The following is a 114263-nucleotide window of genomic DNA, read 5'->3' as shown; positions in this document are numbered from 1 at the left end:
GGTCCTGCCCGGCACGCACGTCGCGGACGTGAGCATCGGGAACCTCACGGAGACCGAGGCGATCGACCGCGTCCACCAGCGGTTCGACGGTAACGACCAGGAGGCCGTCGGCCTGGTGCTGGACGGCAGGCGGGTGGGGGTGCTCGACCCGCGAGACGCGGGGCTGACGATCGACGTGCAGGCCACGGTCGCCGACGCGAAGACCGGGTTCCCCAGCCCTTTGGCCGTCTGGCGGTCGCTCACGGGAGATCGCGATCTGCCGCTCCGGATCTCGCTGAACTCCACCAAGCTCTACCAGCGCGTACGCAAGATCGCCAAGGACGTCGACCGGCCCGCCCGCGAGGGCGCGATCGTCTACAAGGGCACCACCCCGCAGGTCGTCCCGCCCAGGCAGGGCGTCGTCCTCGACCAGCGGGCCACGGGCGAGGCGATCAAGCGGGCCTTCGTGAACGCCCCCGCGTCGGTGTCGCTTCCGGTGATCCCCGTGCGGACCAGGGCGGACAAGGCCGCGTTCGACAACAGCCTCGAGGTGGCGCGCCGGGCGGTGTCGGCGCCGATCATCCTGGAGAACGGCGGCAGGCGGGTGCGCCTCTCCGGGCCGGACATCGCCGCCCACCTGAGCTTCGCGGCCGACCAGCGCGGGGTGGTGCGGCCCCGCTTCGACGCCTGGAAGGCCGTGGCGGGCCTGGAGACCAAGCTCGTCGGCGTCGCGGAGACCGCGCGCGAGGCGGGCTTCGTCATCGAGAACGGCGCGCCGAAGCTCGTGCACGCCCGCACGGGCAAGGGCGTCGACGCCGCCAAGCTCGCCGCCACGGTGGCCAACGTGGTCACGGGGGGCGGAAGCCGTACGATCCCGGTGTCCCTCGCCATCACCCAGCCTCTCCTCACGGACGAGGCCGCCATGAAGCTCGGCGTGAAGGAGCCGGTCGGCTCCTTCACCACGTACTTCCCGTGCTGCGCCGCCAGGGTCACCAACATCCACAGGGCGGCCGACCTCGTGGACGGCCGGCTGGTGAAGCCGGGGGAGACGTTCTCGCTGAACGAGGCGGTCGGGAAGCCGGAGGCCGCCCGCGGGTTCGTCCCGGCGCAGTCGATCGACGACGACCGCCTGGTCATCGCCCCGGGCGGCGGGATCTCCCAGCTCGCGACCACCATGTACAACGCGACGTTCACCGCCGGTCTGGAGGAAGTCGAGCACACCGCGCACGCCTTCTACGTCTCGCGCTATCCCCCCGGGCGCGACGCGGCGGTGTCCTATCCCGACACCGACCTGCGATGGAGGAACGACACGGAGTACGGCGTGCTGGTCAAGACGTCGTACAGCAGCACCTCCGTGACCGTGACCCTGTGGAGCACGAAGAAGTACGACCGGATCGACGCCGACACCTCTGACCGGACCGACCCGACCCAGCCGGAGAGCCGGTCAGAGAGCAACCCCGGATGCCTGCCGATGGAGGGCGGGCCGGGTTTCACTGTCACGGTCACCCGGGTCTTCTACAAGGACGGCGAGGTCTTCAAGCGCGACCGGCCCGAGACCACGGTGTACGAGCCGCAGGCGAAGGTGACCTGCGTGCAGGCGCGGCCGGCCCCGCCGAGCGGTGCGCCGGGGCGCGGGCGTTCGACCGGGGCCACCATCGTGGAGCCGCTGCCCGGGTGACCCGCGGGTCAGCTCATGGGGATGACAAGGATGCGGTCGTCGCCCTTCTTGGGGGAGCCACGGCCGTCCTTGTTGCTGGTGGACACGTACAGGTTGCCGTCCGGCGCCGCCGCGACCGCCCGCAGCCGGCCGTACTCGCCCTCGTACCGGGGGACGGGCTTGCCCACCTGGCCGGAGGCGGACAGCGGGATCTGCCACAGCCGCATCCCGCGCAGCGCCGCCACCCACAGCGACCCGCCCGCGTAGGCCATGCCGGACGGGGACGACTCGTCGGTGGACCAGGTCAGCAGGGGGTCGACGTACTGCTTCTGGCCGCCGAAGCCCTCCACCGCGGGCCAGCCGTAGTTCTTGCCCTTCTTGATCAGGTTGACCTCGTCGTAGGTGTTCTGGCCGAACTCCGAGGCGTACATGCGGCCGGAGGGGTCCCAGGCCATGCCCTGGACGTTGCGGTGGCCGTAGCTCCAGATCACGTTCTGGAACGGGTTGCCGGGGGCGGCCTTCCCGTCGGCGGTCATGCGCAGGATCTTGCCGCCCAGCGAGCCGAGGGCCTGGGCGAGGGGACGGTCACCGGTCTCGCCCGTCGAGGCGTACAGGTAGCCGTCGGGGCCGAACGCGAGCCGCCCGCCGTTGTGGATGCCCCCCTTGGGGATGCCGCTGAGGATCGTCTCAGGGTCCTTCAGGCCGCCGTCGTAGCGGTAGCGCACGATGCGGTTCTCGCTCGCCGCCGTGAAGTACACGAAGACGCGGTGATCCTGGGTGAACCTGGGGGAGACCGCGATGCCGAGCAGGCCGCCCTCCCCGCTCGGGGACACGCCCTCGACGACCCCCACCAGGCTGGTCTTCCCTGCCGGGGTCACCCGCAGCAGGCGCGCGGAGTCGCGCTCGGTCACCAGCGCGTCGCCACCGGGCAGGAACGCGATCGCCCACGGCACGGTCAGCCCCTCCACGAGCGTGCGGGGCGCCGCAGGCTCCTTCTGGGGAAGGGAACTGGCCGGCGGGGACGGTGTGCCACTCTCCTCCCCTCCTCCGCGCGCCGCCGTTCCGGGGGTGCACCCGGCCACCAGCGCCGCCGCCGTGATCGCGGCGAACGCCCGCCCGGCGACCGTTGGGGGACAAAAGGTTCGGTTCGACATATTGGACCTCCTCCGTGTCTCCATACTGGTCCCAGCGTCGCCAGGTTCCCGGCCCAGTAGGGGATCGTTAGGCTTAACGGTCATGAAGATTTGGGCTCCCTCGCAGGCCGTCGTCGAAGTTCTGACCGACCTGCCCGACGTCGACTGCGTCCTCTACGACGGTGGTCCCCGGCCGCCCGAGGGGGCCGAGGAGGTCGAGGTCTGGGTCCCCCCGCTGGTGCCGCCGCGCCGGACCCCGGAGCTTCTGGGCCGCATGGCGAAGCTCCGCCTCCTGCAGACCGTGACGGCGGGCGTGGAGGCCTACCGCCCGCACCTGCCCGACGGGGTCGTCCTGTGCAACGCCAGGGGCGTCCACGAGGCCGGGACCGCCGAGTGGGCCGTCGGCGCGATGATCGCGGTGCTGCGCGACTTCCCCGCCTTCGCCGACGCTCAGCGGCGCGGCGAGTGGACGTACCGCTACACGGGAGTGCTCGCCGACGCCACCGTGCTGATCATCGGGTACGGCTCCATCGGCCAGGCCCTTGAGCGCCGCCTCGACGGGTTCGAGGTCGACGTCGTCCGGGTGGCGACGAGCGCCCGCGAGGGCGTCCACGGGCAGGACGAGCTTCCCGCCCTGCTGCCCGAGGCCGATGTGGTGGTGCTGCTGGTGCCCTCGACCCCGGGCACCGCGGGCCTGGTGGACGCCGGGTTCCTCGCGAGGATGAAGGACGGCGCGGTGCTGGTCAACGCGGCCAGGGGCCCGGTGGTCGACACCGGCGCGCTCGTCGCCGAGCTCCAGAGCGGCCGGCTCCGGGCCGCCCTCGACGTGACCGACCCCGAGCCCCTTCCCGAGGGCCATCCCCTGTGGACGGCTCCGGGGGTCTTCATCACGCCGCACGTGGCAGGCAGCACGCCCGCCTCGATCAGGCGCGCGCGCAAGCTCGTACGGTCTCAAATGTTGAGATATCTGTCCGGGGAACCGCTGAACAACGTGATCACCGGGTCCTACTGACGTGCTTGACACATCTTTCTGACTCGGACCGATAGGAAAGCAAACCCAGACCGTGGCTGCCTCGTGACCTCAGCTGCGTACCGTGAATCTCACCGCGCAAACCGTTCGCGGGCACCACGGCGGTTATCAGATCGGTGACGACTGGGCGGTTGTCGCCCCTTCCGCCGCCGGGCGGGCGCGACACTGGCGACGTGACAGGGATGAGCCGTATGGGCGACGACGTTGAACGGCCTTCGTGACCCAAGGGTCCCGTTGACCGCCGCCGCCGGGCTCGGCGCGGTGGGCCTCGCGGCTGCCCTTCTCGTCGGCGGATCGTCCTCCGTCGTCACCGCCGTCGCGGGAGTGGTGGCGGGGCTCCTCGCCGTCGTCTCGCTGTTCGTGGCGGCGGTACGCACCAGCCCGCCGCCTCCGTCCTCGTCCTGGCGCTGGCTCGCCGGGGGGGCGATCACGTGGCTGGCGGGCGTCGGCCTGCGGCCGATCGCGGAGGGCACGCCCTTCGTGCTGACCTTCGCCGACGTCCTGCTGCTCGTGGGCACCCTGCTGCTCGCCATCGGGTGCGGCGTCAGCGTGGAGCGGCCCGCGTACGGCAGGTCGCTGCTCCACTACGTCTCCAGCGCCTACATAAGCGCCGCGTCGCTCTTCGCGATCTGCTGGGTCGTGCTGCTCGCGCCCGCCTACGCCAAGGCCGAGGAGCCGAGCACGCTGGCCCTGCCCGTGGTGTGCCTGCTCACGACCTGCGCCGTGGTCCCCGCCGTGCTGGCCGCCCGCTCCCGCGGCCGGCGGGCGGGCATGGCCGGGCTCACCGTGCTCGTGGCGATCACCGTCGGCGAGCTGGCCACGGCGGTCGGGCGGCTCACCGTGGGGGGCACCCCGCCGCTCATCGCGGGCATGCTGGCCCCCGTCGCCTTCCTGCTGCTCGCCGCCACGCCCTGGGCCAGCCGTGACTGCGCCAAGCCGGTGCGGTCCACGCCCTCCGCGGTGGTCGACGGCGCGCCGCTCGCCCTGGCGGGCATCGCCGCGGTCGTCCTGGTCGTACGCGTGCTGGCGGGCCGGCCCGACGATCCGGTGGCGGTGCTGCCGATCGTCGCGGGCTCGGTCGTGGTCGTGCTGCTCGCCCGGGTGTTCGTGCTGGCCCTGGAGACCGCGAGCATGCGCGGCACCGTGGAGTCGGGCGAGCGCCGGCTCATCCACTTCGCCGAGAGCGCGGGAGACGTCGTCCTCGTCTGCGACCTCGACGGGGTCATCCGCGAGATGGGGTCCGGGGTCGAGGCGCTGTACGGCTACCCCCCGCAGGAGCTGGTCGGCGACTCGATCCTCGACTACGTGCACTCCGAGGACGCGCCCGCCGTACAGGCGGCGCTGCGGGCGATGACGGCCGAGGAGGAGTCCTCCGGCGACCGCCAGGGCGCCTGCGTGGTCTCCTGCCGGGTACGCGCGGCCGACGGCACCTGGCGGCCCGCGGAGTCCGTCGCCACCCGGCACCCGCACGAGGGTGAGGATCTCGTCCTCATCTCCACGCGCGACGTCAGCGACCAGGTCGCGCTGCGCAACCAGGTCGCCCACCTGACCTTCCACGACGGCGTGACCGGCCTGCCCAACCGCGCCTACTTCGAGGAGCGCACCCGCGAGGTGCTCGCCCGCAGGGGCGCCGGGCGCACGGCCGTGGTCTTCGTCGACCTTGACGGTTTCACCGGCGTCAACGACTCCGTGGGCCACGCCAGCGGCGACTACCTGCTCAGCCAGGCCGCCCGGCGGCTGCGCGCGGCCGTACGCGCGGACGACACCCTGGCCCGCTGGGGCGGCGACGAGTTCGCGGTGCTCCTGGAGTCGGGCAGCTCGGGTGGGTCCGGCGCGTCGGCGAGCTCGGGCACGGCCGACGCGCAGACCGCCATCGACCTCGCCGAGCGGCTCGTGCGCGCGGTGTCCTCCGAGCCCTTCCGGGTGGCCGACCGCGACATCGCGCTGACCGCCAGCGTCGGGGTGGCGTTCGCCGAGGACGGCGTCCCCGCGGGCGACCTCATCCGCAACGCCGACGTGGCGATGGCGAGGGCCAAGGAGCTCGGCGGGCGCCGGGTCGAGGTGTTCGCCGCCCACATGCACGCCGACGTCGTACGGCGGCTGGAGCTGGCCGCCGACCTGCAGCGCGCGCTCCTCGCCAACCAGTTCGCCGTGGAGTACCAGCCGGTGGTCGACCTCGCGACGTCGCGGGTCACGGCGGTGGAGGCGCTGGTGCGCTGGTGCCGGGGGAGCATGTTCGTCCCTCCCCAGCAGTTCCTCGGCGCAGCCGAGGACACCGGGCTGATCGTCCCCCTGAGCGAGTGGATCCTGCGGGAGGCCTGCCGCGAGGTCGCCAACTGGCGGGCGTCCTCGTGGGACATCGGGCTCTCGCTCAACCTTTCCAGCCGCCAGATCACCGCGCCCCGGTTCGTGGAGACCGTCGAGGCGGCCCTGGCCGAGAGCGGCCTGCCCGCGAGCGCCCTGACCCTGGAGGTCATCGAGGAGATGCTCGTCGAGGACGCCGAGGAGATCATCAACCGCCTGTCGGAGCTGCGCGCCCTCGGCGTGCGGCTCGCGATCGACGATTTCGGCACCGGGTACGCGTCCCTCGCCCTGCTCCGCCGGCTTCCCGTCGACATGATCAAGATCGATCCGTCGTTCGTCTCGGGTCTGGGCCGTGACGAGACGCTCACGCTGCTGACCCGCACGATCGTGCGGCTCGGCCACGACCTCGGCCTGATCGTCGTCGCCGAGGGCATCGAACGCCCCGAGCAGCTGGAGCTCCTGCGCGAGATGGGCTGCACCCGAGGTCAGGGCTATCTGGTGGCCAGGCCCATGGCCGCGAAGGGGGTCGACTCGCTGATGCGCACGAGCCTGTCGCCACTTCAGAACACCGCTTAGCTTAAACGCCCGACATCCCATATGGTGAGACATGTGTCCGGGGATTTGACACGTCGGATGTGTCAGGGGCTATCGTTGCGGCATGCGTATCACTGGGGACCTCATCGCCGGGCTCTCGCGAGCCTGGCTTGACGGTGTAGTACTTCGCCGGCGCGCGGGTCGCTGACGAAGAGTCCCCAGCCTGCGCGCCAGCCCCAGCACCGCCTCTCCCGGCGGGCGGGGCATTTTTTATGGCCACACCCAGCTCAGCCACGCAAGGAAACGAGCCGATGACCGAAGAGATGACAGGTGCGCAGGCCCTCGTCAGGGCACTGGAACAGGTCGGGGTCGACACGGTGTTCGGGATCCCCGGCGGTGCGATCCTGCCCGCCTACGACCCGCTCTACGACTCCACCAAGGTCAGGCACGTGCTCGTACGCCACGAGCAGGGTGCCGGCCACGCGGCCGAGGGGTACGCCCAGGCGACCGGCCGCGTCGGGGTCTGCATGGCCACGAGCGGTCCCGGCGCCACTAACCTCGTGACCGCGATCTCCGACGCCTACATGGACTCGGTGCCGATCGTCGCGATCACCGGCCAGGTCGTCGCGCCGCTGATCGGCACGGACGCCTTCCAGGAAGCCGACATCTCCGGCATCACCATGCCGATCACCAAGCACAACTTCCTGGTGACCAATGCCGACGAGATCCCCCGGATCATCGCCGAGGCCTTCCACATCGCCTCCACCGGCCGTCCGGGCCCCGTGGTGGTCGACATCTCCAAGGACGCGCTCCAGGCGACCACCGCCTTCGCGTGGCCGCCCACCATGCGCCTGCCCGGCTACCGCCCGGTCACCCGGCCGCACTCCAAGCAGATCAGGGAGGCCGCGCGCCTCCTGGTCGAGGCCAAGCGGCCGGTGCTCTACGTCGGCGGCGGCGTGCACAAAGCGCGGGCGTCCGCCGAGCTGGCCGAGCTGGCCGAGCTGACCGGCATCCCCGTGGTCACCACGCTGACGGCCAGGGGCACCTTCCCCGACAGCCACCACCTGCACCTCGGCATGCCCGGCATGCACGGCACGGTCGCGGCCGTCGGCGGCCTCCAGCGCAGCGATCTGATCATCGCTCTCGGCACGCGCTTCGACGACCGCGTGACCGGCAGGCTCGACAGCTTCGCCCCGCACGCCAAGGTGATCCACGCCGACATCGACCCGGCCGAGATCTCCAAGAACCGCCACGCGGACGTCCCGATCGTGGGCGACTGCCGCGAGGTCCTCACCGACCTGGTCGCGGCGGTCAAGCACGAGCACGACGAGGGCCGCGCCGGCGACTACACCGCCTGGTGGACCACGCTCCAGGGCTACAAGGACACCTACCCCCTCGGGTACGACAAGGCGGAGGACGGCGCGCTGGCCCCCCAGTACGTCATCGAGCGGCTGAGCGAGATCGTCGGGCCGGACGCCTACTACCTGGCGGGGGTCGGCCAGCACCAGATGTGGGCCGCGCAGTTCGTCAAGTACGAGAACCCCGGCACGTTCATCAACTCCGGCGGCGCGGGCACCATGGGCTTCGCGGTCCCGGCCGCGATGGGCGCCAAGATGGGCCGGCCAGAGGCCACGGTGTGGGCCATCGACGGCGACGGTTGCTTCCAGATGACCAACCAGGAGCTCGCCACCTGCGCGATCGAAGGTGTGCCGATCAAGGTGGCCGTCATCAACAACGGCAACCTCGGCATGATCAGGCAGTGGCAGACGCTGTTCTACAACCAGCGCTACTCGAACTCCGACCTGAAGACGGTCCGTCGCATCCCCGACTTCGTCAAGCTGGCGGAGGCGTACGGTTGCGTCGGCCTGCGGTGCGAGCGGCCCGAGGACGTCGACGCGACGATCCGCAAGGCCATGGAGATCAATGACGTCCCCGTGGTCATCGACTTCGTCGTCCACAAGGACGCGATGGTCTGGCCCATGGTCGCGGCCGGCACCGGCAACGACGAGATCAAGATCGCTCGGGACATGGCTCCCGTGTGGGACAACGAGGAGCTGCTGTGAGCCGCTTCGCACGCCTGACGGGTTTCTCGGGAGGGAACGCATGAGCCGCCACACGCTGTCGGTTCTCGTCGAGAACAAGCCGGGCGTCCTCGCCCGGGTCGCCTCGCTGTTCAGCAGGCGGGGCTTCAACATCGACTCACTGGCCGTCGGGCCGACGGAGCACGCCGACGTCTCGCGGATGACCATCGTCGTCAGCGTCGCCGAGCTACCGCTCGAGCAGGTCACGAAGCAGCTCAACAAGCTGGTCAACGTGATCAAGATCGTCGAGCTCGACCCCTCCCAGTCCGTGCAGCGCGAGCTGACACTGATCAAGGTCAGGGCCGACGCCGAGACGCGCAGCCACGTGCTGGAGCTCGTGCAGCTCTTCCGCGCCCGCTGCGTGGACGTCGCCACGGACGCGGTGACCATCGAGGTCACCGGCACGCCGGACAAGCTCGACGCCTTCATCAGGGTGCTTGAGCCGTTCGGCATCAAAGAGCTCGTCCAGTCGGGCATGGTGGCCATCGGCCGCGGCGCCCGTTCCATCACCGACCGCTCGCTCCGGGCCCTGGACCGCAGCGCTTGAGCGCGCGGGCGCGAGCCGTACGAAATCACGAAAGGCAACCTAGTGACTGAGATCTTCTACGACGACGACGCCGACCTGTCGATCATCCAAGGTCGGCACGTGGCCGTGCTCGGGTACGGCAGCCAGGGCCACGCCCACGCGCTGTCGCTCCGTGACTCCGGCGTGGACGTCCGGGTCGGTCTGCCCGAGGGCTCCAAGAGCCGCGAGAAGGCCGAGAACGACGGCCTGCGCGTCGTCAGCCCGGGGGAGGCGGCCGAGGAGGCCGACCTCATCATGATCCTCGCGCCCGACCACATCCAGCGTCACCTGTACGCCGAGCACGTCGCGCCGAACCTCGTCGAGGGCGACGCGCTGTTCTTCGGGCACGGCCTCAACATCCGCTACGGCCTGATCGACGCTCCCGAGGGCGTGGACGTCGCCATGGTGGCGCCCAAGGGCCCGGGTCACCTGGTCCGCCGGCAGTTCACCGCCGGCCGCGGCGTCCCCGTCCTCGTCGCCGTCGAGCGCGACGCGACCGGCGACGCCTGGCCGCTGGTGCTCTCGTACGCCAAGGCCATCGGTGGCACCCGCGCCGGCGCGCTGAAGACGACCTTCACCGAGGAGACCGAGACCGACCTGTTCGGCGAGCAGGCCGTGCTGTGCGGCGGCGTGTCCGAGCTGATCAAGACCGGATTCGAGACGCTGATCGAGGCCGGCTACCAGCCCGAGGTCGCCTACTTCGAGTGCCTCCACGAGATGAAGCTCATCGTCGACCTCATGTACGAGGGCGGCATCTCCAAGATGTACTGGTCCGTCTCCGACACCGCCGAGTACGGCGGCTACTCGCGCGGGCCGCGCATCGTGAACTCCGAGACCAAGAAGGAGATGGAGCGCATCCTCGGCGAGATCAAGTCGGGCGAGTTCGCCCGCGAGCTCGTCGACGAGTTCGACAGCGGCCAGAGCAACTTCCGCAAGTACCGCGAGGAGCTGGCCGAGCACTCCATCGAGAAGACCGGCGCCAAGCTCCGCCCGATGATGAGCTGGCTCAAGGAGAAGTAACCCTCCTCGGCCATTCCGCGTGACAGTGATCGCCCGAGCCCAGCTCGGGCGATCACTGTTTCCGGCTCGACCTTCAGCTTGTCTTCGGTGATAGATCCGGCGGGCCAGGGTCTACGGACGGAGCAGACCCGCCCGGAGCGCACCGGCGAACGACGCCCACTCGTCCGCCGCGAGGATCAACGCTGGGCCAACAGGATTCTTCGAGTCGCGTACGGCCACATCACCGTTGGCCAGGGCGGCGACTTCGACGCAGTTGCTGTTGTCACCGCTGTGGCTGCTCTTACGCCATCTGACCTGAAACTCAGTGGCAGAAGGTCCGGTCAGCTGTTCCACACGCACTTCCTACAGTTCGCCGGCTACCGCGGAGATCAGCTTCATCGACTCTTCTGTCGGTAGTGCAGACGCCCGCAGATGGTCAAATGCCAGCGTATATCTACCGACCTCTTCTTCGGTTTCGAGATACAGCCCGCCTGTGAGGTTCTCCAGGAAGACGACCTTGCCCAGCCCGGGCTGAGGGAACTCAAGAACGACGTACGGGCCGTACATGCCGGTCGACGCGCCGGCGGAGAAGGGCAGGACCTGGATGGTGATGTTGGGTCGTGCCGCCATCTCACGGAGATGCCGGAGTTGACCGCGCATCACCTCAGATCCACCGACCCGCTGACGAAGTACGGCCTCTCCCAGGATCGCCCACAGATTGATCGGCTCTGATCGAGTCAGCACTGCCTGACGAGCCGTCCTGATGTCCACGAACGTCGCGACGTCTTCAGGCCGCTCCCAGACCCGGCTGGCACCCACCATGGCAAGCGCGTACTCGGGCGTCTGCAGCAACCCAGGCATGATCTGAGTTTCATAGGTACTGATCGCGCACGACGTGGCCTCCAGGCCAAGGAGATCGGCGAAGGGGTGGTTGAGCGTCGCGCCGTAAGCGTGCCACCATCCTTGCTCCCGGGCACTCCTGGCGAGCCCCAGGAGGGCTTCGCGCTGGGCTCCGTCAGTGAGCTGGTACAGATCGAGAAGATCGGCGACGTCACCCCAGTGGACGCGCACCACTCCATTCTCAATACGGCTGATCTTTGCCGGGGGCCACTTGGTACGCGCGGACACGTCGTCGATCGTCAGCCCCGCGGCCTTGCGGATCTTCAAGAGAGCGCTGCCGAGCCACTTGCTACGGATCGTGGCGCTACGCATAACCATGTAGTTCCTCTCGTATTTGCCCGCTTACCGACCGCTATCGTCACGCGAAATCTTGCGATCATGAAAGGTTTCGTTCCCAAAAGGTTGCGGCCTTGGAACTCATCGGTCATCGTACAAGAGCAGTCACGGAATGTGAGAGCGTGCCTGCTAAACGTGACTAAATAGATGACGGCATGGGCTCAGATCGGCCAGGTCAAATGAAGCGCATACGCGACCTGTCCATCTCCGCGCACCCGCCCATTCGTCCGCCACCGACGCAGCGAAGGGTCAAACGCGATGACTGATGCCCAATCCCAGTACGCCGTCCGAGCAGGTCAGGCCCCGTACGAGGTACCTGGGGTGCGCCTGAGTGGGGCGTACGCAGGGACCGCCCCGGCCGTACTGGCACGGCTTCTCACCAACCAGTTCCCTGACTGGCTGATATGGCACGGCAAAGCCACCAGATCTTGGTGGGCGATGCAACCGAGGTGTGCCTCGACGGTGACCGGGCTCATCGAAGCTGCTGACCCCGATCAACTGGCAGCGCTCCTGCGACAGGTCCAGGACTGTGAGGCGCAACTCCAGGCTGCCGGCGAGAACGCATCTCTCGGTCCTCACCCGGGTGCACGCACGGTCAACACTGGTCCTCTGCGGCCGTGGCGTGCACCGGTGGCGAGGCGAGTCGCATGAGAACGCCACCTTTGCGACTATCACACCTGGCCAGAACGGTGTCGGCCTACATCCGCTCTCGATCCGCCGCTCCCGCCGCAAGCCTGAGGCTAGGCGGCTCAGCAGGCGCCCCGCCGTCGGACATGGTGATCTCACGGCGCTTCCCTTGCTCGACTGACCAAGTGGCGAAAGCCCGCCGCTTCGTAGGGGAACTGCTTGGCGAACACCATCCCGCACAAGAGATCGCGATTCTCCTCACCAGCGAACTCGCCACGAACGCCATCCAACACGGATCCTGTGGCGGTGAGGGTGGTGCACCGTCTTTCCTGGTCCTGGTCCTGGTCTCGCGCGACAACGCCCGAGCCCTTGTCGCCGTCCTCGACCGCGGCTCGAACAAAGTCCCGTACCTTCGCAACGGGGGGCCGGATTCCACGGGAGGCCGGGGGATCTCGCTCGTTGACCAACTGTCCGCCCGGTGGGGATTCACTCGGGACATTTCCAAGGGAAGCACCGGTGTCTGGTTCGAAGTCGGTCCACGCGAATATGTCCAGGAGAGCCCGCGTTGCATCTGCCAGCTTCTGATCCAAATCAGGCCTTGACCTGCATGACAGTTGCGCGCACTGGGGGGAGGGCTGCGCGCCCTGCCCCATGGGCGCGCCCGAAGCTTTCTGAGGTACTCCTCCCGCTCAAGCTTCTTCAGGTCATACGCGCTGGTAGTAGTTCTCCGCTGCGGGGGATGTTCTTCTCGCGGGACGATTCTTTCGGTACGAACTCGACCAGTAGTCGTAACCTGGTGGCAGGGACCGGAAACACGTCGTCGGAGGATCGCGCTGGAGTGGGCGCAGCCTGGACGTCGTGCTGTCAGGTTTGGAGCCGCGCCCGGGTGGGGGCGTTCAGGCTGCGCGCCGCCGCGGTCTCGCTCGTCTCCACCGCTGTGAGGAGATCAGCCAGCAGTTGGGGCGGCATCGCACCACGTCCAAGCCCGGAGGACTGGACGGCTGAGGCGAGTGCCCGCTCCTGGGCACTGGTGATCATCGGCCGGCACGCGTCGTGCGCGAGCACGTCCCTTGCTGCGTAGCCATCCCCGGCCGCCACTGCCTCGCCCACAAGACGAGCGACGGCTCGGGCCGCGCCGGGCCGCTCGGCGCCACCGGCCAGGTCGACCACGGTCATGCCCAGGCGTGTACGGAATATCAGGAGTCCTGGCGAGAGCGCGAGCTCAAGGTAGTGCTTCTCCATGGCGGAGGTAGCGAGCTCGGCCGGTCGGTCGTCGGCCCTGAGGCAGAGCACGGTGAGACACGCCGCGACCGGATGCTCCCACGTTTCAGACATTGCACTTTCTTCGACAAGTGCCAGGGCTGAGGCAGGGTCACCTGCGATGCAGCGAGCCAGGACCGCCACCTGCCGTCCGTCCAGCAACCGCCGGCCGACGCCGCTGTGCTGCTCGGCGTGCGCCAGTGCCTGGTCCCATCTGCCCGCGCCGGCCAGCGCTCGGGTGCCGTCGGCCAGCAGAACCGTCCACAGCCACTGGCAGAGCGTGCGGTGATCCTCATCCGAGGCGGTGAGGTTGAGGAAGGAGACCGGCATGCCGTCGATCACGGCATCTGTGCGGTACCGGACCGCTTGGTACAGCATGTCGAGCAGTCCGTAGGCGCCCTGGCCGTCGCCACCGCGGATCAGCAGTCGGGCGAGGTTGACGACCGGTTCCAGGGCGTGCCGTGCCGCCTGCGCACCCAACGGCTGGGCGCGCAGGTAGACGTGAAACTGCTGCCAGCACAGAGCCCGGGCGAGGTCGACGAGGCCGCAGTCGCTGGCGATCAATGCCGCCTTGTTGTGCGCCGTAGCGGCCAAGGCCAGGCAGTCGGTGCCGGTCTGGCTGGCGGCGGTCCGCGCGAGATCGCATACCTCCGCGACCCGCATATCGAGTGGCTGACAGGCTGGTCTTGCGCGGGCGACCAGCGGGAAGCGCTGTGCTATCCGGGTTAGGGTGTCCATCTCACTGCCAGGTGATGAGGAGCCGGTTGCGCGGGGTGTGGAAGGCGAATTGGCTGGGAATCCGCTCGATCGGCTCACCGGCGTCGGCCGGCTGGATTTCAAATTGGACGGTCCGTGACCGGTGGTCCCGGTCCCAGGTACGGATCTCACTCACAACCCGGCCGGCCAGTTCCTCGCTGCCGGGGCCATGGCCGATGACCCCGACTTCGTACAACGGTCCGGTGCCACCGGCGCGCTCGGCGGGGCGCATGGTGAGGTAGGCGAGGTCGGCTTTGTCGGTGACCGCCATGGCGCCCCAGCCGAACTGGGGTTTGACCAGACCGTTGTCGATGGCCGAGCGTTGCACGGGCATCCGGCTCAGGGCGTTATCCATCGTGCAGGTCAGCCACAGGTCCAGCCACTCGAACGACTCCGCCGCACCGAACAGCACTCCCGTCCACGCCTCGCTGCGGGAGTGGCCGAGTACGCCCGCGAGGGCTGCGGCGTCCACCGCCTGCTCTTGGTGGACTTGGAGGATGACGGTCCCGTCTCGGGTCAGCGGGACGGTCCGCCGGGCGTCGTCGGCGATCCCGCGCAGCGGCATGAACGTGCACATCTGGCTTGAGCGGCTACTCCAGTGCCCCGTTTCGCTCTCGAACACGATCGAGCGCGAAACGCTACCGCGCAACCGCAGCGGCACGACCAGCCGCCCGTCCGGCGCGAGCTGCTCCAGCCATGCCGGGGGCAGATCCCACGCGCCGACGGTGGCGATCACCCGGTCATAGGGTGCGCCGTCCGCGTAGCCAAGTGCGCCGTCACCGAGAATGACGCGCACGTTCTTGCAGTCGGCAGCCGCAAGGCCCGATCGGGCACCGTCCACGATGTCGTCGTCCACGTCGATTGTGGTGACCTGGCCGTCTTTGCCGACCATGTGTGCGAGCAACCCCGCGTTGTAACCCGTACCAGCGCCGATCTCCAGGACCCGCTGACCTGGTTCGGCCTGGAGCTGTTCGAGCATCATCGCCACGATCGTTGGCTGCGAGGCGGCGCTGATCGACACGCCGGCACCGTCCGCCTTCGTGTAGACCGGGTCGTCGGCGTACGCCTCCTCCAGCGGCACCGCGGGCACGAACAGGTGGCGGGGTACGGCGCGCAGCGCCGCCTCGACCCGCTCGGTGCGCACCGTCCCCTGATCGCACAGTCGGTCAGCCAGCGCGTGGCGCAGGCGCTCGGCGGTGGTGTTGCTGATGGTCTCTTCGGTCATCCCGGTGTTTGCCTCACGGCCCGTAGTGCGGCCTGTGCTGGTATCTGGTGTGGATCCGGTGCCGTCCTGCTCTGCCATGACTACCTCTTTCGCCAGTGTGGCCAGGGTGCTTTGCTCCGCGTAGGACAGTCCCAGGCGGTTCCAATGGAAGATCATGTGGTGGGTGAGGACGGCTCGCAGTCCCCGTTCCAGCGTCCCGCGCCGTGCCAGGGCGGCGAGTTGCTGTCCTGCTCGCTCGAACGACGAGGACCAGTCGGCTAAAGCGGCCAGCGGCCCGCCGCCGAGTAGAGCGCTCGTCGGGCTCGCGTCGACGGTCATGAGCCGGTACACGGCGGCTCTCAGGCTACTTAGACGTCCGGCCAGGGGCGCGGGACGCGCGACCGGTCTGTGCTGGGCGACTCTCGCCCACACGTCGCCCTGCTCGTACCAGTCCTGTCCCGCACCGCGCATCAGCACGCTGCCCAGCAGGATGGCCAGTTCACGCCGCCCGAGGCCCGGCATGCCTGGTGCGCCGGTGTCTGACCGTGCCAGGTAGTCGAGGATGTTGCGGCTGTCGTGGTGGAACAGCTCATGAGCGACCTCTATGGCTGCGGAACCGCCGAACGCGTGCACCTCCGGCTCGTAGAGCATGCACCACGCGCGCACGCTCTCCGACGCTGATCGTGCATGGATGCGCGACCACCTGAAGCACTTGATGGAGCGATACGCAGGCCTGCCGCCCGCTCGTCCTGCGTGTGTGATCCACGGCGACGCCTGGGTGGGCAACGTGGTCTCGACCGCCGACGACCACATTGTGCTGCTGGACCTGGAGCGTTGCTCGATCGGGCCCCCCGAATGGGATCTGGTGTCCACGGCGGTGAAGGCGTTCACGCTGGGGGGCATCTCGGTCGAGGAGTACACCGACTTCGTTCGCGCCTACGGATACGACGTCACCACCTGGGACGGGTTCGAGACGCTCCGGGACATCCGAGAGTTCCGTATGACGTGCATGGCCGCCCAGGTGGCTGCGGAGAACCCAGCTCGACATGACGAGGTGGTTCTGCGCCTGGCATCGATCAGGGGTTCGCGGGGGCCCCGACCATGGACGGACTGGCGTCCCGTGCCATAGCCGGACCAGTATCCACCGGCGGGCTACCGTATCCGGCCCAGGCGAGTTCACCGGTCGGGTACCCGTCGGCCCCAACCGGCGGCTGCACGCCGGTCAGGGCCACGCGTTCGTAGTGGCCGAGTCCTCGGGCCCTGCCGCCTACGGGGGCCGGGCCCGAGATCAGGCGAGGGTCAGCACTGGACGGGCTTGAGCCAGGAGCATTCGAGGTCGCTCTCCGGGCCCGCGGGGGTCGCGTTCTTGAGCTGGGCGGTGGCGTCCACGGGGGTGTCCCGCTTGAACTGGGCGAGCCGGACCGCGATGGCGTCCTCCACGGTCGTCTTCGGGTTGCCGGTCAGGTAGTTGTTGGTCAGGATCGAGAACACCAGCGGCTCGCCGTCGGCGCTGGTCACGTAGCCCGACAGCCCGGTGACGCTGGTCAGCGAGCCGGTCTTGGCGTGCACGTTGTTCGCCGCCGGGGTGCCCGCCATGCGGCTGCGCAGCGTTCCGCCGGTGAAGCGGTCGGAGTTGCCCGCGATCGGCAGGGCGTCGTACCAGGTCTTGAACCACGGCTTGGAGCGCAGGGCGATGAGGTAGGCCGTGAGCTCGCCCGGGGTCACGCCGTCGAGCCGTGAAAGGCCGGAGCCGTCGCGCAGCCGTACGTTCTTGATGCCGTTCTTGGTGGCGAACCCGACCGTCACGGCCAGGCCGGCGCTCCAGGTGCCCTGGCCGGACACCTTGCGGCCCATCGCCTTGGTGAGGATCTCGGCGTGCATGTTGTTGCTGAGCTTCAGGAAGGGCACCAGCAGCTCGCTGAGCGGCATGGAGTCGCGCTGTGCCACGTTCTTGGCCGCCGCAGGCGTCGCGCCCCGGCCGGTCGTGCCGAGCACCCGTACCCCGTGCTTGGCGAGCGCCTTCCTGAACAGGGACGCTGCGTACCCCGTCGGGTCGTCGACCGTGACCCACTCGTCGTACTGGTCCGCCACCGTGCCGGTGATCACGACCTTGTTGGTGCCGTGCACGCGGTTGACGGCGACGTCGGTCTCGGCGCCTGTGGTGGCGTGGTTCTCGATCGTGATGTAGTCGGTCGGCGGCGTGGTGGTCACCTTGGCGGCGGCGCCCGCCGACGCGCCCGGAGCGACCGAGACGATCACCGAGCCGGCGTCGTAGTCGGTGTCGGGGGAGGCGGTCAGCGCGGAGATCTGGCCCGCGTAGTAGTACGGCTCGTCGTCCCACGCCCAGTCGGTGCCGAGCCGGACGTCGTCGAACCAGGTGTCGTCGGCGACCAGCTTGCCCGTGACCAGCTTGACGCCGGAGTCGGCGACCTTGGCCGCGAGCGCGTCGTAGTCGGCGGCGAGCATGGTCGGGTCGCCGGTGCCCTTGAGGTAGAGGTCCCCGGCCAGGGTCGAGCCCAGGCGGCGTCCCGAGTTCAGCACGCTCGTGGTGAAGCGGTAGTCGAGGCCCAGGGTGTCCACGGCGGCGGCGGAGGTGAGCAACTTGGTGTTGGAGGCCGGGAGGAAGACCTTCCCGGCGTCCTGCGCGTAGAGCTGCTCGCCCGTGGCGGCGCTCTTGACGACCACACCAGAGCGGGCCACGGCGAGGTTCGAGGCATTGAGGATCTGGTCGAGATCCTTGGTGAGATCGGCGACGCCGGGCGCGGGGTCGGCGGCGTTCGCGGGAACGCTCGCCCCCGACGCCCACGTCACGGTGAGGGTGAGGAGTACTGCCGTCAGCAGTCCGGCCGGTCGTCGGGGCATCCGCACGGGTTCCTCCAGAGGTAGATGGCCCGGATCATGCCGCGATCATCGAGAACCTCTGACCAGACGGCAATACGGAAATGTTCGTATCTTGTCCGGCCGGAACCGTCTACTGCGGGAGGGACACCAGGAACGCGCACTCGCCGAAGGAGATCTCGTCGCCCGCGCGGACGTGGGCCGGGCCGACCAGACGCCAGCCGTTCAGCCGCGTGCCGTTGAGCGAGCCGAGGTCCACCAGGAGCCAGGCCTCGCTGTCGCGCCGCAGCTCGGCGTGCACGCGTGACACCGTGAGGTCGGTGAGGATCAGGTCGCAGTCGGAGCCCCGGCCCACCACGTAGCGCGTACGGCTGTCGCCGGGCAGGGCGAGCCTGGGGAGGCGCGGGCGGCGCCACGCGCTCTCGATGCGGGTGGTGAGGTCGGAGACCGAGGCCACCGCGTCGGTCAGCCTCCGCCGCCATCTGCCGCTCGGCGGGAGATCGGAGACGAGGTCGGTCAGCTCGACGCGGCTGCGGGCACGCAGCGCTCGATCGACCCGTCCGAGAAAGGTGTCATGCGAGATCTGTCCTTCGAGCGCATGATCGCGGAGCTCACTGATCGCGCGATCACGGTCCCCGTCGGAGGCGCGCACAGGCGGGTGCGTCGAGCTCATCTCCCGAGTATCAGGCTGGCAACGGCAAGGTGTCCAGAATATGCGGGATCTGTTGTCACGAGCATACTGAGTATGCATACTGAGTATTCATGTCGATCCGCCACGGACTGCTCGCCCTGCTGACACAGGGACCTCGCTACGGCTACCAGCTCCGTGTGGAGTTCGAGGCGTCCACGGGGGCGACCTGGCCGCTGAACATCGGCCAGGTCTACACGACGCTTGCCCGCATGGAGCGCGACGGCCTCGTGGCCCCGGGGGAGCAGGACGAGCAGGGCCGGGTGGTGTACGCCATCACCGACAAGGGCCGGTCGGAGCTGTCGCGATGGTTCGGCACCCCCATCGCCCAGGCCGACCGGCCCCGCGACGAACTGGTGATCAAGCTCGCCATGGCGGTCACCGCGCCGGGCGTCGAGGTCCGCGAGGTCGTCCAGGCCCAGCGCACCGCCACCATGCGCACCCTGCAGAGCCTGACCCGCGCCAAACGCGCCGAGGCGGGCACCGCGCAGCGCCTGGTGCTCGACTCCATGATCTTCCAAGCCGAGGCCGAACAACGCTGGCTCGACCACTGCGAGTCCGTACTTGCCGCGACCTCCCCCGGCCCGCTGTCTCCACCGGCGCATCCCTCCCGCACAGCGCCTTCGTCCCAGGAGTAGGAATGACTGATATTTCCGTGGAAACGGCGGACGCTCCCGTGATCAGCCTTGTGGAGGTGTCGCGCGTACACGGTTCCGGTGCGGCGGCCGTCGAGGCACTGAAGAGGGTGAGCCTGCAGGTCGCGGCCGGAGAGCTCGTGGCCGTCATGGGCCCCTCGGGCTCCGGCAAGTCCACGCTGCTCAACCTCGCGGGCGGCCTCGACCGGCCCACCTCCGGACGGGTCGTCGTGGAGGGCACCGACGTCGGGGCACTTCCGCCCAGCCGGCTGGCCGAGCTGCGGCGCCGTCACGTCGGGTACGTCTTCCAGGACCTCAACCTGATCCCCTCGCTGACGGCCGTGGAGAACGTCATGCTCCCGCGTGAGCTCGACGGGGTCCGCGCGGGCAAGGCCCGGGGCGAGGCGTCACACGCGCTCGCCGAGATGGGCGTCGCCGAGGTCGCCGGCCGCTTCCCCGACGAGATCTCCGGCGGTCAGCGCCAGCGCGTCGCGATCGCGCGCGCCATGGTCGGCGTGCGCCGCGTGCTCCTGGCCGACGAGCCCACCGGCGCCCTGGACACGCCCACCGGGGACGACGTCATCCAGGCCCTGCGCGCCCGCGCCGACTCCGGAGCCGCCGTCCTCCTGGTCACCCACGAGCCCCGCTACGCCGCCTGGGCCGACCGCGTCATCTTCCTCCGCGACGGCCAGATCGCCGACTCCGCCGAAGCCCAGGTGACCACCCGATGAGCACCACCGGAGCCGCGTTACGCCTCTCCCGGAGGACCATCGCCAGGTCCCCGGGACGCGCCGCCCTGATCCTGGCGATGATCGGCCTCCCCGTACTCGTCGTCACGGCCCTGGCGACGCTTCTCAGCACCCTCGACGACAGCGCGTCCGGTCCATCCCGCCCTCTCGGCAGCGCGGACGCGCTGGTGTGGGGCGACCATGCCTGGAGCGGGGTCACGCAGGAGCCGACCGGCGACGGCTACGGGTGGTCGCCCGGCGAGCATCCACGGCCCTTCACGGCGGTCGAGATCGGCGCCCTGTTCGGGCGGGGGAGCAGGGTCATTCCTCTCAGGGAGGAGAGGACCGCCTACGAGACTCCGGAGACGCGGGACGTGGGGACGTTGCGCGAGCTGGACCTGAGAGATCCGCTGGCCCGAGACGCCTATCGCCTCCTGGACGGGCGGCTTCCGCAGGCGGCCGGTGAGATCGTCGTCACGCGGAAGATCCTCGACGCGGGCGGCCGGATGGGCGGAACCCTGCTGGTCACCCGACGGCGGCGGCCGATGCGGATCGTCGGCGTCGTGCTCGTGCCGTCCGACTCGTCGGGCACGCGGATGGTGGCGCTGCCCGGCAGCGTGATCCCTCCACGTGCGGCGAACACGGCGGCGACCGATAAGCGAGCCTGGCTGGTCGACGCCCCCCGGCCGGTGACGTGGAAGGACGTGCGGCGGCTGAACGGGTCCGGGCTGATCGTGGTCTCGCGGGCCGTTCTCGCCGACCCGCCACCCGGCAAGTCGCCCGCCATGGGCGCGGAGAGCACGAGCTCCGGCGGTGCCCTTCCGGTCATAGTGCCGCTCATGATCCTGATGTTCGTACTGGAGGTCGTGCTCCTCGCCGGCCCGGCCTTCGCCGTGGGGCTGCGCCGCAGGCGCGCGGAGCTGGCCCTGATCGCTGCCCAGGGCGGCACGCCAGGTCAGCTGCGAGCCGTCGTGCTCGCCGACGGCCTGGTGCTCGGGATGGGCGCCGCGACCGCCGGCGCGGTGGCGGGCATCGGTGTCGCCGTGGCGGTCATGCCCTGGGCCGAGAGGGTCTTCGAAAGCGTGATGACCTCGTTGAGCGTGCCGTGGGCGGCCGTGGCGGTGATCGTCGTCCTGGGTACGGCCAGTGGTCTGGCCGCCGCTCTCGCTCCGGCCGCGCAGGCGAGCCGTACCGACATAGTGGCGGTGCTGGCGGGGCGGAGCGAGCGCAGGCGTGATCGGGTCGGATGGCCGCTGCTCGGCCTGGTCCTCCTGGCGGGCGGCGTCGCCGCCGCGCTGATGACACCCCGGCACGGCGTGACATGGGTGTTCGTCGCCGCCGTGCTCACCCAGTTCGGCATGGTCGCCGTGATCCCGTGGCTGGTCGGCGGGGCCGGCCGCCTCGCGGGGCGGCTCCCGCTCCCGCTGAGGTTCGCCGCACGGGACGCGGCCCGTCACCGCGGGCGCACGGCTCCGGCCGTCGCCGCCGTCATGACGGCGACCGCGCTGGTCACGGCTCTGACCGTCGCCGGGACGAGCCTTTACGGCAGGGCGTCCCTCGACTACCGGCCCGCCGCTCCACCTGGCGCCACGATCATCAGCCGCGACCAGGTTCCCGAGGAAACTTGGCACCGGGTACGCGACGCCGCTCGCCGTACGCTGCCCGCCGGCGTCCCGCTGATCGAGGTCGCCCTGCCGACCAGCCGGAACGGCGCCCTGATGCTGACGTCCATCTCCTCTCCCGGTGCGGAGAACGAGGACGAGGCGTCCATCATCTCCCCGGACCTGAGCGGCATGGGCGGCGTGCTGATCGGCGACCGCGCGCTGCTCCGCTTCGCTCTGGGAAGGGACGATCCCTCCGCGATCGCGGCTCTTGAGGCAGGTCGCGCGGTGGTGCTGAACCCGGCCTACGTACGCAAAGGCAAGATCCAGCTTTCCCTGACGCCGCAGTATTCCGGCGGGCGAACCGAGGACCTCACGCTGCCGGCCGTCGGCATCCGCGCTACGGGTGAGGGCTGGGCGCGCGTCGTCATGTCCCCGAAAGCACTTGAGGGCCACGACCTCAGCGTGGAGTCCCGTCTCCTGCTCGTCGATCCGGCGCGATACCGGCCGTCCCGGGCCGTCCAGGACCGGCTCGCGGGCGGGATCGGGGCGATCACCACGCATGTGGGCGTCCGGGTGGAGCGCGGCTTCGAGCAGGACTACACCGGGATGATGCTGCTTCTCGCCGCGGCGGCGGTCGTCATGGTGCTCGGCGCGACGTTCGTGGCCACCCGTCTCGCCGCCACCGACGCCCGGCCGGAGCTGACCACCCTGGCGGAGGTCGGCGCGAGCCCGGGATCACGCCGCGCGGTCGTCGCAGGCCAGGCGTTCGTCATAGCCGCCCTCGGCGTCGCCAGTGGACTGCTCGCGGGCCTTGTGCCGGGGATCGCGGCGACCTGGCCGGCGTCCGCGCGAGAAGCGGTCTCGACGGCGTACGGCGCGGACGGCGTCCCGGTGACCCTTCCCCAGCACGAGGGACCGGTGGTCGGCCTCCCCTGGCTCTTCCTCGCGACCCTCCTCATCACCCTCCCCCTCCTGGCCGCCCTCACCACCGCCCTACTCGGCGCAACCCGCCCGAGCGCACGCCGCCGCCCCAGCTGAAAGACCTCACGAGGCCGTTGTCATCACTTCCCGGGAGACCACTCATGTCATCGCCGACAGTGCCGTGGCGGTGACCGCGTGAGCGGTATCCGTGCTGCCCTACGCATCTCCCGGCGGAACGCCTGGCATCGTGCGGACCAGGATCACGCTGACGCGTCGGATGACGTGACCTGATTGGGGGCGGCCTCGTCGAGGTGGGCGGCGGTGAGGTGGTATTTGAAGGTCATCAGGATGCCCGTGAGGATGATGACGGCGGGGATGACGGCCTGGGTGAGGACGATGGCGGTCAGGGCGCTGCCGGGCTGGGTGACGGGGTGCTCGGGATCGGAGGAGATGAAGCCTCCGGCCCCCAGCACCGCGCCGACCACCAGGGCTCCGAGGGCGGTCACCGCACTCTCCACGGCCGTCCACAGGCCGGTGAAGACGCCACCCCTGCGCTTGCCGCTCCTCGTGGAGTCGTGGGCGATCACATCGGCCAGCATGGAGAACTGAAGAAGCTGGAGACCGGCGTACCCCACGCCGATGATCAACGTCACCAGGTGGGCGTAGAGCCAGCCGAAGACCGGGGTGAGCGCCGCGAGCAGCGCCCCGATCATGAAGAGCGCCCCCGCGAGGATCATCGCGCCCCGCTTGTCCATCTTGCGGGCGAGCCAGACCCACAGGGGCATCGTGATCAGCATGGGGCCGACCAGCGCCGCGAAGAGGGTGCTGGTGGCCGAGGGGTCGTCCAGGGTGTACGAGGCGAAGTACGGGGCGCTCGCGAGCATCACGCCCGTGGCCAGCGTCTGCGCGCTCGACAGGCCGAGCAGCCAGAGGAACGGCCGACTGGCCCTGGCCGCCGCGAGCTGAGCCCTGAGGTTCGCCTCCGGCTCGGAACTGCCCGTCAGCGGCGCGCGGGCCGTACCGAAGAAGGACGCGAGCATGGATACGAGCAGCACGGCCGCGAAGATGATCCCCATCATGCGGTAACCGTCGAGGGAGTGCGACGCGATGGCCGGGGCGATGATGCCGCTCAGCGCCACCGCGAGCGCGACGAAGATCATGCGCCATTGCAGGAGCGAGGTGCGCTCGTGGTAGTCGTGCGTCATCTCGGCGGGCATCGCCTTGAACGGCACCTCGTACAGCGCGTACCCGGTGGCGGCGATGAGGAAGAAGCCGCCGACGAACAGGGCGGCCGGCGTGCCGGTCAGGGGAGGTCCCGCGAACGTGAGCGCGAAGGCGATCGGGAGGATGATCGCCCCGGCGAGCAGCCAGGGGCGGCGGGGGCCCCAGCGCGAGACCGTGCGGTCGGACCACTGGCCCACGAGCGGATTGATCACCAGATCCCACGCCTTGGGGGCGAAGACCACCACGCCGGCCAGCCACGCGGGCACCGCGAGGATGTTGGTGAGGTAGAACAACAGCAGCAGGCCCGGGATGGCGCTGAACGTCGCGGTGCAGAACGAGCCCACACCGTAACCGAGCCGCACGCCTCGCGAGACGGCCGGGGGCCGGGGCGCCGCCGTCGAAGGGATCATTGCGTAATTACAGCCCACACGGCCTTGGGCCGCCAGCCCCAATCACCGGTGTTTGGGGGACGGTCCGCCGGACACGGCTGGGCGCCGGGTCCGGCGGTCGGTCAGGAGTCGGAGACGTCGGCGCAGACGACGTGGGCGCCCAGCTCGATCATGCGGCGCTCGGTGTTGGCGTCGGCGACGCGGGCCATGAGCACGGGCGCCTCGCTGGCCGCCAGCTGCGGCAGCCGGGCGCGGACCATGCGGTGCAGGTCCCTGACGATGTCCTCGGCGGCCCGCGTGTGCACCTTGACATGGAGCATGATCCCCGAGGATCCGGAGACGGTTCGGGCCTCGGAGATCCACACGTGGTGCACCAGGGGGAAGTCGCGGAGCAGCTCGGAGATCGCCACGCGCAGCGCGGGCAGGATCGGGTGGCCGCACCGCTTGTACCCCGGGTCCACCTGTTGCATCGGGCCCGACAGGTGGGGTCTCGGCGCGGGGATCCACGGCCGCGCGGGCGCGTCCGGCGGGCTCTGCGGCACCGGCGAGCTCAGCGTGTCGCTCCGCTCAAGGACGGGCGAGCTGGGCACCGTGGTGTGGCGCGAGACCGTCGCCATGGCGCCCGTCGCGTACGCCGTCGGCGACGCGCTGGACAGGGCCGGCGTGTGCTGCCCGCTGCGCGTGGAGGCGAGGTAGCGCTGGAGGTCCTCGATGGGGATCGCCGCCGCCGCGGGTCCCGCGGCGTCGATGACGATCTCACGCACGCCGGTGACGCGCTGGATGTCGAGGATGGTGTCGGCGTCGCACGCCGTCAGCGAGTGGTTGCCGCGGTGCCGCGCGTAGGTGTTCGGGCCGGTGTACCCGAGGAGCACGCGTTCGCCGGCCTGCGTCGTGCCGAGCACGACTGAGCGGTCCGGCCGCACGGCTACCAGGATGCCCCACTCGGCAAGGGCCGCCAGTAGCCGATGGGGGCTGCCGTGCTGCGCGAGCACTTCTCCGAGAGCGGGGTTCCCGATGCTCATACGACAAACGATAGGTAGTGGGACACAGCTTATCAGCCTAATCGTCAAGAAATGTTGTGATCAATACCAAGATGGCGGCTTGCGCGTGGAATCCAGTTTAGATGGGTACGCGCCGGTGTCTCGGATGCCGGGACGTTCGTGAGTGCTTTCACAAGCGCGGATAGACTCGAACCTTGTCCGTGCATCCGCACTTCCCAAAGGACCCACCAGTGAACAAGCCCGTCGTCCTGGTCGCAGAGGAGCTCTCCGAAGCAGGTCTCGCCGTGCTCGGGGCCGACTTCGAGGTCCGTCACACCGACGGCGCCGACCGATCGCAGCTCCTGCCCGCCCTCGCCGAGGTGGACGCGCTCATCGTGCGCAGCGCCACCCAGGTGGACGCGGAGGCGCTGTCCCACGCGCCTCGCCTGCGCGTCGTCGCCCGAGCCGGGGTCGGCCTGGACAACGTCGACGTCGAGGCCGCCACCAAGGCCGGTGTCATGGTCGTCAACGCGCCGACCTCCAACATCACCAGCGCCGCGGAGCACACCGTCGCCCTGATCCTCGCGAGCGCCCGCAACGTCGCGCAGGGCCACAGCGCGCTCAAGGCCGGCGAGTGGAAGCGCTCGAAGTACACCGGTGTCGAGCTCGACGAGAAGGTCATCGGCATCCTCGGCCTCGGCCGCATCGGCCAGCTCGTCGCGCAGCGGCTCGCGCCCTTCGGCGTCGAGCTGATCGCGTACGACCCCTACCTCCAGCCGGCCAGGGCGGCCCAGATGGGCGTGCGCCTGGTGTCGCTGGAGGAGCTGCTCATGCAGGCCGACTTCATCACCGTGCACCTGCCGAAGTCCAAGGAGACCGTCGGGCTGATCGGCGAGCGCGAGCTGCACACCGTCAAGCCGTCGGTCCGCATCATCAACGTCGCCCGTGGCGGCATCGTCGACGAGAACGCCCTCTACTCCGCCCTCAAGGAGGGCAGGGTCGCCGGCGCCGGCATCGACGTGTTCTCCAAGGAGCCCTGCACCGACAGCCCGCTGTTCGAGCTCGACAGCGTCGTGGTGACCCCGCACCTGGGCGCCTCCACCCACGAGGCCCAGGAGAAGGCCGGCACACAGGTGGCGCGCAGCGTCAAGCTCGCGCTCGCCGGCGAGTTCGTGCCGGACGCCGTGAACGTCCAGGGCGGCGCCGTCGCCGAGGACGTCAAGCCCGGCCTCCCGCTGGCCGAGAAGCTCGGCCGCGTCTTCACCGCCCTCGCGGGGGAGGTGGCCACCCGGCTCGACGTCGAGATCCGCGGCGAGATCGCGGCCCACGACGTGCGCGTGCTGGAGCTCGCCGCCCTCAAGGGCGTCTTCACCGACGTCGTCGAGGACGCCGTGACCTACGTCAACGCCCCGCTGCTCGCCAAGGACCGCGGCGTCACGGTGGAGCTGGTCACCAGCGACGAGAGCCCCGACTGGCGCAACGTCGTCACCGTCAGGGGCGTGCTCGCGGACGGCCGCACGGTCTCGGTGTCGGGCACGCTGTCCGGCCCGCGCCAGATCACCAAGATCGTCGAGGTCAACGGTTTCCAGATGGAGATCGAGCCCACCGACCACCTGGCGTTCTTCACCTACGCCGACCGGCCGGGCATCGTGGGCATCGTCGGCAAGATCCTGGGCGAGCGTCAGGTCAACATCGCCTCGATGCAGGTGGCCAGGGACGCCAAGGGCGGCAAGGCGCTCATCGCGCTGACCGTCGACTCGGCCATCCCCGCCGACGTGACCGACCAGATCGTGCAGGAGATCGGCGCCGAGGGCGGGCGCACCGTCGACCTCACCGACTAGTACTACATCACTAACCGGATGAGCACGCGAAGGCCCATCACCCCACGGGTGGTGGGCCTTCGTCGTCTCACAGAGCGAGATACTAGGTCGTCCTACAAGACACCTCGCCTACTGGCAGGTAACGTGGAGGGCGATGACGCGCCAGGTATCCGTACTCGTTACCTGCCGCGGCGGGGCCTGATCAGGGCAGGCCGGCGACCCGCCGCGGTGTGCGGCGTTCGTCGGCTGTGAGACCAGTCCCGATCCGCGATCCGGATCAGGGACAGGAGCCCGGTCCGCATCCGTGACCGGTCCGCCTTCCCGTCCCCATCGCGTGCGCCGAGCGCACGCTCTCTAGCGAGCGAGACTTGCCATGTACGACATGTATCCCTGGAACCGTCCCGAAGAGCACCGTCCCGAGGACGAGGCGCCCGACCCCGTGCAGACCGCGCTGGACCGGCGCGACAACGGCGGCGTGCCGGTCTCCTAGCGGACGGTTCTCCCCGAACCCCCTCTCCGGCCGGTCCTTGCGACCCGATCGGCCGGCCATCCCCCTCCCCGGACGCTGTCAGCCCCTCGCCGTAAGAGCGAGCGCCAGCGCCCCGTACAGAGGGGCGTCGTCGATGAACCTGGCCGCCGTGATCTCGGGCGGGAACGGCACCGCACGCCGGATCTCGGCCGTGAGCAGGGGGATGATCTGGCTCGACGCGCCCATCAGCCCTCCACCGATGACCACGCGTTCCGGGTCGAGCACCACGCAGACGTTGGCGACCGCCATGGCGAGCGCCTCCACCGCGCCGTCCAGCAGAGCCCGTACGGCCGGGTCGCCGTCGACCTCGAAGAGCGAGGCGGCGCTCACCGTCCGGCCCAGTAGAGCCGATCCCCGCTGCGCGAGCGCGTGCCCGGAGACGACCTCCTCCAGGGGCGCGTGTCCCTCGGCGAAGGCGGGATCCCCGGGCCGGCTGAGCAGGTACCCGATCTCGCCCGCCGCGCCGTGCGCCCCGGGCACCACCGTCCCGTGGACCACGAGCGCCGCCGCCAGGCCCGTACCGAGGTTCAGATAGAGCCCCGTTCGGACGCCCCGGAGCGCGCCCCAGCGCAGCTCGGCGGCGGCGGCCGCGTTCACGTCGTTGTCGATCGCGACCGGCGTGTCGCCGAACTCCTCGCGGAGCAGCCGGGGGAGCTCAAGGCCCTCCCAGCCGGGCACCGTCGGCGCCAGCTGTACCGTCTCCCCCCTGACCACGCCGAACGTGGACACCCCGACGGCCTGGAGCGTTCCTGACCAGTCCGCCAGCTCGCGTGCCGCGTCGAGCGAGCGTCGCAGCACCTGCTGGGCGCCCTCGCTGCCCAGGGTCGGCAGCCGCATCTTGCGCAGCGGCCGGTCGACGCTGTCCGCCGAGGCGGTGGCGAGGGCGACCTTGGTGCCGCCGAAGTCGATGCCCAGTACGAACCGCCGGCTCACTGGGCGCTTCCACGGCGGGCGAGCGAGTCGATCGCCACGGCGAGGGCGAGGACGCTCGCGGTGACCATGTAGCGCACCGAGGAGTCCACGTTCAGCAGCAGCATGCCGTTGGTGATCGACTGGATCACGAGGATGCCGAGCAGCGCCGCGTACGTCCGTCCCCGGCCGCCGAACAGGGACGTGCCCCCGATGACCGCCGCCGCGATGGCCATGAGCAGGATGTCGCTGCCGCCGGAGCTCTGGTTGACGGCCGAGAGGCGGCTCGCCGCCAGGATGCCGCCGAACGCGGCGAGGCTCGCCGACAGCACGAAGGCGAGCAGCCGGATGCGGGTCACGTTGATGCCCGCGCGCCGCGCGGCCTCGGCGTTGCCGCCCACGGCGTACATCCAGCGCCCGAAGGCGGTGTGGCGCAGCACCAGGTCGAACACCACGACGAGCGTGCCGAAGATGACCAGCAGCAGCGGTACGCCCCGGTCGGCCTGCAGTACGAGCACGGCCCCCGCGAGCACGACCGCGAGCCCGCCGACCCGTACGGCCGCCCAGTAGGCCGGGCCGACCGGCAGGTCCGCGGCGAGCCTCAGGCGCCGGCTCAGCAACAGGGATCCTCCGTAGACGCCGACCAGCACGACCGCGAGCGTCCAGGCCAGCCATGGTGGCAGCCACGTGTCACTCAATTTCGCGATAAATCCGTCGAAGGGCAGGTTGATGGTGCCGCGCTCGCCCAGCAGGTAGAGCAGCAGCCCCTGCCATCCGATCAGCCCGGCCAGCGTCACCACGAACGACGGCATCCGGATCCGGGTGAACAGGAACCCGTGCAGCAGCCCGACCGCCGCCCCCGCCACCACGGCCACCACGATGGACAGCAACGGGTTCCAGCCGTGCCGCACGTTGAGGATGGTCATCACGACCGCGCACAGGCCGCTGACCGACCCGGCCGACAGGTCGATCTCGCCGAGGAGCAGCACCATGATGATGCCCAGCGAGATCGTCCCGGTCGCCGCCATCTGCAGAACCAGGTTGGTCAGGTTCTCCGGCGACAGGAAGTGCTCGTTCAGCGAGCCGAAGACGATCGCGATCGCGACCAGCCCGCCGACGACGGGCCAGGCGCCGAGGTCGCCCCGCCGGGCGCGTTCGATGGCCTGCTTCGGGCTGTACGGCTTGCGCGGCGGGTTCATGGTCGTCGCGCTCATGCGGCGGCTCCGGTGATGGCGGCCACGATGGACTCCTGTGAGGCGTCGGCCGTACGGAACTCGCCCGCGTTGCGCCCGAGACGCAGCACGACGACGCGGTCGCTGACGGCGCGTACGTCGGCGAGGTTGTGGGAGATGAGCAGCACCGCGAGCCCCCGGTCGCGCAGCCGGCGGATCAGGTCCAGGACCTGGGCGGTCTGCTCGACGCCGAGGGCGGCGGTGGGCTCGTCGAGGATGACGAGCCTGGGCTCGCCGATCAGGGCGCGGGCGATCGCGACCGACTGCCGCTGCCCGCCCGAGAGCATGGCGACCGGCACCCGGATGTCCCGGATGCGCACGTCGAGCTGGGTGAGCAGGTCGCGGGTCGCCCGTTCCATGCGGATGTGGCTGAGCACCGACCAGCGCCGGCGCTCGGATCCGAGGAACAGGTTGGCCACCACGTCGAGGTTCTCGCAGAGGGCGAGGTCCTGGTAGACCGTGGAGATGCCGAGGGCCTGCGCGTCGTGGGGGTTGCCGATGCGCACCGGCCGGTCGTCCATGGTGACCTCGCCGGTGTCGGGTGAAAGGACGCCGGAGATGGCCTTGACGAGTGTGGACTTGCCCGCGCCGTTGTCGCCGACCAGGGCCACCACCTCGCCCGGGGGCAATTCCAGGCCCACCCCTTCGAGGGCCTGGACCGCGCCGTACCGCTTGGAGATGTCTTTCGCGCGGATCATTTAGCTGATGCCCGCCTTGGCGCACGCGGCGGCGGCCTCGTCCTTGCAGATGTCGGCGGCCTTGTAGAAGCCGTCCTTCACGATGGTGTCCTTCACCTTGTCCGCGGTGACCGCGACCGGGTCGAGGAGGAAGGAAGGGATGTCCGCGGTACCGTTGTTGACCTTGGTCGTGGCGGAGGGCTTCTCACCCCGCCCGACGGAGACCGCCAGCTCGGCCGACTTCTCCGCCTCGCTCCTGATGTCCAGGTAGATGGTCATGTACTGCTCGCCGGTGAGGATGCGCTGGACCGCGGCCAGCTCGGCGTCCTGGCCGGTGATGGGGAGTGTCGGGTCGTACCCCGCGCGCTTCATCGCGGCGATGGCGCCGCCCGCCATGCCGTCGTTCGCCGACAGCACACCGACGATCTGGTCGCGGCCGAGCGCGGTGATGGACTGCTCCATCTCCTGCTGCGCCTTGTCGGGGCTCCAGTCGGGGGTGTCGAACTCGCGCCCGACCTTGACCTTGCCGTCGAGGACGTTGTGGGCGCCCTTCTTGTAGTCGGCGGAGCTCGGGTCGGTGGTCGCGCCGTTGATCATGACGACCTGGCCCTTGTCCGTCGTGCCGTTCTTGTTCAGCGCGTCCAGCAGGGCCTGCCCCTGCATCTCGCCGACCCGCACGTTGTTGAACGAGACGAAGTAGTCGTAGCCGATGCCGGAGATCAGCCGGTCGTAGGCGATGACCGGGACCTTCTTCTGCTTGGCCTGGTTCACCAGGGGCGCCACCGCGGCGGCGTCCACCGCGTCGAGCACGAGCACGTCGGCGCCCTGGGTGAGGGCGGCCTCCACCTGCTGCTGCTGCTTGGCGGCGTCCTGGTCGGCGTTGGAGTAGAGCAGCTTGCAGTCGGCGCAGAGCGCCCTGACCTTGGCCTCGAACAGGGGCTTGTCGAAGGCCTCGTACCGCGTGGTCTTGGACTCGGGCAGGAAGAGCGCGATCGTCGGAGCCTTGTCGCCGCCGCCCGTCCCGCCCGTGGTCGCCTTGTCGGTGGAACCACCGCAACCGGTGGCCAGTACGGCTATCGCAAACGGAACCGCGAACCATTTCGCCCGCATGATTGCCTCTCAGGGTGTTCGGAGGTACTTCAGGTACTTGGCAGCATGCTGAACTGCGCGTAGAAATTTGGCAAGGTCTCTAACAAAGTTCGTCCGCGACCTTGCCGCGGTAAAGCGTGTGCCAGTCTTGGGGGCGTGGTGGGTATCGGCGGTACGGCAAGCACGACAGCGGTGCTGCGAGTCATGAACGAGCGCGCGGTCTTCGGGGAGATCTTCAAGCTGGGAAAGGTCTCGCGGCCCGAGCTCGCGCAGGCCACGGGGCTGTCCAAGCCGACCATCTCCATGGCCCTGGCCGATCTCGAACGCGCCGGTCTGGTGCGCGCGATCGGCCTGCGCACCGGGAACGCCGGTCGCGCGGCGCTGCTGTACGAGATCCGGCCCCAGGCGGGCTGGGTGCTCGCCGTCGACGTGGGCAGGGAGTTCGTCCGGCTTGCCCTCGCCGATCTCGTCGGCGACATCGCCGCCCGCCGGGACGAACACCGTAAAGGCGGCGAGACGCCCGGCGAGCTGGTGGCCCGGCTCGGGGAGCTGACCCGCGAGCTGGCCGATGAGGCCGGGGCCGCCGTCGGCGACATCACGCTGACGGTCTTCGGCACGCCCGGCATCCACGACAAGGAGACCAGCTCCCTCCAGCTAGCCCCGAACCTCCCCGGCTGGGAGCGTCCCGGAGCGATCGAGCTGCTCGGGGGCGTGGCCGCCGACGCGCCGTACGTCGTCGAGAACGACGTCGACCTCGCCGCCGTGGGGGAGGGCGCCTACGGCCTCGGCCAGGGCGTCGACCACTTCGCCCTCGTCTGGATCGGCACCGGCATCGGCATGGGCGTCGTCATCGACGGCAAGCTCTACCGGGGCGCCCAGGGCGCGGCCGGGGAGATCTCCTACCTCCCGGTGGGCGAGGGCGATCCGCTGGTCAACCGGGGGCGGGGCATGCTGGAGTCCGTGGCCTCCGCCGACGGGGTGGTGGCCCTCGCCACCCGGCTCGGCATGCGCGGCGTCACCAGCGCCAAGGAAGTCTTCGACGCCGCCCGCACCGGCGACCCGCTCGCGTGCCGGGTCGTCGCCACCGAGGCCGACCACATCGCACACGCCCTGGCGGGGATCATCGCCGTGCTCGACCCTGAGCTGGTCGTGCTGGGCGGTGGCATAGGCGTCCAGGCGGGTGACCTGCTGATCGGCCCGGTCACCGAATGCCTGCGCGACCTCGTGGCGCTGCGCGTGCCGATGATCAAGGCGTCCACGCTCGGCACGGAGGCGGTGCTGCTCGGCGCGCTGGCGGTGGGCCTCACGACGGCCCGCGACCTGGTTTTCGAGCGCGCCGTCGCGCAGGTTCCGCCGGGTTAGGGCTTCGCGACTCTTGTCCGGTATGTGAGACCAGGTGTTCGAGTACCGAGACGGAACGGTAGGGTACGAGCATGCGGGATTCTCACAACATCCGTCTGGCGGTCATCCCGGGTGACGGCATCGGCAGCGAAGTGGTCGCCGAGGGACTGAAGGTCCTCGACGCGATCGGCCTGAAGGTGGAGACCACCACCTACGATCTCGGTGCCGCACGCTACCACGCCACCGGCGAGACCCTTCCCGACGAGACCCTCGCCGAGCTGCGCGGGTTCGACGCGATCCTGCTGGGCGCGGTCGGCGATCCGAGCGTGCCGCCCGGCGTGCTCGAGCGCGACCTGCTGCTCAGGCTCCGCTTCGAGCTCGACCACTACGTCAACCTGCGCCCGGTCAAGCTCTTCCCCAGCGTGGAGACCGCGCTCGCCAAGTCCCGCCCCGAGGACATCGACATGATCGTCGTCCGCGAGGGCACCGAGGGGCCGTATGCCGGGGCCGGCGGCGTCATGCGCCGGGGCACCTCGCAGGAGATCGCCACCCAGGAGAGCCTCAACACCGCCTTCGGCGTCGAGCGCGTCGTGCGCTTCGCCTTCGAGAAGGCGATGGCGAGGCCCCGCAAGAAGCTCACGCTGGTCCACAAGACCAACGTGCTCACCTACGCGGGCGATCTGTGGTCGCGCGTCGTCGAGCGGGTCTCCGCCGAGTATCCCGAGGTCACCACCGACTACTGCCACGTCGACGCCGCCTCGATGTTCTTCGTCAGCCAGCCGCAGCGGTTCGACGTGATCGTCACCGACAACCTGTTCGGCGACATCCTGACCGACCTCGGCGCGGCCATCGCGGGCGGCATCGGCCTGGCCGCCAGTGGCAACGTCAACCCGGCGCCCGTGGGGTCGGCTTCCTGGGCGCCCAGCATGTTCGAGCCCGTCCACGGCAGCGCCCCCGACATCGCGGGCCAGGGCAAGGCCGACCCGACCGCCACGATCCTGTCGGTCGCCATGCTCCTCGACCACCTCGGTTTCGCCGACGACGCGGCCCGGGTGGAGCAGGCCGTCGCCGACGACCTCGTCGAGCGCCAGGTGGCCTGGGTGCCCCGCACCACCAGGGAGATCGGCGACGACATCACCGCACGAGTAGCCGGCTGAGGGGCTACCCGACGCCGACCAAGCGCATGGTGGCCCCGAACGGGCCGCCATGCGTTTTTTCGTGTCCAGGACCCAAGCGCCGTACACGGCCTCGACGACACACTCCCGTATGTCCAGATGATGCAGTAGTTTCCCGTTACCTGGTCCGTCGCAGAATGGATGCAGGCGAGACCAACAGAGAAGAGAAGGATCTTCGACATGACCACCGCTCAACAGCTCAGCTTCGATGTGCAGCTCTCCGACGCCGCTCGCACTCCGGCCGAGCGTGAGCAGGTACTGGCGGATCCGGGGTTCGGGCAGACGTTCACCGATCACATGGTCTCGATCGACTACACCGAGGGGCAGGGCTGGCACGACGCCCGCCTCCTGCCGTACGGTCCGCTGACGCTCGACCCGGCCACCGCGGTCTTCCACTACGCGCAGGAGCTATTCGAGGGGCTCAAGGCCTACCGGCAGGCGGGCGGCTCGATCGCCAGCTTCCGGCCGTTGGCCAACGCGGCCCGCTTCAACCAGTCGGCCACCCGCATGGCGATGCCCGAGCTGCCCGAGGAGATCTTCGTCGAGTCGCTGGAGCTCCTCGTTCAAACCGACCGCGACTGGGTGCCGACCACCGAGGGCCACAGCCTCTACCTGCGACCGTTCATGATCGCGACGCAGGCGGCGCTGGGCGTCAACTACCCGTCCAGCACCTTCAAGTACATGGTGATCGCCTCACCCGCCGCCGCGTACTTCTCGGGCGGCGTCAAGCCGGTCTCGGTCTGGCTGTCGCAGGACTACACGCGCGCCGCGCCCGGCGGCACCGGCTTCGCCAAGTGCGGCGGCAACTACGCCGCGGCCTTCGTCGCCCAGCGGCAGGCCGTCGAGCAGGGCTGTGACCAGGTCGTGTGGCTGGACGCGTTCGAGCACCGCTACGTCGAGGAGATGGGCGGGATGAACCTGTTCTTCGTCTTCGGCGACCGCCTGGTCACCCCCGACCTGACCGGCACGCTGCTTCCCGGCGTCACCCGCGACTCCCTGCTCACCCTGGCCGCCGACCTCGGCATCCCCGCCGAGGAGCGCAAGATCTCCATCGAGGAGTGGCAGGCGGCGTGCGAGTCGGGCGAGCTGACGGAGGTCTTCGCCTGCGGTACGGCCGCGGTGATCACCCCCGTCGGGTCGGTCAAGGGCGTCGACGGCGGCTGGACGATCGGCGACGGCACCCCCGGCGAGCTCACGCTGCGACTTCGCGACGAGCTCATGGGCATCCAGTACGGCACCCGCCCCGACCCCCACGACTGGGTCCGCAAGATCTGCTAGCCACCACACGAGAGCCCGGCCGAGCGCGACCCGGCCGGGCTCCGGCGCTCTCGCCACGTGGTCAGTGTTTGCGGATGAAGGTCAGGCCGTCGGCGATGGGGAGGAGGGTGCTGGTCACGCGGGTGTCCCTCATGACCAGGTCGTTGAAGTCGCGCATCGTCGCGGCCTCGCCGTCGGTGTAGTCGGCCACGGTGCCGTGGCGCAGCGTGTTGTCCATGAGGATGATCCCGCCCGGGGCCAGCCGGGACATGATCGCCTCGTAGTAGACCGGGTAGCCGGCCTTGTCCGCGTCGATGAACGCCAGGTCCACCTCGGGCCGTACGGGGAACCGCTGGAGCGTCTCGGCCGCTGGGCCGAGCCGGAGCTCGATGAGGCCTGCGACGCCCGCCTTCTCCCAGTATTTGCGGGCGATCGAGGTCCACTCGTCGTTCACGTCGAAGCAGGTCAGCCTGCCGTCGCCGCCCAGGCCCCGGGCGATGCAGATCGAGGAGTATCCGGTGAACGTGCCGATCTCCACGACGTTACGGGCCCCGCTGATCTGAGTGATCATCGTCAGGAAGGTGCCCTGCTCGGGGGATATCTGCATCCTGGCGCTGTCCCCCGTGGCCGTGAGCGTCTCCTCGGCCAGCTCCTTGAGGACGTCGTCGGGCGGCGTCGTGTGCCCGACGATGTACTCGGCGACGTGGGCGTTGAGGAATGAGAAAGCCTTCATGCCCGTCATTCTCCGCCCTCCGGCGGTCCCGGGACGGCGAACCGCGCGGGCGCGGCTGCTTCAGGACATCAGCCCTGGCAGATCCCGGATGGTGAGATCGATGTGCCACATGGTGGCGAGGTGTGGCACACTTCGTAGCACCATGTTCTACGGTCTGCTCATTATCAGCAGGCGCGCTGGCTGAAAAGGGACACCGCCAGCGCGCAGACCTCTCACGTCCGTGAGGGGTCTTTTTGTTTGGGCCAGGGTTCCGGCCTTAGGCGGAAACCGCGCGCGGCGCACGAAAAGCCCCCCCTCGAAGGAGACGAAACCATGGCCGACGACCGCTTCCACGTGTACGACACGACGCTGCGCGACGGCGCGCAACAGGAGGGGCTCTCCCTCACCGTCGCCGACAAGCTCGCCGTCGCACGCCATCTGGACGGCCTGGGCGTGGGCTTCATCGAAGGGGGCTGGCCCGGAGCCAATCCCAAGGACACCGAATTCTTCCGGCGGGCTCAAACAGAGCTCGACCTGAAGCACGCGCAGCTCGCCGCGTTCGGCGCGACCCGCCGAGCCGGAGTGAAGGCAGCCGACGACCCGTTGGTGGCCGCCCTGCGCGAATCCGGCGCGCCGGTCGTGACCCTTGTCGCCAAGAGTCACGACCGGCACGTGGAGCTGGCCCTCCGTACGACTCTCCAGGAGAACCTCGCGATGATCCGCGACACGGTTTCTCACCTTCGTGCGGAGGGACAGCGGGTCTTCCTCGACGCCGAGCACTTCTTCGACGGCTACAAGTCCAATCCAGCCTACGCGCTGGAGGTCCTGCGTACCGCCGGCGAAGCCGGGGCGTCCGTCATCGCCCTGTGCGACACCAACGGCGGCATGCTGCCGGACGAGCTGGCCGACGTCGTGCACGAGGCGGTCGCCACCGGCGCCCGCGTCGGCATCCACTGCCACGACGACACCGGATGCGCCGTCGCCAACACCCTCGCCGCGGTCAAGGCCGGCGCCACCCACGTGCAGGGCTGCGCCAACGGGTACGGCGAGCGCTCGGGCAACGCCAACCTCTTCACCGTCGTCGCCAACCTCCAGCTCAAGCGGGGCTTCGACCTGGTGCCCACGGAGTCGCTGGCCGATATGACCCGCATCGCCCATGCGATCACCGAGGTCACCAACGTCACGCCGAACTCCCACCAGCCATACGTCGGCGTCTCCGCCTTCGCGCACAAGGCCGGCCTGCACGCCAGCGCGATCAAGGTCGACCCGAACCTGTACCAGCACATCGACCCTGCCGAGGTCGGCAACGACATGCGCATGCTCGTCTCCGACATGGCCGGCCGCGCGTCCGTGGAGCTGAAGGGCAAGGAGCTCGGGTACGAGCTGACCTCCGGCCAGTCGCGTGAGCTGGTCGACCGGGTCAAGGACCTGGAGTCCAAGGGCCACACCTTCGAGGCCGCCGACGCGTCCTTCGAGCTGCTGCTCCGCGACACGGTCACGGGGGAGCGCAGGCGCCACTTCACCGTCGAGTCCTGGCGGGTCATCGTCGAGCGGCGGCCCGGCGGCGACGTCGTCAGCGAGGCGACGGTCAAGCTGCACGCCAAGGGCGAGCGCATCGTCGCCACCGGCGAGGGCAACGGCCCGGTCAACGCCCTCGACCGCGCCGTACGGCTCGGGCTGGAGAAGCTCTACCCCGAGCTGGCCGAGGTCGAGCTGATCGACTTCAAGGTCCGCATACTGGAGGGCACGCACGGCACCGATGCCGTCACCCGGGTCCTCATCACCTCCAGCGACGCGAGCGGGGAGTGGGCCACCGTGGGCGTCGACGAGAACATCATCGAGGCCTCCTGGCAGGCCCTGGAGCAGGCGGTCACCTACGGCCTCCTGCGCGCGGGCCACACGGCCTGACCGCGCCTGGCGCCGCCGTCCATGTACCGGCGGGCGGACGGCCCGCGCGGTGCCTCGCCCACCGCACGTGGACCCCTGACCCCCCCACAGCCCCGGGCCCGTCACCCCTGGACTCGCGGTCGTGGGCACGGCTGGGGTGGGCGGCGCGACGTGGCGATGTCACGATGCCCGATATGGATGCGATCCTGCGCGCCGCGGGCAAGGCGATCGGTGCTGAGCTGCACGATCCGGCCGACTTGGGGGGCAGCTCGCGCAGCATCGTCCTGCGGTGCCGCACCTCCGGGGGTTCCAGCGTGATCGTCAAGGCGTTTGGCACCGAGCCGGACGAGCTGCGCGGCTTCACTGCGGAGGCGGCAGGGCTCTCACTGCGAGTGGCCGGCCCCGAGCTCCTGGCGGTGGACCCCTCGGCCCGGCTCCTGGTGATGGCCGATCTCGGCGCCATGCCGACGCTGGCCGACGTGCTGCTGGGCGATGATCCGTACGCCGCGGTGGCCGGCCTGCTGGCCTGGGCCCGGGGACTCGGCAGCATCGCCGTCGAGGCCGGGCACCGGCGCGCCGATCTCGCGCAGTGGTGGGCCACCTATGACAAGGGCATGCCCTCCAAGGGGGACGATCCGTGGATCGCGCGGAACGCGGCCACGCTGCTCACCCTGCTCTCCGAGGCCGGGATCGCCGTCCCGCCGGGCCTGGGCGACGAGCTGGCGCGGATCGGTACGGCGGGCGGGGAGGAGTACCCCGCCTTCACCCCGGGCGACACCTGCCCCGACAACAACCTGATCACCCCGGACGGCCTGCGGCTGATCGACTTCGAGAGCGCCTGCTACCAGTCGGTCTTCATGACCGCCGCGTACTGCCGGATGCCCTTCTCGAGCTGCTGGTGCGTCTTCGCCCTGCCGCCCGTGCTGGCCGAGGAGATCGAGCGGGCCTACCGGGCGGAGGTCATCGCCCTGCACCCGGCGCTGGCCGACGACACGGTGTGGCGGGACGGGATGCGCCGGGCCATCGCCGTCTGGACGGTGGACGGCACGGTACGGCTGCTGTCGCGGACGGCCGAGGACGGGCCGATGCACTCCATCAGGCGGCCGGTTCCCACCCGGCGCCAGTTGCTCAGGCATCGCTGGGAGATGGCGAGCACGCTGGTGGAGTTCCCGGCGCTCGCGGAGACCATGCGCCTGCTCCTCAGGGACGTGGCGGGCGGCTGGGACGTGCCGCCGCTGCCCGGCTACCCCGCCTTCGAGGGCTGAGCCGCCGTCCGGCCGGACGGCCCGCGCGACCCGATTCGTTCTCAGAGTGAGCTGGGCTGTACGGCGTTCGCGGTCCCTCACTTGGGTGTGCCGGCCCTGGACCGTGATCCCCTGGGGGTACCGATGCCCATTCCCGGGACCCCGATATTCCGATATCCAATATTTTAGTTGGTTAGCCTGCGGAAGTAATTGGAACTCCTGATCTAAAAGAGGTTGGGTGTTCGGGAGAACTGTCGGAGGGGGTCGTTAATCTGCGGGAAGGTGTTCGATCCAGCTGGGGAGGTGCGGGGTATGACGGTGATGAGCGGGCAGATCTCCGCGGTGATGCCGGGCGGTTCGAATCCCGCTGACGCGCCCCGCCCGATCCACGCCGTGCCCTGCCAGTCGCGTCCGATCGGGCCGGCCATCGCAGGCTCGGATCCCTCACCCGGCTCGACTCCGGCGACCTCCGACGATCAGCCCGGCTTCCCTGAGGAGGCCGTGCGGCACGGAGGGCCACCAAGCCGCAGCCTGTCAGGGGCAGCCTTGGCGGCGGCGTTGCAAGCCCTGGATGCCGACGCGCTGCCCCGGCATGAGCTGATGGACGTGATCGAGGCATGGCGGCGGCTGGCCTCGTGGGTGAAGTCGCGTGAGCTTGAGCTGGTCAATCTGCTGGCCGATCGATATGCCGCCGATGAGCGCTACGGCGCGGCATGGCGCGAGTGGTTGGAAGCCGAGCTGAGCTTGGGGTTGACCCTTACCGAGTGGTCGGCCTCGGCGTTGGTCGAAACGGCGGCGACGTTGCGAGACCGGCTTCCGGGCATACTGCGATGCCTCGCGGAGGGAACGCTTGACGAGCCGCGCATGCGAGTGATCGTCGAGGGCGTCAAGGGGCTTTCCGACGCGGCGTGCCACCGTGTGGAGAAGGCGATCCTCCAGCAGGCCGGGTCACTGACCACCGCCAAGTTGCGCAGGCTGGTCGCCGCCACCGTCGACAAGGTCGCGGCCGACGAGGCCGCCGCTCGGCGCAGGGCTTCCGAGCGGTCACGGCGGGTGGAGTTCCGTAACGACGGCCAGGGCACCGCGGAGATCTTCGGGATCGGCCTGCCGGCGGGTCCGGCGACCGCCGCCTACAACCGGGTGGACGCGATCGCCCGTGCCGCCAAGCACGCCGGGGATTCCCGCACGATGGACCAACTGCGCTGCGATGTGTTCCTGGCGCTGCAGCTGGGCCGGCTTCATCCCGGCTCGTCAACCGTGGCCGACTCGGTGGTGCACTCCGACGCCCGCCACGAGCACGATCCCCTGGTCTGGATCGGTGAGCCGGAGGCGGACGGCATCCCCGCCCAGGCGCCGCCCGCCGAGGACGCCGACGTCCCGGCCCCCGACGAGACGGATGTCCTGGATCAGCACGACCAGCCGGGCGGTCACGTCCGCGTTGTGGAGGAACCCGCCACTGATGGGTACCGGGCGACTCCCTCTGCCGGCCAAGAAGCGGTCCCCACTGCTGAGGGACTGCTGGAAACCGCGACCCGCTACCTGGGCGTTCCGCATCTGGTTGTCGGGCTCGACACGTTGCTCGGGTTGGCGGAGACGCCGGGTGAGCTGGGCAGGTATGGCTCGCTGGTATCCGACATCGCCCGCCAGATCGCCGACGGCGGCATCCGCACCGGCGTCAAGGTCTGCTGGACCGTCACGGACCAGGGTGGGGAGGCCGTCCATCACGGCGAGACCCGCTACCGGCCCGGAGTGACGCTGCGAGAGCTGATCAACGCTCGAGATCGTAGTTGCCGATTCCCGCACTGCCGCAGACCGGCCTCACGCTGCGACCTCGATCACACCCTGGCCCACGACCAGGGTGGTCCCACTTGCCCGTGCAACCTGGCTCCGCTCTGCCGACGGCACCATCGGCTCAAGCAGGCCGAAGGCTGGACCCTCACCCAATCGGAGCCAGGCATCCTGGCTTGGTCCACCCCCTCGGGCCGCGTCCACATGGTCCACCCCGACCCCTACGACACCGGATAACTCGCGACGGCCTCACCGAGGCCGGAAGACAGGTCCGGACGTCCAGCTGGGGAACACTGGTCCCTGGGTAAGGGGATCGCACCCGTCCACCGAAGGAATGAGCGTGAAAAAGCTGATCGTCCGGGTCTGGCGGCTTTTGCAGGGGCCGCTTCAGTGGTGGATTCTGTGGATCCGGCATGCCAAGTTCATGGTCGGGGTCACCGGGGTCGTGAGGGACGTCGACGGCAACGTGCTCTTGCTCAAGCACCGGTTCTGGCCGGAGGGCAGGCAGTGGGGGCTGCCGAGCGGCTATGCCGGCAAGGGCGAGACCTTCGAGGACACGATCGTCCGCGAGGTACGCGAAGAGGCGGGCTTGCACGTCCGTGTCGGGAGGCTCGCCCACCTCAAGAGCGGCTTCAACCTGCGGGTCGAAGTGGCGTACGAGGCCGAGGCGACCGGCGGCACGATCACCATCGACTCCTTCGAGATCCTGGAAGCGCGGTGGTTCTCACCGGACGACCTCCCGGAAGGCATCCAGGAGTCCCACCGTCTCCTGATCCACGCCAAGCAGGAGTGACCGATCCAGGCGCCGGTTCTACGACAGGTTTCCGGAGCTTGCTCGGAAGGAGGTCTCGCCGTCGGAGGTCTCGACCTTGACGCGGGTGCCGGAGCAGGTGATGTCGGGCTTGTCGGTGCCCGGGACGACAAGGGTGAGCAGGGCGCCCGCGGCGGGGGAGACCACCACCGAGGCGGGCACCTTCCCCATGTAGGACGGTGACACCCAGCCCTGGTACGGGTTCGTCTTGCCGCGCACGACCGACTGGCCGGAGATCGGCTTGCACGACGGCATCGCCAGCTGCACGAGCGTGGCCTTCCACCCCGACTTGTCCTTCACCACGACCTGGCCGCCGCTGGTGGACACCGGAGTGAGCGCCGGGTCGAGGTGCCAGTAGCTCCGCGCCTGCGCGCCGGACGGCACGGTGTCGAGCACCGCCATCAGGTCGTCACCGTGGTTGACCAGCACCGAGCGGGTACGGCTCACGCCGTAGGCCTTGTCGGTGAGCTTGTACGACTGCCGGTCGTCCTTGATCGAGGAGTGGGTCAGCGACGTGGCCGTACGACCCCGGAACGGCTTGCCGACGACGACCGGAACGTTGTGCGCCTCCGGGGACATCGTCCAGTAGCGGTAGGCGGTCTTCTCATAGGAATGGAAACCGGCCTCCACCAGAACGTCGTGGCCCTGCGCGTAGTAGGTCACGCCCATGTGGTCCTCGTGCCCGTGGAACTTCAGGGCCGGGCCGAACCGGATCGAGTAGTACGCCGACTCGGGCTTGTCCCACGCCGTACGGCCGAAGGCGTACCCCGCCCGGAAGACCTCCACGGTCTTCTTGGAGTGCTTGTACCCCGAGGGCTTGACGTCGGCGCCGCCGTCCCCGATCGGCACCATCAAGCCGTTCGGCTCGGTGGCGTGGGTGATGTACGCCTCCAGCGACTCCCAGCGCTTCTCAAGGTCGGACGGCACCTTGCGCCCGCAGTCGGTGATGGCCTCCATCCCGACCTTCAGCCGCTCGTGGACGTAGATGCCGTAGCGCGGAGCCTGTTCCTGGAGCGCGCCCTGCGAGTCGATGTCGAGCTTCACCGACCCGGTGATGCGCCGGATGGCGAGGTCGGTCCACTCCTTGTGCCCGGTACGGCAGCCGATGCGCAGTAGCGCTATGTCCTGGTCCATGCCGTGGTTGTGGCCCTTCTCGTACAGGGCCGGGTTCGACAGCATCTTGGCGTGGTCGGCGAGGCTGCTGGTGAGCCACGACGCCTTGACGTGCCTGCTCAGGCACACGAGCACAGGGGCGCGCAGTGCGATGGGGTGCTCGGCCCAGGCGTACTGGCTCGCGCTGGAGCTGCCGCGCGGGTTGCTCTCCACCCAGCTCTTGACCAGCTCGGTCGCGCGCTTGAGGTAGCTCTCCTCCCCGGAGGTCTCGTAGTCGGCGACGAGCCGGCCGACCCAGCGGAGCGAGGAGAAGACCATGTCCCAGGAGCGGTTCTTGTATGGGCTCCAGCGCCAGTTGATCGTCTTACCGATCTTGACGGGCGGGAGGTCGAGGAACTGGACCTCTCCCGACATGACCTGGGCGGAGGTCGGCGTGGCGGGCAGCCAGTCGCCCTGGCACTCCGCGCTGGGCTTCACGGCCGCCGTCGTGTCGAGGCGTCCGGCGACGGCCGGAGCCGCCTGGGTGATCCCGCCGCCGGTCAGGAGGAGGGTGAGGAGAAGACCGAGAGCTCGTGTGCGGCGGCGCACGCCAGTTCCTTCCGTGACCATAGTGGGGGCGGATCATGTTCACCGAATCCCACCAAATAGGTCAAGTCGCATGAGCCTCGTCGGCCACATCGTTAACAAGCAGATGCCGGAACCCCAGGTGATTCCCAGGTTCCGGGCGCAGGGGTGCTGACCGCCGTAGCCCAGGCCTGCCAGGACGAGGAACGGCTGCGCTTTTCGTACAAGGCGCGCGGGGGAGAGCTGGCCGACCGCCATGTCGAGCCCCACCGGCTGGTCTCACTGGGCCGTCGCTGGTACCTGGTCGCCTACGACCTGACCCGCCACGACTGGCGCATCTTCCGGCTCGACCGCCTCGGCGACCCGCGCAGCACCGCGGAGCGGGGCGTGGTGGGCGCGGAGTTCGAGGTGATCCCACCCGCCCGAGCTGGTCGGCCACCTCCGCGACTGGGCCGCCCGCTTCACCCGCGCCACCACCACCTGACCGGAGCCCGCCTCACGTACGCTGGCGTGCGCCCGCGTCTCCGTACGGACGCGCGGCAGGCCCGTCTCTCCGTACGGACGGTGTCACTTGCGGCCGGCGCTCTGCACGACCTCGAAGGACCACAGCTCGGAGCCCGTCGCGGCCGGGCCCTGGCCGTGGCCGTGCCCCTGGCCCGCCGCCTGGCCGTGCCCGTGGCCCTCGCCCTGCGCCTCGCCCCGCGCCTCGGCCGCCGCGCGCGCGTGGCCGGCCTGGAACGCCTGGCTCTCCTGCCAGCGCTGGAAGTCCTCCTCGCTGCGCCAGCGCGTGTACACGAGATAGCGGTCGGTGCCCTCGACGGGCCTGAGCAGCTCGAACCACTCGAAGCCGTCGGACGACTCGACCATCCCGGCGCGGTTACCGAAGCGGTGTTCAAGCGCCTCGCGCATCTCGGCCGGGACGGTCAGCGCGTTGATCTTCACAACAGACATGTCCACTCCTCGTCAGGCGTGCTCGTACTCCTCGCCCGGCCGCCGTGGACGGTTCCGAGCCCGGTAACGCCACCCTACGATCACATGCCCTCGCCCGTACGGCTCCCGCCCGTCCCGCCACCGATACCGAGCGTAAGCTGGGGAAATATGCGTGGTACCCGTAGATTTCCCGGAGGGCGGTGGCCATGAAGAAGGGCATCCATCCCGATTACCACCCGGTCGTCTTCCGCGACCCGAGCGCGAACTTCGCCATCCTCACCCGCTCGACCATCCGGAGCGACAAGACCATCGAGTGGTCGGACGGCAAGGTGTACCCCGTCGTCGACGTGGACGTCTCCTCGGCGAGCCATCCGTTCTACACCGGCCGCAGCCGCGTGATGGACACCGCCGGCCGGGTGGAGCGCTTCAGGCAGCGGTACGCCGGGCGCGGCGGCCGGCCGGGCGCGGGTCCCGAGCCGGAGGAGCCTGCCGAGGGCTGACGTCCGCCCACGGTGGTGTCCTTGCGGGTCGGCGGGCGGCACTAGCCTTGTGGGGTGCGTATCGCAAGGTTCTCCACAGGTGAAGGTGTCGCGTTCGGCGTGGTCGAGGGCGCTCACGGTGAGGAGTTCGTCTCCCGGGTCGCCGGGCACCCGTTCGGCGAGATCCAGTTCACCGGCGAGCGTTATCCGCTCCAGGAAGTGCGCCTCGTGACGCCGATGCTGCCGAGCAAGGTCATCGCGATCGGCAAGAACTACGCCGAGCATGCCCGCGAGATGGGCGGCGAGCCCCCGGCCGAGCCGCTGATCTTCAGCAAGCCGTCCACGTCGGTGATCGGCCACGGCGAGGCGATCATGTACCCCCACAAGCTCTCCGAGCGGGTCGACTACGAGGGCGAGTTGGCCGTGGTGATCGGCCGCCTCTGCCGCGAGGTGCCGGTCCAGCGGGCCCACGAGGTCATCTTCGGATACACCTGCGCGAACGACGTCACCGCCCGTGACCTCCAGCGGAAGGACGGGCAGTGGACCAGAGCCAAGGGCTTCGACACGTTCTGCCCGCTCGGCCCGTGGATCCAGACTGAGCTCGACCCCTCCGACCTTGCGATCACGACCACCGTGAACGGCGAGCTCAAGCAGAGCGCGCGCACATCCCAGCTCATCCACGACATCCCGAAGCTGATCGCCTACATCACCGAAGTCATGACCCTCATCCCGGGCGACGTGATCCTCACCGGCACGCCGGAGGGGGTCGGCCCGCTCGATGACGGCGACGAGGTCAGTGTGGGCATCGAAGGCATCGGCACTCTCACGAACCGGGTGGTTCCCCGTGACTGATCTCCAGGCCGAGCCCTCCATGAGGGTGCGTTTCGCTCCGTCCCCGACCGGGATGTTCCACGTGGGCGGCGCCCGTTCGGCGCTGTTCAACTGGGCGCTCGCCGAGCAGTCGGGCGGCCGGTTCGTCCTGCGGGTGGAGGACACCGACGCCGCGCGCAACCGTCCCGAGTGGACCGAGGGCATCATGTCGGCCCTCGCCTGGATCGGCATCAACGGCGACTCCCCGCACTTCGAGGGGCCGTACTTCCAGTCGGCGTACGAGGAGCAGCACCGCGCCGCCGCGGCCAAGCTGGTCGCGGACGGCAAGGCGTACCACTGCACCTGCACCCGTGACGACGTCAAGGCGCGCACGGGGTCGGAGCACCAGGGGTACGACGGGTTCTGCCGCGACCGCGGGCTCTCCGAGGGGGCGGTACGCTTCCGCACGCCCGACAAGAGCGTGACCGTCATCGACGACCTGGTCCGCGGCCGGGTGGAGTTCCCGAACCAGGCCATCGAGGACTTCGTCATCGCCCGGGGCGACGGATCCCCGCTGTTCGTCCTCGCCAACGTGGTCGACGACATCGAGATGCGGATCACGCACGTCGTCCGCGCCGAGGAGCACCTGTCGAACACCCCCAAGCAGCAGTTGCTGTGGGAGGCGCTCGGCGTGACCCCGCCGACGTGGGCGCACGTGCCCGTCATCGTCAACGAGAAGCGGCAGAAGCTCTCCAAGCGCCGCGACAAGGTGGCGCTGGAGTCCTACCGCGACGAGGGCTACCTTCCCGAGGCCATGGTCAACTACCTCATGCTGCTCGGCTGGGGGCCCGGGGACGACCGTGAGATCATGCCGTGGTCCGAGATGGTGCCGCTGTTCAAGCTCTCCGACGTGAACCCCTCCCCGGCGTTCTTCGACGAGAAGAAGCTGCGGGCGTTCAACGGGGAGTACATCCGGGCGCTACCGGTCGAGGTCTTCATCAGGCGCTGCGAGCCCTGGCTCGACGAGAGCTGGGGCCGCGAGACCTTCGCCAAGGTCGCGCCGCTGGCCCAGACGCGTATCGCGGTGCTGTCCGAGATCACGGCCAACGTCGACTTCCTCTTCCTGGACGAGCCGGTCTTCGACCAGGCGAGCTGGGACAAGGCGATGAAGCCCGGCGCCGAGTACATCTTGACCGGCTACCTCGCGCGGCTGGAGACCGTCTCCTTCGACCCCGAGTCGCTGAAGGCCGCGCTTGAGGAGGTCGGCACCGAGCACGGGCTGAAGCTCGGCAAGGCCCAGGCACCGGTCCGCGTCGCGATCACCGGCCGCACGGTGGGGCTTCCGCTGTTCGAGTCGATCGAGGTGCTGGGCCGCGAGAAGGCCCTGGAGCGGCTGCGCACGGCCCTGGCGAAGCTCCAGGGACAGACCCAGGCCTGAGAGGCCGCACACCCATGCCCGCGGCGGAGACGGCCGTCCGCTCCGCCGCGGCACGCTGGTGAACGCCGCCCGGCTTCGAAGGGCCTACAGAAGACCGCGGCGCTCCAGCAGGGGCTCCAGGCGTGGGTCGCGGCCGCGGAAGCTCCTGAAGGCCGTCATGGCGTCCACGCTGCCGCCCTTGGAGAGCAGCTCGCGGCGGAAGGTGTCGCCGTTCTCCCTGGACAGGCCGCCGTTCTCCTTGAACCACTCCACGGTGTCGGCGTCCAGGATCTCGCTCCAGATGTAGGAGTAGTAGCCCGCGCTGTAGCCGCCGGCCCAGATGTGGGCGAAGTACGTGCTGCGGTAGCGCGGCGGCACCAGCGGCAGGTCGACGTTGGCCTCGCGCAGCGCCCGCCTCTCGAACTCCTCGGGGTCGTCCCCCGGCTCGCTGTCGAGGGTGTGCCACGCCCAGTCGAGCAGGGTGGCGGCGAGGTACTCCACCGTCTCGAAGCCCTGGTTGAACTTCTGCGCCTCCAGCATCCGGTCGACCAGGTCCTGCGGCATCGGCTCGCCGGTCTCGTGGTGGCGGGCGTAGTTGGCCAGCACCTCGGGCCAGACCGCCCACATCTCGTTGACCTGCGACGGGTACTCGACGAAGTCGCGCGGCACCGCCGTGCCCGAGAAGCGGGGGAACTGGACGGCGGAGAACAGCCCGTGCAGCGCGTGCCCGAACTCGTGGAACATCGTGTTGACCTGGTCGAAGGTCATGAGCGTCGGCTCGCCGGGTGGCGGCTTGACGATGTTGAGGTTGTTGACCACCACGGGCCGCGTTCCTTCGAGGTCCGACTGCTTGACCAGGCTGTTCATCCACGCGCCGCCGCGCTTGGACTCCCTGGCGTAGAAGTCGCCGAGGAACAGGCCGAGCGGCGAGCCGTTCTCGTCCGACACCTCGAAGACCCGCACGTCGGGGTGGTATCCCACCAGATCGGAGCGCTCGCTGAAGCTCAGCCCGTACAGCTTGCCCGCCGCGTGGAACACCCCGTCGCGCAGCACCCGGTTCAGCTCGAAGTACGGCCGCATCTGCCGGCTGTCGATCGCGTAGCGGGCCTCGCGCACCTTCTCGGCGTAGAAGGACCAGTCCCAGGCCGCGATGTCGAAGCCGGCCGTCTCGCGCAGCTCGCCCGCCTCCCGGTGGGCGTTCGCCACGGCGGCCGGGGTGAGCTTGCCGAGCATCTCGGTGACGGCCTCGGTGCCGGGCGCGGTCTGGTCGGCGACGACGTACGCGGCGTGGCTGGCGTAGCCGAGGAGCGCCGCCCGCTCGGCCCTGAGCCTTGCCATGCGGACGACCAGCTCGGCGTTGTCGCGAAGGCCCCTCTCGGTGGACGCCTTGTGGATGCGCTCGCGTAGTTCGCGGTTGTTGAGCTCGGTCAGTACGGGCTGGCCGCTGGGCAGCACGAGCGTGAGGACGTACTTGCCCTCGAGCCCGCGCGACTTGGCGGTCTCGGCGGCGGCCCTGATCGCGTCGTCGGACAGCCCGTCGAGCTCGGCGGCGTCCTCGACCACGATCGCCGAGGCGTTGGTGTCGGCCAGCAGGTTCTGCTCGAACTGGGTCGAGAGGGTGGACAGCTCCTCGTTGAGGCTCCTGAGCCGCTCCTGGTCCGCGGAGCCCAGCTCGGCGCCCGCGCGGACGAAGTCGGTGACGTAGCGCTCCAGCAGCCACTTCTGCTCGGGGTCCAGCTCGCCGGCGGAGATCGCCTTGATCCGGGGGAAGAGCCGCGTGTTGAGGTGGATCGCGTCGCTGTGCTGGGCGAGCTTGGGGGTGACGTCCTTCTGGATCGCCTGGACGGCCGGGTTGGTGTCCGAGGAGGCCTGGTTGAAGAACACCGTGGAGACGCGGTGAAGGATCTTGCCCGACCGTTCGAGCGCGGCCACCGTGTTGTCGAAGGTCGGCGGATCGGCGCTGCCGGCGATGGCCTCGACCTCCGCGAGCTGCTCGGCCATGCCGCGTTCGAAGGCCGGCGCGTAGTGCTCCTCGCGGATCTCCGCGAACGGCGGCAGCTCGTAGGGCAGGGCACTCGGGACGAAGAAGGGGTTCTCGGTCAACGCGCGGGCTCCTCACGTGGCAAAGGCTCTTCCTTGCAGCGTTACACAGCCGGGCCGGTGCTCGGCACTCCTAACCGGGGATCGGCCGCCACCGGGCCGGATACAGGGCTCACCAGGGGTGATCCGCCGCTTCGGCAATCGTTTTGGTCTTGGCCCCCAAGCTGGGCTATTCTTTCGGAGTCGCAAGCGAGCCTGGCAACAAGCGGGCCGCGAGCAATGGGGTATGGGGTAATTGGCAGCCCGGCTGATTCTGGTTCAGCTAGTCTAGGTTCGAGTCCTGGTACCCCAGCAGGTTTTCCTGTGCAGCGCCTATGCCTTCACGAAGGCATAGGCGTTTTTGTTTGGGCGCGTGGCCGGCGCGCACGGTGCGCACGTCGAAGCGGTTGCCGGGCGTCAGCCTTGTGCCCCCCGCGGGTGCTGACCACGTTCGACGCCGACGGCGACGTCTTCCCCGCCCTGGAGGCCGGCGCGATCGGCTACCTGCTCAAGGACACGCCACCGAGGAGCCATGCTCGACGTCCGTGATCGGGCCTCCGCCGTCGCCGAGACGTATCGCCGAGGGCTTCTCGGCCCGGCCGGACCAGGCCCGGGGGCGTGAACCGTGCGGGGGCCGGGGAATCGGTTTGGCCGTGGTCTGGAGGGTGCGGTAGAGTTACGCCCGTTGCCAAGGCGTCCGCAGGGGCGCCTCCGTCGGTTCAGAATCCGGTTCCGGCAGGCAGTGGCAAGGTCCCGTCGTCTAGTGGCCTAGGACGCCGCCCTCTCAAGGCGGTAACGCCGGTTCGAATCCGGTCGGGACTACCACACTGCCACCCAGGTCATGCAGCAACCTGGCTCCGTCGTCTAGTGGCCTAGGACGCCGCCCTCTCAAGGCGGTAGCGCCGGTTCGAATCCGGTCGGGGCTACAGATCGGGAACCCTCGGGAGTAATACTTCCGAGGGTTTTTTCGTGTTCATCGCAAAAACATCGGGTGCGTCACCGTCCGGCGGCGACGCACCCGCTACCCGGGCGGTGGGCGAGGCTACTCGCGGCCGGCTCCTCCAGAACGCACCTTGAACAGGGCGCGCTTGGCCGCCTTGGCCACCTGCTTGTCGGGGTGGGCCTCGCTGATGGCCTCCAGCAGCTCCTCGACGTGCGGGTGGGGCACCTTCCAGATCACTTCGAGCAGGCTGCTCAGCACCGGCGAGGGGCCGATGTCGTGCAGGCTGCTGACGAACTCGGGCCGGCCCAGGCCCGCCGAGATCGTCCACATGTCGAGGATCAGCCAGTGCGTGTCGCTCTGGCTTGGCTCCGGCGCGTCCTCGACGCCGAGCTGGGCGAGGTGCGTCGCGGCGTACGGCCGCAGTGACGGCTCGTTGAGCGCCTCCTGCCAGGCCGGGACGGCGACGGGCCCGAGGGACCCCACAAGGCTGGCCGCCTGGACCCTGATGAGCGCGTCCGCCTCGTCCTCCGCGGCGGCCTCCAGCAGCTCCTCGGCGGCCGTGGCGGGCTGGCGCAGCTTCATCCAGGCGGCGAACTCGGAGTCCGCCTCCTCCTCGGGCAGGTCGGCGCTGAACGACAGGAGGTCGAGTGCGGTCATCGCGTCGATCGCGGGGCGCGCGTCCACCTCGATGTCGTCGTCGTCCAGCAGGTGGACCACGCCTTCGGTGCCGAGCGGCGTGAGCCGTACCTGGTCGTCGGACACGGTCACCATGCCGAAGCCGGACAGCCACTCGAGGACGGGGGCGAGCGGGTCGCCGGCCTCGGCCCACGCGGTGGCGCCGAGGTCGTCGAACTCGGCGGCGGCCTCGGCCAGCTCCTCGCGCAGGTCGTCGACCGGGCGCTCGCCGCCCGCGACCAGCAGCCTGATCAGCAGCGCGCGGGTGAGCCCGGACAGGGCGAGGGTCAGATCGTCGTCGTCGAGCTCGGGGTCGCCGTAGTCGACCGAGTGCAGGCCGAGCATCCAGGCGTCGAGGACGTCCTCGTCGTTCTCGAACGGCCAGGCTGCGGTGTCCTCGTCGACGCTGACGGTGTCCTCCCCGTCGGGGGTGAGGAACTCCAGGTCGACGGCGAGATTCCAGAGGTTCCACAGAGCGGGGACCTCGTGGGCGAGCGGCTCCTCGGCGGGCTCGGAAAGCCCGACGACGGCCAGGGCCTGGCGGATCTCCTCGTCGCTCAGCAGGGTGTCCTCGCCGACCTTGCGCGATTTGCCCACCCAGACCGCCAGGTCACGGGCCTTGAAGATCAGCGGCACCTCGCGGGCGGCCGAGGCCAGCTCGGCGTCGGGGCGCAGGCGGATGGTCGGGAGGTCGGCGAGCTCGTCGGCGAAGGGCTCGAAGTCGCCGAGGCCCTCCACCTCCTCCTCGTCGAGGTCTTCCTCTTCCTCGTCCCAGTCGCGCTCGCCGAGGACCTCCTCCATCGCCTCGACGAAGTCGTCCTCGACCGCGTCGAGCTCGTCGAGCAGGTCGTCGAGGCTGTCGGAGCCCTTCACCAGCCGGCCCGTGTCGGAGAGGAAGGTGAGGTAGGAGCGCACGGCCGGGATCATGCCGTCGGCCGCGGCGTCGGGATCCTCGACGACCTGGGGCATGCGTTCCACCAGGACCGGGCGGAGATCGTCGCGCTTCCACAGGTGGACGTCGTCTCGAGCGATCAGGCGGTGCCAGAGAGCGGCGGGTCCCACCAGGTCGGGATCACTGTCCGGTGCGTTGTCTGATGCCCAGAGAATGAACTCTTGAAGGAGGGGACGCAGCTCCGTTGCCGCTGCCTCGATGCGATCTGTCACTCCGCCAGGCTAGTGCTTGGCGGCGGCCGTCTCTAATCAGTTCGCACTGCTTCGACGCCCAATCGGTCAGCACATGTCCGATTGGCGGGTCCGGTCACGGCCAGTTGGCACAATGCTTACCCCAAGATGACGGGAGGTCAGTTCGCCCGGCGCATGGCCTCGGTGATGCGTTCGGCGGCGGCGACCACCGGAGCGGCGTGAATGCGGCCGGGCGTCCGGGTGAGACGCTCGATGGGCCCGGAGACCGAAACCGCGGCGATGACCTTGCCGCCCACGCCCCTGATGGGGGCCGAGACGCTGGCGACGCCCTGCTCGCGCTCGCCGACGCTGTGGGCCCAGCTCCGCCTGCGCACGCTGGCCAGGGTGGCCGCGGTGAACTTGGCGCCGCGCAGGCCGCGGTGCAGGCGGTCGGGCTCCTCCCAGGCCAGCAGGATCTGGGCGGCGGACCCGGCGGTCATGGGGAGGGAGCTGCCCACGGGCACCGTGTCGCGCAGCCCGCTCGCGCGCTCGGCGGCGGCCACGCACACGCGCTCGTCGCCCTGCCTGCGGTAGAGCTGCGCGCTCTCACCGGTCAGGTCGCGCAGATGGGTCAGGACGGGGGAGGCGACGGCGAGCAGGCGGTCCTCGCCGGCCGCGGTGGACAACTCGGACAACCGGGGCCCGAGGATGAAGCGGCCCTGCGTGTCGCGGGACACGATGCGGTGGTGCTCCAGGGCGACCGCCAGGCGGTGGGCGGTGGGGCGGGCCAACCCCGTGGCCTGCACGAGCTGTGCCAGGGAGGCGGGGCCGGCCTCAAGAGCGTTAAGCACGAGCACGGCCTTGTCCAGTACGCCGACTCCGCTAGAGTTGTCCATACCCCGATACTGCCGTCTCGCTATCCGAGATGCAACTGGCATTCGGGGGAGGGATGGGTAGGCTGTCCATATCCCGAAATTACCGTCTTATCATATGAGACGTCCCCAGGGATGTAACGCAAGGAGGCGTTCACGACATGGGTCGCACACTGGCTGAGAAAGTATGGGAGCAGCACGTCGTCCGCCGAGCCGACGGCGAGCCCGACCTGCTCTACATCGACCTCCACCTCATCCACGAGGTGACCAGCCCGCAGGCGTTCGACGGCCTGCGCCTGGCAGGGCGGAAGGTGCGCCGGCCCGACCTGACGATCGCCACCGAGGACCACAACGTGCCCACGGTGCTCGGCCCGATCGCCGACCCCGTGTCGAAGGCGCAGGTGGAGACCCTCCGCAAGAACGCCGCCGAGTTCGGTGTCCGGCTGCACCCCATGGGCGACGCCGGCCAGGGCGTGGTGCACATCATCGGCCCGCAGTTCGGGCTCACGCAGCCGGGCATGACGGTCGTCTGCGGCGACTCCCACACCTCCACCCACGGCGCCTTCGGAGCCCTCGCCTTCGGCATCGGCACCTCCGAGGTGGAGCACGTGCTGGCCACCCAGACCCTCCCGGCCTACCGGCCGAAGACGATGGCCATCGAGGTCTCCGGCGAGCTGCCGTTCGGCGTCACCGCCAAGGACCTGATCCTCGCCATCATCGCCAAGATCGGCACCGGCGGCGGCCAGGGCCACATCGTCGAGTACCGGGGCCAGGCCATCCGCGACCTCTCCATGGAGGGGCGGATGACGGTCTGCAACATGTCCATCGAGGCGGGCGCCCGGGCCGGCATGATCGCCCCCGACGAGACGACCTTCGAGTACCTCAAGGGCCGCAAGCACGCGCCCTCCGGCCAGGCGTGGGACGCCGCCGTCGAGTACTGGAAGTCGCTCAGGACCGACGACGACGCCGTGTTCGACACGGTGGTCGAGATCGACGCCTCCACGCTGTCGCCGTTCGTGACGTGGGGCACCAACCCCGGCCAGGGAGCGCCGCTCCGCGACGCCATCCCGGCTCCCGAGGAGACCTCCGACCCGGCCGCCGCCCAGCGGGCGCTCGACTACATGGGCCTGCGCGCCGGCACCCCGCTCAGCGAGATCCAGGTGGACACCGTCTTCGTCGGCTCGTGCACCAACGGCCGGCTGGAGGACCTTCGCGCCGTGGCCGACGTGCTGCGCGGCCGCACGGTCACGGCCCGCACGCTGATCGTGCCGGGTTCGATGCAGGTCAAGGCCGATGCGGAGGCCGAGGGCCTTCACGAGATCTTCAAGGCCTCGGGCGCCGAGTGGCGCGAGGCGGGCTGCTCCATGTGCCTCGGCATGAACCCCGACACCCTCGCCCCGGGCGAGCGCAGCGCGTCCACCTCCAACCGCAACTTCGAGGGTCGCCAGGGCAAGGGCGGGCGCACCCACCTCGTGTCGCCGGCGGTCGCCGCCGCCTCCGCCGTGACCGGCCGTCTCACCGCGCCGGCCGACCTCTGAGAGCTTGGGAACGATAAAAATGGACGCCTTCACCACGCACACCGGCACGGCCGTGCCCCTGCGCCGCAGCAACGTGGACACCGACCAGATCATCCCCGCCGTGTGGCTCAAGCAGGTCAGCCGCACGGGGTTCGAGAAGGGCCTGTTCGCCGCCTGGCGTGAGGACCCCGCCTTCGTGCTGAACAACCCCGTCTACGAGGGCGCCTCGATCCTGGTGGCCGGGCCCGACTTCGGCACCGGCTCCTCGCGCGAGCACGCCGTCTGGGCGCTCCAGCAGTACGGCTTCCGCGCCGTGATCGCCGCCCGGTTCGGCGACATCTTCCGCAACAACTCCACCAAGATGGGCCTGCTGCCGATCGTCCTGCCGGCGGACACCGTCGAGGCGCTGCAGGCGGCCATCGAGGCCGATCCCGCCACCGAGGTGACCGTCGACCTGCGCGAACGCCAGGTGCGCTGGGGCGGCGAGCCGGCCGGCTTCGAGATCGACGACTACACCCGCTGGCGGCTCCTGGAAGGCCTCGACGACATCGGGCTGACCCTGCGTCACGCGGACGACGTCGCGGCGTACGAGAATGGTCGGCAGCCATGGCTGCCGACGACCGTTTGACCGATCCCGCGAGCCCCGAGGACGAGCTGGCGCGGCGGTTGCGCGACGCCTACCGCCGCGTGAGCGCCGCGAGGCTTCCCCCTGAGGAGAAAGAGCGGGTCGCGAGGAGGTTTGTGGCGATTTGCGACCTCGCAAAGCGGGACGTCGATCACGCTGACGCCCGTCTGGACGCCTTTCTCGCTGATCTGGAAGAGGATTCCGACACGCCGCGTAGGCGAAACATTGCGGAATGTGATTGAGTCCTGGACGTGTGTCCCCTAATTTCAAGCGGGTAAGGGGTTTCTGACCGTTGACTGGTGGGTGCGTGCCGAAACCCCGCGCTTGGCCACACCGGGTGAGGCGGGGTACGGGCACTGCCCGCCGCAGCGCTCATCCTCAGACAGCGGTAACAGGGGGAGCAACCTAGATGAACAAGCGAGAACTCGTGGACGCGATCGCAGATCGGGTCGGCGACAGGAAGACGGCCACAGAGGCCGTGAACGCGATAATCGAGGCCATCCAGCACGCTGTCTCGAACGGGGAGAAGGTTTCGATCACGGGCTTCGGCGCGTTCGAGATGGCGCACAAGCCGGCCCGCCAGGCAAGGAACCCGTCGACGGGGGAGCCCATCAAGGTCTCCGAGAGCTGGGGACCGAAGTTCCGTGCCGGCGCCGACTTCAAGGATCAGGTCAACGCGGCGGGAAAGAAGGCCGCCAAGAAGAAGTGACGCCTTACCGGCTCACCTGCGCGCCCGGAAACCCCGCCAGGGGTTCCGGGCGTCGCCGTGCCGGGCCGGTCACTCCGGCAGGGGGAAGGTCGAGAGGGTGATCGCGGTGATGGCGTCGCCCTCGACGCGGATGTTCACCCGCTGGCCAGAGCGCAGCAGCCGCAGCGGCCCCGCGTCGAAGGCGGCGGCGCCGAACGGCAGCTCGGTCCCGTCGTCGAGGAAGACCGAGCCCGAACGGGTTTCGAGGTCGAAGACGCGCACCGTTGCCTGCACGCCGGCCAGCTTACAGCGCGGGAAATCGCCGCACCGGAGACAGGCGCTCAGGCCGGGTCGCGCGGCTGGACGTACGACGCCAGGCCCCGCAGGATGATCTCCAGGCCAAGCTCGAACCTGGAGTCGTTGGTGTCGTGGAACATCATGCGGGACAGCTCGACCAGGTTCGGGAACCGGTCGGCGGGGAGCGCGTCGAAGTACTCCTTGAGCGTGACCTGCATCTCGTCCCACGTGTCCGCCTGGGTGGTGCGGCGGCGCTCCTCCCACATGCTCTCCTCGAAGGCGAACCCGTCCATGTACGTGGAGATCATGTCGCCCGCCGCCGCGACCACCTTGTCGGGCAGCCCGGCGCTGCGCAGGATCGCCATCAGGCGCTCGACATGGGGGAGCAGCTCGGGGGTGAAGGGCACGTGGGCCATGGAGATGCGGGCCATGTCACGGTGCTCCAGGAGCCGCGCCCGGCCGCGCCTCGCGTAGTCCTTGATCTGCTCCTGCCAGTTCGCGGGGTCGGGATCGGGCAGCTCGTAGCCGTCGAACAGCCGCGCGTACATGTGCTGGAAGAGCTCGTCCTTGCTCTCCACGTGGGCGTACAGCGCCGAGACGGCCACGCCCAGCTCGGCCGCCACCTGGCGCATGCTCAGCCTGTCGAAGCCCTCGCGGTCGAGCACGACGAACGCCGCGTCGACGATGCGCTCGCGCGTCAGCGGCACGCGAACCGCGGCCGGCCGCTTGCGGGCCCGTTCCCAGGGAGCGACAGGCATGTTCTGGTCGTCGTGCCCTGGCCCGCTCATGCGTCACCGCTCCTTGAAGTCCGTGGTGATCGAGTCTAGTTGCCTGGGTGAACAGTGCTCGCCCGACTAGAACGCCACTCAATTTCGCGATATATCTTGTCTGTCCGGCACATGCGATATATCTTGAGAACGCCGCACTTGCTGATGAACGTCGTTCAATGATAGAACACTGCTCGAAACAAGTGAACACTGTTCTGCGAGCGTAGACGACGCTCGGTCCTGAGGAGCCCGCATGACAACGACAGACACCTCCCTGAAGGGATCACCGCCCGAGACGGCGCCATACCGGTGGCGCTGGGTGGCCCTCTTCGTCATCCTCGCCGCCGAGGTGATGGACCTGCTCGACGCCATGGTCACCAACATCGCCGCGCCCACCATCCGCGCCGAGCTGGGCGGCAGCGCCGCGATCATCCAGTGGCTCGGCGCCGCCTACACGCTGTCGATGGCCGTCGGCCTGATCACCGGCGGCAGGCTCGGCGACATCTTCGGCCGCAGGAAGATGTTCATCATCGGCGCCGTGGGCTTCACCGTGGGGTCGCTGCTGTGCGCGATCGCCCAGGGGCCCGAGCTGCTGGTCGCCGCCCGGGTCGTCCAGGGGCTGTTCGGCGCGGTCATGCTCCCGCAGGGGCTCGGCATGATCAAGGAGATGTTCCCGCCCAAGGAGATGCAGAAGGCGTTCGGCATGTTCGGGCCCGTCATGGGCCTCTCCTCGGTCGGCGGCCCGATCCTGGCCGGCTGGCTGATCGACGCCGACTTCTTCGGCACCGGCTGGCGCATGATCTTCCTGATCAACCTGCCGCTCGGCGTCGCCGCGGTGATCGGCGGGTCGCGGTTCCTGCCCGAGTCGCGCTCCCCGCACCCGCTGAAGCTCGACTTCGCGGGCGTGGTGCTCGCCTCGGTGGCCGGCCTGCTGCTGGTCTTCCCGCTGGTCCAGGGCCGGGAGCACGACTGGCCGCTCTGGTCGTTCCTGATGATCGGCGCGTCCGTCGTGGTCTTCGCGGCCTTCGGCTGGTTCGAGTCGCGCAAGAGCAGGAACGGTGGCGACCCGCTCATCGTGCCCAGCCTGTTCCGCAAGCGCGCCTTCACCGGCGGCCTGGTCACGGGCCTGGTCTTCTTCTCGGGCATGGTCGGCTTCTCGCTGGTCTTCAACCTCTACACCCAGCTCGGCCTCGGGTACTCGACGCTGAAGGCCGGCCTGTCGATGGTGCCGTGGTCGCTCGGCATGGTCGTCGGCTTCGGCCTCTCCCAGCCCCTCCAGAAGTACGGCCGCAAGCTGCTGCACGGGGGCACGCTGGTCATGGCCGCCGGCGTGCTGGCCATTCTGGTGACGCTGAACATCTCCGGCGTCGGCGTGACGCCGTGGCAGCTCGCCCCGGCGCTGCTCGCGACGGGCATCGGCATGGGCATGCTGATGGCGCCGTTCTTCGACATCGTGCTCGCCGGGGTGGAGGACCACGAGACCGGCTCGGCATCCGGCTCGCTGACGGCGGTCCAGCAGCTCGGCAGCGCCTTCGGCGTGGCGCTCCTCGGCACGGTGTTCTTCGGGCTCCTCGGCGGCGGCGTCGCCACCGCCGCGGACGACGTCACACCGAAGCTCCGCTCCGACCTCGCCGCCGTGCAGGTCACCGGGCCCGCGCAGGATCGGATCGTCACCGGGCTGCGCGCCTGCGGGCACGATCGCGCGGTCGCCAAGGACCAGGCCGAGGTTCCCGCGTCCTGCGCGCGGCTGGAGGCCGACGCCAGGGCGGCGGCGACGTCCCCCGAGAGCGGTGGCGCCATCCAGAAGGCGGTTATGACGGCCGGCGCCGAGGCGGGCAAGGAGGGCTTCAGCGAGGCGATGAAGACCGTCCTGTGGGTCGTGGACGGCATGCTGCTGCTGACGTTCCTGGTGGCGTTCCTGCTGCCGAAACACGCTCGTGAGGGCGACGCCATCGGCCACTGACCCTACGAACGGATCATGAAGGAGTCCTCCGCGCGGAGGACTCCTTCAGTGTCTTCACCACGGCCGCGGTGTGCGGGCCGACGCCGAGGGTCAGCGCCTCTTCGAGGTCCGAGGGCGTGTCGACGTCACGGCGCACCGAGGGGATGCCGTCCGGCGTCAGCTCCTTCGCGCCGCCGCCGAGATGCCTGGCCCGGGACTCGCCCCCGAACCTCGGGGTGAACGCCACGCCGGGCCGTACCCCGTAGAACGTCGTCCCGATCTCGGCCGCGTCGGGGACGAAGGACTGATCGAAGTCGCCGGCCGAGGCGAGCGCGACGCCCAGCTCATCCGGCCGCAGGGCCGGCAGGTCCGCCTGGAGCGCGCCGATCGGGCTTCCCGGCGCCAGCCGTACCGCCTCGGCGCCGCCGAACCGGAGCGCGGCGTTGAGCCCGGCGTTCGGATCGGGCACGACGTGCGCGCCCAGCGCGGACAGGGCCTCGGCGGGCACGGGATCACCCGTCACCACGATCACCCGGGCGACGTCCGGGCAGGCCAGCGCCGCCGAGACCGTGTCACACGCGATCGCCACGGCGAGCGCGGCGCGGTAGGGCCCGGCCGCAGCGGCCAGGCGGGTCTTTGCGGCGAGCAGGGTCTTCACCGGCACCACAATGGTCCAGCCGGAGTGCCGGCCGAGATCGCTACGTTCCGTACCACGCATAGCCTTAGCATCCCGCCTCGACATCTCATGGAGCCAACCGGGAGACTGATGGCGCACAGGCATGACTGGAGGAGTCAATGAGCCGCCCCGGACGTCCGCCCATCCCCTGGGAAGCCCTAGTCGTGGCGATCGTCAAGCCGCTGCTGTATCTCTTCACCAAGCGCGACTGGCGGGGCCGCGCCCACGTGCCGCGCACCGGTGGCGTGATCATCGCGGCGAACCACCTGTCGTGGAGCGATCCGCTGCTGTTCGCCCACTACGCGTACGACAACGGCCGCTGGCCCGTCTACCTGGCCAAGTCCGGGGTGTTCGACATCCCGGTGATCGGCACGATCGTCAGGAAGTGCAGGCAGATCCCGGTGCTTCGCGGAAGCACCGATGCCGCGCGCTCCCTGAAGGATGCCGAGCAGGCCTTGCGTGACGGCTGCTGCGTGATCTTCTACCCCGAGGGCACGATCACCCGTGACCCGGAGTTCTGGCCCATGGCCGCCAAGACGGGCGTGGCCCGGCTGGCGCTGGCCACCGGCGTCCCGGTGATCCCCGTAGCCCACTGGGGCGCGCAGGAGATCCTCCCGTACGGCCAGAAGAAGCCCAGGCTGTTCCCCCGCAAGACCTTCCGCGTGCTCGCCGGGCCGCCCGTCGACCTGTCGAAGTACGAGGGCCTTCCCATGCGCGGCAAGGTGCTGAAGGAGGCGACCGCCGACATCATGGCCGCCGTCACCGCCCAGCTTTCCGAGCTTCGCGGGGAGAAGGCGCCAGGTGCCCCCTTCGGCGAGGCCGAGAGCCGCGCAGGGTGACCGCGGGCCGTCCGGTGATGAGCGCCGACCCGGCGCGGTGGAGTGAGCGTACGGTGAGCACATGACCAAGGCCGTCGTTTTCGGGACCGGCTCGTGGGGTACCACCTTCGCGATGATCTTGGCGGAGGCGGGCACCTCGACGACGCTGTGGGGGCGGCGCGCCGAGGTGGTGGAGGCCGTCGACCAGAGGCACGAGAACCCCGAGTACCTGCCGGGGGTGCGGCTTCCCCCGTCGCTGCGGGCCACCACCGACCCGGCCGAGGCGATGGAGGGCGCCGACTTCGTCGTCCTGGCCGTCCCCTCCCAGACCCTGCGCGGCAACCTGGCCGCCTGGGCCCCGCACATCCCCGGCCACGCCGTGCTCGTCAGCCTGATGAAGGGCATCGAGCTGCGCACCTCCAAGCGCATGAGCGAGGTCATCTGCGACGTCGCCGGCGTCCCCGCCGAGCGGGTCGCCGTCGTGTCCGGCCCGAACCTCGTCGGGGAGCTGATCCGGCGCGAGCCGGCCGCGACCGTCGTCGCCAGCGTGGACGACAAGGTCACCGGCCGGTTGCAGGAGGCCTGCCACCTGCCGTGGTTCCGCGCCTACACCAACGAGGACGTGGTGGGGGTCGAGCTCGGCGGCGCCGTGAAGAACGTCATCGCCCTCGCCGTGGGGGTGGCGGCGGGCATGGGGCTCGGCGACAACGTCAGGGCGACGCTCATGACGCGCGGCCTGGCCGAGATCTCGCGGCTGGGCGCGGCGCTCGGGGCCGACCCCCACACCTTCGCCGGCCTCGCGGGCATGGGCGATCTCGTGGCGACCTGCACGTCCCCATTGTCGAGGAACCGCACTTTCGGTGAGAATCTCGGCCGGGGCATGACCCTGGAGGAGACCATCGCCGCCACCAGGCAGACCGCCGAGGGGGTCAAGTCCTGCGAGTCGGTCCTCGACCTGGCGAGGAAGCACGACGTGGAGATGCCGATCACCGAGGTGGTGGTGGGCGTCGTCCATGACGGAATGACCCCCCGTGAGGCCGCGATGCTGCTCATGTCGCGTACTCCCAAGCCCGAACGGTACGGCGTGTGACACTCTCTCGACGTATGCGCAGGAGACTCGGCGAGAACTCCCGGGCGGTCCATCTGCCGCCCGCTACCGTCCCCCGCCAGCTTCCGATCGGGCTGCCCGTGTGGCGGAGCGCGGCCTGGAGCTTCGACAGCTCGGCCGAGTACGCCGACGTGCTCGGCGACCGCGTCCCGGGCTTCGCGTACAGCCGCATCGACAACCCCACCGTGGCGGCGTTCGCCTCCGGCATCGCCTCGCTGGAGGGCGCCGCCGCCCCCGAGGACGTCGCGGGCCAGGCGTTCTCGTCGGGCATGGCGGCCGTGAGCGCGGTGCTCATGACCTTCCTGCGCGCCGGTTCCCACGTCGTCGCGCCCGCTCCCGTGTACGGCGGCACGTACTCCCTGCTGTCGAACGTGCTGTCGCGCTTCGGGGTGTCGGTCGACTTCGTCGACTACTCCGACCTGCGCCGCGTCCACGCCACCGTGCGCTCCTCGACCAAGATCGTCTATGCCGAGACGCTGAGCAACCCGACGATGACGGTCGCCGACATCCGCGGGCTCTACCGCATCGCGCGCGACGCGGGCGCCCTGTTGGTGGTCGACTCGACCTTCGCCACCCCCGTGGTGTGCCGTCCCCTGGAGCACGGCGCCGACCTGGTCATCCACTCCGCCACCAAGTACATCGGCGGGCACGACGACTGCACCGGCGGGGCCGTGGTCGGCCGTCCCGACCTGATCTCCCAGATCCGCGAGGTCCGCATCGACACCGGGGGCACCCTCTCGCCCGACGAGGCCTTCCTGCTGCGCCGGGGCCTTGAGACGCTCCCGCTGCGGGTGCGCCGCATGTGCGCGACCGCGATGGTCTTCGCCGCCGCCGTGGCCAAGCATCCGGCCGTACGCCGCGTCGACTACCCCGGCCTGGCCGACCACCCGGGCCATCAGCTCGCCCGCCAGCTGTTCGACTCCGGCCCCGAGGGCACCAGGTACGGCGCCTGCGTCACCGTCACCCCGCACGGCGGCTACGAGGCGGGGGTCATGCTGGCGGACGCCGTACGGCTCGCGCGCATCGCCACCTCGGTCGGCGGCACGCACACCAAGGTGGCCCACGTGGCCTCCACGACCCACCGCCAGCTCGACGAGGCGGCCCTGACGGCCTCCGGCATCGACGCGGGCGCCGTGCGCTTCTCCATCGGCCTGGAGGACTCCGAGGACCTCATCGCCGACGTCACCGAGGCACTCGACGCGCTCCGTTCGAACACCGCGACCCGCACCTGACAAGCAGGGACGACAGGGGCGCAAGGTAGATTCGGGCATCATGAACCATCAGCATGAATCCCGGCCTCGCGTACGGGTGGCGGTCGTCTTCGGCGGGCGCAACTCCGAGCACGCGGTGTCCCTGATGGGCGCCGGCAGCGTCCTCTCGGCCATCGACCGGTCCAAATACGACGTCGTCCCGATCGGCATCGCGCCTGACGGGCGCTGGGTGCTGGCCTCGGACGACCAGAGGTTCGAGATCGAGGGCGGCGAGCTTCCCGCCGTCGACGCGAGCGGCACCTCGCTCGCGCTGCCCTCCGGCAACGGGTCTCTCGTGGCGCTCGACGCCGGGCAGATCCCCGGCTCGCTCGGCCAGGTGGACGTCGTGTTCCCCATGCTGCACGGCCCCTACGGCGAGGACGGCACCATCCAGGGCCTTCTGGAGATGGCCGGGGTGCGCTACGTCGGCTCGGGAGTGCTGGCCAGCGCGGTCGGCATGGACAAGGCGTACATGAAGGCGCTGCTGTCCGCCGCGGGGCTCCCCGTCGGCCCGTACGTCGTGGTGCGCGACCGTGACTGGCGCCTCGACCGCGAGCGCGTCCTGAAGGACGTCGAGGTGCTCGGCTGGCCCGTCTTCGTCAAGCCCTCGCGCGCGGGCTCCAGCCAGGGCATCTCCAGGGCGGAGGACTTCGAGGAGCTGGAGCGCGCGATCGAGCACGCCCGCGAGCACGACCCGAAGGTCCTCGTCGAGGCCGCCATCGAGGGACGCGAGATCGAGTGCGCGGTGCTGGAGTCGCCCGGGGACGAGCCGGCCGCCGCCAGCCTGCCAGGAGAGGTGCTGGTCAGCGAGAACCACGAGTTCTTCGACTTCTCGGCCAAGTACATCGGCTCCGACATGTCGCTCGCCGTGCCCGCCGACCTCCCCGAGGCGGTGAGCGAGGAGCTGCGGCAGATGGCCGTACGGGCGTTCGAGGCCCTCGGATGCGAGGGGCTGTCCCGCGTCGACTTCTTCTACACCCCGGCGGGCGGCCTGATCCTCAACGAGATCAACACGATGCCCGGCTTCACGGCCATGTCCGTGGCCCCGCAGCTGTGGGCCGCCTCCGGCGTGTCGTACGCCGAGCTGGTCGACCGCCTGATCCAGCTCGCGCTGAACCGTCCCGTGGGGCTGCGATGATCAGCTCCGCCTGAGCGGGCGGCTTCCGCGGCTCAGCCGGGGAAGGCCGCCTTGATCGGGGCGGCGAGGTCGACGAGCACCCCGGCGGTCTGGTGCTTGCGGGAGATCGTCACCTCTACGTAGCCGTCGTTGGTGATCGCCGTGAACAGGGCGGGCCTCACCGGGTCGGCGAACCACGCGACGCCGTTGATCTCGGGCACCTGCTGCATGGGGTCCATGGCGGCGGGACGTGGCACGCCGCAGCGGAGCGCGATCTCCGCCCCGCCCCACACCGCGACGTACGGCGAGCGGGGTTCTGATGGGACGCGCTCCGCGCCGTCGAGAGTGTGGGGCAGCCGGTCGTTCAGCGTTCCGCAGGCCCTCGCCGTGGTGCCCTGCGGGATGGGGGGATCGACCCTTACGGCTCCGCCGCAGCCGGCCAGCAGTACCAAGGCCGCCGCGGCCAAGACGACCCGGACCACGGCTCCCCCCCGAAAGATGTCGACGCTCAGATGTGGACTATCGGACAGGTAAGGGTACGCGTGATTCCCTCAACGGCCTGAATCTGCGCGACGACGAGCTTGCCGAGATCGTCCACGTTGCTGGCCTCCGCACGAACGATCACGTCGTACGGGCCGGTGACGTCCTCCGCCTGGGTTACACCCGAGATGACCGCGATCGCGCCTGCGACCTCGGCGGCCTTGCCAACTTCTGTCTGGATAAGGATGTAGGCCTGCACCATCACGTCCTCCCGCGGGGGCGAAGCTGTGTATCAGTCCGTAACTAGATCAGTGCCGAATCGCCACCGTACATGCAACACACCTGGAGGTGTGCTATCAGAGTCGCAGATCTTGGTGAATTCGGGATCATTGCCCGTATTGTCGGACGCTTGCCACAATTTCCGGCGGTATTGCTCGGCCCCGGCGACGACGCCGCGGTCCTTCGCGCTCCTGATGGACGAGTTGTCGTGACGACGGATCTCTTACTTGAGGGTAGACACTTCCGTCGCGATTGGTCCAGTCCGTACGATATCGGGCGAAAAGCGGCGGCGCAGAACCTCGCCGACGTGGTGGCGATGGGTGCCGATCCTACGGCCATTTTCGTCGGCCTCGGGCTTCCCGAGGACCTTCCGACGGCGTGGCTCGACGGCCTCACCGACGGCTTCGGGGACGAATGCGCGCTGGTCGGTGCGAGCGTCGCGGGGGGCGACATCGCCAGGTCCGAGCAGGTCGTGCTGGGGGTGACGGCACTGGGCGACCTTGGCGGGCGCGCCCCGGTCACCCGGTCGGGAGCCCGGCCGGGCCAGGTCGTCGCCGTGGCGGGCCGGCTCGGACACGCGGCGGCGGGGCTGGCGCTGCTCCTCGCGGGCCGTGATGACCTTCCCTACCCCGAACTGGTGGACGCCCACCGGCGCCCCCAGCCGCCGTACGGCTGCGGGCCCGGGGCGGCGACCCTCGGGGCCACGGCCATGGTCGACGTCAGCGACGGGCTCCTCCAGGACGCCGGGCACATCGCCAAGGCGAGCGGCGTGCGCGTCGAGCTGGAGCCCCAGGATTTGCCGGTGCCCGAATCGCTGACCGCCGCGGCGGGTGAGCTGGGGGAGGACCCGCTGCGGTGGGTGCTGACGGGCGGCGACGATCACGCGCTCGTGGCGGTCTTCCCTGCGGAGGTACGGCTGCCGGCCGAGTGGCGGATCATCGGCAGGGTTGTCGAAGGGGAAGGTGTGCAGGTCAGGGGGCATGCTGAGCCTCAGGGTGGCTGGGATCACTTCCGTGAATAAGGTGAAAATTGTGACAAAGAAGTATTGAAGGTGTTATGAAGTGTGGCGCCGTGGTTTCTACTAGGAAGGCGCTTCATGGGACGGGGACGCCACAAGTCATCCCGAGGCCGGGAGTCCGACTCTGAGTGGTCGGGCGAGCACGGGGGTTCGGGCTGGCACGACGACGAGCGTGGCACCCAGGAGTGGCTGGGCGATGCGAGCGGTCCAGGCTGGCTCGACGAGCCCGGCCCTCCCCACGAGCCCACCCCTCCAGACCCACCCCAGCCCGCCACCTGGAACGCCGGTTCGCCGGAGCTTGTACGCCCCGCCGACGCCTGGAACGCCGGTTCGCCGGAGGTGGGACCCGACGTCCTGGACACCGGTTCCTCCGGCGCACAGCGGCCCTCCTGGCCGAACGCCTGGGACGACCCCACCCCTGCCACCGACCGGCCAGCAGGCGCGGCGGCGGGTCTCCAGGATCCGAACGGCTGGAGCGCCGGCCCCGTTCCCACCGAGCAGCTCGCAGGCTGGGACACCGGCTGGAACACCGGCCCCTCCCGCGCCGAGCAATCCGCGGCATGGGAAACAGGCCCCCTGAGCGCCGAGCAGCCCGCAACCCAGCACCCACAAGCCGATCAATCCACCGGCTGGGACCCGGAATCCACGGGAGCCGGGCAGTCCGCGGGCACCTTGGGGGAACAGGCCGCGTTCCTCGATGCCGGGCCACCGCGAAAGGGGCCCGACCGCGAGGCCACCTTGCTCACCGAGGACCCGGAGAAGCGGGGGAGAAGGGCACGGGCGAACCGGACGCGATCGTCGCGGGGACGCCGCGTCATGGTGCTGTCGGCGGTGGCGGCGGTGGCCGCGATCGGCACCGCCGTCATCGGCGTCAAGCTCTCCTCGTCGCAGCTCGAACTCCGGCGTGCCCCGGACTGCCCGGCGGGCCAGGCATGTGCCGCCATCGCCCCGGGCAGGCCCCCGGCGAGCGCGTTGCCCGCGCCTACGGACTCCGAAGCCCTCACCTCGCCCGACCCGTCCGACGCCGGGGCGGAGTCCCCCCGCACATCCAAGTCGGCCAGGCCGTCTTCGAGCGTCGGTCCCACCTTGAACCGGCGGTCACCGGTCGCCTCCGCCCGCCCCACGCCGGACCGTACGCGCACCCCGACCCCGAGGCCGAGCCGGACGGTTCAGGACACACCGGAGCCCGTCCCGTCGATCGAGGAGACCGACACGGCCTCCCCTGACGCGACGCCGCCGGCCGGCGAGGGCGACCCATTGGTGTCGCCGGGCAGGGTGGCCGTCGACTTCGGCGTGTCAGGGTTGACCGACACGGGCTACAGCGGCCGGCTCACGGTGACCAACACAGGACCCACACTGGCCAGGTGGAGCGTCCGGGTGCCGGTCGGTGGCGCCGTCACCGGAGCCGACGGCGCGGAGTGGACCCAGGAGGGCGACATCCTGGTCGTGAGCTCCACGGACGCGCTCGCCAGGGACGAGGAGGTCGTGATCTCCTTCGTCGCGGAGGGCGACTCCACGCCTCCTGACGGCTGCGAGCTGACCGGCGGCACCTGCCGGCTCCAGGTAACCGACTCCCCGCAGGTGGAACCCCGGCAGTGACCGTCGACCGGTTGCCAGGGCGGGAGGTCTGCCCTGGTTTGATGGGTGGGTGACTCCTCCCCGTGTGCTGACGATCGCAGGCTCCGACTCCGGTGGAGGCGCGGGCATCCAGGCCGATCTGAAGACCATGCTCGCGCTCGGCGTCCACGGCATGAGCGTGATCGCGGCCGTCACCGCGCAGAACTCCCTCGGCGTTCAGGGCTACTGGGAGCTCCCGGCGGAGGCGGTGCGCGCCCAGCTCGACTCGGTGCTCGGCGACATCGGCGCCCAGGCGATCAAGACCGGCATGCTGGCGTCCCCGGAGCTGGTCGAGGTGGTCGCCGAGGTGCTGGCCGGTGTGGACGTGCCGGTGGTGGTCGACCCGGTCGGGGTCTCCAAGCACGGCGACTCGCTGCTGGCCCCCGAGGCCGTGCACACGCTCGCGTCGCGCCTGCTGCCCGTGGCGACCGTGGTGACCCCCAACCTCTGGGAGGTCGAGCAGCTCACCTCGGTGAAGGTCGAGGACGAGGACGGCCTGCGCCCGGCGGCCGAGGCGATGCTGGAGCTCGGCTCCGAGTGGGTGCTGGTCAAGGGAGGCCATCTACCGGGACCGCCGGTCGACCTCCTCACCGACGGCGTCAGCGAGTACCGCTTCTCCGCCGAGCGGCACGACAACCGGCACACCCACGGCACGGGGTGCACGCTGGCCTCGGCCATCGCGTCGTACCTCGCGCTCGGCGAGGACGTCCCGGGCGCCGTGGAGAGGGCCAAGGAGTACGTCACGGGCGCGATCGCCCACGGATTCCCCCTCGGCGCCGGCATCGGCCCGGTGGACCACGCCTGGCGCCGGCGCTGAGCAGTACGTCCTCACCGGCCACCCGGCGTGGGGTCAGAGCAGGCGGGCTACGGGGTCGTCGGCGAGGCGGCGGAGCAGGGTCGCGGTGTTGGCGGCCTGGGAGGCGTCCACGTCCGACCCGGGACGGGCGCCCGACTCGACGGCGTTGGCCAGGGCGTTCAGCTCGTGGGGAGGCAGCAGGGTGCGGGCCATGCTGTGCAGGCGGAGCCGGATCTTGCGTCCGTTCCCCGGGTCCTCGGCCACCAGGTGGGGCACGCGACGCCCCGTGGGGATCGTGCCCTCGCCGTGCGGGTTCCTGACGTACTCCGGCTCTGAGTCGATCCAGACGCGCGCCGTGGCCAGATCGGCCTGCCGGGTACCGAGCAGGCCGCGGACCTCCAGCACGGTGCCGCTGAGGACCGCCCGACGCCTGTACGTGCCGAGCACCATCGTGGCGACGAACCCCACCATCAGCACGGCGATCAACGCGAAGAGCACCTTGACCCCGGTGCCGGGGAACCCGTCGAACGGCGAATCCGCCAACCCGCCGGACGGGGAGGTGGTCGTGGGGCGCCCGAGGACGACGGTGGCGACACCGGCGATGCCACCGAGCACGGCCAGGAAGAGAAGCGCGATGACCGAGACCGTGACCTTCTGGCCGGTGGAAGCGTTCACGGAGAGTTGTACGGGCGGATTCAGCACGAGAACAAGCTACCCAGCAAGCCCCACGCCACGCCCGCCTCCGGACCACACCCGCAACGCCGAAGCCGCCTACCCCCGCGGGCCGCGTTCTCTGATCACGGGTGACAACGCAGAAAGCCCGTCGCCCTCGATGGGCGACGGGCTTTCTGGAAGCTCAGGTCAGCGGGTGACCTTACCCGCCTTGATGCAGGAGGTGCACACGTTCAGCCGCTTCGGCGTGCTGCCCACCATGGCGCGCACACGCTGGATGTTCGGGTTCCAGCGGCGGCGGGTGCGGCGGTGCGAGTGCGAGATGTTGTTGCCGAAAGTCGGCCCCTTGCCGCAAACGTCGCAGACGGAAGCCACGGTCATCGCTCCTTAGATCAGTCAATAAGCCCGAAACCGAGGTAGAAGCGGTGGTCGGGCATGCCGGGACAACCGGCTGGCCACACGAGGGTATCCGATGTTGCCCGGTGCACGCCAAATGGGGGAACCGGCGAACGGAGATAATCTCGTAACACCAACCGTAGCGCATCCCGGAGACCCCGTGTTCGCGCGCCGGGAAGCGAGGGTGTCCTCGCGCCCGCGAACCGAGGAAGGAGCCGCATGCCGTCGGATCCCGCCGATGCCGGTGAGCGCGTCCACGAGGCGCTCCAGATCCTCGATCCCCAGGCCGTGCGCCGCTGGTCCCGGCTGTGCGCCGACGTCCTCGGCCGCGCCCGCGCGGAGATCGACGCGCTCAACGTCTTCCCGGTCCCCGACGGAGACACCGGGACGAACCTCCACCTGACCATGCTGTCGGCCGCCGAGGCGCTCGACGGGCTGCCGGAGGACGCCGACGCCGAGAGCACCTGGCGCACGCTCGCCCAGGGGGCCCTGCTCGGCGCCCGGGGCAACTCCGGGGTCATCGTCAGCCAGGCGCTGCGAGGCATGGCCGAGGTGCTCAAGCACGCCAAGGGCGGTGGCCGTGACCTCCGAGAAGGGCTCACCAGAGCGGCCGAGATGGCACGCGAGGCCGTGGCGAGGCCGGTCGAGGGCACCGTCCTCACCGTGCTCAGCGCGGTGGCCGGAGCGGTGGAGGACGCCTCCGACGAGCTGGCCGAGGTCGCCAGGAAGGCGGCGGTGGCCGCCCGAGCAGCGCTCGGCCGCACCACGGGCCAGCTGGACGTGCTCGCGCGCAACGGCGTCGTGGACGCGGGCGCCGCGGGGCTCACGGTCATCGTCGAGAGCCTGGCGGCCGTGATCACCGACTCCTACGCCGACCGGTACGACGTGCCCGCGCCGACCGCGCGATTCGAGCCGGAAGCGGCGCGGGGCCCCGGCTACGAGGTGATGTACCTCCTGGAGGCCGGCGAGGAGGCCGTGGCGGGGTTGCGCGGCGAGCTCGACGGCCTCGGCGACTCGCTGGTGGTGGTCGGGGGAGACGGCCTGTGGAACGTCCATGTCCACGTGGACGACGCGGGGGCCGCGATCGAGGCCGGGATGCGGGCCGGACGGCCGTACCGGATCAAGGTCGTCTACCTGGAGGCGCCCGCCCGCACCCATCGTGCCGGCGACGGCAGGGGCGTGGTCGCCGTGGCGGCGGGTGACGGCATCGCGCGGCTGTTCGAGGAGGCCGGGGCCGTGGTGGTGCGCCGCCGGCCGGGGTCCAGCCCCTCGCTGGCGGCCGTGCTGACCGCGGTCAGGGAGGCCGGCACCGAGGTCGTGGTGCTGCCCAACGACACCGGCGTCAACGCGGTGGCGGTGGCCGCCGCCGAGATCGCCCGCGAGGAGGGCGTCGTCGTCAGCGTGCTGCCCACCAAGGCGACCGTGCAGGGCCTCGCCGCGCTCGCCGTGCACGATCCGCTGCGCCGTTTCGACGACGACGTGGTGGCGATGACCGACACCGCGGGCCACACCCGCCACGGCCACGTCTGGGTGGCCGACCGCGAGGCCATGACCAGCGCGGGCATGTGCCGCCCGGGTGACGTGCTGGGCGTCATCGACGGTGACGTGGCGCTGATCGGCACGGCGGTGGAGGACATCGCGGTGGAGATCACCTCCCGCATGCTCTCGGTCAGCAGCGAGCTCGTGACCCTGATCATGGGAGCCGGCGCCGGCGTACGGCTGGCGCCGGCCGTGCGGGACCATCTCGGCGCGGTACGCCCGGACATCGAGGTCGTCGCCTACGAAGGCGGGCAAGGCGGCTACCCCCTCCTGATCGGCGTCGAATGACCCAGGACCACCCCTGTCACCGCCGCCGTACCGCAGGATGAGTGTTCTTGTCGCCCGGGAGCGGTAGAACTTGGTGACGTGACGCGTTTCGACGAGCCGCTCACCAAGGCGCTTGACCCCAAGACGGCCAAGCCGCTCGAGAGCTCGCTCAACATCACCACGGTCGGCGAGCTGCTGCGCCACTACCCCCGGCGGTACGCCGAGCGGGGCGAGCTGACCGCGCTCGACGCCCTTGAGGTCGACGAGCACGTCACGGTGGTGGGCGAGGTCTCGCGCCTGATGCGCAGGCCCATGCGAAACCGCTCGGGCACGTGGCTCGAGGTCGAGGTCGTCGACGGCAAGCGCAACACGATCTACCTGTCGTTCTTCGGCAAGGTCTCCCACGTGATCGAGAGCCGCCTGAAGGCCGGCACGCGCGCGATGTTCTCCGGCAAGGTCGGGCGGTTCGGGCGCGGCGAGCGGGCCAAGTGGCAGCTCAACCATCCTGAGTTCGAGCTTTTCGAGGAGAGCGAGTCCTCGGCGGCCGAGTTCGCCGCCGCGCCGGTCCCCATCTACCCGGCCGCCAACGGCATCACCTCCTGGGTGATCCGCAGGGCGATCGGCATCGTGCTCGACACGCTGGGCCCGCTTCCCGACCCGCTCTCCGATGAGCTGCGGTCGCGCCACCGGCTGCCCGGCCTGGCCGACGCGCTGGAGGCCGTCCACCGGCCGCGTGACCAGGGTGACATCTCGCGGGCGCGCAGGCGGCTGAGGTTCGACGAGGCGTTCGTGCTCCAGGCCGTGCTGGCCCAGCGGCGCCAGGCCGCCGCCGCGTGGCCCGCGACGCCCCGCCCGCGCCGCGACGACGGGCTGCTCGCCGGCTTCGACGGCCGCCTCCCGTTCCAGCTCACCGAGGGCCAGGTCGAGGTGGGCGAGGAGGTCGCGGCCGAGCTGGCACGCGATCACCCCATGCACCGGCTGCTCCAGGGCGAGGTCGGGGCGGGCAAGACCGTGGTGGCGCTGCGCGCGATGCTCCAGGTCGTCGACGCGGGCGGCCAGGCGGCGTTGCTCGCCCCCACCGAGGTCCTGGCCCAGCAGCACCACAGGTCGATCACCCGCATGCTCGGCGACCTCGGCACGGGCGGCATGTTCGGCGGCACGGCGGTGACCCTGCTGACCGGCTCGATGGGGGCGGCGGGCCGGCGCGCGGCGCTGCTCGACGCCGCCTCCGGTGCGGCCGGCATCGTCGTGGGCACCCATGCCCTGCTCCAGGAGCACGTCCAGTTCGCCGACCTCGGGCTCGTCGTCGTCGACGAGCAGCACCGCTTCGGCGTGGAGCAGCGTGACGCGCTTCGTGAGAAGGCGGGCGGCGGCCGTCCCCACGTCCTGGTCATGACGGCCACCCCGATCCCGCGCACGGTCGCCATGACCGTCTTCGGCGACCTGGAGGTCTCCACGCTCACCCAGCTGCCCTCCGGCCGGGCCCCGATCACGACCCACGTGGTGCCCGCCTCCGACAAGCCCCACTTCCTGGAGCGCACCTGGGAGCGCGTCCGCGAGGAGGTCGGCCTCGGCCGCCAGACGTACATCGTCTGCCCTCGCATCGGCGACCTGGAGGGCGACGAGGGCGATCTGAGCGACGCGGCGCCGGAGGCGGAGGAGGAGCGGCGCCCGCCTCTCGCCGTGCTGGAGGTCGCCCCGATGCTCGCCGACGGGCCGCTGCACGGCCTTCGCGTCGAGGTGCTGCACGGGCGCCTTCCCCCCGACGAGAAGGACGGGGTGATGCGCGCCTTCACACGGGGCGAGATAGACGTGCTCGTCGCGACCACCGTGATCGAGGTCGGGGTGGACGTCCCCAACGCCTCGGTCATGGTGATCATGGACGCCGACCGGTTCGGCGTCTCCCAGCTCCACCAGCTTCGCGGGCGGGTCGGCCGTGGAGGGCTGCCCGGCCTGTGCCTGCTCGTCACCGACTTCCCTGCGGGCACTCCGGCACGCGACCGGCTCGACGCGGTGGCGGCCACCCTCGACGGCTTCGAGCTGTCCAGGGTCGACCTTGAGCAGCGGCGCGAGGGCGACGTGCTGGGCGCGGCGCAGTCCGGGCGCAGGTCCTCGCTCAAGATGCTGCGGCTGCTCCGCGACGAGGAGGTCATCAGCGCCGCGCGCGAGGAGGCCGCGAGCCTGCTGGCGGGTGATCCGGAGCTGAAGGAGCATCCGGCCCTCAAGGCCGAGATCGACAGGCTGCTCGGCGACGACCGCGCTGACTACCTGGGAAAGGCCTGATCAGGCCGGGAGTGGGGAGTGCCTGGGTCATGAGAATGACCCAGGGCCCAGCCTTGGGACGGCCTCCCCCCGAATGCCGTCCCCGGCTGGGCCCACCCTCGGGTCAGGTGCCGAGGGCACCGGCGCGCGGAAGGGCTCACGATCACGCCGGTCGGCCTTCCCCTGGGTCACCATGAAGGCCGCAGAACTCATCATGTGGGTTCGGGCGGCGGTGGGGAACGACCCTTGCGCATTCGTCGCCGACACTTGGCCACTCTTGACCTTGCGGCTTCGGAAGGCGCGTCGAGCGGCGAGAATGGGCGGGTGACCCGAGTCATCGCAGGAACCGTCGGCGGGCGGCGCATCGCCGTCCCGCCAGGGCGTGTCACGCGGCCGACGAGCGACCGCGCAAGGGAAGGCCTGTTCTCGTCCGTCGGCTCCCTCCTCGGACCGCTCGACGGCGCCAGGGTGCTCGATCTGTACGCCGGGTCGGGCGCCGTGGGCCTGGAGGCGCTGTCGCGGGGTGCCGCGCACGCGCTGCTGGTGGAGTCCGACGCGAAGGCCGCGCGCACGATCAAGGCGAACATCGCCGAGCTCGGGCTGCCGGGCGCCGTCGTCGTGGGCGACAAGGTCGAGCGGGTGGTCGCCGGCGAGTGCCCCGAGCCGTACGACTTCGTGTTCGCCGACCCCCCGTATGCCGTCAGGGACGAGGTGGTCCGCCAGGTGCTCGAAGGGCTGCGCGACAACGGCTGGCTCGCCGAGGACGCGTTGATCGCGGTGGAGCGCGAGTCACGGGGGAAGGACTTGGTCTGGCCCTCGGGATTCGAAGAGGAGAGGGTCCGTCGCTATGGCGAAGCGTCTGTTTGGTACGGTCGCGCCGCCGGGAACCAGTCGAACTGGGGGTAAGCCTTGCGTCGTGTCGTCTGCCCGGGGTCCTTCGACCCCGTCACCAACGGTCACCTCGACATCATCGGCCGGACGTCCCGCCTGTATGACGAGGTCGTCGTCGCCGTGCTGATCAACGTGGAGAAGAAGAGCCTGTTCACCGTCGACGAGCGCATCGCGACGCTCGAAGCGGTGACGCGGGAGTACGGCAACGTGCGCGTGGAGAAGTTCCACGGGCTGCTCGTCGACTTCTGCAAGCAGCAGGGCATCCCGACCATCGTCAAGGGCCTCCGCGCGGTCAGCGACTTCGACTACGAGCTGCAGATGGCCCAGCTCAACTACCGGATGTCGGGCGTGGAGACGCTGTTCATGTCGACCAACCCCGAGTACTCCTTCCTGTCGTCGAGCAGGCTGAAGGAGATAGCGAGGTACGGTGGGGACGTGTCCGGACTCGTGCCCGATCTCGTGCATCAGATGCTCGTCGAACGGCTGCGCGGCTAAGTCCTGGTATTCTTTCTCATCGGCCTTGTACGACGGCGGTGATTCGCCATGCCTCAAGAGAGCAGGAAGACGCTGCATAGCCTCGACCCCCGCGCCCCCTGGGTGATTTCTACCCATGATCTGGGGCGGCGACCGGGTTCTATGCGCGAGATCTCCCGCTCCCTGCCGGCTCCGGTGAATCTCTCCGTCGGCATGATCGGCGTTCCCAAGGACGCCGAAATCGAGCTGGACATGCGGCTCGAGGCAGTGATGGAAGGCGTGCTCGTCACGGGCACGGCGAAGGCTCCCCTCAGCGGGGAGTGCTCGCGTTGCCTGGATCCGTTGACCTCGGAGATCGAGGTCGGCTTCCAGGAGCTCTTCTTCTACTCGGCGGAAGACGCCGCCGAGGACGACTCACTCCTCGACGGTGAACTTCTCGATCTCGAGCCGACATTCCGCGACGCGGTGGTGCTAGCGCTGCCGTTGAGCCCGGTCTGCAGTGATGACTGCCCCGGGCTGTGCGTGGAGTGTGGGGCCAAGCTGGCGGAAGCCGGCCCGGACCACCGGCACGAGAAGATCGACGCCCGATGGGCGGCGTTGCAGGGCCTGAAATCCGATAACAACAAAGACCCGGAGGGTTGACGTGGCCGTCCCCAAGCGGAAGATGTCGCGGAGCAACACCCGCTCCCGCCGCGCGCAGTGGAAGACCGCCGCGCCCGCGCTCGTGAGCTGCAGCCAGTGCCGGTCGCCGAAGCTGCCGCACGTGGCATGCCCGACCTGCGGCACCTACAACCGCCGACAGGTCATCGAGCCGTCGGCCTGATCACGCCTGCGGTGGCCGGTGAGCCGGCCGGATGCCTCGCATCCGGCCGGGATGACCGTCCACCGTCAAAGGCGTGCGGTGGCGGTTCGCCCGCGACCGTGGTGGGCGCCGGGGTTGCCGCAATCTCCCGGCGTCCACCACGTTTTCGGGCACTTCCCGCGTTCCATCCGCCATCGCGACCATGGTCGTGACGTGCTACGTGACGGCCGGAGATTCCCGTCCGAGGAGGAGACGTGGCCGCAGGTGGAAAGCCCATCGCCGTAGAGGTCGCCAGAGACGAGCTTGAGCGTGTGCTCGCCGTCCGTCTGGACGACGCGCTTCTGGAGCGGGCCCTGACGCACCGCTCGTACGCCTACGAGAACGGTGGCCTGCCCACCAACGAGCGCCTGGAGTTCCTGGGCGACTCGGTGCTGGGCCTGGTGGTCACAGACACCCTGTTCCGTGGCCATCCCGACCTTCCCGAAGGCCAGCTGGCCAAGCTGCGGGCCGCGGTGGTCAACATGCGCGCGCTCGCCGACGTGGCGCGCGCCCTCGACCTGGGCCGTTTCACGCGGCTCGGCCGGGGCGAGGAGGGCACGGGGGGCCGCGACAAGTCCTCCATCCTCGCCGACACCCTGGAGGCGCTGATCGGCGCCGTCTACGTCGACAAGGGGCTCGACGAGGCCTTCCGCGTGGTCCACCTGCTCTTCGACCCGCTGATCAAGCGCTCGGCGTCGCTCGGGGCGGGTCTCGACTGGAAGACCTCGCTGCAGGAGCTGACCGCCTCCGAGATGCTCGGCGTTCCCGAGTACCACGTCGACGAGAGCGGGCCCGACCACGCCAAGTCGTTCACCGCGGTCGTCAGGGTCGGCGGGCAGGAGTTCGGCTCCGGCGCCGGCCGCAGCAAGAAGGAGGCCGAGCAGCAGGCCGCCGAGGCCGCGTGGACCGCGATCCGTGCCCGCAGCGACGCCCAGGCGAAGCTGGAGAAGGCGACCACATAGCCCATGCCCGAGTTGCCCGAGGTCGAGGTCGTCCGGCGCGGGCTCTCGCGCTGGGTGGCCGGCCGCACCATCACCCACGCCGAGGTCCTGCATCCCCGCGCGATCCGCAGGCACGTGCCCGGGGCCGCCGAGTTCTCCGGGAGGCTGGCGGGCCGCACGCTGGTCTCCGCCGAGCGCCGGGGCAAGTACCTGTGGATGCCCCTCGGCGACGCCGAGAGCGCCTCAGAGGGCCCTTCTGGCGGCTCCGGGGGAAATGCGCCGCCCGGCCGCTCTGACGCGCTTCTCGCCCACCTGGGGATGAGCGGCCAGTTGCTGGTCGTGGAGCCCGGCTCCCCGGCCGAGAAGCACCTGCGGGTGCGGCTCGGGTTCGACGACGGCGGGCCTGAGCTGCGGTTCGTCGACCAGCGCACCTTCGGCCACCTGCTGATCGCCTCGCTGGTCACCCTCGGGCGGCCCGTGCCGGAGCACATCGCGCACATCGCGGCCGATCCGCTCGAAGAGGCGTTCGACGACGACGTGTTCGCGACGCGGCTGAGCGCCAGGCAGACCGAGGTCAAGCGGGCGCTTCTCGACCAGTCGCTGATCAGCGGCGTCGGCAACATCTACGCCGACGAGGCGCTGTGGCGGGCCGGGCTGCACGGAGGGACGTCCACCCGGGCCCTGAGCAGGCGGAAGATCGACGAGTTGCTGGCGGCGGTGCGCGCGGTGATGGGGGAGGCGCTCGGCCAGGGCGGCACGTCCTTCGATAGCCTCTACGTCAACGTCAACGGTGAGAGTGGCTACTTCGATCGGTCACTCAACGTGTACGGCAGGCAGGGCGAGCCCTGTGCCCGCTGCGGCGGGCCCGTCCTGCGGGAGGCGTTCATGAACAGGTCTTCGTACAGTTGCCCTCGCTGTCAACCCCGGATTCGGGCATGACCGAGGCTCATGATGCGGGCATGAGTGACATTCGTCTCAACGCTTGGGTGCGGGGCCGGGTCCAGGGAGTGGGTTTCCGCTGGTGGACGCGGTCTCGGGCTCTGGAGCTCGGTCTGGTCGGATCGGCGTCGAATCTCGCCGACGGCCGGGTGGAGGTGGTCGCCGAGGGGCCCCGTGAAGCCTGCGAGAAGCTTCTTGCCCTGCTCAGGGGTGGTGACGCTCCGGGGCGGGTAGATGCAGTGGTGGAGCGCTGGTCACCGGTTCGCGGTGGTTTTGGTGGATTTGTGGAGCGGTAGGCGCTTCCCTTAAACCCACTAAATAGGGTATATTTACATGTCGGGAGTGCCCATTGGTGCATTCATGGGGAGCGTTCAACTTGACCGCCTCCATTGCCGGTGCGACTCTTGATAGGAAACACGCGCACCCCTCCCGCGGCAAGAAGTGCGCGAACCAGTTTGGTCACTCAGCGTGGAGGACCCTTAACCATGGCGAAGGCTCTACTCGGCCACGTCGGCGGTCTTGACCCTCGAATGGTCTCGGAAATGCGCCGTCTCCAGCAGCGAATCCGGGATCTGGAGGCAGAGCTCACAAGGCTCCAGGCCCAGAACGACGCTCTCGCCGCGCAGTCGCGCGATGAGGCGTTCGCTCGTCTGCAAGATCGCGAGCCGGCCCTCACCTGAGAGGTTCCGGTACGGCTACACACTGTCAGGGACGCCCCGCAAAGGCGTCCCTTGTCATTTACCCGGTTTTTCTTTGCCTACTCGTTTCCCGCCGAAGCGGTTGCGAAGCATCGAAGCCGGGTTGAAGCGTCCTCCCTGTGCCGAGCCTGTGCCTGAGCATCGCCGCAAGCGACACTCGAACGGCCCTGAGCCGGTAGTGTGCCCCGCAGGGATCGTCCCAGGGCCTGCAGGCGATCTCGCAGCAGACGGGGAGGTCGGCGCGCGTGTATCTCAAGAACCTCACGCTGCGCGGCTTCAAATCCTTCGCCTCGGCCACCGCGCTGCGCTTCGAGCCCGGCATCACCTGCGTGGTCGGCCCGAACGGCTCCGGCAAGTCCAACGTGGTCGACGCGCTCGCCTGGGTCATGGGTGAGCACAGCGCGAAGTCCCTGCGCGGCGGCAAGATGGAGGACGTCATCTTCGCCGGCACGTCCTCGCGCCCGCCCCTGGGCCGTGCCGAGGTGACGCTGACCATCGACAACACCGACGGCGCGCTCCCCATCGACTACACCGAGGTCACGATCAGCCGGCTGATGTTCCGGTCCGGCCAGAGCGAGTACGCCATCAACGGCGACACCTGCCGGCTCCTCGACATCCAGGAGCTCCTCTCCGACTCCGGCATCGGCCGCGAGATGCACGTCATCGTGGGCCAGGGCCAGCTCGACACCGTGCTCCACGCCGGGCCCGAGGAGCGCAGGGCCTTCATCGAGGAGGCCGCGGGCGTCCTGAAGCACCGCAAGCGCAAGGAGAAGGCGCTGCGGAAGCTCGATGCCATGCAGGCCAACCTCACCCGCGTCCAGGACCTCGCTAACGAGCTGCGCCGCCAGCTCAAGCCCCTGGGCCGCCAGGCCGAGATCGCCAGGAAGGCGGCCGTCATTCAGGCCGACCTGCGCGACGCCCGGCTGCGCCTGCTCGCCGACGACGTCGTACGGCTCCGCACCCACCTCGACCGCGAAGCGGCCGACGAGGCCACGGTGCGCGCCCGGCGCGCCCAGGTCGAGGCCGATCTCGAGCAGGGGCAGGCCCGCGAGGCCGAGCTGGAGGCGGCGGAGAGCGCGGCCCAGCCCCGCCTGGCCACCGCCCAGGAGACCTTCTACCGCCTGGCGGCCCTGAAGGAGCGGCTGCACAGCGTCGAGACCCTGGCCGCCGAGCGGCACCGCCACGCCATCGAGGCCGCCTCCATCGAGCGGCGCGGGCGCGACCCTGAGGACTACGAGCGTGAGGCCGCCGAGGTGGCCGAGCGCGAGGAGGCGCTCAAGGTCGAGCTGGAGCAGACCGAGGAGGTCCTGGAGCAGGCCGTCTGGCGGCGCACCGAGGCCGAGAGCGCGCTCGCGACCGAGGAGAGGCGCCTGGCCGCGGCGGCGAGGCAGGCCGCCGACCGGCGCGAGGGCCTGGCCAGGCTGAGGGGCGAGGTGGCCGCCGTGCGCGGCCGTGCCAGGGCCGCGGAGGAGGAGATCGGGCGCCTGGCCAGGGCCCTCGCGGAGGCGCGGCAGCGCAGCGAGCGGGCGAAGGAGGAGCACGACGCCCAGGAGCTCAGCGAGCCCGCCGGCGACCCGCTCCTCGCCGAGGAGCTGGCGCGGGCCGAGGAGGGCGTCGCCGAGGCCAAGGCCGCGGTCGAGGAGGCCAGGGCCGCCGTCGAGGAGGCCAAGGCGGCCGTGGACGGCCCGAGGAGGGCCTTCGCCGAGGCGCGTTCTGCCATGAGCACGTCACGGGCCGCCGACCAGGAGGCACAGCGGGCGATCGCCGCGCTGGAGGCCCGCCGCGACGCCCTTGAGATGGGTCTTTCCCAGGGCGCGGACGGCGGCGCGGCGCTCCTTTCCGCCGGTCTGTCCGGGGTGCTGGGGCCGCTCGCCACGATGATGACCGTCCAGGCGGGGGCCGAGGTGGCCGTCGCGGCCGTGCTCGGCGCCGCCGCCGAGGCGGTCGCCGTCGAGTCGCTGTCCACCGTCGTCGACGCCGTCGAGCTGCTCCGGGCCGAGGAGGCGGGCAGGGCCGGGCTGGTCATCGCCTCCGACGCCGCCGTCCCGAGGCCCGCCCCGGTCGAGGGTCACCCGTGGGCCGGCGATCTCGTGGTGGTCTCCGACGCGTTCCGCCCGGCCGTTGAGACCCTGCTGTCCGGCGTCGTCGTGGTCGACGACGTCTCCATCGCCAGGAAGCTCGTGGAGGAGCGCCCCGACCTGCGGGCCGTCACCTGGTCGGGCGACCTGGTCGGCGCGTACTTCGCGCACGGCGGGTCGGGCGGCGGCACCTCGGTGCTGCAGGTGCGCACCGCTCTCGACCAGGCGATCGCCGATCTCACCGAGGCGCGCGGCACGGCCGAGCGCACGGCCGCCGCGCTGGCGGAGGCCGCCGAGGCCGAGCGCGCCGCCCAGCAGGCCGTCGAGGCCGCCCAGGCATGGGCCGCCCAGGCGCAGACCGGCGTCAACACCGCCCAGGCCGGGGTGAACACCGCCCAGGGCGTGCTCGATCGCGTGCGCGGCAGGCAGCGCGAGGCCGACCAGCGGGTGGCCGTCGCGGCCAGGCGGCTGGCGCAGCTCGACGCGGCGGCGAAGGCCGCCCGTGACGAGTGCGACCGGCTGGCGAAGAACGTTGTGGCGGCCGAGGAGGCGCGCGACCGCGACCTGGCCGGGGTGGTGGAGCTGGAGGAGCGCCTGGCCGAGGCCGAGTACGCCGACGAGCTCGAGGCCGAGCCGACCACCGAGGCGCGCGACGAGCTGGCCAGTGCCTGCTCGGTCACCCGGCAGGCCGAGATGGAGGCCCGCCTCTCGGTCCGTACGGCTGAGGAGCGGGTCAAGGGCATCGCGGGCCGCGCCGACCAGCTGATGCGGGCGGCCAGGCGCGAGCGCGAGGAGCGGGCGGGGGCCGCGGCCCTGCGGGAGCGGCGCCGCGCCCAGGCCCAGGTGGCCGAGGTGGTGGTCCACGGCGCGGGGCGCGCGCTCGGGGTGCTGGAGGCGTCCCTGGCCCTGGCGGCCGACGAGCGCGACCACGCCGAGCGGGCGCGTGGCGAGATCGACGCGGAGCTCAAGGCCGTGCGCGTGCGCGTCCGCGAGCTGTCCGGCGAGCTCGACAAGCTGGTCAACCGCGTGCACGGCAACGAGGTGGCCCGCACCGAGCAGCGGCTGCGCCTTGAGCAGATGGAGACCCGGGCGATGGAGGAGTACGGCGTCGAGATGGACGCCCTGATCTCCGAGTACGGCCCCGGGCAGCCCGTTCCGCTCGCCGACGGCGAGATGGCGCCCTATGTCCGCGAGGAGCAGGAGAAGCGCGCGAGGGCCGCCGAGAGGCAGATGACCCAGCTCGGCAAGGTCAATCCCCTGGCGCTTGAGGAGTTCGCGGCGCTGGAGGAGCGGCACACCTTCCTCAACTCCCAGCTGGAGGACCTGCGCAAGACCCGGCGCGACCTGCTGACGGTCGTCAAGGAGGTCGACGAGCGGGTGGAGCAGGTCTTCACGGCCGCCTACGAGGACGTCGCGCGCGAGTTCGAGGCGATCTTCGGCCGGGTGTTCCCCGGAGGCGACGGGCGCCTGATGCTGACCGACCCATCCGACATGCTCACCACGGGCGTCGACGTCGAGGCGAGGCCGCCGGGCAAGAAGGTCAAGCGCCTGTCACTGCTCTCGGGCGGCGAGCGTTCGCTGACCGCCGTGGCGTTCCTCATCTCGATCTTCAAGGCGCGCCCGTCCCCGTTCTACGTCATGGACGAGGTCGAGGCCGCGCTCGACGACACCAACACCCAGCGGCTGCTCACCCTCTTCGAGGAGCTGAGGCAGAGCTCGCAGCTCATCGTGATCACCCACCAGAAGCGCACGATGGAGATCGCCGACGCGCTGTACGGGGTGAGCATGCGCGGCGACGGCGTCACGCAGGTGGTCAGTCAGCGCCTCCGCGAGCGCGAGAACGCCTGACGCCCGACGGCGGTGATCGTGGGCGGTCAACCCGACAGGTAAATTAGTAAATATCGGTATATCCGGCGCGGCGTGGGCGAGCCCGGGCGTGAGCACGGCCGGTTGTCTGGAAAACTGACATCTTGTGGATGGGTACCTCGGCATCATCGTGATCGTCCTGCTCGTCGCGTTGCTCGCGGCGGGTGGCATGTTCCTGCTCTTCCGGCCCAGGGAGAGGCACGCTCCGCCGGTCAGGCCGCCGGAGGCGCCGACGCTCCCTGAGCGGGAACAGGCCCCGACCACCGGCGTCGTCGAGGACGACGCCGCCACGACCACCGTCCCTCCGCCCGCCAAGCCGGTCGAGCCCATGGCTCCCGTGGCGCCGGAGATCGAGATCCCGCCGCCCTCGGCCGGCCGCATGGTGCGGCTGCGCGCCCGGCTGGCCCGTTCCCAGAGCGCGCTCGGCAAAGGGCTGCTGGAGCTCCTCTCCCGCGACCGCCTGGACGACGACGCCTGGGACGAGATCGAGGACATGCTGATCACCGCCGACGTGGGCGTCGCGCCCACCCGGGCGATGGTCGAGGAGCTGCGCACCAAGGTCAAGGTGCTCGGCTCCCGCGGCGACGGCGAGGTGCGGGCGCTGCTCCGCGAGCAGCTGCTCATCCAGATCGGCGCCGACATGGACCGCACGCTGCACACCGCGCCCCACGGTGAGCGGCCCGCCGTCGTGCTCGTGGTCGGCGTCAACGGCACCGGCAAGACCACGACCACCGGCAAGCTCGCCCGCGCGCTCATCGGCGACGGCCGCAAGGTGCTCCTCGGCGCGGCCGACACCTTCCGTGCCGCCGCCGCCGACCAGCTCCAGACCTGGGGCGAGCGCGTCGGCGCCGAGGTCGTGCGCAAGGACGAGGGCGCCGACCCGGCTTCGGTGGCCTTCGACGCCGTGAGCAAGGGCATCGAGGACAAGGTCGACACCGTGATCGTCGACACCGCCGGCCGCCTGCACACCAAGACCGGCCTGATGGACGAGCTGGGCAAGGTCAAGCGGGTCATCGAGAAGAAGGCCACGGTCGACGAGGTTCTGCTCGTGCTCGACGCCACCACGGGCCAGAACGGCCTGCGGCAGGCGCAGGTGTTCGCCGAGGTGGTGAACATCACCGGCATAGTCCTGACCAAGCTCGACGGCACGGCCAAGGGCGGCATCGTGATCTCGGTCCAGCGCGAGCTGGGAGTCCCGGTCAAGCTCGTGGGGCTCGGTGAGGGCCCCGACGACCTGGCCCCGTTCGACGCCGAGGTCTTCATCGACGCCATCCTCGGCGACTGATCCGATGCCCCTGGGAGGCTAACGGACGGCGCCAGAGCCTGCGGCCCGCCTCAGAACGTGAGGAAGGCGCGGAGCTCGCCGAGCGGGGGCTCGATGTCGATGCCCCGTTCGGCGAGCCAGCCGTCGTCGCCGTACGTGCAGCGGTAGCGCTCGCCGCCGTCACAGATGAGGGTCACCACGCTGCCCCGCTCGCCGCTCGCGCGCATCTCCTTGATCAGCTGGACGGCCGCGGCGACGTTCGTGCCGGTCGAGCCGCCGACGTCGCGGCCGGTCACCTCGCGGACCCATCGCATGGCGGCGATCGAGGCGGCGTCCGGCACCTGGATCATGCGGTCGATGACCGTGGGCAGGAATGAGGGCTCCACCCGGGGGCGGCCGATCCCCTCGATGCGCGAGCCGGAGGCGGTCACGCCGGCGTCGCCCTCGGTCCACGACGGGTAGAACGCCGACCCGTCCGGGTCGACCACGGCCAGGCGCGTCTGGTGGCGGCGGTAGCGGATGTAGCGGCCGATCGTGGCGGAGGTGCCACCCGTGCCCGCGCCCACGACGATCCACGCGGGTTCCGGATGCCGCTCCAGGGACATCTGCTGGTAGATGCTCTCGGCGATGTTGTTGTTGCCCCGCCAGTCCGTGGCGCGCTCGGCGTAGGTGAACTGGTCCATGAAGTGGCCGCCGGTCTCCTCCGCCAGGCGGCGGGACTCCTCGTAGATCGCTCCCGGCTCGTCGACCAGCCGGCACTTGCCGCCGTAGAACTCGATGAGCGCGATCTTCTCCGGGGACGTGGAGGCGGGCATCACCGCGACGAACGGCAGGCCGAGCATGCGGGAGAAGTACGCCTCGCTGACCGCCGTGGATCCGCTGGAGGCCTCGATGACGGTCGTGGAGGGGCCGATCCAGCCGTTGGCCAGGCCGTACAGGAACAGGGAACGGGCCAGGCGGTGCTTGAGCGAGCCGGTGGGATGCACCGATTCGTCTTTGAGGTAAAGCTCGATCCCCCATCTGGGCGGCAGAGGGAAAACATGCAGGTGGGTGTCGCAGCTGCGGTTGGCGTCGGCCTCCACCGTGCGGATCGCCTCTGACACCCACGCTCGCGTTGTCGGATCATGCCTGTCCACGTACTTCATGGCTCTACGCTATCGCTTGCCCGATCTATGTGACCCTTACCACACTTTCTCACCTTTTGGGTGTTGTCTGTTACTATAATGAGACTTGTCCGGCCTCGGGTGTGAAGTAGCCACCCCGGGCCAATCGCTTCAAGGCCCTCCTGACCAGCTAATACCCTTAACGTCACCCTTATAGGTGAACCGTGAGCATGTGATCAGCCGTCAGATGGAGTAAAGCGGTTACCGAGCCTGCATGGGTTCATGCCGGATGGGTAACGGGGGACAGCAGGCATGAGGGGGATGAGATGATCTCGATGACCGAACAGCAGCGGCAGGCATGGTTCGAGCGCGACGTCATGCCCGTGACGAACCAGCTCTACGCGTCTGCCATGCGCCTCACACGCAACACCGCTGACGCGGAGGACCTGGTGCAGGAGACCGTCGCCAAGGCGTACACGTCCTACCACCAGTTTCGCCCGGGTACGAACCTGAAGGCGTGGCTGCACCGCATTCTGACCAACAACTTCATCAACGACTACCGCAAGCAGCAGCGGTCGCCGAAGCTGTCGGCCGCCGAGGACATCGAGGACTGGCAGCTCGCGGCGGCCGAGTCGCACATGTCGACGGGCCTGCGGTCCGCGGAGACCGAGGCGCTGGAACAGCTTCCCGACACCGTCGTGATGAACGCTCTGCGGGCGCTTCCGGAGGATTTCAAGGTCGCGGTGTACCTCGCCGACATCGAGGGTTTCGCGTACAAGGAGATCGCCGAGCGCATGGGCACGCCCATCGGCACCGTCATGTCCCGCCTGCACCGTGGCCGCCGCCAGCTCAAGACCATGCTGGAGGGCTACGCCCACGAGGAGGGCGCCCTACGCCCGTCCCCCCAGTTCCAGGCGGCCTGACACCGCCCGGCTGACGAAGAAGGGCCGGTACGGCGTCGCCGTGCCGGCCCTTTCTCGTTACCGCGCACGGCCGCCGAGATTGATCTCATATAGACGTACACCTGGCCCTGTGCCTACGGTGCTCGCCATGACGACACGGAGATTGATCTCAAGCGGTTCCACCTTCGAGCAGGAGGTCGGCTACTCGCGCGCGGTGGTCGACGGCGACTGGGTGCACGTATCCGGGACCACCGGGTTCGACTACCGGTCCATGACGATCTCCGAGGACATCGTGGACCAGGCCGAGCAGTGCTTGAGCAACATCGAGGACGCGCTGAAAGAGGCGGGATGCTCCTTCGCGGACGTGGTGCGGGTGCGCTACATGCTGCCTGACCCGGCCGATTTCGAGCCCTGCTGGCCGGTGCTGCACCGGTACTTCGGCGATGTACGACCGGCGGCCACGATGCTGGTCTGCGGCCTGTCGGACCCCCGGATGCGCATCGAGATCGAGGTGACGGCGCACCGCGTCCCGGCGGCCTGATCATGAGGCCGGAGCGCGGTGGGACGATCTCCCCGCGCTCCGGCCGTCCGAAGGCTCCTACGGGCTTCTACGCGGAGGCGATCAGGGCGACGGCGCCGAGGGCGAGCCCGACACCCACCGCCTGCACGGTGTTGAGACGCTCCCCGAGCACGTACCGGGCGAGCAGCAGCGTGCTGGCGGGATACAGCGACACGAGCACCGCCACCAGGGCGAGCAGCCCGCGCTGGGACGCCAGCAGGTACAGGACGTTGGCCACCATGTCGAGGACCCCGGCGGCGATGATCGTGGGCAGTGAGCCCTTCCCCGGCCGCAGCGTACGGCGGGTCGACAGCGCCAGGAGGACGACCACGATCACCGAGGCGAGACGGGCGCCGAACAGCGGCCACATGCCGGTGTCCTCGGGCACCTGCTTGAGCAGGACGAAGAACCCGCCGAACCCGAGGCCCGAGGCCAGGGACTGCACGATCGGGGCGAGCGCGGCCCGGCCCCCGGCGCTTCCCGAGTCGCGGCCGACGAGGACCACGGCGGCCAGCGCCACCACCACCCCGCCCAGTGCGAGCGGCTCGGGCCGCTCGCCCATCAGCAGGCCGACCAGCACGGGCAACGCCATCGACATGGTGGCGGTCGTGGGCGCGACCACCGACATCACGCCGCCGGCGAGCGCCCGGTAGAACAGGATGACGGCGAGCCCGCCGGACAGGCCGGCCGCCAGGCCCCAGGCGATCGCGCCGAAGCTCGGCGTACCGGGCAGCAGGGGCAGCAGGGGCAGCACGAAGATCAAGCCCGTGAGCTGGGTCAGCATGACCACGGCGAGCACTCGGGAGCGCCGGGTGGCGAGGCCGCCGAAGAAGTCGGCCGTGCCGTAGATCACGGCACAGGTCGTCGCCAGTACGATCGCCGTCATTCCCGCTCACCCCCATTGGATTGCACTGTTAGAGCAATATATTGGGATAATCCATTGCACACAAATGTCACTACACTGCACTCATGCCGGACCCGGAGACCATCACGGCCGCGATCGCCAACAACGTCCGCGCCCAGCGCGCCCACCGGGGGCTGACTCTCGACGCGCTCGCGGCCCGCTCGGGTGTGAGCCGCGGGATGCTCGTCCAGATCGAGCAGTGCCGCACCAACCCGAGCGTGACCACGCTGACGCGCATCGCCGACGCGCTCGGGGTGACGGTCGCCCGGCTGGTGGAGGTCTCCGACACCCCGGTCGTCCGGGTCGTCCACGCCTCGGACGTCGTCACCCTGTGGCGGAGCGACAAGGGCGGCTCGGCGCGGCTCCTGGTCGGATCGGACGCCCCCGCGATCCTGGAGCTGTGGGACTGGACTCTGGCGCCGGGGGAGTACCACGACGGCGACGCCCACCCGGCCGGCACGCGCGAGATGCTGACCATCCTCGAAGGGGAGCTCACTCTCTCGGTGTACGGCCGCAGCCACGTCGTGGGCCGCGACGAGGCCGTGCTGTTCAGCGCCGACCGGCCGCACCGCTACGCCAACGAGGGTGAGGCGGCGCTCCGCTTCATCATGGTCGTCACCGAGCCGCGAGGGACCCTCGACCAGTAGGACGACCCCATGTGCGCGATCGGTTTCTCACGGTCACATCACGTCTCGCTCACGGTGGTGCAAAGCTCTGCCCAATGCGGGTACATCATCGGTGTGTGTGCGCTGAAGGCTTACCGCTCTGGCCGACCGGACGTCGCCGGGAGGTGGTCAGGTGACTGACTCCCGCGCGGCGATGGCGAAACTCCGCGTGGAACTCGTCGGCTTGGGGGTGACAGACGCATACGAAGTATGCGATGACGCCATTCTTTCTGTCTGGATCGGGCTGGTCGTCACGTTTCGTGATGGCTTTTACCGTTGGCAGGAGGGAGTGGTGAAACGTCGGCACCTGGGTACAGATCCGGTCGGATGCGCCATTCGGGTGGCGCGTCGTTACGCGGAGTTGCACGCCGACGCTCCTCCCTGGTGGGACGAGCTGGCCAAGACTCTGCGAGGGGAAGCGGCCGAGAACTACCCGTGACCCCTGCCGCGTTTCGGGGGGAGCGTGCGAGTGGCTGTTCTTCGCGTGGGAGGCCTGTGGCTGTCGCTCCCGATCGCGATCTCGATGGTCCTCGGACTGTCGGGATGCGGCGAGGTGGTGGCGCCCGTCCAGCAGGGCCGTAAGGACGACGTCGTCCGGGTGCGGAAGTCGGCGCCCGTCCGCCTCGCGGTCGATCCCGCGCTCCTGGCCGCGCGGGTGATCGCCCAGCAGCCGGGATGGCCGGGGACCCGCCCGATCGTGGCGCCGCCCCAACGCTCCATACGGTGCGGCCAGGTCAAGTGCGTGGCGCTGACCTTCGACGACGGCCCGTTCGACTACACCGGCAAGGTCCTCGACATGCTCGCGGAGAACCACGCCAAGGCGACGTTCTTCGTGGTAGGGCAGATGGTGAACCCCCAGACCCTGCCCTACCTGCGCCGCATGGTCTCCGAGGGGCACGAGCTGGGCAACCACTCCTGGGACCACCCGTCGCTCACCTCGCTGTCCCACGACGCGCTGCGCGGCCAGCTGGAGCGCACCCAGCAGCTGGTCAAGGACACCACCGGGGCCACGATGCGCCTGCTGCGCCCGCCGTACGGCGCGACGAACGCCGCGGTCGCGCAGGAGGCCGCGCACGAGGGGCTGGCGCAGATCCTCTGGGATCTCGACACGCTCGACTGGCGGGACAGGAACAGCGCCCTGGTCGTCAAGCGGGCCTCCGTGGCGAGGCCGGGCTCGATCGTGCTGATGCACGACATCCACAAGACCACGGTCGAGGCCGTGCCCGGCCTGCTGCGCGAGCTCACGGCCAAGGGCTACACCTTCGTGACCGTGTCGGAGCTGTACGGGGCCCGGGGCCTCACCCCGGGCAGGAGCTACACGGGTGAGGCGGGCGAGCCGGAGCTGGAGAAGAAGCGCCGCTGAGCAGGCACGGCCCGCGTCTCCCCGGACGCGAGCCGTACGGACCGCCGGATGGATCGTCACATCCGGGAGTGGGAGGCGGCTTGAACCTGACTTGCCGCCGCCCGCCAACTGGGGCGAGCGGCGACTTCGGGAACGCCGGAACGTTCAGCTGCCGCGCTTGGCGCGGGCGGCGGAGCGGCCGCGGATGGCGGCGTCGAGCACGACCTTGCGGATGCGCACGGTCTCCGGAGTGATCTCCACGCACTCGTCCTCGCGGCAGAACTCCAGTGCCTGCTCCAGCGAGAGCACGCGCGGCGGGATGAGCTTCTCGGTCTCATCACTGGTGGAGGAGCGCATGTTGGTGAGCTTCTTCTCCTTGGTGATGTTGACGTCCATGTCGTCGGAACGGGAGTTCTCCCCGACGATCATGCCCTCGTAGACCTCGGTGGTCGGCGAGACGAACAGCGTGCCGCGCTCCTGGAGGTTCATCATGGCGAACGCGGTCACCACGCCCGCCCGGTCGGCCACCAGCGAGCCGTTGTTGCGGGTGCGCAGCTCGCCGAACCACGGCTCGTAGGCCTCGAAGACGTGGTGGACCAGGCCGGTGCCGCGCGTCTCGGTGAGGAACTCGGTGCGGAAGCCGATCAGGCCTCGGGCGGGGACCACGAACTCCATGCGGATCCAGCCGGTGCCGTGGTTGGTCATGTGCTCCATGCGGCCCTTGCGGACCGCGAGCAGCTGGGTGATAGCGCCGAGGTACTCCTCGGGGGCGTCCACCGTGAGGCGCTCGACCGGCTCGTGCAGCTTGCCGTCGATGGTCTTGGTGACGACCTGCGGCTTGCCGACGGTCAGCTCGTAGCCCTCGCGGCGCATCTGCTCGACCAGGATGGCGAGCGCGAGCTCGCCACGGCCCTGGACCTCCCAGGTGTCGGGACGGTCGGTGGTGAGCACGCGCAGCGAGACGTTGCCGACGAGCTCCTTGTCGAGCCGGTCCTTGACCATGCGGGCGGTGACCTTGGAGCCCTTGACCTTGCCCACCAGCGGGCTGGTGTTGGTGCCGATGGTCATCGAGATCGCCGGCTCGTCGACCGTGATGAGCGGCAGCGGGCGCGGGTCGTCGGGGTCGGCCAGCGTCTCGCCGATCATGATGTCGGGGATGCCCGCGATGGCGATGATGTCGCCGGGGCCGGCCTGCTCGGCGGGCTTGCGCTCGAGCGCGTCGGTCATCAGCAGCTCGCTGATCTTCACCCGCTGGATGGTGCCGTCGGTGCGGCACCAGGCGACCTGCTGGCCCTTCTTGATGGTGCCCTGGTGGACGCGGCACAGGGCGATGCGGCCGAGGTAGCTGGAGGCGTCCAGGTTGGTGACGTGGGCCTGGAGCGTCGCGGAGGGGTCGTACACCGGCGCCGGGATCGTCTTGGTGATCGTCTCGAACAGCGGCTCGAGGTCCTCGGAGTCGGGCATGCCGCCGTCCTCGGGACGGTTCAGGCTGGCCCGGCCCGCCTTGGCGGAGGCGTAGACGATCGGGAAGTCGATCTGCTCCTCGGTGGCGTCGAGATCCATGAAGAGCTCGTACACCTCGTCGACGACTTCCTTGATGCGGGCGTCCGGCCGGTCGACCTTGTTGATGCACAGGATGACCGGCATCTTGGCGGCGAAGGCCTTGCGCAGGACGAACCGGGTCTGCGGCAGCGGGCCCTCGGAGGCGTCGACCAGCAGCACGACGCCGTCGACCATCGACAGGCCGCGCTCGACCTCACCGCCGAAGTCGGCGTGGCCGGGGGTGTCGATGATGTTGAGGGTCATGCCGGCGTGCTTGACCGCGGTGTTCTTGGCGAGAATGGTGATGCCCTTCTCGCGCTCCAGGTCGTTGGAGTCCATGACTCGCTCGTCGACGTCCTGGTTGGCGCGGAACGCCCCGGACTGCCAGAGCATGGCGTCCACGAGCGTGGTCTTGCCATGGTCGACGTGCGCGATGATCGCGATGTTCCGCAGGTCGTCGCGGCTGTTCAAAGGCATGATGGAGTCTCGCTCAAGGTCGTGGAGGCCGGCCGCGGACACTGCGGCCTCCACCATTTTAGTTGATCGCTGTTACCACCACGTGCCGGGCCTGCGCAAAGAGGGGCAATTCCGGCCAATTTCACAGTTTTGTGGCCTACCCATCGCACACACGATGACCAGGGGTGGAACGCGGACAACGAAGATCACGGCATCGGCCGCAGATGGTCAAGGAATGCGCACTTTGGACTAACAGCGCCATGCCGGGGCAGACCTGCCAGCATGGTGGACGAAGGACTGACGCGACTCGCCGCCTCCGCACGCCCGGCCGCCGAGCCTGTCGGCCAGTACCCGTGCGGGCGGCAGATGGGACACCGCTGCCGCCTCGCCGTATGGGCACTCGTGCTCGGCGCCTTCGTGACCGGATGCGTCACGCCGGTGGCGGCCAAGGCCGAAACCCCCGCAGCCCAGGCGGCCTCTCCGTGGCACACCGCTTCGAACTGTGCGGACGCGGCCCCGAATAAGCTCACTCCATGCCTCTTGCCGCAGCATTCCCCGCGACGCTGATCACGAAGGACGGTGTGCGGATCGACGCGGCGCACACCCCCTCGCGAGGCGACACCGACCTCGGCATCGTCATCGCCCACGGGTTCACCGGTTCCTGGCGTGAGGGGACGACGCGGCGCATCGCGCACGTGCTGAGCGGCTTCGGCGGCGTCGTGGCGTTCGACTTCCGCGGCCACGGCAGGTCGGGGGGCCTTTCCACGGTCGGGGACGCCGAGGTCCTCGATCTCGACGCGGCCGTGGGGCACGCCCGTTCCATCGGTTACACCCGCGTGGCGACCGTCGGCTTCTCGATGGGCGCCGCGGTGGCCGTACGCCACGCGGCCCTGCACGGGGGGACGGACGCGGTGGTGGCCGTGAGCGGCCCCGCCCGCTGGTACTACCGGGGCACCCGGCCGATGCGGCAGGTCCACTGGGCCATCGAGAGGGCGTCCGGGCGCTTCGCGGCGCGGCTGGCCAAGCGCACCCGCATCCAGTCGGGGAAGTGGGACCCGGTGCCGCTCGCGCCGTACGAGGCGGTCGAGCGCATCTCGCCCACGCCGCTGCTGATCGTCCACGGCGACACCGACTCCTTCTTCCCCCTGGAGCACGCCCACCAGCTCTTCGACGCCGCCCGCGAGCCGAAGGAGCTGTGGATCGAGCCGGGCTTCGGCCACGCGGAGTCGTCCGCCACCCCCGACCTCATCAGGCGCATCGGCGGGTGGATCTCCCGCGTGCCCGAGGGCGACGAGAGCGACGAGGGCCCCCGGCCTGCGGGGACGCACGCCGCCGGTTAACCGCCCATTCCTGGGGCATCGGTCCCGGACATCATCACCTTTTTCCGGGCACAGGGGGGTGCGCCAGTGATCCTGGTCGTCAACGCGGGATCCTCGTCGGTGAAGTACCAGCTCATCGACCTCGACGGGCCTACCCGGATCAAAGAGGGCAAGATCGGGCGCATCGGCGAGCCCGGGTCGGACGTCCCCGACCACGAGGCGGCCCTCATGCGCGTGGCGGACGAGGTCTCCATGGACTCCGCCGGCCTGACCGCCATCGGCCACCGGGTCGTCCACGGCGGGCCCTCCTTCAGCGGGCCCGCATTGATCACCGACGACGTGGTCAAGCAGATCGAGGAGGCCGTCCCGCTGGCTCCTCTCCACAATCCCTCGAACCTCGCGGGCATAGAGGTCATGCGCCGGCTCCGGCCCGACCTGTCGCAGGTCGCCGTCTTCGACACCGCGTTCCACAGCACGATCCCGCCCGCCGCCCGGACGTACGCGATCGACCGCGAGGTGGCGGAGCGCTTCGGCGTGCGCCGGTACGGGTTCCACGGCACCTCCACCGCGTACGTCTCGCGCGCGGCGGCGGCGCTCGTAGGCAAGCCCGACGCCGCCAACGTGATCGTCCTGCACCTGGGCAACGGCGCGAGCGCCTCGGCGATCTCCGGGGGGCGGTGCGTGGACACCTCCATGGGCATGACGCCACTGGAAGGCCTGGTCATGGGCACCCGGTCGGGAGACCTGGACCCGGCGATCATCTTCCATCTGATCCGCGGCGGCATGACGCCGGACGAGGTCGAGTCGATGCTCATCCACCGCGGCGGCCTGCTCGGGCTCTGCGGCGACAACGACATGCGGACGGTCATGGAGCGCGTGGAGTCGGGCGACGAGGAGGCCGCCCTGGCCTACAACGTGTACATCCACCGGCTCAGGAAGTACATCGGCGCCTACTGCGCGGTCCTCGGCGAGGTGGACGTGATCGCCTTCACCGGCGGGGTGGGCGAGAACTCCGCTCTGGTCAGGCGCGACGTGCTCACGGGCCTCGAACCGATGGGCATCCGGCTGGACCCGCTCCGCAACGTGTCGGTCAAGGAGGCCCGGCTGGTCTCCGCCGACGACTCCGCCGTGGGCGTCGCCGTCGTGCCGACCGACGAGGAGCTGGAGATCGCCAGGGAAACTTCCGCTTTACTGGCGCGAACCAAATCCGAGTAAATGTCGTCTACCTCCAAAGGAGGTATGAGATCCACCAGGAGAATTCCAGACCCGGGCATGTCTCTTGGCGGGGGCGATCTCGGACATCCTTGTATTGCGGGACCGTCGCCCAGCGACGCGGGGGCGCGCTGGGCGGCGGTTGCGCACTCGTCTCAGCCCAGGCGGGCGATCGACTTGTACTCCAGGTACGACGACAGGCCCTCGGGGCCGAGCTCGCGGCCGACGCCGCTGGCCTTGTACCCGCCGAACGGCGCCGACGGCTCCATGGTGTTCATCATGTTGACGCCGTACGTGCCGGTGCGGACCTGGCGGGCGACGTCCATGCCGTGGTCGGTGTCGGAGGTCCACACCGTGCCGGACAGGCCGTAGTCGCTGTCGTTGGCGATACGGATGGCGTCGGCCTCGTCCTGGTACTCGATCACCGAGAGCACGGGGCCGAAGATCTCCTCGCGGGCGATGCGCATGTCGTTGGAGACGCCGGCGAAGACGGTCGGCGCGACGTACCAGCCGCGGTCGAAGGGCCGGTCGAGACCGCCGATGACCGGCTTCGCACCCTCCTCGATGCCGAGCCTGATGTAGCCCTCGACCCGCTCCTGCTGGCGCTTGGCCACCAGCGGGCCGATGCCGGTGGTGGGCTCCGACGGGTCGCCGACCCGCTGGCCGCCGACCATGTCCGCCACGGCCTGCAGCACCTCGTCGTACCGCGAGGAGGAGGCGAGGATGCGGGTCTGGGCCACGCACGCCTGGCCGTTGTTCATGAGGGACGCGATCGAGAGGAACCCCATGGCCGCGCCCAGGTCGCAGTCGTCCAGGACGATCGCGGCCGACTTGCCGCCGAGCTCCAGGCTGCAGCGCTTCAGCTGCTCGCCGCAGATCCCCGCGATGCGGCGGCCGGCGGCCGTTGACCCGGTGAAGGCGACCTTGTCGACGCCCGGGTGCGAGACCAGGTGCTCGCCCGCCTCGCGGCCCGCGGCCACGATGTTGACGACGCCGTCCGGGATGCCCGACTCCTTGACCATCTCCGCGAGGAGGTAGGAGTCGAGGGGGGTCTCGGGGGCGGGCTTGACCACGACCGTGCACCCGGCGATCAGTGCGGGGGCGAGCTTGGTCATGATGACGAACTGCGGCACGTTCCACGGCACCACGGCCGCGACGACGCCGACCGGCTCGCGCCGCACGGTAACCGGGCCGAACATGCCCGGGCGCTCGTCCTCTACCGCGAAGGTCTTTCCCAGCTCGCTGAAGTACTGGAGCATGCCGAGCGGCTGCGGGGCCTGGGCGAGCTGCGAGAAGGTGATGGGGCTGCCCATCTCCAGCGTGATGATGTCGGCCATCTCGGCCTGGCGGGCGGCGTACAGCCCGGCCAGCCTGCCGACCACCTCGGCGCGCTCGGCCATGGACATCCTCGGCCACGGTCCGTGGTCGAAGGCCTGGCGGGCGGCGGCCACCGCCCTGTCCATGTCGGCGGGGGTGCCGTCGGGCACCCGCCCGACGACCTCCTCGGTGTGGGGGGAGATGACGTCGATCGTCGCCGTGCCCGCGGGGGCAACCCAGTCGCCCCCGATGAAAAGACGGTCGTGCTGAAGCATGTGTCTGCCTCCTGGTCGGGCGGGCCGGGTCTGTACTTGACCGAATGCTTGCTTGTTTTAGTCTTGCCGCCGAGGGCCGGGCTCACAAGGGCCGCATCGCCCGGTCGCTGAGACAGAATCATGTTCTGTCCCTGTTGGCAAGAGTCGCGGACTCCCGGGAGCGTCGCTCGGTGAGATCGGCCGCCCGGACGCCGGAGCCGGTTCCCCCCGGGCGATCGGCGCGGATGTCGTCCGCCGCCGGGAAATCAGGCGGGTTCCATTGTCGGGAAACCCGCGTCCTGGATCTTCCTAAAGTGGTAGATAGTTCGCTAAGTGTGTGTAGGTTCTTCCGATCGTGTGACAGCTCCGAAGATCGGCTTCTATAGTTCGGGGCGTCTGGAGTGGGGAGGGCTGATGCGATCAGGCCGTGTCATGGGGCTGGCCGCCGTCCTCGTCGGCCTGTTCTCGGTGCTGGCCATGCCGGCCGCCGAGGCCAAGCCCAGCCCCCAGGCCCAGCTCAACAAGCTCACCAAGCAGGCGGCCGACCTGCAGAAGGCCTACCGAGGCCAGATCCAGAGCCTGGAGGACACCCGCGACGCCGCGCAGAAGGCCGGCGAGCGGGTCAAGAAGCTCCGGGCCAACCTGGCCGACGCAGAGGAACAGGTCGCGCAGTTCTACCGGAACTCCTATATGTCGGGCACGATCGACGGCCCGAAGGTGTTCACGTTCAGCGGTGACCCCGACACGATCCTCGGGCAGGCCGCCACCGTCACCTACCTCGCCGAGGAGAAGAACCAGCGGCTGAAGCGCATCGGCACGCTGGTCAAGGAGTCGAAGGCCGCCAAGGCGGAGGCCGACGACAAGATCGTCGATCTCAAGAAGGAGATCAGGCAGCTCCAGTCGAAGAAACAGGACGTCGAGCAGCTGCTCAAGAAGTTCGGGTTCCAGACGCCCGGCTCGGCCAGCGGGCTGACCGCGCGCATGGTGAGCGTCCGGGCCCTCATCATGCAGAACTTCCCGATGCCGTTCAGCGTCGGATGCCTGCGTTCCGGCGACCCCGGCGAGCATGGCAAGGGCCGCGCCTGCGACTTCATGATGAGCACGGGCGGCCGCATGCCCGACGCCGCGTCGGTCGCCCGAGGGGACGCCCTCGCCCAGTGGTGCATCGAGAACGGCCGTCAGATCGGCATCATGTACATCATCTGGCGGCAGCGTTACTACGACATCCGCACGGGCGCGGGCTGGCGGCAGATGTCCGACCGGGGCGGCATCACCGCCAACCACTACGACCACGTGCACGTGTCGGTCTTCTAGCCGTCCCGGCAGGTCACGGCAGCGGGTGGGTGGCGATGCGCTCCCTCAGCCAGTGGTACGACGCCTTGGGCGTGCGCTTCTGGGTGGCGAAGTCGACGTGCACCAGGCCGAACCTCTGGTTGAACCCCTCCGCCCACTCGAAGTTGTCCATGAGCGACCACACGTAATAGCCCCGCACGTCCACGCCCTCGGCGATCGCGGCGCGGATGGCCCCGATGTGGCCGTCGAGGAAGGCGATGCGCGCCTGGTCGTCCACCGCGCCGTCCTGGCCGGGCTCGTCCGCCAGCGAGCAGCCGTTCTCGGTGACGTACACCGGCGGCAGCGCGTCGCCGTACCGGGCCCTGAGCCCCAGCAGCAGCTCGCGCAGGCCGTCGGGGACGACGGGCCAGCCGAAGGCCGTGGTGGGGTAGCCGCTGACGCCCGCGTCCTCGAACGGCAGCGGCGCGGAGTCCGGCCCCGGGGCGGGGGCGGCGATGCGCGTCGGGTTGTAGTAGTTGATGCCGAGGCCGTCCAGGGGCTGGGCGATGACCTCCAGGTCACCGTCCCGGACGACGTCCAGCGTGGACACCCCGTATGCCGACAGGTCCGGATATTTGCCGAGAAGGAGTGGGTCGTTGAACAGCCTGTTGTGGAGGGTGTCGTACGCCTCGGCGGCCCGGTGGTCCTCGGCCGAGCCGGACGCGGGCCAGACGGGCGTGCAGTTGTTGGTGATGAGCACCCGCTCGGCCCCGTGCGCCCGCAGCGCCTGCGCGGCGAGGCCGTGGCCGAGCAACTGGTGATGGGCGGCGGGCAGGGCGTCGAGGAACAGCGTCCTGCCGGGGGCGTGGGTGCCGAGGGCGTAGCCGAACACCATGTGGATGAACGGCTCGTTGAGCGTGATCCACATCGGGACCCGATCGCCGAGACGCTCCGCCAGGATGCCCGCGTAGTCCGCCAGGTGGTGGGACGTGTCGCGGTTCAGCCAGCCGCCCCGGTCCTCCAGGGCCTGGGGCAGGTCCCAATGGAAGATCGTGGCCGCCGGCACGATGTCCTTCGCGCACAGCTCGTCGACCAGCCGGTCGTAGAAGGCGAGCCCCGCCTCGTTGGGCTTCCCCCGTCCCTCGGGCTGGATTCTCGGCCACGAGATCGAGAAGCGATAGGAGTTCACCCCCAGAGAACCCATGAGCGTGACATCCTCTGACCACCTGTTGTAATGGTCGCACGCGACGTCTCCGGTGTGACCGTCCCTGATCCGGCCGGGCTCGTGAGCGAAGGTGTCCCATATGGACGGTCCCCTGCCGTCCTCCGCCACGGCGCCCTCGATCTGGTAGGAGGCGGTAGCCGTACCCCAAAGGAACATGGTGACCTCCGCTGATATGAGTGAAACTCATGTTAAGCCCAGTAAACCGATTTGGGAGGATGATGGAGGGATGACGAACGTCTCCGCAGGGACGCTCCGCCGCCGTCCCGCTCAGCGCCGCAGTGTCGAGCGGGTCGAGCGGATGCTGGACGAATGCGCCCGGCTCCTCGACGAGGTGGGGTACGACGCGCTGACCACGAAGGAAGTGGCCCGCAAGGCAGAGGTGCCGATTGGCACGTTCTACCAGTTCTTCCCCGACAAGCAGGGGCTGGTGCGGGCGCTCGCGCTCCGCAACCTCGACGCGTTCCTGGCCAGGCTCACCGCCAAGCTGGGCGCGGCCCGCATCTCCGTCTGGACCGACGCCGTCGACCTCGCGGTGGACGAGTTCGTGGCGATGAAGCGCACCACCCCGGGGTTCGCCATCGTCGACTTCGGCGAGGTGCTGCCGACCCCCGACGGGCCGCCGCTCAAGGGCACCAACCGCCTGCTGGACGCCGCACTGGAGAACAACGTCGTCGTCGCCGACCGGCTCCGCGCGCTCACCATCGACCTTCTCGGAGCGCCGAGCGGCCCCGGCCTCGACCGTGCGCTGGTCGTGGCCGTGGAGGCGGCCGACGCCGTGCTCAAGCTGGCCTTCCGCGCCCATCCCGAGGGCGACCCCGACCTGATCGCCGAGTGCAGGCGGCTGGTCCGCCGCTACCTGGCCGACCACCTGCCCGAGCTGTGAGCCGGGCGGCCCCGTGATCAGGCCGGTGTCACCAGGGCACTGTGATCAGGCCAGCCACGTTCCTTCATCGCGCTTCAGGCACGGGCGCGGGGGGATCAGACCTGGGTCGGGGCCCCCTTCCTCTCGCCGGTCGCGCTGTAGGCGCTGGCCTGGATGTTGTACAGGTCGGCGTAGATGCCGTCATGGATCATGAGCTGGTCGTGGGTGCCCTGCTCCACGACCTTGCCGTGGTCGAGGACGTAGATGCGGTCGGCGTAGCGCACGCTGGCCAGGCGGTGGGTGATGAGCAGGACGGTGCGGCCGTCGGCGTGCCTGCGGATCCGCTCGAAGAGCGCGTGCTCGGCGCGGGCGTCCAGCGCGGCCGTCGGCTCGTCGCAGATCAGCAGCGGCGCGTCGCGGTAGAAGCCCCGGGCCACCGCGATGCGCTGCCACTGGCCGCCCGAGGGCTCGTGCCCGTCCTTGAACCGGCGGTCGAGCATGGTGCGGTAGCCGTGCGGCAGCTCGGCGACCACCTGGTCCGCTCCCGCCACCTCCGCCGACGCGAGCAACGCCTCCTCGCCCTTCTCGAGGCCCATGGAGATGTTGTCCTTGGCCGTCAGCGGCCAGCGGGTATGGTCCTGGGCGATGACGGCGATGTGCCGGCGGAGCTCCTCCTGGTCGACGTCGGCGATTTCCACCTCGTCCCACCGGACGTGCCCGCTCGCGGGGTCGTACAGCCCGGCGAGGATCTTGGACAGGGTGGTCTTGCCCGAGCCGTTCTCGCCGACGAGGGCGACCACCTCGCCCTTGTCGATGTGGATGGACACGTGGTCGAGTGCGGGAACCTCCTTACCCGGATAGTTGAAGGTCACATCGTCGACCGTGATCCGCTGGAAGGCCGAAGGCGCCCCGAGAGGCCGGGCCGGACCCATGCGGTCGCGGGCCTGGGCGCAGAAGTCGAGGAAGTCGGTGAAGTAGAGGCCCTCCTCGTACAGGCGGTTGGTGGAGTACATCAGGTTGGCCAGGGAACTTTGACCCGAGCGGATGGCGAGGACGGCGGTGCCCGCCACGGCCAGCGGGACGGCGCCGATCGCGAGCAGGACGCCGAGGGCGATGTAGACCAGGGCGGTGCCGACGCCGCCGAGCGCCTCGCCGATGACCCTCGCCACCGTCTGCCGCCGGGCGAGGTCGACGACGACATCTTGCTCGGCGCCGGCCACCGCGTCGTACAGCCGCATGAGGAAGCGCCGCATGGTGAACGAGCGGACCTCGGCCGCGGTCTCCCTGTCGGCCATGAGCTCGGTCAGGATCCACTTGCGCCGCTGGACCGGTATCAGGGAGTACATCGTGGTGTAGCGCATGCGGGCCGAGCGGACGGCGGCCCAGGCGTCGGGGATGACCGCCAGCACGAGCAGGGGCAGCAGCACGGGATGCAGGATGCCGAGCACGCCGGCCGCGGCGCCGATGCCGATCAGCCCGGTGAGCACGTCGATCGCCGAGTTGACCACGGTGTCGACCATGGTCACACCGCGCATGCGGGCCCGCTGCAGCGAATCGTGGAAGTCGGGGTCGTCGAAGCAGATCAGGTCGACGCGGCTGGTCAGCTCGTACAGCTGTTTTTCGGCGATGCGGCCGACCTGTGGCTCCAGCCGGGACTGCGCCCAGCCGGCCCCGGCCTGCAGGGTCGTGCGCAGGGTGGCGGCCACGCCGACGAGTATCAGGCTGGGCAGGGCGGCCCTGACGCGGTCGGGAGTCGGGCCCCCGGAGAACAGCGCCTGCAGCACGCCGGTCGTGGCGAGCAGCCCGAAGGCGGTGAAGACGCCGCCCAGCACGCTCAGGGAGATCGTGGCGACGGTGTCGCGCGGGCTCGCCTGCCAGGCCATGCGGACGGCGTGGCCGACGAGGGCGGGGAGCCTGCGCGCCACCGTGAGGAAGCCGACGCCGGTCATCGTGACGATGTGGGCGTTCCAGTCGTTGAAGTCGACCTCGCCGAGATCGACCAGTGCGTCGTCGGTGGCGGAGCCGCCGGGTGGCGGGTGCTTGGGGGTGGAGCCGTCCGGGACGGAGGTTTCCGGGGGAAGGTCGGCCATGCTCGCAGTGTGACCGGCGGCACTGACAGTTAAACCCGCCGCCGTAAAGCGGGCATTTAAGTTGAAAGTGGCAATTACTTTGGTTTGGCCCGCTTATGCCGGGCGGAGCCGGTCATTACGGGGAGCGTGGCGGTTACCTCGGGCGAAAGGGGCTGGCCCATTTGATCTTGCTGGCCGACGGCTCCGGGAGCTGGGCGGCAAGGCGCTCGGCCTCCTCGTGCAGGGCCGCGATGAGGAGGAGTTCGAGGCTCAGGTCTTCCAGGTCGGCGGTTTCCATCTGAGTCTCCCGACGTGAGGTGCCTTACCGGCCCGGAGGTCCTCCGGGAGGCCGGTGCTCGTGGAATCTTACCTTCCGTGACCGTAGATCGCAGCTCCAGCCATTGACGATCACTCTTCGTACAGAGTGGACAGGCCGGAACGCCGGTTCGGGAAGGGCCTTTTTCTCTGTCCGGAAACGGGCCCGAGGGGGAAAGCGTGGATTCGTTCTCGCGTCACCGTCGATCTCCGTCGTCGCTCGTCCGATCTGCCCGCCGAAACACACTTCACACGGGAACGTGCCAGGGCTCGTGTCCGGCCCGCCGCGGCGAGGCCGTCCATGCGACGTGATCACAGCAGAGTAGCCAATATGATCACAATTACGGAAGGTCGGAAATTGAGAAAGTAGTTAACATTCTGTGGCCGCCGTCGGGGGCCGTCGCCGTCTTGACAGATCCGATCTAGGTGCATGGCGGGACTCGGCGCACCTGGATGGGACAAAGCACCCGGTCGCATTGACCGGAGAGTTCACTCGTCCGTAGAAATCTACAAAGAGTTTCGCTTTTCTCGGCAGACTTGGCCGCCTCCACCAGGGGTGACGCGAATAGCGCCATCAGTCGAGCGCGCTCCGTTATTTGGTGTAACACTTGCGTAATGGCCAGCCCCCCTGCCTCCGGAGGCGTATGACCGCCACCACCGACTTCCCGCCGGAGCCCACCAGCTTTGTGGGCCGACAATCCGATGTGGACGAGTTGGCGCAACTCCTCGCCGTGAGCCGCGTGGTGACGCTGTGCGGCGCCGGAGGCATCGGCAAGACCCGCCTCGCGCTGAAGGTCGGCGCCGAGATCGCGGAGCGGTTCCCGGGCGGTGCGCGGCTGGTGGAGCTGGGTGGCGCGGCGCAGCCTCAGGAGATCGCCGCCTGTGTCGCCGCGGTGCTCCGCGTCTCGCCCGAGGGGTCCCACTCACACGAGGACGCCGTCGTGGAGGCGATCGGAGACCGCCGCGTGCTCCTGGTCCTCGACGGCTGCGACTCCCTGCCCGACGACTGCGCGCGGCTGTGCCGGCGGGTGCTGTCCGCCTGTCCCGAGGCCAAGATCCTCGCCACCGGCCGCCGGCCGTTGGGGCTCGCCCGCGAGACGGCCTGGCGGGTTCCCCCTCTGACGCTTCCCGAGGAAGGCGACGACCGCTGGACCGGCGATCTGGCGTCCTGTGAGGCCGTGCGGCTCTTCCACGACCGCGCGGAGAAGGCGCGGCCCGGGTTCACGCCGGCCCGCGACGGTATCGCCTCGCTGGTCCGCCGGCTCGGCGGCATCCCGCTCGCGATCGAGCTGGTGGCGGCGACGATGTGCGAGCTCACCGTCGAGGAGGCGGTGGCGCGCACGGGCCGCCATTTCCGGGAGATGAGCCCGCCCGTTCGCGAGGGGGCGATCTCGCGTCACCGTGTCGTGGCCGCCACCATCGACTGGAGCTACCACCTGCTCAGCGATCCCGAGAAGGCGCTGCTCCGACGGGTCACCGTCTTCAAGGACGGATGGACGCTCCGCATGGCCGAGCAGGTCTGCGCGGGGAGCGGCCTCTGGGTCGAGGACGTGCCGCCGCATACGCGCGGCCTGATCTCCAGGTCACTGGTCGTGCTCGACGGCGAGATGGCGGGCGAGGCCCGCTACCGCCTGCTCCGCCCCATTCGTGACTACGCCGCCGAGCGGCTGAGCACGGCGGGGGAGGAAGACCGTTTCCGGCGCCGTCACCGCGACTACGTCCACCAGGTCGCGGAGAAGTTCGACGCGGCGATCAAGCCGGGCCCGCACACGCCGTGGCCCACGAGCGAGCGCCTGCTGCGACAGCTCGAAGGGCTGAAGCCCGACCTGGCCAGTGCCATCAGGTGGTCGATCGACATCGGCGACCCCGAGCCGGCGATCCGCCTGATCGTCAACCTGCGCTGGGTGGTGATCGGCGCCGGCACGTGCCGGTTCCAGGTCGCCGCGTGGCTGGAGCGCCTGCTCGCCACCGCGCCGCCGCACCTGCCGGGCACCCTGCGCGGGCAGGCGCTCGCCCTGCGAGGCACGCTCGCGCTGATGCAGGGCAGGCGGGACGAGGCGGGCGAGTACGCGGAGGCCGGGCTCGCGTCCTACCGCTCGGCACAGGGCCTCGCGGGCGACGCGCTCGCCCTGATCCTGTTCGCCCTCCTCGACCAGCCCGTGGGGCCGGCCGGGCCGACCGGCTCGACGCGGCCGGCCGGGCCGGCCGGGATGCCGGGGCCGGTGGGACTGGCCGCATCGGCCGAGCCGGCCGGGCTCACGGCGCGCGGGAGACGGATGACCGCCGACCAGGCGATGGCGTACGCCTTGGAGATCACCACCCAGGACGATCGCCACCCCGAGCCCGGCACCATCACCGGGCCGCGTGCCCCCGCGCCACCCGGCGGGCCACCCACCCCCGCGAGCCGCCTCACTCCGGGAAACACCGTCACCGAGGGGAACTCCCTCGCTCCCGGGAACCCCCTCGCCCCGGGGGCCACCCTCACCGCGCGGGAGCAGGAGATCGCCCTGCTCATCGTCCAGGGGCTCAGCAACCGCGCGATCGCCGCCGAGCTGGTCATCAGCTCGGCGACCGTCGCCCGGCACGTGGCCAACATGCTGGCCAAGCTCGGTTTCTCCTCGCGCACCCAGGTGGCCGCCTGGATGGTCGAGTGGGGCGCCTACAGGTCGGGCGCCCGCGACTGAGCCAGGGAGAGCTCGTACATAGGTGGGCGGGCTTATGGTCACCCTCCGAATGCGCAGTGTGGAGCATGGGCGGGACCAGGCCTTCCGGCTTAGGTTGGTGGCCTGATCGGTCGGTGGCGGCCGTCCTCCGGTGACCCCGGGCGGGGGGCTCGTGGGAGCGGCGCGTACAGGCCACGGGCCGGTCGGCGCAGGAACGCCGCGTGTCCCGCGTGACGGGCGAGGTCACCTCGGAGGGGTGGAGACCGAGCCCCAGGGGCACGCGGCCCGCGAGCTCGGGTCACGGCACGTCGTGGCGCCGCCGGCCCGAGCTCGTCCCCGCCTGCCGGCCGGCCTCACCGCGGCCGGCTCCGGTCAGGTTCGGGACGGCACATATGTAGGGGCCCGCGGCCCCGGCTACACAGTTATCTACACACATTGGCGGATCCCGTAGAGACGCGGCAGCCCGTACCGTCGTCCGAATGACGTCCAGCACTTTCCCGGCGACCGCCACCGTGACCGGTGCCCTGCTCGGCACGGCCGTCGAACGAGGTGACCGGCACGCTCTGGTCGACCTCGCCGGGGGGGCGGTCTACACCTACCAGCGGCTGGCCGCCTCCGTGACGAGGGCGGCGGCGGGCCTGGTGAAGCGCGGCATGAAGGCGGGGCAGGTCTCGGGCGTCTACGTCCACACGGTGCCCGCGCAGATCGTCGCCCTGCTCAGCGTGATCGCCGCCGGGGGCGTGGCCCTGCCGGTGAGCGTGAGCAGCGGCATCGCCGAGATGGCCGCGCTGTTCACCCACCACGACGTCCGCCTGCTGTTCACCACTCCCGACCTGGTGGAGGCGGCGAGCGAGGCGGCCGACGCCTCGCGGGTGCGGCAGATCGTGACGTTCGGCCCCACCCCCGACACGGTGGACTTCGACGAACTGCTCGACATGGGCGAGACGCCCCGGCCGCAGACGGCCCCCGCCACCGAGCCGGCCGTCGCCATGGCGGACGGCGTGCTCACCCACCGGGAGTTCCTTGCGGGCGTGCGCACGCTCGACCGTACGGCCGACCTGGTCGCGTCGGACGTCGTCCTGGTGGCCTGGCCGCTCGACGGCGGGTGCGACATCCCCGTGCTGGTGAGCCTGGCGCTGATGCGCGGCGCGACGGTGGTCGCGGTGCCGGGCATCACCCGCCCCCAGCTCCGGAGCATCGTCCACGACTTCGGCATCACCCTCGCGGCCCTGGTCGACGAGGACCGCAAGGTGATCACCCGGCTCTGAGGGATGCGCCCTTTGTCCTATGCAGAGACGTTATTTGCACGCTCTTGACGATCTGCTGTGAGAAGTGGCTTGATTGCCTACTGACAACGTTGTCACCAACGGCCTGGTAGACGGGGGCGGGCTTAAGTGGACAGCCTCCATCAACCTTGAAGGGACCAAAGAATGCGACGACGGTGGATGTCGGCCGTCGCGGTCACCGTGGCAGGCGTTCTCTCCCTCTCCGCGTGTGGCGGTGGTGGTGACGCGAACGGCACCGGCGGGCAGACGGCGAAGAAGCAGGTCGAGGTCTTTTCGTGGTGGACGGGCCCCGGCGAGGCCGACGGCCTCAAGGCCATGCGGGAGATCTTCGAGAAGCAGAACCCCAACCTCACGTTCTTCGACGCCGCCGTCGCGGGCGGTTCGGGTGACAAGGCGCGGGCGCTGCTCTCCAGCAAGCTCCAGGCCAACCAGCCCCCGGACACCTTCCAGGGACACGCCGGCGCCGAGCTGCAGGGCTACATCAAGGGCGGCAAGCTCGAACCGCTGAACTCCCTCTATGACGAGCTCAAGCTCAAGGACGTCTTCCCGCAGCAGCTGGTGGACCAGATCACCTACGAGGGCAACGTCTACTCGGTGCCGGTGAACATCCACCGCTCCAACGTCCTGTGGTTCAACCCGAAGGTCCTGAAGGACGCGGGCGTGGCCGGAGCGCCGAAGACGATCGAGGAGTTCATCACCGACCTCCAGGCCGTCAAGAAGACCGGGAAGATCCCGCTGTCGATCGGCTCGGAGTGGACGGCCGTCCACCTGCTGGAGAGCGTGCTGCTCGGCTCCCTCGGCACGGACGCCTACAACGCGCTGTGGGTCAAGGGCGCGGACTGGTCGGGCCCCGCCGTCACCAAGGCGCTCAACGACTTCGGCACGATCATGTCGTTCACCGGCGCGCCGCAGGACGACTGGCAGCCCGCCGCCAAGCAGGTCGCCGACGGTGCCGCCGCCTTCAACATCATGGGCGACTGGGCGTACGGCTACTTCCACAACTCCCCGGACGGCGGCCTCGGCAAGACGTCCAAGCGGGACTTCGACTGGGCGGCTTCGCCGGGCACCGACGGCACGTTCCTGTGGCTGTCCGACAGCTTCACCCTCCCCAAGGGCGCTCCGAACAAGGACGGCGCTCTGGCGTGGCTCAAGGTCGCGGCGAGCAAGGAGGGCCAGGACGCCTTCAACCCCAAGAAGGGCTCCATCCCGGCTCGCAAGGACGCCGACAAGTCGCTCTACAAGGACTACCTGGAGTGGGACCTCGGCCAGTGGGCGAACGACAAGCTGGCGGGTTCGATCCAGCACGGTGTTGTCGCCAACGACGCCTGGAAGACGGCCATCACCGAGGCGGTCGGCCTGTTCCTGCAGAGCAAGGACCCGGCCAAGCTCCAGGCGGCGCTGGTCGAGGCCGCCACGGCCAACAATCAGTGAGCTGATCTCGTACGGCCCGTGCCCGCACGTCGCGGGGGCGGGCCTTCACTGGGGGTATCTGTGTCGCGCGTCAAAAGATGGCTGCCAGGCCTGCTCCTGGTGACGCCGTCGATCATCGCGATAGCGGTCTTCGTGTACGGAATGCTCGGATGGAACTTCAAGCTGGCGATGACCGACCAGCATGACGAGATCTCCGAGGGCGAGTTCGTGGGCCTCACGAACTTCTTCTCCATCTGGGAGCAGGAGCGCTGGGGCATCTCGGTCCGGCACGCGATCGTCTTCACGCTGGTCTTCGTGGGAGGCGCGCTGGTCCTCGGCTGGCTCCTCGCCTTCCTCATGGAGAAGGGGATCAGGGGTGAGGGCGGCTTCCGGGCCATCTACCTGTTCCCGATGGCCATCTCCTTCGTCGCCACCGGAGTCGTGTGGCGCTGGCTGATGAACAGCGGCCAGGACGCCCAGGCCGTCGGCCTGAACCGGCTCTTCGACGGCCTCGGCCTCGGGTTCCTGCAGAACGAGTGGTACCGGGGCCAGGACTGGGGAATGGCGGCGATGGCCATCCCAGCAATCTGGCAAATGTCGGGATATGTCATGGCGCTGTACCTGGCAGGGTTCCGCGGCGTTCCCGAGGAACTGCGCGAGGCCGCGCGGGTGGACGGCTGCAAGGAATGGCAGGTCTACCGGCACATCGTGTTCCCCTTCCTGCGGCCGGTCACCCTTTCAGCGCTGATCATCCTCGGGCACATCTCGCTCAAGGTCTTCGACCTGATCGTCTCGGTGTCCGGCAAGCAGATCATCACCGACGTGCCCGCCGTCTTCATGTGGGTCGCCGTGTTCGACGCCCACGACCCGGCCAAGGGCGCGACCATCGCCGCGTACATCGTGCTGACGGTCGCCGTTTTCGTCGTGCCGTACCTGGTCTGGAACGCCCGTAGGGAGAAGCGATCATGAGCACGGCCGTCGAGGCCCCGCCCAGGGCCGGGCACGAGGCCCCGCCGGTCGCCCAGCAGGCGCGCTGGCCGGTCTACGTGCGGTTCGTGTTGCTGATCGGCTTCGTCCTGGTCTTCCTGATCCCGATCTACGTCCTGCTGGTCACCAGCTTCAAGCCGCTGACCGAGGCGGACCCGAGCCAGGCCTGGAGCCTGCCCAAGGTCTGGACGACCGAGGCCTGGCAGGTGGCCTGGGACAAGCTGAAGCCGGGCATCGCCAACAGCTTCCTGCTGGCGATCCCGGGGTCGATCATCTCGGCCGCGCTGGGCGCGATGAACGGGTTCGTCCTGTCGAAGTGGCGCTTCCCCGGCGCCGATCTGGTGTTCACGCTGTTCCTGTTCGGCATGTTCATCCCCTACCAGGGGGTGATGATCCCGCTCGTCCAGCTCATGGTGGACCTGGGCGTGTACGGCGGCATCCCCGGACTGATCCTCGCCCACGTGGTCTACGGCATCCCGATCTGCACGCTGATCTTCCGCAACTACTACGTGACGATCCCCGACGAGCTGATGGAAGCGGCCAGGGTCGACGGCGCGGGGATGCTGCGGAGCTTCTGGTCGATCGTGATGCCCGTCTCCGGCCCCGCGGTCGCCGTCGTGATCATCTGGCAGTTCACCTCGATGTGGAACGACTTCCTGTTCGCGGTGTTCCTCACCGGGCCGACGTCCTGGACGACGACCGTGATGCTGGTCAACATCGCGGGCGCGCAGACCGTCCCGTACAGCCAGCAGATGTCGGCGGCGATCCTCGCCTCGATCCCCACGATGGTGGTCTACGTGCTGCTCGGACGGTTCTTCATGCGCGGCCTCATGGCGGGCGCGCTGAAGGGCTGACTTCCGCGAGGGCCGGCGGGGCGTCAGCCGCCGCCGGCCAGCGCGTCGCCGAGCGGCGTCCGGTGGTACAGGACCGAGCGGCCCACGCGGGTGCCGGTGATCAGCCCCGCCTCGCGGAGCGCGGCCACGTGGTCGCCGGTCCCGCCGATGCTCAGCTCCAGCAGCGCGGCGAGCTGAGTGGTGGTGGCCGGGGTACGCAGCAGGATCGTCGCCCGCGTCTTCCCGATGAGCTTCGCGAGCCCCGTCGAGGGCCGCTGCTCCACGGCGATCCCCCGGGCGGGATAGACGATCGCGTACGGCCACGCGTCCTCCAGGTAGACGCCCACCTCGCTCGGGCCGAAGACGCTCGGCACGAGCAGGAGCCCCCGGCCGCCGAGCCGGTGCCTCTCGTCGTCTCCGGGGCCCGCCATGCGCACCTCGACATGACCGAACCGGCCATCCGAACGCCAGCCGACCCGGGGGCTGAGGTCGTCGAGCGCCGCCGCCCAGCCGTACGTCGCGAGGCGTCCCGCGCGCTGCACGACGTCGCGTTCGAGGATCGCGTGGAACCGTGACCAGTCGGGCTGGATGATCTCCTTCCAGGCGGCGTCCAGCACGTGCGCGAACACCTCGACCACGTCCGGCCGGTCCAGGATCGCCATGAGGTCCGGCGGCGGTGGCCGCCTGCCGCGCAGGTTCCTGGCGATCTCGTCACGGGCCTGCGCGAGGGGCGTCGCGCGCACCGCGGCCAGCTCGTCCCCGAAGGCGACGTTCACCCCGGTCGGCGGCGGGGCGATGAAGTCCGCGTTGTAGTCTCCGCGCCGGAACAGCGCCACCAGGGCCGCGAGGCCGGGCATCTCCCGCACCAGCCGCCCGTACTGCTCACGCCTCCGGTCGGCCCACGGCCGGTGCACGCCCGCCTGCTGGTTGCCTGACAGGATCCACAGGGCGTGCAGGGTCTCGATCAGCGGTGAGATGGCGAACCGGCTGGCCACGACATCCTGCGGGCTGACCTCGATACGGATCAGCCTCGCCAAGGGTTCCCGCCCATGCGACTAACCTTTCGCCTATTTCCGAAATCTTAGCCAAGCTCCCGGCCGCTGGCCCAGCATCGTCCCCGAAGAGGAGGTGGCCGGTGTGAGTGAGGGATCTGCGCGTCAGGCGACGTTCGGTGAGGTGTTCGCGGTGCAAGAGTTCCGCGTGCTCTTCGGCAGCTTCACACTGCTGGTGGCGGGCGACACGGTCAAGATGCTCGCGTTCTCCGTGCTCGTGTACGGGCGCACCGGCTCGGCGGGGCTGTCCGCGCTCGCCTACATGAGCGGTTTCCTGCCTTATGTCATCGGCGGAACGTTCCTGCTCTCGCTCGCCGACCGCGTGCGTCCCCGGCGGTTGATGATCGTGGGCGAGCTCGTCCGCGTCGCCGTCTGCGTGGCCCTGGGGTTCGCGGGGCTGCCTGTCTGGGCCATGCTGCTTCTCGTCGTGGTCACCGGGGCGCTGAGCCCGGTCTTCGGGGCCGCGCGGACCGCGACGCTTCCCGAACTGCTGCCGGGCGACGCGTTCGTACTCGGCAGGTCCGTCCTGACGGTCACCTCGGCGGGGGCGCAGATCGGCGGCCTCGCGGTGGGCGGCGCCGTCCTCACGGTCGCCGGGCCGGGGGGAGCGCTGCTGATCACCGCGGCCCTGTCGGCCGTCGGCGCGCTCGTCCTCAGGCTCGGACTGCCCGACCGCCCCGCGCGAGCGTCCCTGGTACGCGACGCGACCCCGCCAGGAGCGCAGGCGCCGCGTGACCAGGCGCCGGCACGGGAAGCCGTGCGGGCGAGGAACCCCGTACGGGCGACGCTGCGGGTCAACCGGCTGCTGCTCGCCGACCGACGCGTCCGCGGGCTGCTGCTCGCCGACCGACGCGTCCGCGGGCTGCTGCTCGCGGCGTGGGTTCCCATGATGTTCGTGGCCGGCGCCGAGGCCGTCGTGGTGCCCTACCTCAGCGAGCGCGGGGAGCCGTCGCAGGCCGGCCTGGTTCTCGCGGCGTTCGCGGCGGGGATGGCGGCCGGGGACTTCGTCGTCGGCAGGTTCGCCGCCCCCGCGCTGCGCGAGCGCATGTCCTTCCCGCTCGCCCTGGCGGCCGGGGCGCCGATGATCGGGTTCGCCGCCCGGCCCGGCCTGGCCTGGTGCCTGGCGCTCGCCGTGCTCACGGGGCTCTGCCTCGCCTACAACCTGGGCCTTCAGCGCAGGTTCGTCGACGCGGTCCCCGAGGACGAACGTGGCCAGGCGTTCGGCCTGCTGACCTCGGGACAGATGACGACCCAGGGGATGGGCGCGGCGCTGGCCGGCCTGCTCGCCGAGATGGTCCCCGCGCACCTCGCCATCGCGCTGACCGGAGCGGGCGGCCTCCTTGGCGCTCTCGCCCTCGTACGGCACCTGCGCCCGGAACGCCACCCCATCCATCCGGCGCCGCCCCGCGCGCAGCCGGATTCCCTCCAGACGGGGGTGGCTCCCGGCCCGTAGAGCAGTGGTGGGGCCCGGGCCGGGTGGGGTCACACCAGCAGGAGGGTCTTTCCGATGACCTCGCGGGCCTCGATCGCGGCGTGCGCGTCCGAGGCCCGGTCCAGGGGGAAAGTCTTGCCGATGACCGGCTTGATCCGGCCCGCCGCCGCCTCCGCCAGCGCCCGCTCGGCCAGCCCCTTCTGCTCGGCGGAGGTGAACCGCACGTCCTGGATGCCCCGCAGGGTGATGCCGCGCCCCCGTGCGGCCTCGGGGTCGATCGGGCTGAAGCCGCCGCTGGGTGCGCCGTGCGCGGAGAACCGGCCCCCGCTCGCGGTGATCTCGAACGCGGCCAGCCCGGCCTCCCCGCCCGCGCCGTCGAACACCACGTCGGGCCCCGCGCCGCCGGTCGCGTCCCGGACCCGCTCGGCCCAGCCCGGTTCGGTGTAGTCGACCGCGATCTCGGCGCCCAGCTCACGGGCGAAGTCGAGCTTCCGCTCCCCGCGGGCGGCGGCGGCGACCCGCGCGCCGGCCGCGCGCGCGAGCTGTACGAGCAGGATCCCCATGCCGCCCGCCGCCGCCGTGACCAGTACCCACTCGCCGGGCTTGACCTCGGCCGCGCCGAACACGCCGAGTCCTGTCACCCCGTCGGCGAGCAGCGCGGCCGCCTCTGCCAGGCCGAGCCCCTCGGGCAGCGGGATCAGCGCCTCCATCGGCACCACGGCCTGCTCGGCGTAGCCCCCGCCGCCGCCCGTTTTGGCCACGACGCTGCGACCGAGCCAGCCCCGGTCGACCCCCTCGCCCACGGCCAGCACCTGCCCGCCGACGCCGCCGCCCGGCACGTACGGCGGCTCGGCCGAGAAGAACTGCCGGCCCCAGCCCGTGCGGATCTGCGTCTCGACGAACAGCGTGTCGGCGACCGATACGTCGATCACGACTTCTCCCGGCCCGGCGACCGGGTCGGGCACCTCGGTCGTCTCCAGAACCTCGGGCCCTCCAAAACGCTTCACCTGTGCTACCCGCATGACTGCCACTCTCCTGGTACGACGATGTCCCGTGGAGAGCAGTCTTGAACCTCAACCAAGGTTCAGGTCAAGTCGGCGGCGCCGCTAAAGGGCGTTCAGCGCGGAGACGAGCTACCGCTCCTCGTGGTCGAAGTGCGCCTCCAGCTCTGCCACCCGGAGATCTGCCGTTCGCGTGGCTCAGGTGGCTCGCAGCCACTCGGCCGCACTGCGGGGCGATGTGAACCGTATGACCTGGACGTGCTGGAAGCGGGGATCGCCGGTGCGCTGTCCGATCGCCGTGCGCCTGGCGGCGTGCTGGGACCACGCCCACCTCGCGGGGTGTTCACGGCTGAGCCAGCCGGACCAGGTTTCCACGTTGCCGCCGAAGATCCGCTCGCGGCGCAGGGTCCGGCGCAACGACCGGCGCAGGATGCGGGGCATGATCACGGCTCGCGAGTAGTCGAGCCAGACCACGGTGTCGGCGCGCGTCCACAGCAGATCGCGGACCTCGGGATAGCCGAAGGAGTCGAAGACCCAGCCGGGGGTGGAAGCGATCTTCGCGATCTGCTGGTGAAAGTCGGGATTTGTCGCCCAGTCGGGACCGGTGAAGTGAAGGGAGTCCATCTCGTAGAACGGCAGCCGAAGCCGTGCCGACAAGGCCCGCGCCATGGTGGTCTTCCCCGCCCCGCTGATGCCCGCCACAAGAATCCGTTCCACCCGCGAAGGTTACGGAACGAGCAACTCGGCCGCGAACGCCTGACACCGTGATCGTTCTGTTCCGCTCCCGACCCATCGGTTCGCAGGTGATCACACTTTGACTTCGCACCAGACGACCCGCCCGGTCTCATCCTCGTCGACCCCCCAGCGCTGAGAGATCTCCTCGACGAGGAACAGGCCGCGACCGCCCTCGCCGCAGAGGTCACCGGAGACGCGGGGCCGGGAGTCCGAACCGGCATCCCTCACCGTCAGCCGGATGGCCTGATCGCATTCCAGCAGCGTGATGCTCACCGGCCCGCCGTCCCGCGAATCCGAGTGCAGCACGGCGTTTGTCGTCAACTCCGAAACCAGAAGCGTCACATCGTCCAGCGCCGGGTGCCCCAAGCCCAACGTCCCCCGTACGAACGCTCGCGCCACCGCCACGGAAGCGCCCGTCCCGACCAATTCCAGGGACCCCGACAGCTTGTCCACCGTCATTTCCACCTCACCTCTTTCGCGGTGCGGAGTGACACGAAGAGAGCCCGAACTGCTGGGGGAGTGTCATCCGGTCCACCGGAGCCTGCGTGCCAGAAGGAGTTTTCGCCTCTCCAGCTTGGCCAGCCTGCGCTACTGTGTGAAGTCATCTGGTAACTCATCGCTAGCACTCTTCGAGTGTGATGCTGATGGCTACCGCGAGCTACCCGGGGTTAATCCTGTTCAGGGGAGGATCCATGCCGCAGCCAGTGGAGTTGAATCCAGAGGCTTCCCCGCTGGCGCTCTTCGGCTTCGAGGTGCGTAGGCATCGTCTGGCCGCCAGGCTGACACAGAACCAGTTGGGCAAAAGGATTTTGTTTTCCACCAGCATGGTCGGCATGGTCGAACGGGGTGAGCGCAAACCCGAGAGGATTTTCGCGGAACGCTGTGACCAGGTTCTCGGCCTCGACAAAACGATGACGAGCCTCTGGTTGATGGTCGATCGATGGAAGGAGTCGGCTCCCCGCTGGTTCCGCGAGTACCTGGACGCCGAACAGGAGGCCACGGCGATTCGCAGCTGGGATCCCCTCGTGCTTCCCGGCCTGTTCCAGATCGAGCCGTATGCTCGGCACGTCCTGTCAGGAGAGCCAGGAGTCGCAGCGGACCTGGTGGAACAGCGTCTCGTAACCCGTATGCAGCGAAAAGCAGTGCTTAACCGAGACAGCCCTCCTATGGTTTCCGTCGTCATCGACGAGGGAGTCCTCTACCGGTCAATCGGTGGCTCGGCGGTCATGCGGCAACAACTGGAGTACCTTCTGGAGGTCGCACAAGATCCCAGGGTGACCGTCCAGGTCGTACCCTTCGCAGCGGAGTCGACCTGCGGGCTGCTGGGCGCGTTTGGAGCAGCCGAACTGCCCGGTTACCGGACTATCGTCTGGGTGGACTCGTCAGGGCAGGGCGAAGTGACGGATAATCCAGAAGTCGTTAAGCCGATTATGGGTCGCTATGACGCGATTCGCGCCGATGCTCATCCGCAGCGTGTGTCTAAAGGGATCATCGAGGAAGCGAGGGCGAAGTGGACCTGAGCGACGCCAAATGGCGTAAGTCAAGCCGGTCCGGATCGAACGGGGCAGCTTGCGTCGAAGTGGCGACGAACCTTCCTGGGGTGGTGGGGGTGCGGGACAGCAAAGACCCGGGCGGTCCCTCGGTTATCGTCACTTCCGATGGGTGGCGCACTTTCCTCGGCGGAGTGAAGAAGGCGATGGAATGACCAGCCTGAGTGACGGGCTGAAGATCTCGGAGTAGCCGGAATCTGGGAGGACGGCGAGGCGGCACCCTCATCTGCCGAAGAATGCCGGGGGTGCCGGCGACCGTCTTCTACAGACGAAGGCCGTGAGCACGTACCGGCCGGCCGCGCCAAGTACCGGCCGGTCGTGCCAGGTGGCCGGGTGCTGTGGTGACCTTCTACGTCTTATCGTTGCAGCAGGCAGGAAGGCAGCGATCACGGGTTGGAGTCGACGGTGCACATCGCCGAGTTCGAAGTCGCAGGCGTGCGCGGCTTCTCTGGTCCGCGCGCGGCGAATCTGCGGCTGACCAGGCCAGATGGCAGCCACGCCGGTTGGACCGTTCTCGCGGGGCGCAACGGCTCCGGCAAGACCACTTTGCTGCGCGCCCTCGCCCTCGCTCTTGCCGGGCCTTCGGTGGCCCGGAGCCTCGTACCCGCCTTTGACGGCTGGATCTCCCACCAGGCCACCCAAGGCACATCCCAGGTCCAGATGGTCTTCGACGCGGAGACGGACAGGCTCACGGGCCGTACGCGGCGCCGGCCGCCTGGTAGCAGGCTGTCCGCGGGGCTGACCTGGAGCCGCGAGCTCATCGATGAGTCAGGGCACTACGGGACCCAGCCGACTATGCGGGCTTATGGAGCCACCGCCCTTCGAGGTCCGTGGGCGGACAATCCGCAAGGTTGGTTCTTCGCCGGGTACGGGTCTTTCCGTCGCCTGGTCGGTGGCTCATCCGACACGCAGCGCCTCATGGTAAGCACCGGGCCCGTGTCGCGTCTGGCCAGTTTGTTCCACGAGGACGCTTCCCTGGCTGAGAGTGTGAGCTGGCTCGTCGACCTGCATCTACGCCGGCTGGAG

Annotated in this window: 101 protein-coding genes, 3 tRNA genes and 2 pseudogenes (2 of these 106 cut by a window edge); 69 read left to right on the top strand and 37 right to left on the bottom strand. The window is 69.9% G+C overall.

The annotated features are described in order from the left end of the window. Positions 1 to 1657, top strand: partial view of a VanW family protein gene (locus tag AB0O34_RS01965; RefSeq protein ID WP_363911544.1) — the 3' portion only. It extends 464 nt beyond the left edge of the window; 1657 of the gene's 2121 nt are visible here — the last part of the coding sequence; the start codon falls outside the window, past its left edge; its stop codon occupies positions 1655 to 1657. A gap of 8 nt (positions 1658 to 1665) precedes the next feature. On the opposite strand, the gene AB0O34_RS01960 is transcribed toward AB0O34_RS01965, so the two are convergent. Next, positions 1666 to 2790 (bottom strand): PQQ-dependent sugar dehydrogenase, encoded by a 1125-nt coding sequence (locus AB0O34_RS01960; RefSeq protein ID WP_363911542.1) that lies wholly within the window; start codon positions 2788 to 2790, stop codon positions 1666 to 1668. An 82-nt stretch (positions 2791 to 2872) separates the two neighbouring features. On the opposite strand from AB0O34_RS01960, the gene AB0O34_RS01955 reads away from it, so the two are divergent. From AB0O34_RS01955 to ilvC, 5 genes are all read left to right on the top strand, one after another. Beyond that, positions 2873 to 3781, top strand: coding sequence for a 2-hydroxyacid dehydrogenase (locus AB0O34_RS01955; RefSeq protein ID WP_363911540.1), 909 nt, complete (start codon positions 2873 to 2875; stop codon positions 3779 to 3781). 252 nt (positions 3782 to 4033) lie between these two features. Beyond that, complete coding sequence (locus tag AB0O34_RS01950) at positions 4034 to 6679, top strand: EAL domain-containing protein (RefSeq protein ID WP_363911538.1); 2646 nt, start codon at positions 4034 to 4036, stop codon at positions 6677 to 6679. A 230-nt stretch (positions 6680 to 6909) separates the two neighbouring features. Further along, entirely contained in the window at positions 6910 to 8700 is a 1791-nt protein-coding gene (locus AB0O34_RS01945) for an acetolactate synthase large subunit (RefSeq protein ID WP_363911536.1), read from the top strand. A 40-nt stretch (positions 8701 to 8740) separates the two neighbouring features. Continuing rightward, a complete protein-coding gene (gene ilvN, locus AB0O34_RS01940) occupies positions 8741 to 9265 on the top strand; it encodes an acetolactate synthase small subunit (RefSeq protein ID WP_363911534.1) in 525 nt (174 codons plus the stop codon). 51 nt (positions 9266 to 9316) lie between these two features. Further along, the gene (gene ilvC, locus AB0O34_RS01935; protein WP_363911595.1) at positions 9317 to 10303 is read left to right on the top strand and encodes a ketol-acid reductoisomerase; all 987 of its coding nucleotides are present in this window, start codon (positions 9317 to 9319) and stop codon (positions 10301 to 10303) included. Positions 10304 to 10414: 111 nt separating this feature from the next. Here ilvC and AB0O34_RS01930 read toward each other — a convergent pair whose 3' ends face one another. Together AB0O34_RS01930 and AB0O34_RS01925 are read right to left on the bottom strand one after the other, a co-directional pair. Beyond that, entirely contained in the window at positions 10415 to 10636 is a 222-nt protein-coding gene (locus tag AB0O34_RS01930; protein WP_363911532.1) for a DUF397 domain-containing protein, read from the bottom strand. A 9-nt stretch (positions 10637 to 10645) separates the two neighbouring features. Continuing rightward, positions 10646 to 11500: a helix-turn-helix transcriptional regulator gene (locus AB0O34_RS01925; RefSeq protein ID WP_363911530.1), complete on the bottom strand. Its 855-nt coding sequence runs from the start codon at positions 11498 to 11500 to the stop codon at positions 10646 to 10648. A gap of 665 nt (positions 11501 to 12165) precedes the next feature. Between AB0O34_RS01925 and AB0O34_RS01920 the strand changes: the two genes are divergently transcribed. Further along, entirely contained in the window at positions 12166 to 12747 is a 582-nt protein-coding gene (locus AB0O34_RS01920; RefSeq protein WP_363911528.1) for an ATP-binding protein, read from the top strand. A gap of 262 nt (positions 12748 to 13009) precedes the next feature. Here the strand turns inward: AB0O34_RS01920 and AB0O34_RS01915 are convergent, their stop codons facing one another. Together AB0O34_RS01915 and fxlM are read right to left on the bottom strand one after the other, a co-directional pair. Further along, the gene (locus AB0O34_RS01915; protein WP_363911526.1) at positions 13010 to 14068 is read right to left on the bottom strand and encodes a hypothetical protein; all 1059 of its coding nucleotides are present in this window, start codon (positions 14066 to 14068) and stop codon (positions 13010 to 13012) included. A gap of 76 nt (positions 14069 to 14144) precedes the next feature. After that, positions 14145 to 16031, bottom strand: a complete 1887-nt coding sequence (gene fxlM, locus AB0O34_RS01910) for a methyltransferase, FxLD system (RefSeq protein ID WP_363911524.1) — start codon at positions 16029 to 16031, stop codon at positions 14145 to 14147. Between fxlM and AB0O34_RS01905 the strand changes: the two genes are divergently transcribed. Further along, entirely contained in the window at positions 16015 to 16494 is a 480-nt protein-coding gene (locus AB0O34_RS01905; RefSeq protein ID WP_363911522.1) for a phosphotransferase, read from the top strand. The genes fxlM and AB0O34_RS01905 overlap by 17 nt on opposite strands. A gap of 170 nt (positions 16495 to 16664) precedes the next feature. Here AB0O34_RS01905 and dacB read toward each other — a convergent pair whose 3' ends face one another. Together dacB and AB0O34_RS01895 are read right to left on the bottom strand one after the other, a co-directional pair. Then, complete coding sequence (gene dacB / locus AB0O34_RS01900; protein ID WP_363911520.1) at positions 16665 to 18227, bottom strand: D-alanyl-D-alanine carboxypeptidase/D-alanyl-D-alanine-endopeptidase; 1563 nt, start codon at positions 18225 to 18227, stop codon at positions 16665 to 16667. Between the two features lie 109 nt (positions 18228 to 18336). Beyond that, a complete protein-coding gene (locus AB0O34_RS01895) occupies positions 18337 to 18876 on the bottom strand; it encodes a DUF1707 and FHA domain-containing protein (protein WP_363911518.1) in 540 nt (179 codons plus the stop codon). A gap of 89 nt (positions 18877 to 18965) precedes the next feature. Between AB0O34_RS01895 and AB0O34_RS01890 the strand changes: the two genes are divergently transcribed. Genes AB0O34_RS01890 through AB0O34_RS01880 form a run of 3 tightly spaced genes read left to right on the top strand, consistent with a single transcriptional unit; the run spans position 18966 to position 22896 of the window. Then, positions 18966 to 19529, top strand: a complete 564-nt coding sequence (locus tag AB0O34_RS01890) for a PadR family transcriptional regulator (RefSeq protein ID WP_363911516.1) — start codon at positions 18966 to 18968, stop codon at positions 19527 to 19529. 2 nt (positions 19530 to 19531) lie between these two features. Beyond that, positions 19532 to 20257 carry an ABC transporter ATP-binding protein gene (locus AB0O34_RS01885; RefSeq protein ID WP_363911514.1) on the top strand — a complete coding sequence of 242 codons (726 nt, stop codon included), beginning with the start codon at positions 19532 to 19534 and terminating at the stop codon, positions 20255 to 20257. Next, positions 20254 to 22896 (top strand): FtsX-like permease family protein, encoded by a 2643-nt coding sequence (locus AB0O34_RS01880; protein ID WP_363911512.1) that lies wholly within the window; start codon positions 20254 to 20256, stop codon positions 22894 to 22896. The genes AB0O34_RS01885 and AB0O34_RS01880 overlap by 4 nt, the downstream gene beginning before the upstream one ends. Positions 22897 to 23039: 143 nt before the next feature. On the opposite strand, the gene AB0O34_RS01875 is transcribed toward AB0O34_RS01880, so the two are convergent. Continuing rightward, complete coding sequence (locus tag AB0O34_RS01875) at positions 23040 to 24413, bottom strand: MFS transporter (protein ID WP_363911510.1); 1374 nt, start codon at positions 24411 to 24413, stop codon at positions 23040 to 23042. Between the two features lie 101 nt (positions 24414 to 24514). Further along, positions 24515 to 25414 (bottom strand): hypothetical protein, encoded by a 900-nt coding sequence (locus AB0O34_RS01870; RefSeq protein ID WP_363911508.1) that lies wholly within the window; start codon positions 25412 to 25414, stop codon positions 24515 to 24517. A 209-nt stretch (positions 25415 to 25623) separates the two neighbouring features. On the opposite strand from AB0O34_RS01870, the gene serA reads away from it, so the two are divergent. After that, on the top strand, positions 25624 to 27213 hold the full coding sequence (gene serA, locus AB0O34_RS01865) for a phosphoglycerate dehydrogenase (protein ID WP_363911506.1): 1590 nt from the start codon (positions 25624 to 25626) through the stop codon (positions 27211 to 27213). A gap of 547 nt (positions 27214 to 27760) precedes the next feature. Here serA and AB0O34_RS01860 read toward each other — a convergent pair. From AB0O34_RS01860 to AB0O34_RS01845, 4 genes are read right to left on the bottom strand one after another with little or no spacing between them, the layout of a single operon-like run. Then, positions 27761 to 28654 (bottom strand): ROK family protein, encoded by an 894-nt coding sequence (locus tag AB0O34_RS01860; RefSeq protein ID WP_363911504.1) that lies wholly within the window; start codon positions 28652 to 28654, stop codon positions 27761 to 27763. Beyond that, positions 28651 to 29844, bottom strand: coding sequence for a sugar ABC transporter permease (locus AB0O34_RS01855; RefSeq protein WP_363911502.1), 1194 nt, complete (start codon positions 29842 to 29844; stop codon positions 28651 to 28653). The genes AB0O34_RS01860 and AB0O34_RS01855 overlap by 4 nt, the downstream gene beginning before the upstream one ends. Then, positions 29841 to 30560 (bottom strand): ATP-binding cassette domain-containing protein, encoded by a 720-nt coding sequence (locus tag AB0O34_RS01850; protein WP_363911500.1) that lies wholly within the window; start codon positions 30558 to 30560, stop codon positions 29841 to 29843. Before AB0O34_RS01850 ends, AB0O34_RS01855 begins: the two co-directional genes overlap by 4 nt. After that, positions 30561 to 31649, bottom strand: coding sequence for a substrate-binding domain-containing protein (locus AB0O34_RS01845; RefSeq protein ID WP_363911498.1), 1089 nt, complete (start codon positions 31647 to 31649; stop codon positions 30561 to 30563). It lies immediately after the preceding gene. A gap of 183 nt (positions 31650 to 31832) precedes the next feature. On the opposite strand from AB0O34_RS01845, the gene AB0O34_RS01840 reads away from it, so the two are divergent. The 3 genes from AB0O34_RS01840 to AB0O34_RS01830 all read left to right on the top strand — a co-directional run bounded on the left by AB0O34_RS01840 (position 31833) and on the right by AB0O34_RS01830 (position 35422). Continuing rightward, positions 31833 to 32990 carry an ROK family transcriptional regulator gene (locus AB0O34_RS01840; protein ID WP_363911496.1) on the top strand — a complete coding sequence of 386 codons (1158 nt, stop codon included), beginning with the start codon at positions 31833 to 31835 and terminating at the stop codon, positions 32988 to 32990. Between the two features lie 71 nt (positions 32991 to 33061). Further along, positions 33062 to 34126, top strand: coding sequence for a 3-isopropylmalate dehydrogenase (locus AB0O34_RS01835; protein ID WP_363911494.1), 1065 nt, complete (start codon positions 33062 to 33064; stop codon positions 34124 to 34126). A 198-nt stretch (positions 34127 to 34324) separates the two neighbouring features. Beyond that, positions 34325 to 35422 (top strand): branched-chain amino acid aminotransferase, encoded by a 1098-nt coding sequence (locus tag AB0O34_RS01830; RefSeq protein ID WP_363911492.1) that lies wholly within the window; start codon positions 34325 to 34327, stop codon positions 35420 to 35422. A gap of 61 nt (positions 35423 to 35483) precedes the next feature. On the opposite strand, the gene AB0O34_RS01825 is transcribed toward AB0O34_RS01830, so the two are convergent. Beyond that, the gene (locus AB0O34_RS01825) at positions 35484 to 36143 is read right to left on the bottom strand and encodes an O-methyltransferase (RefSeq protein ID WP_363911490.1); all 660 of its coding nucleotides are present in this window, start codon (positions 36141 to 36143) and stop codon (positions 35484 to 35486) included. Positions 36144 to 36446: 303 nt separating this feature from the next. Between AB0O34_RS01825 and cimA the strand changes: the two genes are divergently transcribed. The 4 genes from cimA to AB0O34_RS01805 all read left to right on the top strand — a co-directional run bounded on the left by cimA (position 36447) and on the right by AB0O34_RS01805 (position 41825). Beyond that, positions 36447 to 38021 (top strand): citramalate synthase, encoded by a 1575-nt coding sequence (gene cimA, locus AB0O34_RS01820; RefSeq protein WP_363911488.1) that lies wholly within the window; start codon positions 36447 to 36449, stop codon positions 38019 to 38021. Between the two features lie 164 nt (positions 38022 to 38185). Then, positions 38186 to 39265: a hypothetical protein gene (locus AB0O34_RS01815; protein ID WP_363911486.1), complete on the top strand. Its 1080-nt coding sequence runs from the start codon at positions 38186 to 38188 to the stop codon at positions 39263 to 39265. 291 nt (positions 39266 to 39556) lie between these two features. Then, positions 39557 to 41269, top strand: a complete 1713-nt coding sequence (locus tag AB0O34_RS01810; RefSeq protein WP_363911484.1) for a DUF222 domain-containing protein — start codon at positions 39557 to 39559, stop codon at positions 41267 to 41269. A 103-nt stretch (positions 41270 to 41372) separates the two neighbouring features. Beyond that, positions 41373 to 41825, top strand: a complete 453-nt coding sequence (locus tag AB0O34_RS01805) for an NUDIX domain-containing protein (protein WP_363911482.1) — start codon at positions 41373 to 41375, stop codon at positions 41823 to 41825. 18 nt (positions 41826 to 41843) lie between these two features. On the opposite strand, the gene AB0O34_RS01800 is transcribed toward AB0O34_RS01805, so the two are convergent. After that, positions 41844 to 43544: a heparinase II/III family protein gene (locus AB0O34_RS01800; protein WP_363911480.1), complete on the bottom strand. Its 1701-nt coding sequence runs from the start codon at positions 43542 to 43544 to the stop codon at positions 41844 to 41846. 147 nt (positions 43545 to 43691) lie between these two features. Between AB0O34_RS01800 and AB0O34_RS01795 the strand changes: the two are divergent. Next, a pseudogene (locus AB0O34_RS01795) lies at positions 43692 to 43877 on the top strand (WYL domain-containing protein); the annotation flags it as partial. 210 nt (positions 43878 to 44087) lie between these two features. Here AB0O34_RS01795 and AB0O34_RS01790 read toward each other — a convergent pair. Continuing rightward, on the bottom strand, positions 44088 to 44471 hold the full coding sequence (locus AB0O34_RS01790; protein ID WP_363911478.1) for an antibiotic biosynthesis monooxygenase: 384 nt from the start codon (positions 44469 to 44471) through the stop codon (positions 44088 to 44090). Between the two features lie 185 nt (positions 44472 to 44656). Here AB0O34_RS01790 and AB0O34_RS01785 point away from each other — a divergent pair, with 185 nt between their 5' ends. From AB0O34_RS01785 to gltX, 3 genes are read left to right on the top strand one after another with little or no spacing between them, the layout of a single operon-like run. Beyond that, complete coding sequence (locus AB0O34_RS01785) at positions 44657 to 44950, top strand: type B 50S ribosomal protein L31 (protein ID WP_363911476.1); 294 nt, start codon at positions 44657 to 44659, stop codon at positions 44948 to 44950. Between the two features lie 54 nt (positions 44951 to 45004). After that, positions 45005 to 45781, top strand: coding sequence for a fumarylacetoacetate hydrolase family protein (locus AB0O34_RS01780; RefSeq protein ID WP_363911474.1), 777 nt, complete (start codon positions 45005 to 45007; stop codon positions 45779 to 45781). A 19-nt stretch (positions 45782 to 45800) separates the two neighbouring features. Further along, entirely contained in the window at positions 45801 to 47177 is a 1377-nt protein-coding gene (gene gltX, locus AB0O34_RS01775; RefSeq protein ID WP_363911593.1) for a glutamate--tRNA ligase, read from the top strand. 84 nt (positions 47178 to 47261) lie between these two features. Here the strand turns inward: gltX and AB0O34_RS01770 are convergent, their stop codons facing one another. Then, positions 47262 to 49259 (bottom strand): M3 family metallopeptidase, encoded by a 1998-nt coding sequence (locus AB0O34_RS01770; RefSeq protein ID WP_363911472.1) that lies wholly within the window; start codon positions 49257 to 49259, stop codon positions 47262 to 47264. Positions 49260 to 49476: 217 nt separating this feature from the next. Between AB0O34_RS01770 and AB0O34_RS01765 the strand changes: the two genes are divergently transcribed. The 4 genes and pseudogenes from AB0O34_RS01765 (at position 49477) to AB0O34_RS01750 (ending at position 50161) form a co-directional block, all read left to right on the top strand. Continuing rightward, a tRNA-Gln gene (locus AB0O34_RS01765) sits at positions 49477 to 49548 on the top strand. 116 nt (positions 49549 to 49664) lie between these two features. Further along, positions 49665 to 49760: pseudogene (locus AB0O34_RS01760) on the top strand (DNA-binding response regulator); the annotation flags it as partial. A 224-nt stretch (positions 49761 to 49984) separates the two neighbouring features. Continuing rightward, positions 49985 to 50060 (top strand) — tRNA-Glu (locus AB0O34_RS01755). A 28-nt stretch (positions 50061 to 50088) separates the two neighbouring features. Continuing rightward, positions 50089 to 50161 (top strand) — tRNA-Glu (locus AB0O34_RS01750). A 116-nt stretch (positions 50162 to 50277) separates the two neighbouring features. On the opposite strand, the gene AB0O34_RS01745 is transcribed toward AB0O34_RS01750, so the two are convergent. Then, complete coding sequence (locus AB0O34_RS01745) at positions 50278 to 51915, bottom strand: hypothetical protein (RefSeq protein WP_363911470.1); 1638 nt, start codon at positions 51913 to 51915, stop codon at positions 50278 to 50280. A gap of 239 nt (positions 51916 to 52154) precedes the next feature. Further along, positions 52155 to 52871 carry an IclR family transcriptional regulator gene (locus AB0O34_RS01740; protein WP_363911468.1) on the bottom strand — a complete coding sequence of 239 codons (717 nt, stop codon included), beginning with the start codon at positions 52869 to 52871 and terminating at the stop codon, positions 52155 to 52157. A gap of 137 nt (positions 52872 to 53008) precedes the next feature. Here AB0O34_RS01740 and leuC point away from each other — a divergent pair, with 137 nt between their 5' ends. The 4 genes from leuC (at position 53009) to AB0O34_RS01720 (ending at position 55698) form a co-directional block, all read left to right on the top strand. Beyond that, positions 53009 to 54385, top strand: coding sequence for a 3-isopropylmalate dehydratase large subunit (gene leuC / locus AB0O34_RS01735; RefSeq protein WP_363911466.1), 1377 nt, complete (start codon positions 53009 to 53011; stop codon positions 54383 to 54385). A gap of 19 nt (positions 54386 to 54404) precedes the next feature. Then, positions 54405 to 54992: a 3-isopropylmalate dehydratase small subunit gene (gene leuD, locus AB0O34_RS01730; protein WP_363911464.1), complete on the top strand. Its 588-nt coding sequence runs from the start codon at positions 54405 to 54407 to the stop codon at positions 54990 to 54992. Beyond that, positions 54971 to 55231, top strand: coding sequence for a hypothetical protein (locus AB0O34_RS01725; protein WP_363911462.1), 261 nt, complete (start codon positions 54971 to 54973; stop codon positions 55229 to 55231). Before leuD ends, AB0O34_RS01725 begins: the two co-directional genes overlap by 22 nt. Positions 55232 to 55398: 167 nt before the next feature. After that, entirely contained in the window at positions 55399 to 55698 is a 300-nt protein-coding gene (locus AB0O34_RS01720) for an HU family DNA-binding protein (protein WP_363911460.1), read from the top strand. A gap of 69 nt (positions 55699 to 55767) precedes the next feature. On the opposite strand, the gene AB0O34_RS01715 is transcribed toward AB0O34_RS01720, so the two are convergent. Together AB0O34_RS01715 and AB0O34_RS01710 are read right to left on the bottom strand one after the other, a co-directional pair. Next, positions 55768 to 55971: a hypothetical protein gene (locus tag AB0O34_RS01715; protein WP_363911458.1), complete on the bottom strand. Its 204-nt coding sequence runs from the start codon at positions 55969 to 55971 to the stop codon at positions 55768 to 55770. A gap of 47 nt (positions 55972 to 56018) precedes the next feature. Further along, positions 56019 to 56762, bottom strand: coding sequence for a TetR/AcrR family transcriptional regulator (locus tag AB0O34_RS01710; RefSeq protein ID WP_363911456.1), 744 nt, complete (start codon positions 56760 to 56762; stop codon positions 56019 to 56021). A gap of 232 nt (positions 56763 to 56994) precedes the next feature. Here AB0O34_RS01710 and AB0O34_RS01705 point away from each other — a divergent pair, with 232 nt between their 5' ends. After that, positions 56995 to 58704 carry an MFS transporter gene (locus AB0O34_RS01705; RefSeq protein WP_363911454.1) on the top strand — a complete coding sequence of 570 codons (1710 nt, stop codon included), beginning with the start codon at positions 56995 to 56997 and terminating at the stop codon, positions 58702 to 58704. Positions 58705 to 58717: 13 nt separating this feature from the next. Here AB0O34_RS01705 and cofC read toward each other — a convergent pair whose 3' ends face one another. Beyond that, the gene (gene cofC / locus AB0O34_RS01700; RefSeq protein ID WP_363911452.1) at positions 58718 to 59401 is read right to left on the bottom strand and encodes a 2-phospho-L-lactate guanylyltransferase; all 684 of its coding nucleotides are present in this window, start codon (positions 59399 to 59401) and stop codon (positions 58718 to 58720) included. 77 nt (positions 59402 to 59478) lie between these two features. Here cofC and AB0O34_RS01695 point away from each other — a divergent pair, with 77 nt between their 5' ends. From AB0O34_RS01695 to AB0O34_RS01680, 4 genes are all read left to right on the top strand, one after another. Continuing rightward, complete coding sequence (locus AB0O34_RS01695; RefSeq protein WP_363911450.1) at positions 59479 to 60198, top strand: lysophospholipid acyltransferase family protein; 720 nt, start codon at positions 59479 to 59481, stop codon at positions 60196 to 60198. Positions 60199 to 60259: 61 nt separating this feature from the next. Then, on the top strand, positions 60260 to 61267 hold the full coding sequence (locus tag AB0O34_RS01690) for an NAD(P)H-dependent glycerol-3-phosphate dehydrogenase (protein ID WP_363911448.1): 1008 nt from the start codon (positions 60260 to 60262) through the stop codon (positions 61265 to 61267). Positions 61268 to 61281: 14 nt separating this feature from the next. Then, positions 61282 to 62517 carry an aminotransferase class I/II-fold pyridoxal phosphate-dependent enzyme gene (locus tag AB0O34_RS01685; protein WP_363911591.1) on the top strand — a complete coding sequence of 412 codons (1236 nt, stop codon included), beginning with the start codon at positions 61282 to 61284 and terminating at the stop codon, positions 62515 to 62517. 40 nt (positions 62518 to 62557) lie between these two features. Further along, positions 62558 to 63673, top strand: coding sequence for a D-alanine--D-alanine ligase family protein (locus AB0O34_RS01680; protein ID WP_363911446.1), 1116 nt, complete (start codon positions 62558 to 62560; stop codon positions 63671 to 63673). Between the two features lie 32 nt (positions 63674 to 63705). Here AB0O34_RS01680 and AB0O34_RS01675 read toward each other — a convergent pair whose 3' ends face one another. Both AB0O34_RS01675 and AB0O34_RS01670 read right to left on the bottom strand, forming a co-directional pair. Beyond that, positions 63706 to 64134, bottom strand: a complete 429-nt coding sequence (locus AB0O34_RS01675; RefSeq protein WP_363911444.1) for a DUF3515 family protein — start codon at positions 64132 to 64134, stop codon at positions 63706 to 63708. A 26-nt stretch (positions 64135 to 64160) separates the two neighbouring features. Beyond that, positions 64161 to 64394 (bottom strand): Lrp/AsnC ligand binding domain-containing protein, encoded by a 234-nt coding sequence (locus AB0O34_RS01670; RefSeq protein WP_358555230.1) that lies wholly within the window; start codon positions 64392 to 64394, stop codon positions 64161 to 64163. A 69-nt stretch (positions 64395 to 64463) separates the two neighbouring features. Here AB0O34_RS01670 and AB0O34_RS01665 point away from each other — a divergent pair, with 69 nt between their 5' ends. The 3 genes from AB0O34_RS01665 to thiD all read left to right on the top strand — a co-directional run bounded on the left by AB0O34_RS01665 (position 64464) and on the right by thiD (position 67863). Next, complete coding sequence (locus AB0O34_RS01665) at positions 64464 to 65432, top strand: thiamine-phosphate kinase (RefSeq protein ID WP_363911442.1); 969 nt, start codon at positions 64464 to 64466, stop codon at positions 65430 to 65432. A 75-nt stretch (positions 65433 to 65507) separates the two neighbouring features. Beyond that, a complete protein-coding gene (locus AB0O34_RS01660) occupies positions 65508 to 67028 on the top strand; it encodes a hypothetical protein (protein ID WP_363911440.1) in 1521 nt (506 codons plus the stop codon). Positions 67029 to 67077: 49 nt separating this feature from the next. Then, positions 67078 to 67863: a bifunctional hydroxymethylpyrimidine kinase/phosphomethylpyrimidine kinase gene (gene thiD / locus AB0O34_RS01655; protein WP_363911438.1), complete on the top strand. Its 786-nt coding sequence runs from the start codon at positions 67078 to 67080 to the stop codon at positions 67861 to 67863. Positions 67864 to 67896: 33 nt separating this feature from the next. Here thiD and AB0O34_RS01650 read toward each other — a convergent pair whose 3' ends face one another. Both AB0O34_RS01650 and rpmB read right to left on the bottom strand, forming a co-directional pair. Further along, positions 67897 to 68517, bottom strand: a complete 621-nt coding sequence (locus AB0O34_RS01650) for a hypothetical protein (RefSeq protein WP_363911436.1) — start codon at positions 68515 to 68517, stop codon at positions 67897 to 67899. 186 nt (positions 68518 to 68703) lie between these two features. After that, a complete protein-coding gene (rpmB, locus tag AB0O34_RS01645; protein ID WP_262848146.1) occupies positions 68704 to 68889 on the bottom strand; it encodes a 50S ribosomal protein L28 in 186 nt (61 codons plus the stop codon). A 240-nt stretch (positions 68890 to 69129) separates the two neighbouring features. Here rpmB and AB0O34_RS01640 point away from each other — a divergent pair, with 240 nt between their 5' ends. The 12 genes from AB0O34_RS01640 (at position 69130) to ftsY (ending at position 82991) form a co-directional block, all read left to right on the top strand. Then, on the top strand, positions 69130 to 70737 hold the full coding sequence (locus tag AB0O34_RS01640; protein ID WP_363911434.1) for a DAK2 domain-containing protein: 1608 nt from the start codon (positions 69130 to 69132) through the stop codon (positions 70735 to 70737). Between the two features lie 78 nt (positions 70738 to 70815). Beyond that, positions 70816 to 72999 (top strand): ATP-dependent DNA helicase RecG, encoded by a 2184-nt coding sequence (recG, locus tag AB0O34_RS01635; protein WP_363911432.1) that lies wholly within the window; start codon positions 70816 to 70818, stop codon positions 72997 to 72999. A gap of 303 nt (positions 73000 to 73302) precedes the next feature. Continuing rightward, entirely contained in the window at positions 73303 to 73884 is a 582-nt protein-coding gene (rsmD, locus tag AB0O34_RS01630) for a 16S rRNA (guanine(966)-N(2))-methyltransferase RsmD (protein ID WP_363911430.1), read from the top strand. Positions 73885 to 73887: 3 nt separating this feature from the next. After that, positions 73888 to 74364: a pantetheine-phosphate adenylyltransferase gene (gene coaD / locus AB0O34_RS01625; protein ID WP_358555254.1), complete on the top strand. Its 477-nt coding sequence runs from the start codon at positions 73888 to 73890 to the stop codon at positions 74362 to 74364. A 48-nt stretch (positions 74365 to 74412) separates the two neighbouring features. Continuing rightward, positions 74413 to 74985, top strand: a complete 573-nt coding sequence (locus AB0O34_RS01620; protein ID WP_363911427.1) for a YceD family protein — start codon at positions 74413 to 74415, stop codon at positions 74983 to 74985. Between the two features lies 1 nt (position 74986). Beyond that, complete coding sequence (gene rpmF, locus AB0O34_RS01615; RefSeq protein WP_363911425.1) at positions 74987 to 75166, top strand: 50S ribosomal protein L32; 180 nt, start codon at positions 74987 to 74989, stop codon at positions 75164 to 75166. Positions 75167 to 75456: 290 nt separating this feature from the next. Next, a complete protein-coding gene (rnc, locus tag AB0O34_RS01610) occupies positions 75457 to 76146 on the top strand; it encodes a ribonuclease III (RefSeq protein WP_363911588.1) in 690 nt (229 codons plus the stop codon). A gap of 3 nt (positions 76147 to 76149) precedes the next feature. Further along, complete coding sequence (mutM, locus tag AB0O34_RS01605) at positions 76150 to 77064, top strand: bifunctional DNA-formamidopyrimidine glycosylase/DNA-(apurinic or apyrimidinic site) lyase (RefSeq protein ID WP_363911423.1); 915 nt, start codon at positions 76150 to 76152, stop codon at positions 77062 to 77064. Positions 77065 to 77084: 20 nt separating this feature from the next. After that, complete coding sequence (locus AB0O34_RS01600) at positions 77085 to 77360, top strand: acylphosphatase (RefSeq protein ID WP_358555262.1); 276 nt, start codon at positions 77085 to 77087, stop codon at positions 77358 to 77360. Between the two features lie 189 nt (positions 77361 to 77549). Next, on the top strand, positions 77550 to 77744 hold the full coding sequence (locus AB0O34_RS01595; protein ID WP_262848107.1) for a hypothetical protein: 195 nt from the start codon (positions 77550 to 77552) through the stop codon (positions 77742 to 77744). 263 nt (positions 77745 to 78007) lie between these two features. After that, positions 78008 to 81688, top strand: a complete 3681-nt coding sequence (smc, locus tag AB0O34_RS01590) for a chromosome segregation protein SMC (protein ID WP_363911420.1) — start codon at positions 78008 to 78010, stop codon at positions 81686 to 81688. Positions 81689 to 81812: 124 nt separating this feature from the next. Continuing rightward, a complete protein-coding gene (ftsY, locus tag AB0O34_RS01585) occupies positions 81813 to 82991 on the top strand; it encodes a signal recognition particle-docking protein FtsY (RefSeq protein ID WP_363911418.1) in 1179 nt (392 codons plus the stop codon). Between the two features lie 50 nt (positions 82992 to 83041). Here ftsY and AB0O34_RS01580 read toward each other — a convergent pair whose 3' ends face one another. Beyond that, a complete protein-coding gene (locus AB0O34_RS01580) occupies positions 83042 to 84115 on the bottom strand; it encodes a PLP-dependent cysteine synthase family protein (protein ID WP_363911416.1) in 1074 nt (357 codons plus the stop codon). Between the two features lie 284 nt (positions 84116 to 84399). On the opposite strand from AB0O34_RS01580, the gene AB0O34_RS01575 reads away from it, so the two are divergent. Both AB0O34_RS01575 and AB0O34_RS01570 read left to right on the top strand, forming a co-directional pair. Next, positions 84400 to 84996, top strand: a complete 597-nt coding sequence (locus AB0O34_RS01575; protein ID WP_363911414.1) for a sigma-70 family RNA polymerase sigma factor — start codon at positions 84400 to 84402, stop codon at positions 84994 to 84996. A gap of 127 nt (positions 84997 to 85123) precedes the next feature. After that, on the top strand, positions 85124 to 85516 hold the full coding sequence (locus AB0O34_RS01570) for a RidA family protein (protein ID WP_363911412.1): 393 nt from the start codon (positions 85124 to 85126) through the stop codon (positions 85514 to 85516). Positions 85517 to 85583: 67 nt separating this feature from the next. Here the strand turns inward: AB0O34_RS01570 and AB0O34_RS01565 are convergent, their stop codons facing one another. After that, positions 85584 to 86420: a DMT family transporter gene (locus AB0O34_RS01565; protein ID WP_363911410.1), complete on the bottom strand. Its 837-nt coding sequence runs from the start codon at positions 86418 to 86420 to the stop codon at positions 85584 to 85586. Between the two features lie 83 nt (positions 86421 to 86503). Here AB0O34_RS01565 and AB0O34_RS01560 point away from each other — a divergent pair, with 83 nt between their 5' ends. The 3 genes from AB0O34_RS01560 to AB0O34_RS01550 all read left to right on the top strand — a co-directional run bounded on the left by AB0O34_RS01560 (position 86504) and on the right by AB0O34_RS01550 (position 88466). Continuing rightward, complete coding sequence (locus AB0O34_RS01560; RefSeq protein WP_363911408.1) at positions 86504 to 87085, top strand: XRE family transcriptional regulator; 582 nt, start codon at positions 86504 to 86506, stop codon at positions 87083 to 87085. A gap of 151 nt (positions 87086 to 87236) precedes the next feature. Beyond that, positions 87237 to 87542 (top strand): hypothetical protein, encoded by a 306-nt coding sequence (locus tag AB0O34_RS01555; RefSeq protein WP_363911406.1) that lies wholly within the window; start codon positions 87237 to 87239, stop codon positions 87540 to 87542. A 30-nt stretch (positions 87543 to 87572) separates the two neighbouring features. Continuing rightward, positions 87573 to 88466, top strand: a complete 894-nt coding sequence (locus AB0O34_RS01550; protein ID WP_363911404.1) for a polysaccharide deacetylase family protein — start codon at positions 87573 to 87575, stop codon at positions 88464 to 88466. Positions 88467 to 88610: 144 nt separating this feature from the next. On the opposite strand, the gene typA is transcribed toward AB0O34_RS01550, so the two are convergent. After that, positions 88611 to 90464 carry a translational GTPase TypA gene (gene typA, locus AB0O34_RS01545; RefSeq protein WP_363911402.1) on the bottom strand — a complete coding sequence of 618 codons (1854 nt, stop codon included), beginning with the start codon at positions 90462 to 90464 and terminating at the stop codon, positions 88611 to 88613. 512 nt (positions 90465 to 90976) lie between these two features. Here typA and AB0O34_RS01540 point away from each other — a divergent pair. Together AB0O34_RS01540 and AB0O34_RS01535 are read left to right on the top strand one after the other, a co-directional pair. After that, entirely contained in the window at positions 90977 to 91783 is an 807-nt protein-coding gene (locus AB0O34_RS01540) for an alpha/beta fold hydrolase (protein ID WP_363911400.1), read from the top strand. Between the two features lie 66 nt (positions 91784 to 91849). After that, on the top strand, positions 91850 to 92977 hold the full coding sequence (locus AB0O34_RS01535) for an acetate kinase (RefSeq protein WP_363911398.1): 1128 nt from the start codon (positions 91850 to 91852) through the stop codon (positions 92975 to 92977). Positions 92978 to 93129: 152 nt separating this feature from the next. Here AB0O34_RS01535 and AB0O34_RS01530 read toward each other — a convergent pair whose 3' ends face one another. Beyond that, entirely contained in the window at positions 93130 to 94566 is a 1437-nt protein-coding gene (locus tag AB0O34_RS01530) for an aldehyde dehydrogenase (RefSeq protein ID WP_363911396.1), read from the bottom strand. A 393-nt stretch (positions 94567 to 94959) separates the two neighbouring features. On the opposite strand from AB0O34_RS01530, the gene AB0O34_RS01525 reads away from it, so the two are divergent. After that, positions 94960 to 95859, top strand: a complete 900-nt coding sequence (locus tag AB0O34_RS01525) for a hypothetical protein (protein WP_363911394.1) — start codon at positions 94960 to 94962, stop codon at positions 95857 to 95859. A gap of 13 nt (positions 95860 to 95872) precedes the next feature. Here AB0O34_RS01525 and AB0O34_RS01520 read toward each other — a convergent pair whose 3' ends face one another. Beyond that, positions 95873 to 97198: a GH1 family beta-glucosidase gene (locus AB0O34_RS01520; RefSeq protein ID WP_363911392.1), complete on the bottom strand. Its 1326-nt coding sequence runs from the start codon at positions 97196 to 97198 to the stop codon at positions 95873 to 95875. A 70-nt stretch (positions 97199 to 97268) separates the two neighbouring features. Between AB0O34_RS01520 and AB0O34_RS01515 the strand changes: the two genes are divergently transcribed. After that, complete coding sequence (locus tag AB0O34_RS01515) at positions 97269 to 97925, top strand: TetR family transcriptional regulator (protein WP_363911390.1); 657 nt, start codon at positions 97269 to 97271, stop codon at positions 97923 to 97925. Between the two features lie 95 nt (positions 97926 to 98020). On the opposite strand, the gene AB0O34_RS01510 is transcribed toward AB0O34_RS01515, so the two are convergent. Both AB0O34_RS01510 and AB0O34_RS01505 read right to left on the bottom strand, forming a co-directional pair. Continuing rightward, the gene (locus AB0O34_RS01510) at positions 98021 to 99994 is read right to left on the bottom strand and encodes an ABC transporter ATP-binding protein (protein ID WP_363911388.1); all 1974 of its coding nucleotides are present in this window, start codon (positions 99992 to 99994) and stop codon (positions 98021 to 98023) included. Positions 99995 to 100127: 133 nt separating this feature from the next. After that, positions 100128 to 100271: a hypothetical protein gene (locus tag AB0O34_RS01505; RefSeq protein WP_363911386.1), complete on the bottom strand. Its 144-nt coding sequence runs from the start codon at positions 100269 to 100271 to the stop codon at positions 100128 to 100130. A 661-nt stretch (positions 100272 to 100932) separates the two neighbouring features. Between AB0O34_RS01505 and AB0O34_RS01500 the strand changes: the two genes are divergently transcribed. From AB0O34_RS01500 to AB0O34_RS01480, 5 genes are all read left to right on the top strand, one after another. Continuing rightward, positions 100933 to 102972 (top strand): LuxR C-terminal-related transcriptional regulator, encoded by a 2040-nt coding sequence (locus AB0O34_RS01500; protein WP_363911384.1) that lies wholly within the window; start codon positions 100933 to 100935, stop codon positions 102970 to 102972. Between the two features lie 458 nt (positions 102973 to 103430). Then, the gene (locus AB0O34_RS01495; protein WP_363911382.1) at positions 103431 to 104219 is read left to right on the top strand and encodes an AMP-binding protein; all 789 of its coding nucleotides are present in this window, start codon (positions 103431 to 103433) and stop codon (positions 104217 to 104219) included. Between the two features lie 162 nt (positions 104220 to 104381). Next, positions 104382 to 105668, top strand: coding sequence for an extracellular solute-binding protein (locus AB0O34_RS01490; RefSeq protein ID WP_363911380.1), 1287 nt, complete (start codon positions 104382 to 104384; stop codon positions 105666 to 105668). A gap of 60 nt (positions 105669 to 105728) precedes the next feature. After that, on the top strand, positions 105729 to 106616 hold the full coding sequence (locus tag AB0O34_RS01485) for a sugar ABC transporter permease (protein ID WP_363911378.1): 888 nt from the start codon (positions 105729 to 105731) through the stop codon (positions 106614 to 106616). Next, a complete protein-coding gene (locus tag AB0O34_RS01480) occupies positions 106613 to 107488 on the top strand; it encodes a carbohydrate ABC transporter permease (RefSeq protein WP_363911376.1) in 876 nt (291 codons plus the stop codon). Before AB0O34_RS01485 ends, AB0O34_RS01480 begins: the two co-directional genes overlap by 4 nt. A gap of 23 nt (positions 107489 to 107511) precedes the next feature. On the opposite strand, the gene AB0O34_RS01475 is transcribed toward AB0O34_RS01480, so the two are convergent. Next, positions 107512 to 108504, bottom strand: coding sequence for a DUF5937 family protein (locus AB0O34_RS01475; RefSeq protein WP_363911374.1), 993 nt, complete (start codon positions 108502 to 108504; stop codon positions 107512 to 107514). A gap of 100 nt (positions 108505 to 108604) precedes the next feature. Here AB0O34_RS01475 and AB0O34_RS01470 point away from each other — a divergent pair, with 100 nt between their 5' ends. Then, positions 108605 to 109972: an MFS transporter gene (locus tag AB0O34_RS01470; protein ID WP_363911372.1), complete on the top strand. Its 1368-nt coding sequence runs from the start codon at positions 108605 to 108607 to the stop codon at positions 109970 to 109972. Between the two features lie 29 nt (positions 109973 to 110001). Here AB0O34_RS01470 and AB0O34_RS01465 read toward each other — a convergent pair whose 3' ends face one another. The 3 genes from AB0O34_RS01465 to AB0O34_RS01455 all read right to left on the bottom strand — a co-directional run bounded on the left by AB0O34_RS01465 (position 110002) and on the right by AB0O34_RS01455 (position 112146). Beyond that, entirely contained in the window at positions 110002 to 110973 is a 972-nt protein-coding gene (locus AB0O34_RS01465) for a zinc-binding dehydrogenase (RefSeq protein ID WP_363911370.1), read from the bottom strand. A gap of 177 nt (positions 110974 to 111150) precedes the next feature. Further along, a complete protein-coding gene (locus tag AB0O34_RS01460) occupies positions 111151 to 111669 on the bottom strand; it encodes an AAA family ATPase (protein WP_363911368.1) in 519 nt (172 codons plus the stop codon). 90 nt (positions 111670 to 111759) lie between these two features. Beyond that, the gene (locus AB0O34_RS01455) at positions 111760 to 112146 is read right to left on the bottom strand and encodes an ATP-binding protein (RefSeq protein ID WP_363911366.1); all 387 of its coding nucleotides are present in this window, start codon (positions 112144 to 112146) and stop codon (positions 111760 to 111762) included. Between the two features lie 233 nt (positions 112147 to 112379). Between AB0O34_RS01455 and AB0O34_RS01450 the strand changes: the two genes are divergently transcribed. The 3 genes from AB0O34_RS01450 to AB0O34_RS01440 form a co-directional block, all read left to right on the top strand. Further along, the gene (locus tag AB0O34_RS01450) at positions 112380 to 113207 is read left to right on the top strand and encodes a helix-turn-helix transcriptional regulator (protein WP_363911364.1); all 828 of its coding nucleotides are present in this window, start codon (positions 112380 to 112382) and stop codon (positions 113205 to 113207) included. Beyond that, complete coding sequence (locus AB0O34_RS01445; RefSeq protein WP_363911362.1) at positions 113198 to 113392, top strand: DUF397 domain-containing protein; 195 nt, start codon at positions 113198 to 113200, stop codon at positions 113390 to 113392. The genes AB0O34_RS01450 and AB0O34_RS01445 overlap by 10 nt, the downstream gene beginning before the upstream one ends. Before the next feature lie 238 nt (positions 113393 to 113630). Further along, a protein-coding gene (locus tag AB0O34_RS01440; protein WP_363911360.1) for an AAA family ATPase crosses the window boundary here: on the top strand, positions 113631 to 114263 show its start. 681 nt of this gene lie beyond the right edge of the window; 633 of the gene's 1314 nt are visible here — the first part of the coding sequence; its start codon is at positions 113631 to 113633; its stop codon lies off the right edge, out of view.

Origin of the sequence: Sphaerisporangium sp. NPDC088356 (genome assembly GCF_040685555.1) — a bacterium.
Taxonomy (GTDB): domain Bacteria; phylum Actinomycetota; class Actinomycetes; order Streptosporangiales; family Streptosporangiaceae; genus Sphaerisporangium.
Note: the sequence above shows the minus strand (reverse complement) of the source record. Positions and strands in the feature narration are given on the sequence as shown.

Coding starts and splice junctions, on each gene's coding strand:
- AB0O34_RS01580 (WP_363911416.1), bottom strand. CDS start 84,115: ATGAAGTACGTGGACAGGCATGATCCGACAACGCGAGCGTGGGTGTCA.
- AB0O34_RS01920 (WP_363911528.1), top strand. CDS start 12,166: ATGAGAACGCCACCTTTGCGACTATCACACCTGGCCAGAACGGTGTCG.
- AB0O34_RS01690 (WP_363911448.1), top strand. CDS start 60,260: ATGACCAAGGCCGTCGTTTTCGGGACCGGCTCGTGGGGTACCACCTTC.
- typA (WP_363911402.1), bottom strand. CDS start 90,464: ATGCCTTTGAACAGCCGCGACGACCTGCGGAACATCGCGATCATCGCG.
- leuD (WP_363911464.1), top strand. CDS start 54,405: ATGGACGCCTTCACCACGCACACCGGCACGGCCGTGCCCCTGCGCCGC.
- AB0O34_RS01840 (WP_363911496.1), top strand. CDS start 31,833: ATGAACGAGCGCGCGGTCTTCGGGGAGATCTTCAAGCTGGGAAAGGTC.
- AB0O34_RS01740 (WP_363911468.1), bottom strand. CDS start 52,871: ATGGACAACTCTAGCGGAGTCGGCGTACTGGACAAGGCCGTGCTCGTG.
- AB0O34_RS01880 (WP_363911512.1), top strand. CDS start 20,254: ATGAGCACCACCGGAGCCGCGTTACGCCTCTCCCGGAGGACCATCGCC.
- AB0O34_RS01915 (WP_363911526.1), bottom strand. CDS start 14,068: ATGCGGGTCGCGGAGGTATGCGATCTCGCGCGGACCGCCGCCAGCCAG.
- AB0O34_RS01685 (WP_363911591.1), top strand. CDS start 61,282: ATGCGCAGGAGACTCGGCGAGAACTCCCGGGCGGTCCATCTGCCGCCC.
- AB0O34_RS01905 (WP_363911522.1), top strand. CDS start 16,015: ATGCACCACGCGCGCACGCTCTCCGACGCTGATCGTGCATGGATGCGC.
- AB0O34_RS01680 (WP_363911446.1), top strand. CDS start 62,558: ATGAACCATCAGCATGAATCCCGGCCTCGCGTACGGGTGGCGGTCGTC.
- AB0O34_RS01465 (WP_363911370.1), bottom strand. CDS start 110,973: ATGCGGGTAGCACAGGTGAAGCGTTTTGGAGGGCCCGAGGTTCTGGAG.
- AB0O34_RS01620 (WP_363911427.1), top strand. CDS start 74,413: ATGCCTCAAGAGAGCAGGAAGACGCTGCATAGCCTCGACCCCCGCGCC.
- AB0O34_RS01490 (WP_363911380.1), top strand. CDS start 104,382: ATGCGACGACGGTGGATGTCGGCCGTCGCGGTCACCGTGGCAGGCGTT.
- dacB (WP_363911520.1), bottom strand. CDS start 18,227: ATGCCCCGACGACCGGCCGGACTGCTGACGGCAGTACTCCTCACCCTC.
- AB0O34_RS01695 (WP_363911450.1), top strand. CDS start 59,479: ATGAGCCGCCCCGGACGTCCGCCCATCCCCTGGGAAGCCCTAGTCGTG.
- AB0O34_RS01855 (WP_363911502.1), bottom strand. CDS start 29,844: ATGAGCGCGACGACCATGAACCCGCCGCGCAAGCCGTACAGCCCGAAG.
- AB0O34_RS01960 (WP_363911542.1), bottom strand. CDS start 2,790: ATGTCGAACCGAACCTTTTGTCCCCCAACGGTCGCCGGGCGGGCGTTC.
- AB0O34_RS01875 (WP_363911510.1), bottom strand. CDS start 24,413: ATGATCCCTTCGACGGCGGCGCCCCGGCCCCCGGCCGTCTCGCGAGGC.
- AB0O34_RS01505 (WP_363911386.1), bottom strand. CDS start 100,271: ATGGAAACCGCCGACCTGGAAGACCTGAGCCTCGAACTCCTCCTCATC.
- AB0O34_RS01520 (WP_363911392.1), bottom strand. CDS start 97,198: ATGTTCCTTTGGGGTACGGCTACCGCCTCCTACCAGATCGAGGGCGCC.
- AB0O34_RS01925 (WP_363911530.1), bottom strand. CDS start 11,500: ATGGTTATGCGTAGCGCCACGATCCGTAGCAAGTGGCTCGGCAGCGCT.
- AB0O34_RS01575 (WP_363911414.1), top strand. CDS start 84,400: ATGATCTCGATGACCGAACAGCAGCGGCAGGCATGGTTCGAGCGCGAC.
- AB0O34_RS01600 (WP_358555262.1), top strand. CDS start 77,085: ATGAGTGACATTCGTCTCAACGCTTGGGTGCGGGGCCGGGTCCAGGGA.
- AB0O34_RS01640 (WP_363911434.1), top strand. CDS start 69,130: ATGCCGTCGGATCCCGCCGATGCCGGTGAGCGCGTCCACGAGGCGCTC.
- AB0O34_RS01825 (WP_363911490.1), bottom strand. CDS start 36,143: ATGACGGGCATGAAGGCTTTCTCATTCCTCAACGCCCACGTCGCCGAG.
- AB0O34_RS01895 (WP_363911518.1), bottom strand. CDS start 18,876: ATGAGCTCGACGCACCCGCCTGTGCGCGCCTCCGACGGGGACCGTGAT.
- cofC (WP_363911452.1), bottom strand. CDS start 59,401: ATGCGTGGTACGGAACGTAGCGATCTCGGCCGGCACTCCGGCTGGACC.
- AB0O34_RS01495 (WP_363911382.1), top strand. CDS start 103,431: ATGACGTCCAGCACTTTCCCGGCGACCGCCACCGTGACCGGTGCCCTG.
- cimA (WP_363911488.1), top strand. CDS start 36,447: ATGGCCGACGACCGCTTCCACGTGTACGACACGACGCTGCGCGACGGC.
- AB0O34_RS01945 (WP_363911536.1), top strand. CDS start 6,910: ATGGCCACACCCAGCTCAGCCACGCAAGGAAACGAGCCGATGACCGAA.
- AB0O34_RS01720 (WP_363911460.1), top strand. CDS start 55,399: ATGAACAAGCGAGAACTCGTGGACGCGATCGCAGATCGGGTCGGCGAC.
- AB0O34_RS01705 (WP_363911454.1), top strand. CDS start 56,995: ATGACAACGACAGACACCTCCCTGAAGGGATCACCGCCCGAGACGGCG.
- AB0O34_RS01560 (WP_363911408.1), top strand. CDS start 86,504: ATGCCGGACCCGGAGACCATCACGGCCGCGATCGCCAACAACGTCCGC.
- AB0O34_RS01815 (WP_363911486.1), top strand. CDS start 38,186: ATGCCCGATATGGATGCGATCCTGCGCGCCGCGGGCAAGGCGATCGGT.
- gltX (WP_363911593.1), top strand. CDS start 45,801: ATGAGGGTGCGTTTCGCTCCGTCCCCGACCGGGATGTTCCACGTGGGC.
- AB0O34_RS01810 (WP_363911484.1), top strand. CDS start 39,557: ATGACGGTGATGAGCGGGCAGATCTCCGCGGTGATGCCGGGCGGTTCG.
- AB0O34_RS01660 (WP_363911440.1), top strand. CDS start 65,508: ATGGGACGGGGACGCCACAAGTCATCCCGAGGCCGGGAGTCCGACTCT.
- AB0O34_RS01790 (WP_363911478.1), bottom strand. CDS start 44,471: ATGTCTGTTGTGAAGATCAACGCGCTGACCGTCCCGGCCGAGATGCGC.
- AB0O34_RS01570 (WP_363911412.1), top strand. CDS start 85,124: ATGACGACACGGAGATTGATCTCAAGCGGTTCCACCTTCGAGCAGGAG.
- AB0O34_RS01785 (WP_363911476.1), top strand. CDS start 44,657: ATGAAGAAGGGCATCCATCCCGATTACCACCCGGTCGTCTTCCGCGAC.
- AB0O34_RS01710 (WP_363911456.1), bottom strand. CDS start 56,762: ATGAGCGGGCCAGGGCACGACGACCAGAACATGCCTGTCGCTCCCTGG.
- AB0O34_RS01480 (WP_363911376.1), top strand. CDS start 106,613: ATGAGCACGGCCGTCGAGGCCCCGCCCAGGGCCGGGCACGAGGCCCCG.
- leuC (WP_363911466.1), top strand. CDS start 53,009: ATGGGTCGCACACTGGCTGAGAAAGTATGGGAGCAGCACGTCGTCCGC.
- AB0O34_RS01955 (WP_363911540.1), top strand. CDS start 2,873: ATGAAGATTTGGGCTCCCTCGCAGGCCGTCGTCGAAGTTCTGACCGAC.
- AB0O34_RS01530 (WP_363911396.1), bottom strand. CDS start 94,566: ATGCTTCAGCACGACCGTCTTTTCATCGGGGGCGACTGGGTTGCCCCC.
- AB0O34_RS01510 (WP_363911388.1), bottom strand. CDS start 99,994: ATGGCCGACCTTCCCCCGGAAACCTCCGTCCCGGACGGCTCCACCCCC.
- AB0O34_RS01455 (WP_363911366.1), bottom strand. CDS start 112,146: ATGACGGTGGACAAGCTGTCGGGGTCCCTGGAATTGGTCGGGACGGGC.
- AB0O34_RS01850 (WP_363911500.1), bottom strand. CDS start 30,560: ATGATCCGCGCGAAAGACATCTCCAAGCGGTACGGCGCGGTCCAGGCC.
- AB0O34_RS01885 (WP_363911514.1), top strand. CDS start 19,532: ATGACTGATATTTCCGTGGAAACGGCGGACGCTCCCGTGATCAGCCTT.
- AB0O34_RS01515 (WP_363911390.1), top strand. CDS start 97,269: ATGACGAACGTCTCCGCAGGGACGCTCCGCCGCCGTCCCGCTCAGCGC.
- AB0O34_RS01870 (WP_363911508.1), bottom strand. CDS start 25,414: ATGAGCATCGGGAACCCCGCTCTCGGAGAAGTGCTCGCGCAGCACGGC.
- mutM (WP_363911423.1), top strand. CDS start 76,150: ATGCCCGAGTTGCCCGAGGTCGAGGTCGTCCGGCGCGGGCTCTCGCGC.
- AB0O34_RS01565 (WP_363911410.1), bottom strand. CDS start 86,420: ATGACGGCGATCGTACTGGCGACGACCTGTGCCGTGATCTACGGCACG.
- ilvN (WP_363911534.1), top strand. CDS start 8,741: ATGAGCCGCCACACGCTGTCGGTTCTCGTCGAGAACAAGCCGGGCGTC.
- AB0O34_RS01595 (WP_262848107.1), top strand. CDS start 77,550: ATGGCGAAGGCTCTACTCGGCCACGTCGGCGGTCTTGACCCTCGAATG.
- AB0O34_RS01540 (WP_363911400.1), top strand. CDS start 90,977: ATGCCTCTTGCCGCAGCATTCCCCGCGACGCTGATCACGAAGGACGGT.
- AB0O34_RS01890 (WP_363911516.1), top strand. CDS start 18,966: ATGTCGATCCGCCACGGACTGCTCGCCCTGCTGACACAGGGACCTCGC.
- AB0O34_RS01670 (WP_358555230.1), bottom strand. CDS start 64,394: ATGGTGCAGGCCTACATCCTTATCCAGACAGAAGTTGGCAAGGCCGCC.
- AB0O34_RS01525 (WP_363911394.1), top strand. CDS start 94,960: ATGCGATCAGGCCGTGTCATGGGGCTGGCCGCCGTCCTCGTCGGCCTG.
- AB0O34_RS01835 (WP_363911494.1), top strand. CDS start 33,062: ATGCGGGATTCTCACAACATCCGTCTGGCGGTCATCCCGGGTGACGGC.
- AB0O34_RS01845 (WP_363911498.1), bottom strand. CDS start 31,649: ATGCGGGCGAAATGGTTCGCGGTTCCGTTTGCGATAGCCGTACTGGCC.
- AB0O34_RS01450 (WP_363911364.1), top strand. CDS start 112,380: ATGCCGCAGCCAGTGGAGTTGAATCCAGAGGCTTCCCCGCTGGCGCTC.
- AB0O34_RS01725 (WP_363911462.1), top strand. CDS start 54,971: ATGGCTGCCGACGACCGTTTGACCGATCCCGCGAGCCCCGAGGACGAG.
- AB0O34_RS01500 (WP_363911384.1), top strand. CDS start 100,933: ATGACCGCCACCACCGACTTCCCGCCGGAGCCCACCAGCTTTGTGGGC.
- AB0O34_RS01665 (WP_363911442.1), top strand. CDS start 64,464: ATGCAACACACCTGGAGGTGTGCTATCAGAGTCGCAGATCTTGGTGAA.
- AB0O34_RS01830 (WP_363911492.1), top strand. CDS start 34,325: ATGACCACCGCTCAACAGCTCAGCTTCGATGTGCAGCTCTCCGACGCC.